This is a genomic window from Saccharibacter sp. EH611, assembly GCF_009834765.1.
GTDB lineage: Bacteria > Pseudomonadota > Alphaproteobacteria > Acetobacterales > Acetobacteraceae > Saccharibacter.
Window position 1 is genome coordinate 1 of record NZ_WVHP01000003.1, and the last position, 88662, is coordinate 88662.

Below are 88662 nucleotides of genomic sequence, written 5' to 3' on the forward strand. Positions count from 1 at the left end.
TTTCTGCCGTCATAAGAGCATGACTGCCATCATTCACAGTCTGGCCAGCAACACGCCCCCCATTGACATCAAATGTGCCAGCATTGGACACCGCACTCTGTAAAGAGCCTGTCAACTGAAGCCCTGCACCTGATGCAATAGACGTGGTTCCCGTATAAGTATTCGCACCCGTCAGAACTTCCTGACCGCCGGTGATACTCAGTGACCCACCGGCACCAGACATCACACCGGAATACACATTCCCAAATGGCGCATTCGCATTGGACAATTGCAGAGTTTTCGACCCCAGAGCAACGCTTCCAGTCCCATCAAGAGCCTGAACCGCTGTCGTACCTGTGCCAAGCCCTGAAATGTCAAAGCTCCCATCGCTGGCCACATGCACACCAGAGGAATGCTGAACACCACCATTTTGAGAAAGCACTAGGGTACCATGCTCTACAGTGGTCGCGCCTGTATAATTGCTCGGCGCTTGTATGAAGGTGCGCCCCGTTCCGGCCTGAACGAAGTCACCTGAACCATAAAGATTCTGCGGTAACGCGTAATCGTTGCTACGATTAACAATGAATCTTCCATCATCACGGATCGCCCCACTTCCAGCAGAGCCGGTCGTGCCTCCTGCGCCGACTTGCAAAATCGTCCCTTTATCAATTCCGGTTTCACCCGTGTACCGATTATCACCAGAGAGTATTTCCATACCCTTGGCGAGGGTCAAACCACCTTGGCCGTCAATCACACCACTATAGTGATTATCCGTTAGTATCTGGCCATCCTGACCAACCGTGCGCTTTGCATCCGAGAGCGTTAAGGTCTTATCCCCTAAATGAACCTGCCCCTGTCCCCCCAGGGTTTGGACAGACGTTCCCGCTGCATCAATCCCTGAAATATCAAAGCGAGCATTTCCAGCACTCTGGACACCAGCAGACTGAGCAATAGATCCCTTGCCACGCAAATTAAGCGTGCCATTAATTAGGTCAGTCGCACCACTATAGCTGTTTTCATTTGTTAAGGTCGTGCTCCCGCTTCCCCGTTGAGCCAAACTCCCTGTCCCAGAAATCTTCTGAGCTAATGTCAGGTCATTGGAACGATTAACGGCAAGCGCCCCGTTATCAAGAATATCAGCAGAGCCAGTCGTCCCCGTCGTCCCACCATTACCTAATTGAAGCGTGCCGGCATCAATCGTGGTTGAACCCTGATAATGATTATCTGCTGTGACAATCAATGTCCCGAGGCCTGTTTTTGTCAGAGCTGTTCCACCCTGAACCTGACTATCGTTAATCGCACTATTTAATTCAGCGACAATCTTTGCACTGTCTTCAGATGTTCGCCCGTTTCCAACATTAATGACCGTATTATTACTAGCCGCGTACAGGTCATCTCCCGTGATCTTATAATGGTTTTGTGCATCCCCACTGATAAACTGCATTCCTGTTATTTTCACAGGATTAAAGCTGCCATCAGCCGCGCTATCTTTAACCGTCACCGTCCCTGTCTGAGCACTAAAAATGGCACGAGAAGCAGCCAACCAGCCAACATTCCCTGCTCCATTAAATGTCGTCCAGTTATTCCCAGTGCGAGCAACCCACTCGCCATCACCGCCATCCACGTGACCATTACCAAGAGCAACGTCCGTGCCGTGATTCGCTGGATTGCCACCATCCCAAAAGTTCAAGTTCTTGGCATCCACAACAAGATTAATCTGATGAGCCATCTCTGTTTGCAACGTCAGATAATCACCTTGATAGTTCTCAGGAATGGCAAGATTCCCTTTACCAAGGGCTAAGTCATTCTTCGCGAAGGCTTTTCCGTCAGGGCCATACAAGTTACCGCCATAATCATACAAGCGGTACACACCGGCATCCAACGCGTTATCATGAACGCTTGGTCCTGAATTTACATTCACCTTCAGAGTACCGCCAAGGGTCAGGTCTCCCTGAACATTGACATAATCATTATATGACCCACCAGCGATACCAGCTTGCCCAATAGTCCATTGCTGCTGTGAGCCCGCTTCTGTCACCAAATTCCCTTTGACCGTCAGGCCACCAACGGCTCCAGACACATCACCGGGCGCAAAGGTAGCGCCTGACTGAACTGTTGCATTACCCCCTAAAGTACCGCGACCGGCAAGGGTGGCGCCAGATTGTACGGTCGTCGCGCCTGTGGCTTTGCTTTGGTCACCATCAACTTGTAACGTGCCATGCTCAACCGTCGTTTCCCCTGTGTAGGAATTATTCCCAGAAAGAGCCGTCACACCCGAACCGACTTGGTCAAAACGCCCAGAACCAGAAATGGCCGATGCCATATCAACACGGTTACTATGATTAATCATCAACTGACCATCATTGACGATAGGTGATCCCGTAGCGCGTCCACTCGTGCCGCCATCGCCATACTGCACAACAGCATGAGAGCCTATCGTGGTTGTCCCGCTATACGTGCTATCACCGGTCATGATTTGCTTGCCGGTATTAACCGTCAAGCCACCAATCCCTTGTAGAGCCCCGCCATAGGTTCCCTGACCCTGCTGAATCGTCAGGAGTCCCGATAGCGTTCCTTTGCCCGCGCCTGTTAGTGAACCAACCGTGGCATTCTGCGCAGAGACATCAAAAGTGCCCTTCCCTGTATCCACAGCGCCCGTAATGGTTGCCCCATCAAGAAGAACATATCCTTGGTTGGTCAGTGTGTTCGCATTACTCTGGTGCAACAGAACGCGCCCAGCTTGATTGTTGATATCTCCAAACTGAGCCTTATTAAGGCCCGTTAAAACAGCATTCGCGTCATCATTCGTGCTCTGACCGGCAACCTGTCCGCCATCAACAGTCACCGTTCCTTTATTATAAACGTCCCCCTGAAGAGAGCCCTTAAGGAGGGTCAGCTCTGCATTGGGTGATACAGCTGTTGTGCCTGCGTACGTCTGCTGCCCCGTGAAAATTTCCTTTCCACCGGTGATATTAACACCACCATTACCAGAAATAACGCCTGTATAAAGATTACCAAACTTCTCATTAGCATTGGAAATCTTTAGCGTATTATTTCCTAACGAAATATTACCACTCCCATCCAATGCTTGGATGGTCTTCGTCTGCCCAGTATTACTGGTTTGTGCCGCATCATCTACAGCAAAAAGTGACAGACGAAACAGAGAGAAAGGCTGTGCGGTTTGTCCGCCAGAAATATCAAACACACTGTTGTTGAGGACATGAACGCCTGAAGAGCTCTCAATGGAGCCGTTATCATTTAGAGCCAGAACCCCATTCTCTACTGTTGTCGCTCCGCGATAAGCCTGCGACGTATTCACAACAGTTCGTCCTGTTCCAGCTTGCACAAGATCACCTACGCCAGAAACAACCTGAGAAATGTCATATCTATTGCTACGGTTAATCTTTAACGTACCATCATCATTAATGGCCGTGCGAGCCACTCCTCCTGTCGTTCCCCCAAGACCCAACTGTAACGTCGCATTTTTCCCTATCGTTGTATCGCCCGCATAACGCTGATCTGCTGAGAAGATCTGTGTCCCACCGGAAACATTAACGCTTCCACCACCTGACATGACACCGTCATAAGTATCATGCGCGTTGGCAATCTTAAGCTCACCTGTAAGGGTACCGTTCGCCGTGCCAACAAGCGAGCCAATCTGGGCATTGTTATTCGTAACGTCAAACAACCCACTATTAGAATGCAGCGTCCCGTTTACTGTATTTCCATCTAAGGTCAAATTCGCTGTATTGGTTACATCGCCGGTTACAACATTCTGCTTGCCCAGAGTGGCTGTCCCGCTGTTCGTAACACTCGCCAGCTTACCCCCTGACGCACCAAAGGTTTGACCTGCCGCATTCGTCACATTTCCGGCAGTGGCGTTCGTCAACGCAACACGCCCTTGCGTATTCACAATATCGCTAAAGGACGCATTATTCTCAGCCGTTAAAAGCGCACTAGAACCATTATTGACCGTCTGCCCCGCAATAGAACCACCATCAACATCTAGTTTACCCGCATTTTTAGCGTCGTGCTGCAAAGATCCCTTAAGGATCAATGTCGCAGGAATCGCAACGGAAGTGATTCCTGAAGACGTGTTCGTTCCCTCAAAGATCTCCTGCCCACCTGTTAGGGTGACCTCGCCCTTTCCTGAAACAATACCTGAATATTTATTACCGAATGCCGTATTTGCATTGGAAATCTGAAGGTTTTTGTCTCCTAAGAAAACATTACCATTACCATCAAGAGCTTGGACAATTGCTGTCTTCCCGTCATTCCCGGTTTGTACATCTGGTGTCCCTCCAGGGATAGTGAGGCCACTATGCACACCTCCAGACGAAGCAGACTGTGCTTTAATCTCAGAAATATCAAATACGCCATCATTGTTCACATGAACACCCGAGGAGCGTAATACTGAACCACCTTCTTGTAAGGCTAATCTTCCGTGTTCAATAGACGTGAAACCCGTATACGCATTTGGCGATGTAATGATCGTCCGCCCTGCACCAATCTGTTTGACATTACCGCCGCCCAATAATGCCTGAGATAGCAAATAATCATTGCTGCGGTTAATGACTAAGTTGCCCTCATCACGGATAGTCCCACTCGCAACAGACCCTGTTTCTCCCCCATCACCAAGTTGAAGCGTCGCATCGTTACCAATAAAAGTGTCGCCTGTATAACTATTCTGACCAGAGAAAACCTGAGTCCCTTTTTGAATATCAACTTGTTGATTATTCCCTGACAGAACACCACTGTACGTATCGTGAGCATTCGTCAATGTAAGGTGCCCATTCAGCGTACCAGGAGCACTCCCTGCTAATGACCCAACAGACGCTGTATTGTTGGTAACCGTAAAGGATCCGCCATTAGAGTATAATGTACCACCAATAGTGTCTCCATCTAAGGTTAATTTCCCTGTATTGGTAACATTTTGCTTAACATTATTACCATTTATTAACGATGTCGTGCCAGCATTCGTAAGGCTTTCTAACTGTCCACCTGTTGCACTAAAAGTACCTTCAGACGAATTCGTTACATCTTGAGCAGACGCGTTAACAAGCGTAGCACGACCATCATTATTAATAATATTACCTAAAGAAGCATTGTTTTCAGCCGTGAGAACAGCATTAGACCCGTTATTTGTGGTTGTCCCAGCAATCAAACCACCATTAACATCAACAACACCCGCGTTCGTCACGTCCCCTTTTAAGGAGCCTGGCAAAAGCAACGTCGCATTTTGGGTAACCCGTGTCATCCCTTTGTAGGTATTGGCACCACTGAGTATTTCCGTTCCATTAGCAATGGTCAGACCACCACTGCCCGAAATGACACCACCATATTGGTTGTCAGTAATAAGCTGGCCATCTTTTGAAAAATCAAAGACAAGGTCGCCCTTGTTGGGATCATACGCATTAGACGCAATCACCTTACCGTCAGCATCGGTGTAAATGAGGTGATTACCATTTGATCCTGTATAGCGATCATCAGAAATATCAACCGAGCGTTTCACATCCTGACTTTCAAGCAACTGCACCCGGATCGTGCGGTTAGCATTCGTCAGTGTCAGGTTTTTATCACCTAAATTAACGTAGCCTTGCCCACCCAAAGTGGTTACAGGCGTCCCAGACGCTGAAATACCCGCAATATCAAAATGTCCCGGAGCACTGCTCATAACCCCTGAAGATTGGGCTATAGACCCTTCGCCCGCCAGTGCGAGCGTACCATTCAGGATGGTCGTGCTTCCTGTATAACCCTCCTGAGCGCTCAAGGTCGTATGGCTATCATTGCCTCCCATCTGCACGAAAGAACCGGAGCCAGAAATTTTCTGTGTGAAATTCACATCATTAGAGCGATTAACCTCAAGGACACCATTATTGGTGATGTCTCCCGAGCCAGCCCAACCGGAGGAGCCACCATTCCCCAATTGAAGTGTTCCCGCGTCAATCGTGGTACCACCTTTATAAGCATTATCTGCTGTTAAGATGAGTGTCCCCAAGTCGCTTTTCGTTAATGCTCCCCCACCAGCAACCTGACTATCATTGAGAACAGAACCAATCTCAGCAACCATATTTTTACTGGCTAACGTACCATCACCAACACGGATCGTTGTATTCTTGTTCGTCACAAAAAGATCATCACCCGTGATCTTGTAATGGTTTTGAGCATCACCACCAATAAACTGCATCCCGATTGTCGTGACAGGATCGGATTGTCCTAGGCTGTTATGATCTTTAACGGTTACAGTACCAGGTGTGTTGGTGAAAATAGCACGCCCACCAAGAAGCCACCCTGTATTTGAGAAACCAGATACTGATGTCCAATTATTACCAGTATGAGCAATCCACTCCCCATCACCGCCATCAACAACACCATTACCAACAGAAGGATTATCACCATGATGAGCCGGATTACCACCATCCCAGAAGTTCAGGTTTTTAGCATCAGCAACAATATTGACCTGATTGGGAACGGACAATTTCTGTAAGGTAAGATAGTCCCCAGTATATCCGTCGGGAATGCTCAAATTTCCCTTATTGATCGTCAAACCATTATCGGATAGTTTTCCGCCATAACTGTAAAGCCGATAAACCCCTGGCTCCAATACACCATTATGCACACTGGGGCCATTCAGGTTGGCGTTCACAACCAATTGTCCGCCGAGTGTTAAATCACCTTTGGCATTCACATAGTCGTTATAGGCGCCACCGGCAGTCCCAATTTGGCCAATATCCCATTTTTGCTGTGAACCATTTTCTTCAGTCAAATTACCTTGAATAGTAAACGCACCAATTGTCTCCGGCGCATCCCCCGGAGACAAGGTTGCACCTTTTTGGAGATAAACATTACCCCCCAAAATACCGCTACCAGCAAGGTTAGCACCAGACTGCACAATCGTATCGCCGCTAGCAGGGCTCTGATCACCATCGACCTGCAACGTCCCGTTAGTAACAGTCGTTCCACCCGTGTAGGAGTTATTTCCCGAAAGAACAGTCGTACCGGTACCAACCTGATGTAACGACCCAGAACCAAAAATACCCGACGTGCCCTGTACGAGGTTACTATGATCAATGATCAGTTGCCCATCATCACGGATCTGAGGATTTGTGTTAGGGAATATTCCCTTAATACGACCAGTTGTGCCACCATCCCCATATTGTACAATGGCGTTCTTTCCGATAGTGGTCAGTCCCGTATAGTTGCTATCTCCTGTCAGGATTTGTTTACCGTTGTTAACCGTAAAGCTTCCCGCACCATCCATCGAACCGGAATACGTGCCTTGAGCATTTTCGACAGTCAAATTACCATCGATTTTCCCTGCTCCAGCCCCTGTTAGCGAGCCAATAGTCGCATTATTCGAGGATACCTCAAAACTACCATTGCTTCCGACAGCAAGAACCCCATTAATCGTGGAACCATCAATTAAAGCATAACCATTATTCTTAATACTATTAGCTAAACTCTGTCTTAAAACAAGCTTCCCAGAATTATTTTCAATATCACCAAACGTACTGTGATTAACACCTGTCAAAGTTGCATTTGCATTATCATTAATGCTCTTACCGGAAATCGTCCCACCATCAACCGTAACAGTGCCTTGGTTGTACAGTCCCCCTTGGTTAGGATCAACCGCTCCGCCTTGGAGAGAACCTGTTAAAATAAGACCTGCTCCGGAGGAAACAGACATCCTTCCTGAAAAAGTATTTTGTCCAGAGAAAATCTCCTGACCACCAGTGATATTAACACCACCAGAACCAGAAATAGAGCCGTTAAATCGATTACCTACAACAACAGAACCATCTTTGTTCAGATCAACAACTCTATCACCATTATCTGCATTATACTGACTTTTAGGAATAACTTTACCATTACTGTCAATATAGACCGTATTATCATTTCCCTCCCCACTATAGGTGTTGGAGGTCACATTAATGGTTTCACCGTCATCTCTAAAGACAGTATTCACTGTACTATTACCATTTGTAATCGTTAAATCATTCCCACCAAGAATAACCTGCCCCTGCCCACTCAACGTTTGAATAGACGTTCCATGATTATTCAAAGAAGAAAGATCAAATTTTGCAGAATCACCATCAACCCGTACGCCAGCTGATTGGCTAATAGAGCTCGAACCGGCTAGCGCCAATGTCCCATTCGTGACATGCGTAGCACCCGTATAGGAATTATTCCCCATCAAGGTTGTTGTGCCAGAACCATTCTGCCACACATCACCCGATCCAGAAATAGTTTGTCCTAACGTGATTCCATTACTGCGGTTGACCGCTAACGTACCTTTATTAACAATTTCACCGGCCCCGACAGACCCGGTCTCTCCCCCATTACCGAGCTGAAGCGTCCCACCACTAATGAATGTTTGGCCTTGATAATTGTTATTCGCCCCGAGAATCAATGTTCCTGGGTCAAGCTTCGTTAAGCCTGCCCCTCCTGATACCATACTGTCATCAAGGGTCGAATTAATAAGTGCTTTAATCGAACCACTAACAGACGATCCATCACCGACACGAATGGTCAACATCTTTGACGATGCATAAATAGGGTCGCCATTCAGCGTGTATACACCACCATCAGTATTCGCAAATTGCATTCCATCCACTAGAACAGGATCACTTTGAGTACTTTGTACGGTTACAGTCCCTGCTTTCCTTTCAAAAACAGCAAACTGTCCTGATCCCCAAGGGCCATGTGTTTGAGCATTCAGATCTGTCCAATTATCACCAGCCTTATCAAAAGCACCTGAAGGCAGATATCCACCTCTATTTTTTGGAGCATTCGCACCAGCCCAAAAACCCTCTCCTCCGTAAATATGGTGATCAACCCCCGCTCCATCATCACCAATATGCGTAGCACTCCAAAATGTTAGATGTTGTGGATTTGAAACTAAGTTAACTTGATTGCTAACTGCAGTTTGGACATCAATTGTATTAATATTAACACCTTTTTCTGTAGCTAAATGAAAACTCGGATCAATTGATAATGTCCCATCATAGCTATAGGTTCTATAAATACCATCTTGCAAACTTCCATCAGGCTTCATATTGCGCCCTTGTGGCGTAGCGATTACATCCACGGAACCCGCAAGAGATAAGTTTCCACCGACATTAATAAAACTACTTGAAGCCGCACTATTTTCGCTGTCACGACCTACAAGCCACGTTTGATGGGAATTAGGATCAAATGAAAGATTTTTCTTAATGTTTAGAGCACCAATATACTCTCCATCCCCAGGAGCTACCCTTCCTCCTGCTTGTATGATGCCATCACCACCAAGCGTTCCAGTACCCGCTAGTATCCCACTATTCGTAACCTGAGTATCACCTGTTGCAGCACTCTGATCACCATTAACAATCAGTGTGCCACCTTTCACCCAAGTCTCACCTTTATAATCATTATTGCCCGTCAGGCGAAGCGACCCAGGCCCCTGCTGGGTTAACCCACCTGCACCCGTAATCTTTTGAGTAGCCGTTAAAGAATCTGACCGATTAAATACAACCGATGCATCACTATTTTTTAGAATAATATTAGGAGAATTATCAATAGATCCTGTATTTCCACCATTACCTATTTGAATAGATCCATGCTGTACAACAGTATCTCCTGTATATTGGTTCTTCCCTGTTATAAGAAGATTCCCACCTTCAACGGTCGTCCCTCCCTGAAAGCTATTATTCCCGCTCAGAGTTAACGACCCAGTGCCCTGCTTATCAACACCGCCCTTCCCTGAAAGAACCCCAGAAAATTCTGACTGCTGATCAAGAGTGTTGGCATACAACGTCCCATTCAATGTCATATTCACAGCTGAATGGAGAGAAAATCCTTGGTAGTTCTGTATAGTCCCGTTATTCACCAACATTTTATACTGTGAAGGCGACAGATTGGTAATAATACCAGGCTTAGAGGGTGAAACATCCCCTGCCACGAGAGTGCCGTTAGGCCCAACATTCAACGTCGCAAAGCCTGTCCTCACGCCCGACCCAAAAATAACTTGGCCATTATTAGAGATTTGTCCACCATCGCTAACGTTAACGGTGCCCTGCCCATCTCCATTAATATACAGGTTATAGCTCCTAGCCGTTAAAGTAGAGCCCTGCCCAACAACATCTACTTCTCCTGATGTATTGCCATAATTACCAACCACAACACCATATGCTGACGCTTGGGCACCATCAGCAATTCTTAAAATACTCGTTTTCGTACTCGACCCCGTTCCATAACTTGAATCGCCATTACCCACCACAAACAAGGCCTGATTTTGAAAATTACTATTGGCTCCTTGTATGGACAACTCACCAGAGGATCCCTGTGCAATCCCAATTGCTACGTTGCCATCTGAAGCAAACAAACTATTATCGACGACCATCTTGGGGTAGCTATCTGTATAGCTGGAGACTGTTACAGAACTCGTAAGAACGTACTGCTGACCAACATTAAAAATCAACGTCCCATTATTTACACTTGTTGACCCCGAATAGGTATTGGTTCCTGTAACAGTAACAGTACCACTTCCATCCTTTACGAGAGAAACAGGTCCATTAACTGCATCTTGTACGGTAGAATCCGTATTATCAGCCCCCACAACATATTGACCGCCCGTGTCATCTGCATAACCAATATCCACAAAGACCATTGATACGCTGCTCAACAACAGAGAACGGAACAAAGGGGCGACTTTCATGACGAAATCCTCTCCAGTAAGGGCAGACATATCTTCGTCTTGAAGACAATTTTATACAATAACACCCCAATACATATTGGAATGCACAAGAGGTGATACAACCATAACTACTTTTGAGGTAGTTTGGCCACTTTGGCCACTTTGGCCACTTTGGCCACTTTGGCCACTTTGGCCACTTTGGCCACTTTGGCCACTTTGGCCACTTTGGCCACTTTGGCCACTTTGGCCACTTTGGCCACTTTGGCCACTTTGCATAGAGTAAAATAAAAAAAAATTTATGGATTGCAACCCTTATCTAAATGAAAAGTAAATTTCATTTAAGCATACTCTACTTTGTAGAAAAGGATTGCAATTTTAATGTCAAAAAAAGTAATATATACGCTATTGCACAAGTTTACCCATTTTATCAACTAACGTAATTGGATATTCTCCTGAAAAGCAAGCATCACAGTAATTTCGTGCACCATCTTTTCGACCACTGTAACCTAGAGCGTGATAAAGACCATCAAAGCTAACAAAAGCTAACGTATCGACACCAATCGCGTTACGCATTTCTTCAAGACTATGCTGTGCAGCAAGAAGTTTACTTTCCTCAGGCGTATCAATTCCATAAAAGCAAGAATGCTTTGTTGGCGGAGACGTAATGCGCATATGCACTTCTTTTGCACCTGCCGCTCGCACCATATCCACAATTTTACGAGATGTTGTGCCACGTACAATCGAATCATCAACCAAAACCACACGCCGCCCTTCTAGCACGGAGCGATTAGCTGAATGCTTCATCCGCACACCCAGATTACGGATTTGATCTGTAGGCTCAATAAAAGTACGGCCAACATAATGATTGCGGATAATCCCTAGTTCAAAAGGGATCCCACTTTCCGCTGCATAACCAAGCGCTGAAGGTACCCCGGAATCAGGAACAGGAACAATGACATCAGCATCAACCGCACTCTCACGGGCAAGCTCACGGCCAATCTGATTTCTAGCGTCGTAAACAGACTTACCTTCCAAAATGGAATCAGGGCGGGCAAAGTAAATATACTCAAAGACGCAAAAACGCCGTCCTTTGTCACCAAAAGGCTTTAGTGATTTAACACCATCCGCGTTAATAACAACGATTTCTCCGGGCTCAACATCACGGACATACTCGGCATCAATGATATCAAGTGCACAGGTCTCACTTGCGAGCACCCAGCCACCATTATCTTCTTCATACCCAGGCATACGCCCCAAAACGAGCGGACGCACACCAAGCGGGTCACGCAAGCCAATCATCCCATCATCGGGTGTCAAGGTAATGAGCGAATAAGCCCCTTTGACTTGCTTAGCCGCATCCATCAGTCGATCAATCACCGTATTATAGAGGGAGATCGCAATCAGATGGACAAAAACCTCAGTATCCATAGCTGAATGGAAAATACAGCCACGCCGAACAAGAGCCTGGCGTAGTGTTTTAGCGTTGGTCAGGTTACCGTTATGGGCAACAGCCAATCCTCCAAAAGCATAATCGGCATAAAGAGGCTGCACATTGCGCACATGCGTCCCCCCTGCTGTTGCATAGCGATTATGACCGATCGCGACATGCCCTGGGAGAGCCGACATGACATCACCGTCGGCAAAAACTTCACCCACAAGGCCAAGTCCTTTATGCTGATGGAATGCGTTTCCATCAAAACTTACAATTCCCGCAGATTCCTGGCCGCGATGCTGCAAGGCATGCAGACCCAGGGCTGTAAGAGCCGCCGCATCTGGCACCCCCCACACACCAAAAACACCGCATTCCTCGTAAGGACGATTGGAAGACTCAGGCAAAGACATCATTAAGGGTAAACCCGCCGGGAAAATCCCGCACCTATAGAAGAGACACCAACAACACCGAGCAGAAGGAGAAACCTACCACATCGGCAAGAGCTCCCCTTCAATGGCTACTTGTTGTTCCAAAAGCAAGGTCTTGACGCATAGAAGACGGCATATACGCTTCTACAGCACCAACACCACGCATAACATATGGGGCGCCAAGGCTCCCCTGCACAAGGGTTCCAAGCCAATTAGGCGCCGCCCATCCGATCGCCATAAAAAAAACAATAAGCAGGACATATCCGCGGATTATTCCAAAGACTGCCCCAAAGACCGCGTCGATTCCTCTCGATAAGGCATGACGCGTAAACCGAATAGCCTGCTGCGAAATAAGCTGTAAACACGCTAGAGTGAGGATGAAAAAGACACCACGTCCACCCCAGACGAGCAACGGATTATCACCCAAGCTGGGCGCCACGTTACGCTCTATTATAGCAATCGCATCAGCATTAAAGCGGATAGTCAGCCATATCGCCCCTGCCCAAACGAGGACATTTCCCGTCTCACGCGAAAACCCGCGCCACAGACCAACCAACATCGACAGCCCCAGAACAGCCAATAACACACCATCTAAAGCCCCAATAGACTGAAGATAGTGCGATATTGGCGCGATCGCTGCCGCCCCATTGTCGCCCCCGGTCATCAATGGGATTTCCTCTCATAGTGAGACATCCTCCTAAGGCAGTTTCGTTGACCGATACCGCCCCCCCTTTCGTGCACGGATCCCACGACGGAGCAACTCTTCAGACAGATCCATGCGCGCCATCAGTTCATGCCATACATCCCGTGAAGAGACACCACGTTGCGCCCATACATATTCAATTTGTACTAAAAAATCTGCACTATCACGCGCTAAAGAGGCAGAATCGTCACGTAGCAGAGCTAGGAGACAATCCATAGCTTGCTCTGCAAACACTTCAGGCCCATCTTTTGGCGCTTTTTTAGCCATATTTTTGTCTGTTGCTACCATCATTCTTACAATGATGGATCGTCTTGCCCCATGAAACAAGGCAATAAGCAGCGTTTAAACGTTAAAAACATGTCACTCCCCCACTTCACCATACAAACGCCACGCCTCGCGTAACAAAAGCAGAATGCTCCGTCTCTGGTGAAAGAATTATTTCCTTTTATTAAAGAATAATAGTATTTCTCTAACATCTTATCGGTTACATAGACCCTCTATAATGTCGCGCTCCTTTGTACCTCATTGCACTTCCATGAGAGCCTGCCATGCTGCACCGCCCTGTCATCAGTAACGCTTCTGTCCCTTGTGTCATGTTAGGGGGCTTCCTTCTCATCACTTGCCTTTCCTTAACGGGACTCGCAACAAGGCCTGCTTACGGACAAAGCGAAGCTGCTGCTAGCTATTCTCCCGGGGCACGAAGCGCAACAACAGCCAATACAATGCTTGATAGTGTTGTCGGCAACCGACATTCTCGCATCAAAAGCCAAACGACAGCGACAGGTGAGATCTACCATGTTGCCTCTAATGGAACGGTCACAGCCCCTAATGGCCTCATCGTCAATCCAGGGTGTCAGGCTCCTCTCAACAAAGGAGCCCCAGCCTCTCATGCAAAATATCGTTTTGCATTAGGGCACCGCGGTAAAGGGTTTGAGACGGTCGTCATTGGTGTCAGTGATCAACCTGCTCCTGCTTTCGACCTTTCTGATCACCCACATACCATCCGCCGTGCCACTTTAAGCGCCTCTTTTGCACCTACAGGGCTCTACGTACTGCCATCCCCTTGTAAAAGTGCCAGTACGAGCGACAGAGCTCTCACGATGGATGCTGCCTCTGCCTTAGCCTCTGCTGATGGTAATATTTTTACTCTTGCCGGGAACCGTGCAGCTTTGCGTGACGCCGATACCGCACGCCCTCTTCCAGGAGGCGACGTACAGCTCACCAGCACAACAGTCTCTGCACAGCCATCTTCTCCTGCACAACCAACACCATGAGAGTTGAGCACGATCCGTTTATGTCGCCACGTTCTTATAAAACGTCACGGCCTCTCTCAGTCCTACGCTACGGATGTGTTGGACTTTTATCCATCGCAGGGGTCTCCACAGCTTATGCTGCCGATAAGTCCGACGCTGTCGCTTTGCCAGCACTACGTGCTGTTGTGCTACAGCCGACAGGTGATACGGGCCAGCAAACAGGACAACAGCCGTTGTCAGCAGAGGGGCTGAACCTCACGCAAGCCCCATCGCTCTACAAAATTATTCAACCCTTTATCGGCAAACCGCTCACTTTCCAGAAAATGCATGAACTCACAGGGGCCATTGCGATTTTCTTTCGTGAGCATGACCGCGCCTTTATGAGCATCAACGTGCCACCGCAACGCGTGCATGCCGGCGTGCTGCATCTGGATGTCACAGAATACCGACTTGGCCATATCTCCGTCCACGGGAATAACTGGACGCCTGCTTGGCAGATTCGTCGCGATAGTGGCCTTACTCCGGGCCAAACGATGGCGCTCACAGCCTTGCAGACAGACCTAGATTGGCTCAACCTCAACCCCTTCCATACAGTGGATATGGTTTATCGCCCCAGCGATAAGCCTGGTATGACCGATGTGGACCTCCATGTGTCAGACCGTTTCCCTGTCTATGCTTACGCCGCCATCAACAACCAAGCTGACCGAACCTTAGGACGGCTGAATTGGTATGTCGGGGCCTCATGGGGCAATGCTTTTGGCCTTGGCCATATCGTGACGTATCAGTTCAACCGAACGATGATGGGGCGCTTTAACAACCATTCGGCTAGCTGGACCATTCCGCTGACATCCCGCAATGCCCTCCAAGTTTTTGGCAACTATGCCATCTCCGTACCAACATCAAATGACCAACAAATCAACAACCGTGGTGGTGGGCAGCAACTGTCCATCCGCTGGTTGCACATGATCAACCACATCACCTTAACCAAATATCTCGGGATCGATGGAACCTTCCAGATCGGATATGATTGGAAGCGTTCAAGCTCGTTTGAGTATTATAAAGACCTTGATATTCCGCCGCGCTCTAGTGCCCGCGCCGATGTCAATCAGTTTGTCTTTGGGTATAATGGCTCTTTGCAAGACCCGTGGGGACAGACACAAATTAACAACCAATTCTTCTACGGGCCCGGCGGTTTTACTGCTCTCGACTCTCGCCAGCATTATAAAGACATTTTCCCCTCAGCTTCGCCCAACTACGTGTATGACCGCCTTGCACTCACGCGCAACCAGTCTCTTCCTTACGGCTTATCATCAACAACCCGCGTCACCTTTCAACGGGCTTCTAAGAACCTCCTCTATAGTGAGCAACTCATGATTGGGGGTCTTGGTAATGCACGCGGCTATTTCGCTAATACATCTTTTGGAAGCAACGGAAACAGCTTTAGTGAAGAAATCTACCTCCCGAGCTTCTCGCTAGGGAAAATTGTCTCAGTTCCTCAAATTGAAGACACCCACAAAGTGGGGTTCTTCTGGGACTGGGCTGATAATCGCCAAGTCAAACATACCGGCAATGGTGCACGAGCGGCCACGCTCTCAAGCCTTGGCGTAGACCTGAATAGTGCGCTTAACCGCTATCTAAACGTCACCTTTGACGCCGGCTATCGTTTGCGCCGCATCCATACAAACAGCCTTGCCAATAGACGCGGCTTATTTACAGACTTCCAAGTCGTGGCTGGTTTCTAACACCAACCACGACCAAACGCGTTTACGCCGCTAGAGGTAGTTGATGCTCTTTCCACAAGATGGACAACGCCTCTACCAAGGAATCCAGCTCTTCTTCCGTATGCAGAGGCCCCGGCGTCAGGCGGAAGCGCTCTTTCCCTTGGGGAACGGTTGGATAGTTAATCGGTTGCAGATAATGACCAAAACGCTTGAGAAGCTCGTCAGAAAGCGTCCGACATAAAGTGGCATCACGCACCATCACCGGCACGATATGTGTATCCGTCTTTAAGTAAGGGATGTGTGCCCGATCCAACTTCTCACGCAGCAAAGCAACAGCCTTTTTCTGCCCATCACGCTCCGCACTACTCTGGCGCAAATGCCGCACACTGGCCAGCACACCCGCCGCCACCATAGGAGGAAGAGAGGTGGAGAAGATAAAGCCAGAACCAAAGGAACGCACGAAATCACATAGAGCCGCAGAAGCAGCAATGTACCCGCCCACAACGCCATAAGCCTTGCCAAGTGTGCCTTCGATAACCGTCAAACGGTGCTCAAGCCCACGCTCTTGAGCAATCCCGCCACCTTGTGCGCCATACATACCAACCGCATGGACCTCATCAAGATAGGTCATCGCCCCGTAACGATCCGCGAGATCGCAAATCTCTTCAATCGGTGCAATATCCCCATCCATCGAATACACCGACTCAAAGGCGATAATTTTAGGCGTATCAGCTGGAAGCTCTTTGAGGTGACGTTCTAGGTCATCCAGATCATTATGACGGAAAATCCTCTTTTCTGCTCGTGAATGACGAATCCCCTCAATCATAGAGGCATGATTGAGCGCATCCGACAGCACCACACACCCCTTTAGCCGCGCAGCTAAAGTGCCTAATGCCACCCAGTTCGATAAATAGCCCGAGTTAAAAAGAAGCGCGCTTTCTTTGCCATGTAAGGCCGCCAGCTCTTTTTCTAACGCAACATGGTAATGGTTCGTCCCGGAAATATTGCGCGTTCCCCCCGAACCCGCACCATTTTCATCCAACGCCTTATGCACAGCTGCCAAGACGTCTGGATGTTGCCCCATGCCGAGATAATCGTTGGAACACCACACCGTGACATCACGCCCGATACCATGATGAAACGCCCGTGGGAAACGCCCTGAATAACGCTCCAACTCCGCAAAATAGCGATAACTTCCATCCCGATGCAGCTCATCGAGAGCCGCCTGGAACATGGTATCGTAATTCATACAGCTCACATCTCCTTAACGCTCTTCATGTTATCCTTATCCGTCTGGATCAGATTGAGAGGGCGGATAAGAAGAGCGTATTGCTTATAATACACCCTATAGCAGCAATCTCTGTTTATACAGAATTCGCTTTGCAATCTAACAGATCATGTTTACAACCCTAAAAAGAGGACTAATCTCATACTCTTTCAAGAGCCATAAGACGTTCTCTCTTTATGTGCCCCCTCCTCTACATCATCTGATCGTCTCTTTTTCAGAGGTGCCATGACAGCCGCGTCCTCTTCCTCAACAGCCTCCCGCCCAAGCCTTCTTCCCTTTTGGCAGGTTACTCTTGCCTCCTTTCTGGGATGGTTTTTGGATGCTTTTGATCAAACAACCCTGATGTTCACCTTGCCCGATATTGCACGCGACTTTGGCTGCACAATGGCAACCATGGGGGGTGTCCTCTTCAGCCAAGCTCTAGGGCGTGCCACAGGAAACACGCTCTGGGGATGGTTTGCCGATCGTTTTGGTCGCCGCCCTGCTTTTATGCTGGGTGTTGTGTGGTTTGCTGTTTTTTCAACCCTCACGGGCCTGACCCATTCCGTCATCCTGCTGATGGTTGTGCAATTTTTCTTTGGCGCCGGTTTTGGGGGCGAATGGACAGCCTCAGCCGCCTTGCTCATGGAAACTGTGCCAGCTTCGCTACGCTCCCGCGCGTCTGCATTGATGATGTCAGGCTATGAAATCGGCTACCTTGCAGCAGCTGGAATGCAGGCGCTGATTTTGCCGCATCATGGCTGGCGTGTACTCTTTTTTATCGGCGTTATTCCAGCCTTTTTGGCGATTTTTATCCGTATTGGCGTCAAAGAAAGTCCTGTCTGGCTTGCCAACCGTGCCGCACATAATAAGGCCCAAACACAAGCCCCACCTTTTTCATGGAGTGGCAGTGCGCTTCAGGCCATCGCTCTGATGTGCTTTTTAGAATTCCAGAAGGCCGCTATCTACACCTTCTACCCCACCATTTTACGCGGGAGCCATCACCTCTCCCCACAGCTCATCTTTTGGCCCGTTACGCTTTACTGCGTTGGCTCCTTTTTAGGGAAACTGACCTGTGGCTCTTTAGCAGAACGCTTTGGTGAAACACGTGTGATGCAGATCGCCATCGCCGTCACGATGCTCATGGCGTGGCCTTTCCTCTGTGCACCACAATGGAGCATGCTCCTCGCATCGGCCTTCATTATGGGAGCGGCTTCATCTGGCGTCTTCGCTCTCGTGCCGCATTACCTCTCCATGCGCTTTTCATCAGAACATCGCAGTTTCGGCATGGGCATAAGTTATGCCATCGGTTCCCTTGGCCAAGGTGTTGCAGGGCGGATCATTCCAGCTCTTGGCCCCACAGCCAGCAGCCTACCTCTCTCGGCATTAGCCTTGGTGCTCGGCTCAAGCGCTGTTAGTGCTGGAATCACCGCTTATAGGCCAAAGAAAATGCCATCATTCTAATGTGATAGGACATCGTTATGAAACTCTGCCGCTATGGAGAGCGTAACTCTGAAAAGCCGGGCCTTATCGACCCGGCAGGACAACTCCGCGATTTTTCGGGTCTTTATAACGACCTATCACCAGAGAACCTCTCTCCGCATGCCCTCGCACGCATCGCTGAAAAAGATCCAACCTCTTTTCCTCTCGTCCACGGCACACCGCGTTTTGGCGTGCCTGTCAGTTCCGTATCTAAATGCGTGTGTATTGGGCTCAATTATGCCGACCACGCAGCAGAGGCCGGGCTGGCCTGCCCAGAAGAACCCATCGTGTTTATGAAAGCACCCTCCGCACTCTGCGGAGCCAACGACCCAACGCTCATCCCACCCCACGCTACGCAAATGGACTGGGAGGTCGAGCTTGGCGTGATCATCGGCAGCACAGCACGCTTTGTCAGTGAGGAGAGCGCCCTTGATCATGTCGCGGGTTATTGCGTGTTCAATGATATTTCCGAGCGACGTTTTCAAATGCAATCATCCCAATGGGATAAAGGCAAAGGCTGTGACAGCTTCGGCCCCACTGGCCCTTTCCTCGTCACCGCTGATGACGTCCCAGACCCGCAGAACCTCCAACTCTGGTTAGCCGTCAACGGCACACGACGGCAGTCGGGCTCAACGGCCACCATGATCTTCACCGTTCGTCAGATCATCGCCTATCTCAGCCAGTATATGACCCTTCTGCCCGGCGATATCATCGCGACCGGCACGCCGCCGGGGGTTGGGATGGGCCATAAACCACCGCTTTGGCTGCAGGAAGGCGATGAGGTGCGGCTTGGCATTGAGGGGCTCGGCACTCAATGCCAAACGCTCATCCGCACGGTGCGCTAAAAAGACTGAGCAAGCCACTCCGCAACGCGGATTCCATCAATCCCCGCTGAGAGAATACCGCCCGCATAGCCAGCACCCTCTCCGGCGGGGAAAAGCCCACGCAAGGTAGGGCTTTGGCCCGTTTTATCACGCGAAATCCGCAAGGGAGATGATGTGCGCGTTTCGACACCGGTCATCACGGCATCCTCCATCGCATAACCCTTAATCTTCCGCTCAAAGAGAGGAAGAGCCTCACGCAAGCTTGCCACGACAAAATCAGGCAAACAACATGCAAGATCTGTCGGTGTCACACCCGGCTGATAAGACGGCACCACACTCCCTAACTGCGTGGACGCCCGCCCTGCTAAAAAGTCCCCCACACGCTGGGCCGGTGCAAAGTAACGCCCACCACCCGCTTGGAAAGCGGCCTTCTCCCAATGTCGCTGGAAGGCAATACCGCTTAACGCATGGTCGGGATAATCCACCCCAGGGCGCACCTCCACCACCATGCCGCTATTGGCGTTCCGCTCCGCACGGGAATACTGGCTCATGCCGTTAGTCACGACCTGATCGGCCTCCGACGTTGCCGCAACCACTTGCCCACCCGGGCACATGCAGAAGGAATACACACCACGCCCTGTTGAGGCATGATGAACCAGCTTATAATCCGCCGCCCCTAAGAGAGGATGCCCCGCTTGCGGCCCAAAACGCGCCACATCAATCACAGATTGCGGATGCTCAATCCGAACGCCAATGGAGAAGGGTTTGGCTTTCATCTCCACGCCCAGCGTATCAAGCATCGCAAAGGTATCACGCGCTGAATGCCCAACCGCTAAGATCACACGATCAGCAGGCAGCTTTTCTCCTGTTGAGAGGCACACCGCACGAAGACACCGTTCGTCCCCCTCACCTTCTGTTTCAAAACCTTCAACACGCGTCTCAAAGCGATACTCACCGCCCAGCGCTTCAATCTGCGCACGCAAGGACTGAACCACCGTCACAAGACGAAACGTGCCAATATGAGGCTTGGAGAGATAGAGAATTTCTTCAGGGGCGCCCGCCTTCACGAACTCTTCCAGCACTTTTCGCCCAAGGAAGCGGGGATCAGATACGCCCGAATAAAGCTTACCGTCTGAAAACGTGCCAGCGCCACCTTCCCCAAACTGCACATTACTCTCTGCGGTAAAGAGCGACTTTCGCCAGAGTGCAAAGGTATCCGCTGTGCGATTACGCACCGCACGCCCTCGCTCAATAATGATCGGCTTCAGCCCCGCCTGGGCAAGCACAAGGGCGGCCAAAAGTCCGCACGGCCCAGCACCAATCACCACAGGACGCAAAGAAGGCTGCCCCGCGACAGAAGGCGGCTCCCAGCGCATATCAGGCGTAGGACGAATATGAGGGTCTTTTTGATGTTTCTGAAGGAGCTTCTCTTCACCCTTCACATCACAGTCAAGCGTATAGACCAGCTGAATCCGCCCACGCTTGCGGGCATCATGTCCACGACGAAAAACATGATAGGCACGCACATCCTCAGCCTTCACGCCTAAACGCGCGACTAGAGCCTGCTCCAGTGCTTCATCAGTATGGTCAAGCGGTACAGCAAGGTTGCTGACACGAATCATCAATGTTTCTCCGAGTGCGATGTCTCACCCTGTGTGGGTTTATGTTCCGCAATCTTATCCATCACAGCAACCAGCACACCTGATACAACGAAGGCCATATGAATCCCCACGCTCCACGCGAGTGTCCTGTTCGTCATGCTATTGAGACGGAGGAAATCAGCTAAAAGATGGATCGCAGACATGGCCACAATAGAGGCCATCAGCTTGACCTTAATATCACCAAACGTCACCTGCCCCATCCAACGCGGGTAATCGACATGATCACGCAGATCGAGCCGTGAGACGTAATTCTCATAGCCTGCAAACATCACAATCAGCACAAGATTGGCCAAAAGGGCGAGATCAATCATGTCCAATACGGCAACAGACATGTCGTCAAAATCCAAGCTTAAACAATGCAGAACGAGATGCACCATAAGCTGCATGAATTTAACCAACACCACCACTAATCCACCCACCAATCCGGCATAAATCGGTGCGACCAGCCAACGCGTACTAAAGAAAAGACGCTCAAACCGATTTTCTAACCGGCCCATTGATGACCCATGAGACGCCCCTTCCTGAGGAGGCACGTGTGGCGATACGGATGAGTGAGAAGAATGAGAAGGCTCTGTCATAGGATGTCTCTTTAGGGGCTCTCTGTAAAAACGATCAAGGGAAAAGCGCGAACACTCCCTCTCGTGCTCCATCATAAAACGGAGTTTTAAGGGCGACTATGTTTAACCATACTCAATCCGTCACCCTGTGATCCTTTATATTTCTTTGCCCCCCTGCTTTGCTTGGTCTTCTTGTTATTGTCCTGTCCTACACGCCTGAGACATTTAGGAACTTGAAACACCCTTTAAAGACCTCCAAGTTAAAGACCTCCAAGACATTCACCACCTCATCGCCCAGAAAGCACAACCTTGGTATGGCACATTTCTGATACTACGTCAGAATTCACATGACGCACCATCCTATAGCCCTCACCCGACTGACACTCTTATTCGTGGCACAGCTCCCCATAATCCTAAAGAAAACGATGCCGCAGCAGCCTATGCGTTCGCGCTTGATTGGCGCCTCACAGGAGACACAACCCGAGCAGCACGCATCCTAAACGCATGGGCATGCCATCTGCACCATAGTGACGGCACCCGCTGATAAATATCTGGCATCAGGGCTCTACGGATACCAGCTCGCCATAGCCGCTGAAACATTACGAGATTTCCCGGCTTGCTCTCATGCTAATCAGAAAACACTCAAGAACATGCTCCTTCATATGTTTGTACCCATGAATAAAGAGTTCCCCCACACTCATAATCACGCCAGCATTGATCATTATTGGGCGAATATTAGGAGTTGGAAGCTTTACCCTAAAGAGCACCTCGCCCAAGGTCAGGAAGCTGGACGAAACCAAGGGCATACTCTCATGGGAATAGGTCTAGCAGGCACCTTATGCCAGATGGTCTGGATTCAAGGGGATGATCTTTTTGCAGCCGATCAGAATCGTCTTCTCGCTGTAACACGTTATGGTGCACGCTATGATAGCGGTATGTCTGTACCCTATACCCCCTACCATAACAGTGGGGTCACCCAACCTCATATAGCCCCCAAAGGGAGAGGTGAACAGTATGACCCCAATAGCGGTTGGCTTCGACCAACTCAGTACGGGTCTCTCCTCTTTTTGACCGCCCATACGCTGGAGAAATGATCATATCTGAAAAGATCATTTTCTTTTATGGTTGTTCTCCTCTAGGAGGGTCATCCTTATATTAGGGTGAGCCCCTACCGCCCAATGGCCTTCCTTACTGTCTTCAGATGAGCAGAGCGTGGATATGACCAGCCAGCAGCCTTCCTCTTCCCACTCCCATGGCCCTGATGCGCATCATCACGACCACACCCATCACCATGGCGGCGGACATCACCACCATGCTCCGGCCTCCTTTGGGCTCATCTTCGTCTTAAGCATTGTGCTCAATAGCGCCTATATCATCGGGGAAGTCACATGGGGGCTATGGGCGCACTCCCTCTCGCTCCTTGCAGATGCCGGCCATAATCTTTCCGATGTGCTGGGCTTAGGCGCGGCATGGTTGGCACAATCTCTCGCAAAACGTGCCCCCTCTCAGCAATTTACCTATGGGCTTAAACGCGCCACGATTTTAACCGCGCTCGGCAACGCCATCATTCTCCTTCTCGTTACGGGTGGGATTATATGGGAAGCCATCCTCCTGCTCTTCCATCCTGAAAATGTGCACGGACAAACGGTCAGTATCGTGGCCTTCGTCGGTATCCTCGTTAATGGCGGGACAGCACTTCTGCTCATGCGTGGGGCTCATCATGACCTAAACATGCGTGGGGCTTTCCTCCACATGGCTTCCGATGCGCTGATGGCTCTCAGTGTGGTCATTGCCGGGGGGCTCATTATGCTCACAGGCTATACGATCATTGATCCATTAATCAGCTTGGCCGTATCGGCCATTATCATTTGGAGCACATGGTCTCTTCTGCACCAATCACTCGGCCTTGCCCTTGATGGTGTGCCCGCTGGAACAGATATTGCCGAAGTCTCTCAAGCTCTGCGTGATATTCCCGGGGTCGCTGATAGCCACCATCTCCATATTTGGCCTGTCAGCACAACAGAAACAGCCCTCACCGTTCATCTTGTGCTCAGTCCTTTCCCCACAACCTACTCCCTTACAGAAGGGGCAGAAGCAACACAGAAAATCTTGACAGAAGCACAACAGCTATTACAGGAACGTTTTTCCATTGCGCATCCGACCCTTCAGATAGACCCTCTACCCGACACGTCACTATGCGCCACAGAAAGCTGTTCATCTTCTCCTGAGCCAGATGCACCACACACACATGCCCATCCGTAACTGACATATGCCTTCTTCTCTGACCCCAACAGCGCCATCTCCCCTCCGCTTACGCATTGCTCGTCTGTCGATCTTTGTCAGCGTCATTGTCTTGGCCGTCAAATATAGCGCTTATTATGTTTCCGGCTCTGGGGCTCTTTTGTCTGATGCTATTGAGACGATCCTGAATGTCGTCGCCTCCATCGGCACATTATGGGCAGTCTCCTTCGCAGCTCGCCCTGCCGACGACAATCATCAATATGGGCATGGAAAAGCAGAATATTTATGGGCTGTTATCGAAGGCGTTCTCGTCGTCCTCGCCGCTTTAGGTATTCTCCTCATCGCCTTGCATGACGCGCTCCACCCGATGCCCATTGATGCACCCTTTTACGGAGTGGCTCTCAATGCCCTCGCAGGGGTGATCAATTTAGTCTGGGCCCGAATCATGATCTCAATCGGGCGGCGCCACACCTCTCAAGCCCTACTCTCCGCCGGTGAGCATGTGCAGTCAGACGTTTGGGCAAGCTTGGCCCTGCTTATTGGCGTTTCACTTATCCCGTTTATCCATTGGAATGGGCTAGATCCGCTTCTCTCAGCGCTTGTCGCCCTTAATGTCCTCTGGACGGGCTTTTGCATGATGCGCCGCTCCATGTCTGGCCTGATGGATGAAGTACCTTCTGCGGACTTAGTAGAAAAACTCCGTCTCCTTATCGCGCAAACAGGCACGGGCGCGCTTGAAGCGCATGATTTACGGATGCGCAAAGTCGGCTCTCTCTTCTTTGTCGAGTTTCACCTCGTCGTGCCGAACCATATGCAGATCACAGAAGCACACGATATTTGTGACCGTATTGAGGCCGCCTTCCGTCACGAACTGGGGCAAGCATCTATCCATATTCATGTAGAACCTGAGAAAATGTCCAAACGCCACGAACCCGGCCAAAATAGCGTTCTCGTTCTTTCCTCTTAATCCCAGCCGGCCGCCTACAGGCTGTGGTGTCCTGTAAAGCACGCACGCTTATAAATACCGCCAAGCCCCCTTGACCCTCCTACCTTTCAACTGGCAGGAGCGAGCAGAGGTGCTGTGCACGCTAAATACTGCTCTTTTTCGTCTGGATATGCTGAGCCGTGGCCGATTCTGCCTCTTCCCCCTCGCCTTCTCGTCACTCTATGCGGCGGCGTAACCGTATTACGCACTTACGACGCTCAGCTCGCACCCGAACGACTCAATGGCGACGCTCCGTGCTCTGCTGGATTGCTGCGATTATTGTCGGCCTCGTCGCCGTCGGTTTTGCGGGCCTGGCAAACCAAGCCAGCCTCCTTTGCCACCGTCTGATGAACTGGCATCCTTGGGTCATGCTCTTTGTCGCCCCAGCCGGGTTGGCCCTTTCAACATGGCTAACACGCACTTTCTTCCAAGGTGCGCAAGGATCGGGTATCCCTCAAGCCATCGCGACCCTTCATATCGAGAATTTCAGTGTTGTTGACCGAATTTTAGCCCTGCGCACAGCTCTTGGGAAAATTCTTCTCACCACATTAGGCCTTGTCTGTGGCGCGTCCATCGGGCGTGAAGGCCCCACTGTGCAAGTAGGTGCTGCCATTATGCACGCCTTCTCCCGCTTAATGGGTCATGCCAATATCTCCGCACGGCGTGGGATGATCCTTGCTGGTGGAGCGGCCGGGGTTTCAGCCGCGTTTAATACCCCACTCGCAGGAATTGTCTTCGCTATTGAGGAACTCTCTCATTCTTTTGAACAACGCACCTCTGGCACCACGCTGACAGGGGTTGTGCTCTCTGGTGTGACCGCGATCGCCCTCGTCGGTAACTACACCTATTTTGGCCATACAACCGTTGACGTTCCCATCGGCACAGCATGGATCGCTGTGTTGGCCTGCGGTATTTTAGGCGGACTAACTGGCGGTCTCTTTTCCGCTATCCTCATGAAAGCATCGCAAGGACTACCCGGCACGTTCGGTCGTTTCACACGTGAACACCCTATCAGCTTTGCCGCCCTTTGCGGCCTCCTCCTCGCGATTATTGGGATCATCTCTGGGGGGGCAACCTATGGTACGGGGTATGAACAAGCACGCTCCATCATTGTAGGGCATGAGCATTACCCCGCGTCATTCTTCATCTACAAATATCTGGCAACGATCATTTCTTATTGCTCGGGCATTCCCGGTGGACTTTTTGCCCCCTCCCTGTCTATTGGCGCGTCTATTGGCGGCTGGGTGGCTCAATTCCTGCCTCATACTGCCCCGGGCGCCGTTGTTCTACTCGGGATGGTCGCGTATTTCTGCGGAGTTGTACAATCACCACTCACAGCAACCGTCATTGTGATGGAAATGTGCGATAACCAGCAAGTCACACTCGCCCTGCTGGCCACATCCTTCCTCGCTTTTGGTGTTTCCCGCATGGTGTGCTCTCACTCGCTTTACAGTCGCTTGGCAGACCGTTTTATGGATGCACAAGAACAAACATTGCAAAAAAAGAACTTTGAGGACTACAAACAAAAGAAAAAACCAGAATAACTTTCTGAAAGCTGGGTTCTTTATGGTTCCTTTTCTCATTGTCCTTTGCGCTATTGTCTTTGGCGTTTTGCTTTATATTTGGCAGCATATCTTTGTCGTCCACGGACAAACAGCTCTCGTGACCGAACAATTTGGTGTGCCCATTAAACGGGCTCTCTACCCGGGGCTACGCATCTTGCTGCCTTTCCGCCGGGTCGTAAACCGCGTGGATCTCAAACAAACGCAGATTGAACGCAACAGCCAAGTAAAAACACAGGATGACGCGTTTCTCTCTATTCAATGGGTGGTTCGCTTTAGTGTCAAACCAACCGATGAAGCCATTCTAGCCTATACCTACAAGGTGGCTGATCCCGTCAGTCAGCTCATCTGGCGCGTAGAAAATGAGCTGCGCCAGATTATTCACTCCATGACTTTACAAGACCTCTACGCGCAAAAAGACCAGATCTCACAACGTATTATTGGTGATCAGGCTAAAAATGCCCTCGAAACCGGCATGCAGATTGATGACGTGGTCATTGAGCAGCCCATGCCGCCACCCGATGTCATGGCGGCCATGAATAACCAAATCGCCGCTTTGTCACGCCAGAAGGCCGCCGCGGCTGAAGCAGAAGCAGAACGTCTGCGGCGCGTTGGGCTCGCCAAAGCAGAAAGTGAAAGTAAGGAGCTGCAAGGCCAAGGGATCGCCAAACAACGCCTCGCTATTGCGACAGGCTTCAAGGAGAGCTTTGAGCTGATGCAAGAAGGGCTCCCTTCTGCTTCATCTCATGAAATTATGACGTTGATGCATAAAACCATTGAGGCAGATATGGTCTCTACCGCATCTGCCGATGGGAAATCGACGATCATTTTCATCCCCACCGGTATGACAACCAATGGCAGTGCAGGCTCGCTTGCTTCCCTCGCAACACAGCTTAGCAGCGAACAAAAGGCCGTATAGAAAGCTCTGTTCTTTGAAACGCTTTCCCTCGCATCACACAAGGGAAAGCGTTTTCGTGCTTACCCGTGAGCGGACAAGTCCACCACACCGACATACCCTTCTTCTGTCCCGAAAATAAGCGCCCCACCTTGGGGTGTAAATGTAAGCGATGTCACCGCGCCACGGTTCACACCACCGCTACGCTGACCGTTACACATCGGCAGAATCCGCCCTTCGTCACCAGCAACTTCTGCCAGCAAAACAGTGCCATCTTCAAAGCCAATCGCGACAATATCATCGGTTGGGTGCGTTTTGACCGCTGTCGTGAACAAGCCCGGCAGACGCGCAAGCTCCATCGGGGCTTTGCCCATCGGGCCACCACCAAAGAAGGGCCACAATACGGCCGTATCAGCCCCCGATGTCGCCAGCCAACGCCCTTTCCGGGTAAAGTCCATTGAACCAATTTTACGTGGATAGCCGCTCATGCGCATATTATGCCCATCGGAGAGACGCCAACCATGCAGCTCATTTTCCTGCATGCTGGTCACAATCGCTTCACCACCGGGATGCATACACAACCCGGTATGACTCCCTTTCCATGTCAAAGAATGCACATTCGCATCTTTGGACTGCACAAACCATAGCGAAACGCCATTATAGTGCGATGCCGCTAGACGCCGCCCCTTAGCATCAAAAACCAAACCACTAATGGCAGAAGGATGCTCAAGCGATTTCAGGTCTTCTGTCCCCCCCGCCTCACGCAAGCTCACCTGCTTTTTGCATGAAAACGCGTAATGCGTGGGCGTGCTCGCAAGACAATCAATCCAGCCGCGGCCTTTGTGCAGCTCTGTGGCCATGCCATCAGCCGTAAGACTGACCACACGCCCATCCTCACCACCACTCAGGAAGCTGTCTCCACCGCAACCTTGGGCAAAGCTGAGCGCGCCATCATGAACAGGCACCACGCGCCATTCGTCACATTGACGCATGGTCTCACGAGCCATCAACACAGCATCACCGTCTATCGTCAGAGCGGCAAGAGTCTGACCATCTCGACTGACTTGCACACCGACAATAGGCGCCTCAAAGCAGCGTTCTGCACCGCGTGTTTCTAGGAGGCTTTTGGTCATCCCACTCATCATCACACCGCCACACAGCGTTCAAAACCACGCCGTAACGCATCACCATTTAAATGACGACCAATGAAGACAAGACGCGACACGCGCTCTTCTCCATCTTTGAACGGCGTAATGTAATCTCCATCCGCCATCATATGCACAGCTTGGAAGGCAAAGCGTTTGTCTTCCCCTTTAATTTGTAAAATCCCTTTCGCACGGAGGATATCCGGCCCCTGTTCTTGTAAAATAGCGCCAATCCACGCTTGGAAACGCCCTTCATCAAGCGGTTCTTTGAGGGAAAAAGACACACTCGTAATGCCGTGATCATGCTCATGATGATGGTGGTGATGATGACCATGCTCTTCTTCATCGTCCCCAAGAAAGTCCGGCATGGTGGTCAGCGCACGCTCAAGGTCAAATCCCCCTTGGTCGAGAATATCATGGAGCGCGACATTCCCCTTCTCGGTTTTATGAACCTTCGCAACCGCATTAATGGAACGGATCTTGTCGCGGATCGTTTTTTCCTGCTCCGCATTTACGAGGTCACCTTTGTTAAGGATAATGACATCAGCAAAGGCGATCTGCTGAACAGCCTCGGCACTTTCTTTGAGTGTGTTCAACACATTCGCGGCATCTACAACGGTAATAACAGCATCCAACCGCGCTTTCTGGCGGATATTCTCATCCACAAAGAACGTCTGCGCCACTGGTGCAGGGTCTGCTAAGCCTGTTGTCTCAATAATAATACCGTCAAAGCGTTTCCGACGACGAAGCAAGCTTGTGAGAATACGGATCAAATCCCCGCGGACTGTGCAGCACACACAGCCATTATTCATCTCAAACACTTCTTCATCTGCATCAACAACGAGGTCATTATCAATCCCAAGTTCACCGAACTCATTGACCACAACGGCATATTTTTTACCATGATCGGCCGTGAGAATGTGATTAAGCAGCGTTGTCTTTCCCGCACCCAGAAAACCGGTCAAAACGGTTACGGGAATCGTTGAATCATGTGAGGCCGTCATTACCATCACTCCTGCATCAGTCAGACGACGTGGCCATACCACGCCTCAATATATGTCCTTCTTATAAAGGGTATTCATCCCAAATCACAAAGGCTTCGCTTGCATCTGCCAGCTAGAGAGTCAAATATGGGAAGAGAAAAATTCTCATTTATGGAGAAGATATATGGACACGAACACCATTCAAATTCCTGGTTTTGAAAAACCTGTTTCACGCGTTGCCCTTGGCACATGGGCCATCGGTGGCTGGATGTGGGGCGGCCCTGATGATGATAATGGTGTACGCACCATTCATCGTGCCCTTGATGAAGGGGTAGATCTCATTGATACTGCCCCCGTCTATGGTTTTGGTCATTCGGAAGAAATCGTGGGCCGTGCGCTTGCTGAGAAGCCCAATAAAGCCTGTATCGCCACGAAACTGGGCTTGGATTGGAAAGATGACAAGCCTTTCCGTAATTCTACCCCAGCACGTATCCGCAAAGAAGTTGAAGACTCCCTGCGCCGTTTGCGCGTTGACACCATTGATCTTGAGCAGATCCATTGGCCCGATGCCAATACACCTATTGATGAATCGGCTCGTGAGCTTCAAAAACTCCATCAAGAGGGGAAAATCCGTGCATTAGGCGTGAGTAACTTCTCTCCTGAGCAAATGGATATTTTCCGTGAGGTTGCCCCGCTCGCCAGCACGCAGAACCCTTACAACATCTTTGAGCGCGCTCTTGAGGACGATATTCTTCCTTACGCAGAGAAGAACCATGAAGTTCTCCTCGCTTATGGCCCGCTCTGCCGCGGGATGCTGACAGGGAAAATGAATGCGGACACCACTTTCCCTGATACGGATCTACGCGCCAGTGATCCTAAGTTCCAAAAAGAGCATTTCCCAGCCTATCTTGCTGCGATTGATGAACTGAAGGACGTGGCCGCCCGTCGTGGAAAATCTCTGATGGTTTTTGCCATCCGCTGGGTGCTCGACCAAGGCCCAACGATTGCTCTTTGGGGCGCTCGTAAGCCTGAACAAATTAGCGGGATTGCTGATGTCTTTGGCTGGTCTCTAACAGAAGAAGACAAAAAAGCGGTGGATGATATTTTGGCTCGTCACGTGCCAACACCGATCCGTCCAACATTCATGGCACCACCACAGAGCCATTAAGCACGCAAGTGAGCTTCGGCTACTGAAGGGGGCGGCTTAGGTCGCCCCTTTTTTATGATTTTATCACAAAAGAAACGTTCTCTCTTTTATTGGTTTCAAACAGACACTTGACGAAAAGCCCCTTTGGCGGCCTTGTTAGACGACTACTTTAACGCAACAGCCTAGGACAATGAGGGACAACGTGCCGATATCACGCCTATTTGAGCGTAAAATGCTCACAACTTATGTCCTCCTTTCCCTAGCTGGCTGTTCAACAGCGCCACATCAAACGCCGCTTGCCCAATATAGTAATGGCCAGACTGGCCCTCTGGGGTACAATGACCGCGTACCTGATTTTGCAACACGGAATTTTGTGCCCTTTAACCGCCAAGATGTCGCCGCCATCGCCCTACGTGAATGGCGCCTCTTTGGCACACCCGTTGCTGATGAAGACCCCCATGACCGCCCTGATCCAAGTAGCCCGGCACTCAAACCAGAACGCCTCCCCGGCCTTTGGCAACGCGTAGGAGAATATTGGTGGATCGGCCAAGATCTATATGAAACAGAAAGTCATTGGACTGGACGAACAGACGGTGACGGCAGGCTCTTTTCAGCCAATATTGATGGCCATTATGCGTGGTCAGCAGCCTTTATTTCCTACGTCATGCGCGTTGCCGGTGCGAATGAACGCTTCACCTACTCTCCCAATCACGCCACGTATATTAACGCTGCTGCAAGCCGGCAAAACCCCAATTTGACGGCACAAGACCCCGCCACCTATGCTCCACAAATAGGCGACCTCCTCTGCGTTGGCCGAGGGAGAAGCCGTTCCATCACCTATAGAATGCTTCCAACCTCATATGCCTTTCCAGCCCATTGCGGCATTGTGGTGTCTGTGGAACAAAATGCTCCACCTTTTGGACGTGAAATCAGCATTGTGGGCGGCAATATTGACGATAGCGTCGCGCTGACCCATGTGCCTGTCGATGCATACGGGCGCGTCAGCACACCAGACGGTGCGAGCTACGATACGCGCTATCCGTGGTGTGCCATCCTTGCGCCTCAGTACGACGCAACAGAAGAGCCTAATAGCGGGCAGTAATGTTATGACAAAGGACGCAGTATAAAAGGCAAAGCAGACGCCCGCCACCCTGTCCCAGGGCCATGACGGTCTTCAAAGCCATCAGCAATATTCGCTGTGTTTTGGTACCCAGCTTCAAAAGCACTCTCACACGCATGGTGCGACCGCACACCCGAGCGGCATAAGAAAAAGAGAGAAGCACTCTTATCTGGCACAGCTTCTTCAAGCGCTTGATGAAAAGCCTCTGGCTCTTCGGCTGACCATGTCAGTGCGACAGCCTCACGCCCTAACGTGCTCAAATCTGGGAAACCCACAGCCGCCCATTCTTGAGGTGTACGCACATCAACGAGAACAGCCTTCGGATTAGCTTTCAGGATTTCCCATGCTTTCTTTGCGTGTATATTTTTCATCACGACCTTCATGCGTTAGAGTTCATTATTAACGATAGGCCATTGTGGCAAGGAAACACGACCGATGACAGATTTTTCTACCCACTCACTCACAACCGTAGGTCATGGCCGCCCTGCGGCTTCAATGATTGAGGCGATCGGCAACACGCCGCTCATCCGCCTCCGTGAAGCATCAGAAGCCACAGGATGCGACATTTACGGTAAAGCTGAGTTTATGAACCCTGGCGGTTCTGTCAAAGACCGCGCCGCACTCGCCATCATTGAAGACGCCTTTAAACGCGGGCTTCTCAAAGAAGGCGGCACCGTTGTAGAAGGCACAGCTGGCAATACCGGCATTGGCCTCACTCTTGTCGCCCAAGCCATGGGCTGCAAAGCCGTGATTGTCGTGCCGGAGACGCAAAGTAAAGAGAAGCTCGACTTTCTGCGTATGATCGGTGCTGATCTTCGCCTCGTCCCTGCAAAGCCCTATCGTGATCCGGGCAATTACGTGCATGTTTCCCGCCGTCTTGCGGAAGAAACGGGTGGTTTCTGGGCGAACCAATTCGATAATACGGCGAATCGCGAAGGGCATCGTCACAGCACAGCACCGGAGATCTGGTCTCAACTGGACGGGAAAATTGACGCCTTTACGTGCTCTTGCGGAACAGGCGGCACGTTAGCAGGCATCGCCCTTGGCCTACGGGATCAAGCAACCCAAAGCGGCGTCAAAGCTCCCGAGATCGTGCTCGCGGATCCTGAAGGTTCTGGGCTTTATGGTTGGGTCACCAAGAACGATCTCAGCGTGAGTGGTGGCTCCATTACCGAAGGAATCGGTCAATCACGCGTCACCGCCAACCTAGACGGCAGCGCCCCAGACCATGCTGAGCGCATTCCCGATGCTGAAGCTCTGGAGCATGTCTTCAACCTGACCGCACATGAAGGGCTCTCTGTTGGTGGTTCCAGCGGAATTAACATCGCGTCCGCTGTGCGTACGGCACGGCGCCTTGGCCCTGGCCACCGGATTGTGACCATCCTGTGCGATGGCGGGGCTCGCTATCAGTCCAAACTGTTCAACACAGCGTTCCTGAAAGAAAAAGGTCTTCCAACGCCGCCATGGCTCTAAAGCATGCTCATAGCTGAGGGGGAAGTCCCCTCAGCCAGAGTCCTCGTTATTGTTTGATCAAACGGGCGGCAAAGAAACCATCAAGGCCACCACGTTCAGACCACATGCCGGGGTGCGTCCGGTAATAGCCTTCCTCAGTGCGCGCCTGTGGTAGAGCTGAAAGCTCTTCTTCTGTAAACGGAGAGAGCGTCCACCCCCCCTGCTCAAGGGCGGCCGCGATACGCTGTGGCCCTTCTTCATCTTGCAAAGAACACACCGCATAAAGCAACGTGCCGCCCGGCTTGAGCATCTTATGTGCCGCTTTAATGAACGCATCCTGACCTTCTGCAAGGGCTTTAACGTCACGCGGACGTTTCACCCACAACACATCAGGATGGCGACGCAGTGTCCCCGTTGCAGAACAGGGCGCATCGAGCAACACAGCATCCACAGGCTGTTTCGGTTGCCACTCCAAACCATCCTGCACCACAATATCAACCGATAGTGACAGACGTTTCAAATTCTCTTGTAAACGCTGTGCACGCTTTTTCTCACGCTCAATCGCCGTCACCTGTGCGCCAGCACACACAAGCTGTGCCGTTTTCCCACCAGGAGCTGCACAGACATCAACAACCTGCTTCCCGTGAAGGTCACCCATCAACCGCACAGGCATGGCTGCCGCTGCATCCTGTGCCCAAAACGCACCGTCTTCAAACCCCGGAAGCTCAACCATGCGTGTGCCACTTGGGAAGCGCACCGTTCCCGTTGGCAGAACATCTCCCCCTTCCGGAATTCTGTCAGAAGAACGTACGGTTATATCAAGCGGAGCTTCACGGTAAAAACCACGCGTGATCGCACGTGCACGCCGTCCCCACGCCGCCCAAAGCCAAGGGGGCACATCCAAACGTGCTTCGTCCAGCCCTTCACGCAGCGTTTCACCTTCACGCGAAACCTTACGCAAGACAGCATTCGCTAGCCCTGCAAAAGGCGCTAATCCACGACGATGCAAAAGATCCACAATCGTACCCACCGCTGCATGTGGAGGGGTTTCCAAATGCAATAATTGCGCCACACCCATCAATAACGCACAGCGCACAGATGCGGGAGGCTCCCGCCGTAAAAGAGGCCCCAGCAGCTCGCTCATACTCCCCATATGGCGCAATGTTGCCGCTGCTAAACGATGGCCTGCCGCCCGATCACGACTTTCTTTCACCGTGCTCCGCTCTAAGGTTGTCTCCAACATGCGGCGATGCTCAACAACGCCGCATACAATATCAAAGGCCAGATCGCGGACAGGGTCTGCCGCCCGAGGGGCTGGTGTGCGTCCTCCCTTACGGCGGGAGGGTCGAGGCGGGCGCGAGGCCGAACGGGAAGAAGAAAATGTGCTCATAAAGCTGAATTTGCATCTTGTCGTGCGGAACGCAATGACGTTCTCTATAGAGTTATGACCCAACAGAGCATTTCCTCCGCCCTTCATGCGGTTAAACAACGCATTATTGATGCCCAAAAAGCCGCTCACCGCCCAGAAAACAGCGTTTCTTTGGTAGCAGTGAGTAAGTTTCACCCTCAAGACTCGGTAGTCACCGCTCTTGAAGCCGGACAACGAATTTTTGGCGAAAATCGCGTCCAAGAAGCCGCCGACAAATTTCCCGCTCTACGCGAGAAATGGCCTGACCTGCGCCTCCATCTTATTGGCGGCCTCCAAACCAACAAAGCTGTTGACGCTTGTCGGATTGCCGATTGTATCGAAAGCCTTGACCGCCCCTCTCTCGCAACCGCTCTAGAAAAGGCCGCGCAGAAGATAGGACATCTTCCCAAGCTTCTTATTCAGGTCAATACAGGCAACGAACCTCAAAAATTTGGCGTACCCCTCGCCCAAGCCGACCATTTTATTGAAGACAGCCTCACGCGCTTTGATAGCCATGTTAAAGGCCTCATGGCTATCCCGCCGCAAAATGAAGACCCAACCCCACATTTCCGCGCTCTCGCAAAGCTTGCGAAGCGCCACGGACTACCCCTTCTTTCTATGGGAATGTCCGGTGATTTTGAAAAAGCCATCGCTGCTGGAGCCCATTATGTGCGTATTGGCAGTGCTATTTTTGGCACACGCCCGCCTCATGGCCTTTCGCATTCTGGGTGAATTACCGTAAGAGACTTGCATTTTCCTAGCAAATACTGCCATGAAGCCAGAATAAACGTGTCTGAAGTGCCCCCTTGAGGGGATATCTTGCCCGTCACACCCTATAGTCGGGCTTCATCAGTCAACAGGATTTTCTCCCTTATGTCTGAACAGGACGGCATGTCCCTTAAGGATCCTTCCCCCGATGCTCGCTATCCGGATGCGTTAGGCCATCCGACAGAGCTGCCCCCTCAAGAGGAAACAGACCGTCACGGCGGCCGACCCAAGGGGGTGGGGGCACTCTTGGGTGTGCTTGGCGTGGTGTATGGTGATATCGGCACCAGCCCCCTTTATGCTCTGCAATCATCGGTTAAGACCGTTGGCTCTGTTGAGCACCCCGCCCAAACATGGGAAGTCATTGGCATGGCGAGTCTCATTTTCTGGGCTCTCATGCTGATTGTCACGATCAAATACGTCCTGTTGATCATGCGAGCTGATCATAATGGTGAAGGGGGTATTATTGCCCTCATGTCCCTCGCTCAGCGGGTATGCCAATCATCGTATTTCCGCTGGGTTTTTGGGCTCGTTGGTATTGCTGGGGCCTGCCTCTTCTTTGGCGATAGCATTATCACCCCTGCCGTCTCCGTCCTCTCCGCTGTGGAAGGGATTGAAATTGCCGCTCCTAACGCCAGTCCCTTTATTATTCCCATTGCACTGGTTGTCCTTCTCGGCCTTTTTGCCGCACAGGCGTTAGGTACGGGCAAGATTGGCCGCGCTTTTGGCCCAATTATGCTCATCTGGTTTACAACCATCGCTGTTTTGGGAATTCATGGCGTTCTACTCTATCCCAAAATCTTGTTGGCTGTTTTGCCATGGTATGCCCTGCAATTTATTGTGTCGCATGGCACCCTCTCCTTTCTAGCACTCGGGTCTGTCGTGCTGTCAGTCACGGGGGCAGAAGCTCTATATGCTGATATGGGGCATTTTGGTCGTTCACCAATCCGCTATGCATGGTGCTTTCTCGTCCTCCCAGCGTTATCGCTCAACTATTTTGGACAAGCCGCACAGATCATTGTTGATCCTCATACACTCGCTAACCCTTTCTACCATCTCGGCCCAGCTTGGATCCAAATCCCGCTGCTCATTTTAGCAACAATGGCAACGATCATTGCCAGCCAAGCCGGCATTTCAGGCAGTTTTTCGCTATGCCGTCAGCTCATCCAGCTAGGCTATCTGCCCCGAACACGCATTATCCACACAAACGCGCATGAAGAAGCACAGATTTATCTCCCTTCTCTAAACTGGATCTTGGCGTTCGGCGCCATCATCTTGGTGCTGTCTTTTCAATCCTCCGCAGCTCTGGCCTCGGCCTACGGGATCGCTGTGACGGGCACATTCCTCTGCACCTGCGTGCTAGCAATGGTTGTGTTTCGCCGCGTCTTTAACTGGAGCGCATGGTCAACAGGCCTCGTCTTTGGATTCTTCTTTATTTTGGATGGCATTTTCTTTGCCGCCAATGTGCTTAAGATCCCCGATGGTGGCTGGGTGCCATTAACCATTGCCTGCGCCAGTACGCTAATCATGACCACATGGCAACGTGGGCGGCAACTTATTCGCGGACGGCAGCGCGCTGATGCCGTGCCTGTGGCGTCATTCCTCGCACGTCTGTCACAATCGCGCATTACGCGTGTTCCGGGCTTAGCCGTCTTCCTGACGTCTGATCCTGAGATCATCCCCAGTGCTCTATTGCACAACCTGCGACATAATCGTGTGCTGCATAACACAGTGCTCTTCGTTACCGTGCTTACGCTCGACCAGCCTGATGTGCACCCTGATAAGCGCCTTGAGGTTAAAGAACTCTCATCCAATATCTACCGGATTATTGTGCGCTACGGTTTTATGGAAATGCCGAACTTACCTCTGGCACTTTCTGCTTTGCAGGAAATCAATTTCGACCCTATTCAGGCCTCCTACTTTACGTCTCATGATTTAGTCTTCCGCTCTAAAGTGCCCAAAATGTCGCTTTGGCGGATGTGGGTCTTCCTGTACCTCCTTAATAATGCAACCCCCATTTCGGAGTTTTTCCGTATCCCGCCAGAGCGCGTGATGGAGTTTGGGGTGAGAGTGGCGATTTAATACGCTGTGCCTCGCTCTCTCGCTCTTTATATCCACTGGCCGTTCTGCCTAGCAAAATGCCCTTATTGCGATTTTAACTCGCATGTGCGGGACACGATCCCGCAAGAACGTTTTGCACGAGCACTCCGCCGGGAACTTGCCTATCAGGCAGAACGCCTTAACAAAGAAGAACGGCGCCAGCTCGGCTCCATCTTCTTTGGTGGTGGAACGCCCTCTTTAATGGCACCTGAGACGGCATCGGCCCTTATTGACGATGCCCGCCGCCATTTTTCCTGCGTCAATGACCTCGAAATTACACTTGAGGCCAACCCAACCAGCGTGGAAGCAACCCGTTTTGCTGCTTTCCGACAGGCTGGCATCAATCGCCTCTCACTAGGCGTTCAAAGCCTCCATGATGACGCCCTCCAAAAATTAGGCCGGCAACATAATAGCCATCAAGCACGAAACGCCCTGGAGCTGAGCCGTTCTCTCTTCCCTCGCCTCTCGTTCGACCTTATTTATGCTCGGCCACAGCAAACGTTAGACGATTGGCGCGCAGAGCTCAGAGAAGCCCTTGACCTCGCTGCCGATCATCTCTCGCTCTATCAGCTCACGATTGAACCGGGCACGTCTTTTGAAGCACTCTTCCGCCGTGGTGAGATCACTTTGCCCGACGATGAACTCGCGGCACGGCTCTATCTCCAAACAGCAGAAGAAGCCGCTCGCTATGGATTAGAGCGCTACGAAATTTCTAATTACGCTCAACGAGGCTCTGAAAGCCGGCATAACCTCACCTACTGGACCTATGGTGATTATCTCGGGATCGGCCCCGGTGCTCATAGCCGCCTCACCTTTGGTGACACCCTCTATGAAGGACGTTGCCATCGCGCACCAGAACCTTGGGCAAGCCTTGTAGAAGAGCATGGTCATGGGATGCGATCTGAAAAACCCCTCACCGCTGATATGCGTGGCCGCGAAGCCCTCCTGATGGGGCTGCGTTTACGCGATGGTATCAACGCCGAGCATTTCTTTCTCCGCACGGGGAAAACACTTGAAAGCTGCTTAGACCCCATGATCCTTCAAGCATGTCTTGAAGAAGGGTATCTTCTTTATGATCGGCACTCTCTTCGGGCAACAGAAGAAGGGCTTTTACGGTTGGAAGCCCTCCTGGCCCGATTAGTTCTCTAAAAAGGCTCGCTTATGCTCCATATGATCAAGCTCGCCGTTGGGTGTGCCTCCCCTGACATCCTCAGAGAATGGACGAAAACCGAACGCATAAACGGTCATGTTTATGTGCAAACACGCACAAAACCCAAGCGCGCGACTGAAATCTTGGATGGGGGGTCAATCTACCGCGTCATGAATGGGCTTATTACCTGCCGTCAGCCGGTTATTGGCTTTGACCACTACACACGCCCAGACGGCCATCAAGGCACGCTCATTCTCGTTTCTGATGATGTTATTGCTGTCCAGCCTCGCCCTATGCGCCCTTTTCAAGGATGGCGTTACCTAAAGCCAGAAGATGCCCCAGCAGACCTTAAAGGCGGCCAGCAGCATAATGATGGCACAGCGAATCTTCCGCCCACTTTGCGTGCACGCTTAACGGAGCTCGGCCTTCTCTAAAATTTTTGACTCTTCAAGAAAAAAGGGCCATGACACGTTTCCATATCATGGCCCTTTTTACGGCTGTTATAACAAGAGCACACTCAACGCCCTGTCATAATCCGCTCAACGAGCTCCTTAACAGTTGGAATATGTCCATTCGCGTAGAAGGGATCCTCCCGAAAACGCCACGCACTCGTTCCACCAAAAAGAAGATTACGGTCTACCAACGCATCTTCCTCTTCCTGGCTCATCTTCCCAACATGTGACACTTCCTGAAGAGTTTTTTGAATGCAGAAAGAGCGTGGATCGGCCCGTTGTCCTGTCGTATAAGTCGGCCCTTTTTGCGACCAGTTTGAGAAGCGGCATTGTGACAAACACCCCATGCACCCAGCCTGGTCACTCACAATCTGTCGCGCCCGTTCAGGCGTAACAAAAACAAGTGTGTCGTCTGGCGTACGCAGCGCTTCTGTAAAGCCCGCCTGACACCATTGCTCAACACGCTCCCGATCATCTGCTTTTAAGAAAACCTGACGACCCCGTGCCCCAACCGCACAAGGGGACTCAAATCCTTCTCCATACTCTGAACGATAAGGCACCTGTCGCTCTGAACGCGCCCGTAGCTCTTGGAGAAAACTATTATTCACCGCAGACGAATAAAAGCCTGTCGGAGAAAAGCGATTGAGGAACACATCACCCTTTTTCAGGGTGAGTAAACGCCGCTTCCATGCTTCCGGCACAGGGCTTTCTTTTGTCAGTAATGGCCGTGTCCCAAATTGAAAGGCAATCGGCCCGATGTCGGGATTATCCAACCAATCTGACCAATCCTCAAGATGCCATACACCGCCAGCCATAATGATCGGCACGTCATGAAGACCAAAGCTACGCATGACACGGCGTAAAGCCACGACCCGCTCATAAGGCTGTTCAGGCTTAAACGGATCTTCCGTGTTGGACAGGCCATTATGCCCACCAGCACGCCACGGATCTTCGTACACCACACCGCCCAACAAATCAGGAGTGCGTGAGTAAGACCGCCGCCACAGCGCATTGAACGCACGAGCTGAAGAGATAATCGGGTAATAATAAACGCCAAATTGCGCCGCAATTTCTGACAAACGATAGGGCATTCCAGCCCCACATGTCAGGCCATGAATAAGTCCGGGAGCTCCCTCAAGAATCCCCTTAACGACTTCTTCTGCTGCCCCCATTTCCCACATAAAATTAGCATGAATACGGCCTCGGCCGCCTGAAATTTCATGGGCAATACGCGCTTGGGCAATCCCACCATCAATCGCATAGCGAACGAGTTCTTCTTGCTTATCACGGCGGGTTCTACCGCTATAAATCTGTGGGATCGGGTTCCCATCAGCATCATAGCTATCCGCATTCACAGCGGAAATTGTGCCAACCCCTCCGGCAGCGGCCCAATGGCCTGCGGAAACCCCTGTCGAAACAGAGACCCCCTTCCCTCCCTCGATCAGAGGAAGCGCATCCCGACCAGACAAATGGATGGCATTGATCGACTTCATAGAGGCTCGATGTCTCCACAACTCAGTCAGTAAGAAATGGGAAGAGGCTCACCGAAGCCTCCCCCCGTGAGGTTTTATTCAGCGTCGCGACGAGGACGACCTGGCTTTGCGCCAACCTCATCCGTAATGTCGTTACCAGTTGCCTGATCAACAACCCGCATGGACAATTTTACCTTACCGCGATCATCAAAGCCAATGACCTTAACCTTCACAGCATCGCCCTGCTTCACCACATCAGTCGTGCGGCCAACGCGGCCTACAGCGAGTTCGGAAATATGTACCAAACCGTCACGCGGGCCAAGGAAATTCACAAATGCGCCAAAATCAGCTGTTTTGACAACCTTACCATCGTAGATACGGCCCAACTCTGGTTCAGCAGTGATCCCCTCAATCCGGCTAATGGCCTTCTGAGCTTGCTCATCATTGGAAGCAGCGATCGTGACGGTGCCATCATCGCCAATATCCACCTTCGCACCAGAATACTCCACGATTTCGCGGATGACCTTACCACCAGAGCCAATCACATCACGGATCTTCTCTTTAGCCACCGTGATGGTGGTGATCTTCGGCGCATTCCCAGAAACATCCGAACGTCCCTCTGACAGAGCAGCGCTCATCTTATCGAGGATGTGCAGACGCCCTTCACGAGCTTGCTCCAGAGCAATCTGCATAATTTCTGGCGTGATGGATGTAATCTTAATATCCATCTGCAGAGCGGTTACACCTTCAGATGTCCCCGCCACCTTAAAGTCCATATCCCCGAGATGATCTTCATCACCAAGAATATCGGTCAACACAGCGTAACCACGCTCTTCCTTGATCAACCCCATCGCAATCCCTGCGACTGGGCGTGGCAATGGCACACCAGCATCCATCAAAGACAAGGACGTGCCGCAAACGGTCGCCATGGAAGAAGAACCGTTACTCTCCGTAATTTCAGAGACAACACGCATCGTGTAAGGGAACTCTTCCTTGGAAGGAAGCAGCGGGTTAAGCGCACGCCACGCCAACTTCCCATGGCCAATCTCACGACGACCCGGGGAGCCCATACGACCGCACTCACCCACAGAGAAAGGAGGGAAGTTATAATGCAGCATAAAGCGTGAACGATATTCACCACCCAGCGCATCAACAACCTGCTCGTCCTGCCCTGTACCTAGGGTAGCAACGACCAACGCCTGCGTTTCACCACGTGTAAACAAGGCCGAACCATGTGTGCGCGGCAGAATACCCGCTTCAGCAACAATCGGACGAACTGTCTTGAGGTCACGGCCATCAATACGCGTGCCCGTCTTCAAGATCGCTCCACGCACAACCTGTGCTTCAAGCTCCTTGATCATTGGCTTAGCCATTTCTGGATCGAAGCCTTCTTCTTCCAGAATTTCGGCAATCTGCTCACGCGCTTCTGCAACTTTTTCGACACGCGCTTGCTTGCGACGCTCTTTATACGCCTCAGCCATCAGCTTGTTGCCAACTTTATCAACCCGCTTGCGCAGAGCAATCTCTTCTTTAGAGGTCTCTGGAAGATCCCACGGATGACGTGCTGCATGCTCGGCAAGAGAGATAATCGCATCAATAACGGGCTGGAAGGCCGTATGACCCATCATCACCGCATCAAGCATTTCCGTCTCTGGCAACTCTTCAGCTTCTGACTCCACCATCAGAACGCCTTCAGACGTCCCAGCAACGAAGAGATCCAGCGCGCTGTCCTTCATCTCACCCAGCGTTGGGTTGACAACCAGTTTGCCGTCAATCTTCCCAATGCGCGCAGCCCCAACAGGGCCGAAGAAAGGAATACCCGACAATGTCAGCGCTGCAGAGCACCCAATCATCGCCACCAGAGCGGGATCATTTTCCATATCATGGCTCAGAACCGTCGCGACGACCTGAACCTCATTACGGAACCCTTCTGGGAACAGCGGGCGAATGGGGCGGTCAATCAGACGAGCTGTCAGCACTTCCGCCTCAGACGGACGCCCTTCACGCTTAAAGAACCCACCTGGGATCTTACCTGCAGCGTAAGATTTTTCCTGATAGTTCACCGTAAGCGGGAAAAAATCCTGACCAGCTTTTACAGTCTTTGCACCAACAGCTGTACACAGAACCACGGTTTCACCGTAGGTGACCATCACTGCCCCATCAGCCTGACGGGCAACCTTACCGGTTTCTAGGATAAGCGGACGACCAGCCCACTCAATTTCTTTACGAAAATAATCGAACATACTTCTACTTCCTTATAACAAGGATCAACAATGGGGCGGTCGTCACGGTAAGCCAGAATACAAAAAGCAGCGCTTCGGACGGCATGGCGATGATAACGGACAATTCCGCTATGACACCATGTGGCCTGAAACGCCGAACCATCGTTGCTCTGGCACTACGTTTCAACGACCTAAAAGACATGGGAAGTACCCTAAGATACCTCCCAGATCAGCATCAACGACGGAGGCCGAGACGCTTAATCAATGTCTGGTAACGCTCCTCGCTTTTACCTTTCAGATAGTCCAAAAGGCCACGACGGCGACCGACAAGCATCAGAAGACCACGACGAGAGTGGAAGTCCTTCTTATGTGTCTTGAGATGCTCAGTCAGGTTTGCAACACGCTCAGTAATCAACGCCACCTGCACTTCTGGTGACCCTGTGTCACCTTCAGCAAGACGGTATTCAGCGATAACTTCAGCGCGACGCTCAGGAGTAATCGACATCTTTCTCTCCAAAAAATAAATGGTTTTCTAACATGCGAACGGCCTTCAAACGCCCCTCTTCGAACCGGCAAAGACCAATCACATGCTCCCCGATCAACACGCGCCAAAGAGGATAATCCTCTAGGCGCCCTGATGCGGACACAACATGGCGGCTGACAGAAACTGTCTGCCCGTAAATGAGTGCCCTCCCCCCTGCGATTGTCACGGCCAGCGCCGGGATGTCGGCCAGCGCGGTCGCTACATCCAACAAAGGAGCCGGAAGAGCATCCGTCTTGTCTCTAGTTTCTCCCGATTTGTCCAGTGCTATCTGCTCAATTGAGTGAGCATGAGACAAATCAAATGGGCCACATTTCGTCCGTCTAAGCACGCTAATATGACCAACAGTGCCACAAGCAAGGGCAATATCACGGGCTAAAGAGCGCATGTACACTCCTTTTCCCGATTGAACCTCGAAAACAGCATGATCCTGATCGGGACGGTCGATCAGTGTTATCGAATCGATACGAGCTGGGCGTGGCGGGAGTTCTGGAGGGCGTCCTTGACGTGCAAGATCATATGCACGCTGCCCCCCAACGCGAAGCGCTGAAAAAACAGGCGGCACTTGCATCACCACCCCACCACAAAGATCAGGAAGAACAGAACGGATCGTCTCATCTGTCGGACGATGCGATGACCGTGCCAGGACATCACCTTCTCGATCATCTGTTGTTCGGCTCTCACCAAAGCACAACGTAAAACGATAGCGCTTGGTGGCATCCATAATATAAGGGATCGTGCTAGTCGCACGCCCAAAAGCAATTGGCAATACACCGGACGCTAGAGGGTCTAACGTGCCGCCATGCCCTGCTTTACGCGCATCAAAGGCCCAACGAACCTTATTCACCATTGACGTAGAGGTTGGCCCAAGTGGTTTATCCAACACCAGCCAACCATTAATCTCTTGTCCGCGTTTCCGTGCCATTCCGCGCGATTAGTCCTCTGGGTCGGACGTAGAGTCAGACTTCAAGTCACGCTGCACTTCCGGCGTATGCAAGAGATGTTCGACTTCCATCGCATGCTCAAGAGAAACATCGGGTTGGAAATGTAGTTCAGGCACGGTTCTCAAACGAAGCTTCCGCGAAAGCCCTCTTCGTAAGAAGGATGAAACCCGTTTCAACGCTGGAAGCACGACATGAATGTCATCGCGCCCCAAACGCGTAACAAAGACCGTCGCATGACGGAAATCTGGTGAAACACGCACTTCAGTGACCGTTACACTGACACCATAAAGTTCAGGATCACGGAACTCGGTGCGCGTAAAGAGATCCGCCAAAACATGACGAACCTCTTCAGCAACACGAAGCTGGCGCGTGCTGGGCCCTTCTGCAGGATCTACAGCAGGCCCAACGACATCAAAGGGAGAACGCTGCGTCAAACCGGAATCTCTTCCATTTCATAGCACTCAACCATATCACCCTCACGCAGGTCGTTATAGCCCGCGAAGGAGAGACCACATTCATAGCCACGTGCCACTTCACGGACATCGTCCTTAAAGCGTTTCAGCTGGCTCAGATCGCCTTCATGGATCACCACATTGTCACGCAGCAAACGTACGCCACAGCCGCGCTTGACCATACCTTCGGTTACGTAACAACCAGCCACCTTGCCAACGCGCGTAATGCTGAAGACCTGGCGAATTTCGGCATAGCCCAAGAACTTCTCGCGATGTTTCGGTGCAATCTTACCCTTGACCAGTTTCTCCACATCATCAGCAACCTGATAAATAATGGAGTAATAGCGGATATCCACACCGTCACGCTGCGCGAGACCACGAGCTTGTGTCGTTGCACGCACATTGAAAGCCACAATCACTGCATTGGACGCTTTAGCAAGCTGCACGTCACTTTCAGTAATCTGTCCAACACTCGTGCTCAACACACGCACGGCCACTTCCTCATGCGACAGCTTTTCCACCGTCGCTTTCAGCGCTTCAGATGATCCCTGAACGTCCGCTTTAATCAGCAGCGCCACTTCCTTCTGCTCACCAGCCTGAATACGGGCCAGCATCTGGTCAAGCGTTCCACGAGCAGCGACCTGCATCGCTGTGGCTTTTTCACGAATCTTCCGCTGACGGAATTCGCTGATCTCACGAGCGCGATTTTCGTTTTCAACGACAACGAACAAGGAGCCAGCATCCGGAACACCTGTCATCCCCAGAACTTCGACCGGCACAGAGGGGCCAGCCTTCTGGATTTGACGGCCACGATCATCGAGAAGCGCACGCACACGCCCCCAATGCGCCCCAGCAACCACGATATCACCGCGCTTAAGCGTTCCTTTCTGAACCAGCACTGTCGCGACAGAACCGCGACCGCGATCTAAGCGGCTTTCCACCACAGCACCCTGTGCAGGACGGTTCGGGTTAGCTTTCAGATCCAAGATCTCAGCCTGCAGGGAAATCCCTTCAAGAAGCTCATCTAGACCCTGACGCTGGCGTGCAGACACTTCGATTTCCTGTGTATCGCCGCCCATGCTTTCTACCACGACTTCGTGGTTAAGAAGCTCATTGCGCACACGATCAGGATTCGCTCCTGTCTTATCAATCTTGTTGATCGCCACAATCATCGGCACTTCAGCAGCTTTCGCGTGCTTAATGGCCTCAATCGTCTGTGGCATCACACCATCATCGGCAGCGACAACCAGCACAACAATATCAGTGACAGAAGCACCACGCGCACGCATAGCTGTGAAGGCTTCATGGCCTGGCGTATCAATGAAAGTCACCTTGCGATCAGATGATGGCATACTCACCTGATAGGCCCCGATATGCTGGGTAATACCCCCTGCTTCAGCATCGGTTACTGTTGTGGTGCGCAGCGCATCCAGCAAGGAAGTCTTACCATGGTCAACATGACCCATGACCGTCACAACAGGGGAGCGTGGTTTCAGATCTTCTTCACGATCTTTGATGTTTTCAAGACCCAGCTCAACGTCACTGTCGGAGACACGCTTTACGCGATGACCAAACTCATTGACCACAAGTTCAGCTGTATCAGCATCAATACTCTGTGCAGCTGTCGCCATGACCCCCATTTTCATCAGAGTCTTAATCACTTCACCCTGACGAACTGCCATACGATTAGCCAACTCACCGACAGAAATCGTCTCAGGCACGGTCACATCACGCACAACACGCACTTGATCAGAACGGAGACGCTCTAGCTCAGCTTGACGACGCTCACGATCACGCTGACGACGCACAGAAGCCAAAGAGCGCGTTTTGCCATCATCGCCTTCAATAGCAGCACGCACATCAATACGACCAGAACGACGATCCTGATTGCCACCACCACGGCGCGACTGCGAACGACGTGATTGCTGCGAGGAACGACGTGGCGAACCACCGCCGCCACCACCGCGGCGTCCATCATCCTCGCCGCCATTGCGACCACGTAAATGCAACGTTTCACTCTTACGAGACGACGATGCAGAAGAAGATGATGAGGAGGAGGAGGCAGATGACGAAGATGACGCATTCGAGCGTGTTGTCACTGGGCGACTCGGCATAATCGCGCGCTCAGCAAGTGGACGCAAACGCTGCGTTGGCTCGGCAATTTGCACACCGCCTGTTGACGTTGGCTTCAATGGCGGCGGCGCAGCCTTACGCTTCTCTTCTTGTTTAGCCTGATGAAGAGCAGCGGCTTCTTTCTCGTTCTGACGCTCAGCGGCTTCCGCTTCACGCGCCTGGGACGCTTCCTCCGCCTGCTTAGCCTCGGCCTCAGCTTTTAGACGCGCTTCTTCTTCCGCAGCAGAGCGAATGCGAATCTTTTCAGCTTCACGCTTGGCGGCTTCCTCTTCAATCTGCCGCTGCTTCATCTGCTCCAGAACGCGCTGACGCTTCTCAAGCTCTGATGCCGTTAAACCGCGAGCGCCAATAGGCCCACGTCCACCGCGACCACCAGCCCCGCCATGCCGTTTTGGCTTACGGACCTCAACCCGGACCTCTTTTGATCGCCCGTGGCTAAAACTCTGCCGCACAGAGCCTGCATCAACGGTGCGTCCCCCCTCTTTTCGTCCCGCTGGACGTAAAGAGAGGCGGCCCCCACCTTTATTCTGCCCGTTCTTAGGAGCCCCCTCTTTCGGAGCCCCAGTCCGGTTTCCGTCTTGGTTGCGCTCGTTGCCGTCGCTCATAGTTCCGCCTGTTCCTTACTGACCCGTGCCCTGTGGGCCTGGGAGCGAACCTTCGATCACCCCCGTCAATCTCTTATATTCCGTTATCAGACGCCGCGCTAATGCCCCCGGTGCCATAACAGCATAGACTGCATGGTCACGTCCGAAGACTGAAGCGAGCACCCGGCTCTCTAGCTGGACAACCGGCACATCCCGATGCCCAGACATCAACCGTGAAAGCTCATCCCGACTGGCGTCTGCCGCACATATCACAACCCCAACCTGACCAGAAGCGATCCGCTCCCGGCACTTCTGGAATCCACAAACGGCTTCACCCGCTCGCCGCCCCAGACTGATACCATCCTGAAGACGCTTTGCCAGCCCCTCAGTAACGAGGTTGGGCAAATGTTCAGGCAGTTTTACCTGTCGGCGAGCTCCCCGCGCAAATACACGGGAAAGCTGTGGATTGCTAAGCACCTCTCGATCAGCACAGAGCCACATACCCCGACCGGGCAGACGCGCTGCCAAATCTGGCACAATGTCTCCGCCCGGTGCTACGACAAAGCGCAGCATATTCTCAGGATGATCATGCCGACGGCTTAGCAAGCAACGCCTTAAGGAAGCAGTGCGTTTGCCTCCCTTCCTTAAGGGTCCGTCATCAATATCAAGACACTTAGACGTTGCTCGATTCTCCACCTTCAGGCGTCTCGCTCTGAGCTGAAGCGCCATCCGCAGCTGCTGTCGATTCGTCACCTTCAAACCAGTGGGCGCGTGCAGCCATAATGATTTCATTAGCTTCGTCTTCGCTTAGACGCTCTTTTCCAAGAATCTCAACAAGCTCATCACCTGCCAAGTCAGCCAAATCATCTAAGGTTTTAATACCTTTTTCACCAAGTTCTACAAGAATCTTTGGAGAAAAAGCACCCATCGCCACAATATCGTCGGTAACACCTAGGGTCTTGCGCTCTTCATCAAGAGCACGCTCACGTCCCTCAAGATACTCGTTGGCACGATTCATGAGCTCTTCAGCGACACTTTCGTCAAAACCCTCAATGTCATGAAGCTCATGTGGCTCGGCATAAGCGAGATCTTCAATCGTGTGATAGCCCTCTGTCACCAGAAGCCCAGCAATCACGTCATCAACGTCTAGATGATCCACAAACAGTGCTGTCCGCTTGCGGAACTCTTCCTGACGTCGTTCAGATTCTTCAGCTTCAGTGAGAATATCAATATCCCACCGTGTCAGCTGGCTGGCAAGACGCACATTCTGCCCACGCCGGCCAATAGCCAAAGAAAGCTGCTCATCTGGCACCACCACTTCGACACGTCCAGCGTCTTCATCCATCACCACTTTGGAGACTTCAGCTGGTGCCAAAGCATTCACCACAAAGGTTGCTGCTTGTGGGCTCCAAGGAATAATATCAATCTTCTCACCCTGAAGCTCCGCCACGACAGCCTGAACGCGTGACCCGCGCATACCCACACAAGCACCGACAGGATCAATAGACGTATCACGAGAAAGGACAGCCATCTTTGCACGAGAACCTGGGTCACGTGCGACAGCCTTAATCTCAATAATCCCGTCATAAATCTCTGGCACTTCTTGAACAAAAAGCTTCGCCAAGAAACCTGGGTGAGATCGCGATAAGAAAATCTGCGGACCGCGTGGCTCATCCCGTACGTCGTAAATATACGCACGAATACGGTCGGAATTTCTAAAGGACTCGCGCGGGATCAGCTCATCACGGCGCAACAGCCCTTCTGCATGGCCAATTTCGACCATAAGATTACCGTATTCCGTCTGCTTGACGGTACCGTTAATGATCTCGCCTACGCGATCCTTAAACTCATCATACTGACGCTTACGCTCATATTCACGCACGCGTTGTACGATCACCTGCTTTGCCGTTTGAGCTGCAATACGCCCAAAATCAATCGGCGGAAGCGGGTCGATCAGATGTTCGCCTTCTTGAATATCGGGCTGGAATTTCCGCGCGATATGCAAAGGAATCTGTGTATCTTCATTTTCAACCGTCTCGACCGCTTCAGTCCAACGACTCAGGCGTACTTCGCCTGTTTTACGGTCGATCGTGGCACGAATATCTTTTTCATGCCCATATTTCGCCCGCCCAGCCTTCTGGATAGCCTGTTCCATTGCTTCCAGAACCTGCTCGCGCTCAATATTCTTTTCCCGGCATACTGCATCAGCAACGAGCAGCAATTCGGGACGGGTAACAGACGTGTCCATTAGATCGGACCTCCAACCAGCATCAGACGGGTCATCATCAGTTCTTCTTCCCCGGCTTTTTAGGATTTAGTTTTGGCACACGGCCCTTTTTGCCGTTCTTTCCTTCCTCACCCTCTTCTGACGCTTCTGCAAGAGCGGCACTCGCCTCAATCAGCTCATCAGTCAGAACAAGGCGCGCTTTACGCATATCCAGTAAAGGAAGAAGCACTTCATCTCCATTATCCAAGCGGATAAGAGCTGATTGCCCGCGCAGGCCAAGAACCCTCCCAGCAAAACGCTTCCGACCGTCTATAGCAACGTCCATTTCAAGACGCACCAGATGGCCTGCATAACGCTCCCAATCCTTAGGACGTGTCAGGGGGCGATCAATTCCAGCAGAGGAGACTTCCAGCATCCACGCTCCTGGAATCGGGTCGTCCACATCCAAAACTGCTCCAACAGCATGGCTAATCTGCTCGCAATCATCAACAGTGATGAGAGCACCATTGCTACGGTCTGCCATGACCTGAACAGTGGGCGTTTCATGGCCGAGAACAGAGAGGCGCACCAGTTCAAAACCCATATCTTCAAGGGTTGGTGCAATCCGCTCTACGATACGCGCTTCGAGACCGCTTAAGCGTAAAATCCCGTTCGCTGGAAGCGTTGTGTCAGAAGAATGAGGAGTCTGGTCCAAAACAAAAAAGGCGGCCCGTCAGGGCCACCCCCCAAAAGAGCGGAAGTGAAAGGAAACGCATTCTTGATACGGAAACCCCTCACAGGATGCAAGTCTTTCCTTCTTTAAGGCTACCACACCGCTCTCGTTTTTCTTGATTCTGGACTTATTTCCCAAAATCATTCTGTCGACGCTCTAACATTGCATGTCATCATGCGATATTCTGCACCTAATCGTGGATCGAATGCAGAGGCGGACCATCACTTATCATGCTGACATCGCTTATTCCCCGACTCAGTAAAGCCATGCCGCTGATGATGGTAACATTTCTGTTACTTCTTGCCCTTCAGCTCAGCCTGATGCTCCATCTTTCCTGGCACCTGCTCGCCCATTGGGTTGCCGCTCTTCTAGATGCTGGGCGGCCTTTATACCTGCCACTTGGCGTAGTAACGTTCGCCTTAACGCTCTTGGGCGTGTTCTATGATCGCTCATCAGACCGTCTGCTCCAGCGTGGACTGCAGCGCCGTAAAACATTAACGACCTCTTTCCTTACTCTTTTCACGCATCGTCGTCACCTTGAGGAAATCATGGTGCGTGACCAGCACGAATCGTCCCTTAATGCGGAAGAATTGGCAACGTCCCTACGCGCCCGTGTGATCGGTCAGGACGCAATCTGCACGGATATTGCCCAACAGCTTCGCAGACGCTTAGCACTGCGTGTCCATGATAAACCCGTCGGTATTTTCCTATTTGCAGGGCCTGCTGGCAACGGAAAGAAATATCTCGCCAAGCAACTCTCTCGTCATATGGATCGACCTCTGCTCACCCTTGATGTGACCGATCTCTCAAGTCCTTATGCATTATCCCTGCTATGGGGGGCACCTAATACACCTACCGGGGCCGCAACACCGGGCCTTTTGACACGACAGGTCAAAGCACACCCAACCTCTATTATTGTGCTGGAAGATATTGAGAAAGCACATTCAGCCGTGCTGAAAAAGCTCCTCACAGCTTGGAATGATGGCGCTCTTCAAGACAATGCCACGCATGAAACGCTTTCTATCAAACGATGTATTTTCATCCTCACCTCTACTGTGGCAGCACAAGACCTCTCCCATTGTGCAGAACTCTCTACATCCGATACGGAGCGCAGACGCGGTGATGCCGTTGCCCTTCTGCGCCGAGCGGATTTCCCGGCTGATATCCTCAATCGTCTTGACCGTCTTTTCCTCTTCCGTCCTCTGAGCGACCGCGATATGGCACGCGTTGCTGCTTTGGAAATGGAACAGATGGTCGAAGGATACGGCCTTCACCTTCCCCCTGGTGGAATAGACCCCACACCATTGCAACGCGTGATCACGCTCAATAAGGAACGTCACGTTATCAGCACGGTACGAGATCTGTTGCGTTTCGTTGAAGACATGATCAGTGATGGGCTGATTGCGGCTCAGCAGCAAGGCAAACGCCGCGTTAAACTCACCTTCCATGATGGACGAATTATCGTGGAAAGTGATGATACCCACGATACACGCCTTAGCCAAACGAGCTTATAAGGATCAGAGTATGATGACCTCCCTCTATCACCTCTGGCATCGTGCTGGCCTTTGGCGTGCCTGCCTCATCATCAGCGTGCTCTCTTTAACGATGGCGGCTTTTCTACCAACCGCCTCCTTAAAACACCTCGCCCCTTGGCTACCCGGCAAAGCGCCGCCTCTCCTTGCCCCAGCCAAAGACACGGCACACCCGCGCCCTCCCGAGGGTGGTGGTGACACTGAAGGCGGGAAGGTTGCTTATTTAGACCCGTCGCAAAGCGTGTCTGACCGTGCTCCATTAGCTGGACACGTCTTTCCATTACCTGAAGGACAGTGGCACCCCGTTCTTGCTGCACAAACCAACGACCGTGCAGCGTTCTCTTTCCTCGCCCTCATCCGCACTGATCATGGCGCCGTCACGGGCTTTATCACCCTTCAAACCAACCAAAATCCTGTTCCTGCGGAGTTAGTCGAAAGTCTTCTTACGCCATGCCACGATGACCGCAATTACACGAACCTCAACCAAGAAGCCCCCGACATGGCCGATTGTGTGTATGTCGCCAATGCCGTGCTGGAAAAAGGAATGGTCAGTAATAATCCACTGATTGCTGAAGCCGTCGCGCATGTTCAACAGCTTGGCTTTCCGCTCCCCCCTCTCATGATCGTAACGGGATGGCGTCATATTAGTGCCGCGAAAAACGGACTTGCCCAAACAGCTACTGAAGATGTCTTGCTCTCACCTTTAGACCGCGAAACGCATCAAATGCTCGCTCCACCTGATGTCTGGAGCAAGGAGACGATCACCGCCAATCCAGTCGCTGAAGAATTCATCAATAAAGTCCTTCATTGGGCGCCTTATTGGCAAAAAGGACTGCTTCAAGCCTTCATCGACCCTAAGAGCATTGAATTCCTACCCGTTGAAGCCACTCGTGACCCTATGGCCCCTCAATGATGCCCTTGGCCAATCACGCGACCAAGGCGCTTTTCGGCCATACGCGCAAGGCGGACAAAGGGGAGGCCAATCAACAAATAAGCCAACCCCACCATTAAGCCCGTCCCCACATAATCGTAATACGTGGAGGACAGACGAATATAGGTCTGGCTTAGCTCTGTCAGCGTAATGACAGAGACCAATGAGCTATCTTTAATAAGCGCAATAAAATCATTGGTCATCACGGGCACAACGGTGCGAAAAGCTTGCGGCACGACGACTAAGCGCAACGCCTGAAAATGTGTCATATTAAGCGCGATCGCAGCTTCCATCTGGCCACGTGGAACAGACAGCAAGCCAGCACGATAATTTTCAGCCTCATAGGCCGCATAATTAAAGCCCAACGACAACACCCCTGCAACAAAAGGGGATAAGCGAATCCCAAAAGCGGGAAGCCCATAGAAAATGAACAATACTTGGATCAACAACGGTGTACCACGCACGATTTCCACGTAAGTACCGCACAGAATCTTGATAGAGGTTGCCCCGTAATGCCGCCCCAACGCGAGAACGACCCCCATGGCAACCGCTAAAATCATCGCCAAGGCCGAAACCGCTAGGGTCATCACTGCGCCTTGGCCAATCAGAGGAATGAACCTTACGTAGCGATACATGATCGCATGAAAAGAGCTCCCCGACATACTCTCCATGGTGCGGCGATAATCTTCCCATGCTTGGGGCTTAATATCGAGCGTCGTTTTATCGCCCGTATAGGCCGCCATTTGCGGCGTCCATAAGTTCCAACGCGCTAGAATGCGGTGCAACGTCCCGTCATGTTGCAACGTAGTCAGGGCATTATCCACCGCGTCGCGTAATGCCGGATTGTCTTTCGAAAATGCAATGCCATAAGCGACCGTTCCAATCGGCGGCCCCACAAGCTTCATATCATCTGAACCGTAATAATGAGCAATCGGCTCATCAATCAACACCGCATCCAGACGGCCATTCTTTAAGTCAGAAAAAAGATTGGTTTCTTCGTCATAAGAACGAACTGACACATTGTCTTGCTGTAATAAAAGGCGCTCTGCTGCTGTATTTTTGATCGTCCCCACCGCATGACCATTAAGAGCGGCAAGACTCTCCAACCCCTGCTGCTCACGCCGCACCATGATACGATCAGATGTCACATAGTAAGGATGGCTAAACAGCACCGCTTCCTTATGCTCCGGCGTCATCTCAATGCCGTCAATCACCATGGCGTATAGACCACGAGACAATCCGGGGATAAGGCCGTCCCATCCATTTTGAATAAAGCGGGAATGGCGATGCAAATGCTGGGCAATAGCGCCCATCAGCTCATATTCAAACCCCGTAACACGCCCCTCTTTAGCAGGGTCATGAAACACGTAAGGGACATTCGCTTCCCCATCTGACGCCCAAGGAAAATCATGCTCACTTTGCGCTCCAGGCACCACTAAGGCCGAGCTTGCTTGAGCGGGACATGAGGTCAGTACAGACGCAGCACTGCCGAGCACTAGCAGGCCACACACGATGAACCGCCCTAAAGAGCGCGCTATTGTTTGGATCATGACAGCAATGTCCGTAGAAAACGTCGTGTGCGGGCCTCGCGTGGATTAGCAAACATCACGTCTGGATCACCACTTTCCACAATTTTCCCTTCTTCCAAATACAGCACACGGTCTGACGCAGCACGTGCAAAGCGCATATCGTGCGTTACGACCAGCTGTGTCATGCCCTCCTCATCAAGAGCGCGCATGACAGAAAGCACTTCCTCAGAAAGCTCCGGATCCAAAGCTGACGTTGGCTCGTCATACAGCATCACGGAAGGACGCATAGCCAAAGCCCTCGCAATCGCCGCACGCTGCTTCTGTCCACCAGACAATCGGTCTGGATAACGATCTTTCACCGCGGCAAGTCCTACTTTCTTGAGCAGCTCACATGCGATACGACGTGCCGCCTCATGATCCATCTTTTTCACATGAACCGGGGCCATCATGACATTTTCCAACACGGAGCGATGAGGAAAAAGATTAAAGGACTGAAAAACCATCCCAACATGAGCCCGCAACCGATGGGCCTGCGCTTCATCGCGTCGATGCCAATGACGTGGACTCGTCAAGCCCACATCTTCGATACGCACATCTCCCGCATCAGGATGTTCTAAAAAATTTAGGCAACGCAAAAATGTCGATTTACCGCAGCCAGAAGGGCCAATAATGGAAATCAACTCACCACGTTCAACCTCTAGGGAGATTCCGCGTAATATGTCATTATCACCAAAGGATTTTCGTATATCCTTTGCTTGGAGCACCATATCTGTCAGTTCTGGCTTTCCTTCTCACGCACGATCAAGCATAGGACCAGCAGGCCCTTTATGGTGATATTTTCATACCGATATTCACCACCTTACGCATAGTCTTCTTTTAAAGAAGAAGGATTTTCTCCTTATGGTTCAGGCCTCTATAACACACTTATGATCCCATCCCCTCTTCTAACACTCAACCATATTTGTGTCTCACGCGGGGGAAGAACCATCCTTCATGATATTTCTCTCTCTTTATGTAGCGGAGAAACCCTCCTCATGACAGGAGAGAATGGGTCTGGGAAATCAACCTTACTACGCGCCATTGCCGGACTATGCCCCCTTGATGAAGGGTTTATCGACGCTCCTGAAGCGATTGGCTGGTTAGGCCACCATAATGCCCTCAAACTTTCCTTAACAGTCCGCGAAAATCTCACACTCTTTTCTTCTCCTCCTCAAACCCAGCTCACAGAGGCTTTGAGCGTGCTTGGTTTGGAAAGCTTGTGTGAGACGCCCACACGTCATCTGTCCGCCGGGCAGCAACGCCGAGTGGCCTTCGCAAGACTTCTCCTCAAGCCCACCTCGCTTTGGCTGTTAGACGAACCAACGACAAGTATGGATGCGACCCATATCACTCAGATTGAAGCACTTATCCAGACCCATTGCCAACAGGGTGGAGCCGCCTTGGTTGTCTCTCATACACCGCTCACCCTCCCCTCCTGCAAAACACTTACGCTGGCGCCTTATCACTCTGAGGAACCCTGTTGGTGAACGCCCCTCTCATCACATTGCTTAAAAGGGAGCTTCTCCTCGCACGCCGCAGCGGAGCTGATACGCTAAGTTCTGTGCTCTTTTTCCTCTTATGTGGCTGTTTATTTCCTCTCGCCTTAGGGCCATCTCCCCTTCTTCTGCACCATATGGGGCCAGGGATCATCTGGGTCTGCGCTTTGCTGGCTAGCCTGCTGCCTCTAGACAAGCTCTTCGCGGCTGATTTTGAGGATGGATCTCTTGATCTTTTAATGATGAGCCCTTTGCCAACGTTTATGATTGCACTGAGTAAAATGATCACACATTGGCTCACCAGCGGGCTTCCTGTCTTGCTCAGCAGCCTTTTTCTCGGTGTGATGTTTCACCTCTCCACACAAGAGATTTTTATCCTGCTGAGCAGCCTCACCCTCGGCAGCCTAACCTTTTCCCTCATTGGCGGTATGATTGCAGCGATGCTGCTTGGCGCACGCCGAGCCGGGGCTCTACTGCCCCTACTGGTGCTTCCCTTAAGCACGCCCTCTCTCATTTTCGGCGCGGCAAGCTCATATTCTGTCCAACTCGGGAACCCAACGTCAGCAGGGTTAAGCCTTCTCGGAGGGGTCTTTTTAGCCGCTTTTGCTCTCTGTCCCCTTGCCGCAGGTTTAGGGCTACGGGAAGCATGCCGCTAAGAAAAAAGGCCGCCCTATAAAAGAGCGGCCTTTGAGCGGTTACGCGTCTTGTTGGCGCGCCACAAAATTTTCGAGCCAGTGGATTGTATAATCCCCTGCCTGAAATTCAGGATCATCCAAAATTTTCTGATGAAGGGGAATAACCGTTTTGACGCCCTCAACCACGCATTCCAACAACGCACGTTTCATACGAGTAATCGCTTCAGCCCGTGTTGGCGCATGAACGATCAACTTAGCAACCATGCTGTCATAGTACGGAGGGATTTTGTAGCCAGCAAAAAGGGCACTATCCATTCGTACTCCAAGACCACCAGGAGCATGAAACACCGTCACAGTTCCGGGGTTTGGCACAAATGTCAGCGGGTCTTCAGCATTAATACGGCACTCAATCGCATGGCCCCGCATCGTAATGTCTTCTTGGCGATAGCTCAGCTTCTCACCCGCAGCGACCAAGATCTGCTCACGCACTAAGTCCACACCACAAACCATCTCGGTCACGGGATGTTCAACTTGCAGACGCGTATTCATCTCGATGAAGCAGAACTGCCCATCTTGATATAGAAACTCCAACGTTCCCGCATTACGATAGCCCATGCGAGACAGAGCTTCTGTCACTGTCTGACCAATCTGGTTACGCTGCTCTTCTGTAATGACAGGAGAACCTGCCTCTTCCAAAAGCTTCTGATGGCGGCGCTGCAACGAGCAATCACGCTCCCCGAAATGAACCACCTGGCCATGCGTATCCCCCATGACCTGAAGCTCAATATGACGAGGGCGATCAAGATATTTCTCGAGATAGACCTCATCATTACCGAAAGCCGCTAAAGCCTCCGTACGCGCCACGCTCCATGCTTCAGCGATTTCATCAGCCGTATGAGCAACCTTCATGCCGCGGCCACCACCACCAGCAGCAGCCTTAATCAGCACGGGATACCCGACTTTGTCTGCAACATCGCGAGCCGCGTCAAGATCTGCAAGAGCACCATCCGACCCAGGAACCAACGGCACACCAAGGTCTGCCATCGTCGTCTTTGCGGTAATCTTATCGCCCATCATCCGAATATGCTCAGCCGTCGGACCGATGAAGGCCATACCGTGCGCTTCTACCGTCTCAGCAAACTCAGCATTTTCTGACAAGAAGCCGTAGCCGGGATGAATCGCATCCGCACCCGTCATTGTCGCAGCTGACAAGATAGCTGGCACGTTCAAATAAGAATCCCGTGAACTTGCCGGGCCAATGCACACCGCTTCATCAGCCAAACGCACATGCATCGCATCAGAATCCGCTGTGGAATGAACCGCAACGGTGCGAATCCCCATTTCGCGGCAAGCACGCAGGATTCGGAGAGCAATTTCGCCACGATTGGCGATGAGAATCTTAGAAAACATCACTCAATAATCGCCAATGGAGCCCCAAATTCGACCGGTTCTCCCGCATTGACGCAGTATTTTACCAACGTACCAGAGCGTGGAGCTTTAATCTGGTTAAAGGTCTTCATAGCTTCAATGAGCATAATCGTCTGACCTTCCGTCACCTTGCCACCATCCTGCACGAAAGGCGGAGAAGACGGATCTGGCGAGAGATAGGCTACGCCAACCATAGGGCTAGGAACCATCCCCGGATGTGATGCAGGGTCAGCCGCTGCTGGAGCCGCACTCTCAGCAGGCGCCGCCGCTTGTGCTGGGGCAGGAGCCGCCGCTGGAGCAGCGAGCGGTGCTGCTTGCACGCTCACCTCACGTGCGACACGAATGCGGCTATCCGCCTCAGAGACTTCAATTTCGGTCAGGCCAGTGTCCGTTAGGATATCGGCCAACGCCCGAATAGCCTCCTTATCTACGAGCATACGGCTCATCCTTCATCCTCAATTATGTCCGCCATCGCCTGAAGCGCATGAGCGTAACCACGCACTCCCAGCCCACAGATCACCCCGCAGGCTGCCTGGGAAACATAGCTATGATGGCGAAATGCTTCCCGGCGATGAATATTCGAAATATGCACCTCTATCACAGGACACTCAATCGCATGCAACGCGTCAAGCAATGCAATAGATGTATGACCATAAGCTGCAGGATTAATCACAACCCCACTCGCACGACCACGACATTCTTGCACCCATGATACGAGTTCCCCCTCACCGTTGGTCTGGCGAAAATCAATTGCCACATCAAGGCGTTCAGCTGCCTGAATGCACACCTGCTCGACATCATCAAGCGTGGCGTGGCCATAGATATCAGGCTGGCGTAGGCCAAGCATATTTAGGTTAGGTCCATTGAGAACCACAATCAGGGGTCGTTTCATCTGTGCACCTGATAGCATCGTCATCACGTTCAGGAAAGATACACTCTAACACGGAAATGACAGAAGTGCTGTTTTGTTGTATAATTACCCTATGATTGCTCGTTTTAGACCTCCCAAAGGGCGTGCTTCCGTGGTTCGCTTAACCCACACCCTGCTTATTGCTGGTCTTCCTGCCTCTACCTTTCTAGGTAGCGACTATGCACAGGCGAGCCAACGCCAACAAAATACTCACACAGCACATGCTGTTCAGACAGGTTTAGCAAGCTGGTATGGAGGGAGCGCCTTTCAGTCCAGACATACCGCGCAGGGACAGCGCTTTGACCATCATGCTCTAACTGCAGCTCACCGCACGCTCCCCTTTGGAACGAAAGTTCTTGTCCAATCTCCCAAGACCCATCGCTCCGTTATCGTGACGATCAATGACCGCGGGCCTTTTACACATCACCGCATCATAGACCTCTCACGTGGGGCAGCTGAACAACTTGGCATGATGAAACATGGTGTCGTGCCAGTCTCTCTCACGATTCTACGGCCTAGCCTCCCTCTCAAAGAGAAGCACTCTTAAGCACTATAGCAAATCACGAAAGACCTTAGGCCTCTGTGTCTTTATCGGAAGCGGCCTCTGTGGAGAGCCCCTTTTCAGCTCTTATATATTTCCGCCGTGCTCGCTCTTCCAGCTCTGAGTTGATCACGCCGCCAAAAAGAACGACATAAGCGCTCACAAACAGCCACATCATGACAGCGGCCACCGCTCCAAGCGGCCCATATGTGGCACTATAGCTTGCAAAATGTGCCACATACCAAGAAAAACCGAGCGATGTAACAACCCAAAGCAACGTGGCAACGATAGCACCTGGGAAAATCAAGCGCCACAATGTCCAATCACGACACGGAGCAATGCGATAAAGAACCGTCATCGCTGTAAAAACAAAAAACAGCATGATGGCAGGTGCGAGCCAATGAACCATCATGGGTGTTCCCTTCTCCACCAAAAAGTGAAGCCCGGGGGGAATATGGTTAAAATCAACCCCCAGATATTCTAAATAATGCGGCAAATAATCTGCAATGGCTGGAGCCGCCACCATCAAGGCCAAAGTGAGGCAAGCCCCTAAAACACCCATTAGCGTGGTGCCAAAAGCAAGACATTGAAAGCTCAGAAAGCCACGTGTCTCTTTCGTATGATAGGTTATGTTCAACGCAGACAACATCGCCCGGCTACTCGCCGTAGCAGACCACATTGTAATGGCCAGTGAAAAAACCAGCCCTAGCGTTAATGAAGAGTGCGACTCCATAACCAACGTATGAATGCGATCGCCAATCAGGGAATACGCTGATGTTGGCAGAAGATTCCTTAAAATATTCAGCTGCGGTTCAACTGTATGGATGTCAAACACCAATCCATAAACAGAGATAAGCGCCGTTATGGCCGGGAACAGAGATAATGTTGCATAGAAAGCGCAGCCAGCAGCACTTAATGACGTCTGACTATCCCCTGTATGCACCAAGATTTGACGACAAATAGTCCGCCAACCAGCTGGTCGTGGTGGAGCATCTGGTTTTACGTCATTTGCACTCGACACGCATTATCCTCTCTATGTTTCGCACTCTTATTCTGTGCTGGAGTTCCATCATTGCTCGTCAATGCCCAGAACCCCTTTATTACTCATTTTTTGATAAGAAAACCCTTACTTCCGAAACGAGAAAAGCACACTTAATGAGCAGAAAAGGGAGCTTTGTTACAACAGTCACAGAAACAATAAGAGCCCATTTTAGAAAAATCGTTTTAATTTATGGCAAAAGAACTACACAAGACTTGCATTCTTAGCGAGAATAGGCTTTTCACGCACTCCACGCAGCAACGCACGTGCCACTGGCCCTCTCGCGGTTACGCAACGACGTCAAGCGTTCTGGCTCCTGTAGGCCGTCTAAACACTTTTAGGCTCTAAGACAGGACTTCGCCGGTCCGTTCGACCGTTTCGCAACATCCTGGCGGGGCCTCCCCCGTTTTGCAGGACGATTCTGGGAAGTGAGTATCATGACTCCCAAAATAACTCGTTTTCTCACTCAAAATGATCCGGCAACACCCTGCCTTATCGTTGACCTTGATTCTGTTGAGCAACAGTTCAGCACGATGAAGCATCATTTTGAGGGTGCACGTCTTTATTATGCCATCAAGGCCAACCCTGCCCCGGCCATCTTAAAGCGCCTTAATACACTCGGGGCTTTTTTCGATGTGGCTTCTCTTGGAGAAATACAACAGTGCCTCGCGGCTGGCATTCGTCCAGACAGACTGTCCTTTGGGCATACTGTCAAAAACACGCATGCCCTTAGCGAAGCGCACAAGCTTGGCGTGTCACTTTTCGCTTTCGACTGTGAAGAAGAGCTACAGAAAATTGCACGTTATGCGCCAAACTCACGCGTTTTCTGCCGCCTAACCGTCCTCAACACAGGAGCAGATTGGCCTTTGTCAGATAAGTTTGGCACAACAGCTGACCATGCTTATGAGCTGATGCTTCAAGCGGAACAGCTAAACCTTAAGGCCACTGGACTTTCTTTCCATGTCGGCAGCCAACAAACATCGGCAGAAGCATATCAGCAGGCTATCGCACAGGCATCCACTCTTTTTCAGCGCCTTCAAAGCCAAGGCCTTGCTCTGGATCTGCTCAATATTGGTGGGGGGCTTCCTAGCCATTACACAAGCAGCGTGCCGGATCTTGCCTATTTCTCCACCGCCATTGACCAAGCTTTATCAGAGCATTTCCCTCACCAGAAACCACGTATCATGCTAGAACCCGGACGTGCCCTCGTCGGCGATGCTGGCGTTGTTCGCAGTGAGGTCGTCTTGGCCAGCCGTCGCGGTGGCGCCCCGACAGATCCGCGTTGGGTCTATTTAGACATTGGCCGCTTCGGCGGGCTGGCAGAAACAGAAGGCGAAGCTATTCGCTATCGTTTCCGTACTCCTCATGACGACACATCACACAGCCAGTCCCCCTGCATCATCGCCGGCCCCACCTGTGATAGCGTTGACGTTATGTATGAAAAGAACCGCATAACGCTACCGGATGAGCTAGAATCAGGCGATAAAATTCTGATCCTCGCAACCGGCGCTTATGTCTCAACATACTGCTCAACAGGCTTTAATGGCTTTGCTCCTTTGAACGAATATTACATTTAGCCCCGGAAGCCCCCTCGCTTTAGAGGGGGCTTCCTGTTTACCGGCATGGCAATCGTTTGTTCCAGCGCTTCATATTCGCCTTCACATCTTGAACAAAGGCAGAATGACGAACACCACTCAAAAAAATCTTTTGCATCACTCGCCCCAGCCCACGTGTAGGACGTTCAAACTGAATAAATAAAATACATCGTAGCTCATCAGTCTTATTACGCACGTGATGGCGATAGGTGTCGTCAAACACGAAAGCCTGGCCATTTTTCCATGCAACACGCTGACCAGCAATTTCAATCCAGCACTCTTTTGGATCTTTCGGAACACTAATGCCCATATGGCAATTCAGCATACCTTTCGTCACACCATAATGAGCCGGAATGACACCTCCTGGCTCCAAAATGGAAAAGAGCGCAGAACATAACCCAGGGATACCGCCAACAAGCTGAGCGGTAACCGGAGCTTTGGCACAATTCTCAGGAACTTTCAGTCCATACCCAAATAGGAAAAAAGATTTCCACCGCTGGTCGGGTGCAATACGCCGATGATCAGGCGAAAGCTCCCTCAGGGCCGGCACATTTTCACGCGCTTCCATCAAAGCACGAAACTCTTCTGCAATAAGCGGATAAGCCTTCTCCAAAGCCCCCACCCATGGGAAAAGCTCCTTTTCCAAAAAAGGCTCATTGGACACACATGAATCACGTGCAATGATCCAATTCACCCATGGTCGTAACCATTTCCCGACACGCACTAATAATGGTCGTTTTTTCTTAGTCTCTTTCCCTACACTCATCGCCATTTTCCTTAAGAAGGACTGCAATAAAGCTATCTATTCATGTCTAACATACGTAAACGATGCCCATTATAGGACAAACTCTATTATTATATTAAGAAATATACCTTATAACTGACATGCATAATTTCTATATCTTATCATTTCTCTTCTTCAAGAGACTGAAGCTCAACTAAATGACGATAAATCCCGTCTTGTCGAGACATAAGTTGACTATGCGTTCCATCTTCCACAACATTACCCTTTTGGAAGACGAGAATACGATCCAATTCACGCACAGTGGACAAACGATGCGCGACAACCAAAACAGTACGCGTCGCCATGAGACGTTTCATAGCCTCTTGCACAAGGCTTTCAGACTCTGAATCCAAGCTGGCTGTCGCTTCATCAAAAATAACAATCGGTGCTTGGGTGAGAAAAGCCCGCGCAATCGCAACACGCTGGCGCTCCCCACCAGAGAGCTTCACGCCACGCTCTCCCACCATGGTTTCATAACCTTCAGGCAAACGCTCAATAAACGCACTCGCATTGGCAAACGTCGCTGCCTCTATGACCTCCGCACGACTTGCTGTTGGACGCCCATACGCAATATTATCAGCAAGCGAACGATGAAACAAAATAGGCTCTTGAGGAACGAGAGCGATCTGTTTCCTCAAGCTTTCTTGCGTAACATCAGCAATAACCTGCCCATCAATCAAAATAGCGCCTTCCTGCACGTCATAAAGACGTTGCAAAAGCCGAGTAAGCGTCGTTTTTCCCGATCCACTCGCCCCGACAAGCGCCACACGCGACCCGGCAGGAATATCCAAAGACAAGCCCCGATAAATCGGGTCTTTTTGCGAAGGATAACGGAACGTCACATTTTGAACCGTAATCGCGCCACCTTGAGTGATGCGAAGAGGATGCGCCCCCGGCTTGTCTTCCACCCCCGGCGTCAGACGAAACAGTGCCACCAGCTCTTCCATTTCATTAACCGAACGCTGCACTTGGCTGACCTGCTGGCCAAGATCACGCAAATACCCTTGGATGAGGAACATCATCGTAAGCACGTAAGCCACGTCCCCCGGGCCGGCTTCGCCCTCCCACCATAGGAAGACAGCCAAACCAATCATCACAACACGCATCAAAAGCGTGTAAGACGCTTGCAAGTTCGCGCTATTGGTTCCGCGTATCCAGCTCCACAAGGTACGCCGGCTCCACAAGAACGAAAGACGGCTGAGATGGCGTTCTTCGCGATGTTCAGCGCCAAATGCTTTCACCACGCTGTTACAGGTAATGGAATCAGCCAGCGCCGCGCCTATTTTCGTATCCCATTGGTTCGAGAGCCGCGCACTCGGGGCCACATAACGCAGAGCCAGCTGCACAGACACAAAAGCAAACAGCACAACCGCTACCCCTAAGACGCATCCCATCAATGGAGAGCGCACCATCAGAACCAGCGTCGTTCCTATGAGGACGAGAAGTTCCGGCACAATAAGGAGAAGGAGCGTGTCATCTAACGTATCAATCGCCCAGATACCGCGTGTTAAGCGACGCACTGTTGAGCCTGCAAAGGTGTTCGCATGCCAATCGGCTGAGAAACGCTGCACACGCGCGAACGCCTCACTCAAGGTTCTACGCATAATCGCTAGGCTAAAGCGACTAATCCCTATGTAAGAGACGCGCCTCCCCATCACCGCAACGAGGCCTAACACCAACAATCCGCTCACCATCAACAAGGCGTCATGCAGTAAAGACTGCCGCATCGGTTCAGCCTGATGCACCGGCGTTGAAATATCCCCCACAAGACGACCAGCCAAAAGAGGCGTGCAAATGTCAGCAAGCGTCGCCAGTGCCACACCGCCAAGCGTGCGGCTGAGCAGAGCTGGATGGTTAAGCCAGCGCTGAACCACAAAACGCAACGTTTCCCCAAAAGAGACAGCGGAACGGTCTGACTTTTGGCGAGACTGGGCTGAATGATTAGGCGTATGTGACACAAACACTCCTTTTCTGGGTCTTTCCCCTCACATTCTTTCCCTATGCCACATCCTCCCCAAAGCCGTCGATTTTTTATGCTATAAGTCCCTCCCATAATGCCCCGGCTTTTTTATGATGGAGATAACAACATCGTGGCGCCTTCAACCCGTAACGCTCGCACGACCAGCCCCAAAATAATGAGTCGCACAGCGGTCAAATCTTTTATGACGGCGCTCTCTCACGTCTATCCGGATGCAGAAAGTGAGCTCATTTTCCGCAATACATTCGAGCTTCTCGTCAGCGTTGTTCTCTCCGCCCAAGCCACGGATAAATCCGTCAACAAAGCCACCAAAGGCCTTTTTGAAGAAGCACCAGACCCACGCACGATGGCAGCCCTTGGGGAAGAAGGTATTGCCCGTCATATCCGCACCATCGGTCTTTGGCGTGCCAAGGCCCATAATGTGGCTCTCCTGTGCCAACAGCTCCTTGACCGTCATCAGGGCGAGGTGCCTTCTGACCGCGCCTCTCTTGAAGCTCTACCTGGTGTGGGGCGAAAGACAGCCAATGTCGTGCTGAATGTCGCTTTTGACCAAGACACGATGGCCGTTGATACCCACATCTTCCGTCTCAGCAATCGCACGGGCCTCGCTCCGGGGAAAAACGTGCGTGTCGTTGAAAAAGAGCTCGTTGCGCGTATTCCCAAAAAGATGCTGCGCCCCTCCCATCATTGGCTCATTCTTCTAGGGCGCTATATCTGTAAAGCACGAAGACCTGAATGCTGGCACTGCCCTGTAACAGAATGGTGCCTCAACCCCGACAAAGCCCTAACCCCTCCTCCAGCTAAAAAAATACGTTAGGTTTATTCTTCCCGAGCGAGCGGTATCATCGGCACACCATTGGATCCAATAGGTGGCACCCATGGCCGCTCTCCTCGCGCACTACGATCAGACACAACAGATAAGCCTCCATGAGCGGCCCGATACACCGCCCATGCGCCGTTATCATAAACAAAGTCACGGTCCAAAACAGGAACAGACGGGCACAGCCTCTGCCCGTCAGAGCGGCTCACCACGAGAACGACACCTGCGCATAACGCCTCAGTCTCAGACGTTGTGAAGCGTTCATAATGTGGTCGCATATCCAACAAGACGACCCGACCAGCAACCGTCACACGACACAAAGAACGCTGACATGCCGTCGAGAAAGAATGCGCCTCAATCCTTAAATCATGCTGCCATGTTGTACGGAAAAAGGGATTGACCGTCGGCGGATCCATCATCCATCCATGCTCGGTACGGATCACAAGCGTCTGACCATCCGGCGCCATGAGCATCACAGGCCGTGACACCATCCACGCGGACGCAATCCCCACACCCAACACAAGAAGACCGAGGAAACGGGCTTTCCCACGCCAAAGGCACAAAACCGAAAGCCCGACCATCTCAAGTAAAAGCCCCCAATTCGGCCATGACGGGACAGGCACACTCGCCCCCGGCATATGGGCCATCACATGGGCTAAGAAGCGTACACCCTCAATGCCCCATCCCATTAGATGGAGCACAGGCCCCGCCCAGCCAAACGGCAATAACAGCAGAACGATCATCCCTAACGGCATAATCCATACCGCCATCAGAGGAACAGCCACCATGTTTGCCACAACAAACCACGGTTGAAACGCTCCAAAATGAGCCATACTGACGGGCACCGTCGCACAGCCAGCAAAAATGGACGTAAGCGCCAACATGCCTATCGGCACCCCACATCGTGCCCAAAACCATGAACGCTGCCTGAGCTGTGCCAAAGGCTCCCGCAGCTCATCATAACCAGCAATCAAGGCCATCACGGCCGCCATCGACATCTGAAACGATACATCCCACACAATCGCTGGATGAACCGTCTCCAGCCCTATTGCCACAAGAGCCAAAGCCCTCAGGGAGAGAATACGACGGCCCAACTGAAAAGCGAGCGCACCATAAAAAGCCATCGCCAACGCACGCAGCCCCGGTATATGGCCACCGGTCAGCACGATATAAACCACGCCCACCGCTAAGGCGGCCCCTAGGGCAATTTCTCGACAAGGCCAGAATAAGGCCGCATGTTCAGAACGCAGCAAGACCATACGCACAAACGCAAAACATAACGCGATGACCAAACCCAGATGGAGCCCCGCCACCGCCAACAGATGCGCTAAACCACTGGCCGCGAAATCTTGCCGTGTTTGAGGCGATACGGCCCCAGTTTCACCGACGAGCACAGCGGCAATCATCGCCCCATTTTGGTTGGGAAGAACGGCCATCATCCGCGCCTCCATCGCCTCTCTCCAGCGATTTATCCGGTCATGAGAAGAATGAGAGAGAATCACGGGCTCCGACAACGCCGAGCCACTCCCTGCCAAGCCTGAAAACCAAGCTTCCCGCTGCATATCCCGCCCGTAAGGCCATACAGGCGCGGACGGCGTATGGAAAAGCACCCGAAGACGCACATGATCCCCGGTTGAAGGAACAACGGTTCCATCCCGTTTCAATGTGACACGCAAATCCCGCTGTAACGGGGGCTGCCCCTCATACCATGGGCTTTCAAAACGAGCCTGTTTGAGGACAAGACGCACACGCTCACCCGGCCCCTCTCGTGCAGGAAAGTGACTGACCTGCGCCACATCGCCTTCTGTCCAAACCGCATAAAGAGGAAGCTCAGGCATGTGTGGCTGATGATGCGCTTGAGCCATCGCCAACATAAACCCCAGGCTGATACTCAGTAGCGCCGCACCACCAACCCGCATCGTCAGGCCCCAAAGCGGGTAACGAGACGCGCCTATACTGATCAAAACACCACACAAGCCAAGCACGACCACCACGGCACACCAAAACCCAGACGGCTCGTGAAGACAGGTAAAATAAGCGCTGATGCCAAGCGCTATCCCGAGCGGAAACCAGCATAAAAGCCGCCGCCCTTGCCGCGCCAAAGCGGTCTCACCCCATTGGCGCCATCTTTCCATCAACTCAATATACGACTCATCATTCTATGTCTCATAGACACACCATCTCTCGTATTACTGTACACGTAACGAGAAAATCCCCCATCATGAAGCTGTTTATCTTGGGAGACGCTCACTGATCCCACATATGTCGCGTCACGTTATCTTACTCAACAGCGCTTCCTTAACATGAAGCGGTCACACGATTTCTCTATCGCACTATCGTACACTCTCTCAAAAATGGCTAAGCGAGCTGGATCATCTATAGAGAATATCCTAAACCTCTTAAGACGAGGTACAGGCCAGTCATTCAATAGAACGATATTGGAGAATCATTTTATGAAACGCTCATTCCTCACGCTTCCTCTAGTGATAGCCCTAACGACCTCAGCAGCGATAAGCCAAAGCCTCCCACCTGACGATCATCAGAATGTTGCATCGCTTCAAAGTGCTGCTGATCAAGGAAATTCAGACGCTCAGCTTAAGCTAGGGATCATGTATTTCAATGGCCAAGAAGTTCCTCAAAACGAGGCTAAAGCGGCTGAGTGGTTCCAAAAATCTGCTGATCAAGGAGATGAAAACGCTCAAAAAGCCCTGAAAGCGCTTTTCCGTTGAGCCTGTGCATGATTGAGCAGCAATAAGGCGCTGTCCGTCACCTCGGTATCTATATGTCTGCGGCCTATGCCCTCTAGCCCCAAACATAACCGTCCTCGCTGTTCCTCCTTATAAGACAATAGCGAGGACGTAACGAGCGTGCTATAAAGCGTTTTTATGAAGATCCGTACTCGCTTTGCCCCTTCGCCGACAGGTCTGCTCCATATCGGGAATGCCCGCGCGGCCCTGTTTAATTACCTCTATGCCCGCCATCATGGTGGCGAATTCCTCTTGCGCATTGAGGACACAGACCGCGAACGGTCCACACAACAAGCCGTTGATGTCATTTTTGATGGCCTCAAATGGATGGGCCTTGATTGGGACGGCGAACCCGTTTTTCAGTCCACACGTCAAGGGCGTCATGCTGAAGTTGTGCAGCAACTGCTCGAAAAAGGCCAGGCCTATCGGTGCTACTGCACAGCTGAAGAGCTGACCGCTATGCGTGAGAAGGCGCGTGCTGAGAAGCGCCCACCCCGTTATGATGGCACGTGGCGTGATCGTGATCCGTCCGAAGCTCCTGAAGGCGCGCCTTTCACCGTTCGTCTCAAAGCACCTAAAGACGGTGAGACGATTATTCATGACCATGTTCAGGGCGATGTGCGCGTTGCTAATTCGGAAATGGATGATCTGATCATTCTCCGCTCCGATGGCACGCCAACCTACCTGCTCGCAGTGGTGGTTGATGACCATGATATGGAGATTAGCCATGTCATGCGCGGTGATGACCACCTCACCAATACCTTCCGCCAAGCAATGATCTACCGTGCGATGGGATGGGATCTTCCCGAATTTGCCCATCTTCCCCTCATTCACGGGCCTGATGGGGCCAAACTGTCCAAACGTCACGGCGCTCAATCAGTGGTGGATTTCCGTGAGGAAGGCTTCCTACCAGAAGCGCTCAACAATTACCTGCTCCGCCTCGGCTGGGGGCATGGGGACGAGGAAGTTCTGTCCCGCGAAGAGCAGATTAAACTCTTCGACTTTGACGGGATTGGCCGCTCACCATCACGGATGGATTACGTCAAGCTCAACCATCTCAACGGCATCTGGCTCCGCCGTGCGGATGATGCCCGGTTGACCGACCTTGTCCTAGAGCGCCTCGCCCAACGTGATGATCTTGAGCTTAATGAGGCGGTACGAGCCCGTGTGGCTGCTCTGATGCCCGGGCTTAAAGAACGTGCGAAGAACATGGTTGAGCTGGCCAATAATGCGGCTTTTGCAGGCCTTCGCCTGCCACTCACCTTCACACCAAAAGCGCAAAAGCTCCTCGGTGAAGACGGGCAAGCAGTGCTTAAAGGTATGGAAGAACGCCTTGGTGCTCTTGAGTCCTTCACCCCAGAAGCCATCGACAGCACCTTGCGCGCCTATGCACAAGAGCATGAGTTAAAACTTGGGGCCGTTGCTCAGCCGCTGCGCGCTGCGATGACCGGCACCACAACCTCACCAGGGATTGACCTCACCTTGGCTGCTTTGGGTCAGGACGAGGTGCTCGCCCGTATTCGGAGTGCGCTAACGTGAGGACCGTACGACGCCATAACGCCCATCTCCTCGGTATTGAGGGGATGGGAGCCGACGACATCACCCCTTTTTTAGACCTCGCTGAAAGCTACGCCTTACTCAGCCGATCCCGGACAGCGCCACGCGATGTACTGCAAGGGCGCACGGTGATTAATCTGTTTTTTGAAAACAGCACCCGCACCCGCACCAGCTTTGAGCTTGCTGGGAAACGTCTTGGCGCTGATGTGGTTAATATGTCTGTCGCCACAAGCTCTGTCAGCAAGGGCGAGACCCTGCTTGATACAGCGTCAACGCTCAATGCGATGCATTGTGACCTCTTGGTCGTTCGTCATGACCAGTCAGGGGCGCCTGCGCTTCTCTCCCAAAAGGTGGAAGCCAGCGTAGTAAATGCGGGCGATGGCATGCACGAGCATCCCACACAAGCCCTGCTGGATGCGTTGACGATTCGGCGTCATTTTGGCCGCCTTGACGGGCTGACGATCGCCATTTGCGGAGATGTCGCTCATAGCCGCGTCGTACGTTCAAACATTCACCTTCTACGCGCTATGGGAAGCAACATTCGCCTCGCAGGGCCACCAACGCTTCTCCCCTCTGCATTGGGTGAACTCGACGGCGTGACCCTCTATCACGACATGGACGAAGCCCTCAAAGGGGTGGACGTTGCGATGTGCCTCCGTGTCCAGCGCGAACGTATGGGAGGCGGCCTTGTGCCCAGCGCACGGGAATATTTCGCTCTTTTCGGTCTGGATCGCCGCCGCCTCGGGCTTGCTAAACCAAACGCCTTGGTGATGCACCCCGGCCCGATGAATCGTGGGATTGAGATCGCTTCTGACGTGGCCGATTCGCCACAAAGTGTCATTTCTGAACAGGTCGAAATGGGTGTTGCCGTACGCATGGCCGTACTCGACCGTCTTTCACGGATGCAAACCCCCTCATGACAAGTCTCGTCTTTGAAAATGTCCGCCTGATTGATCCTGCTTCTGGACGTGATTCCCTTGGCCGCCTTGTGGTGGAGAATGGCGTAATCGCCGGTCATGATACCGACGAAGCCCCTAAAGGCGCCCGCGTAATTGACGGTAAGGGCGCGGTGTTATGCCCGGGCCTCGTTGATATGCGCGTCACGCTTGGTGAACCCGGGTCAGAATATCGTGAAACAATCCAATCAGGCGCGGAAGCAGCCGTCGCTGGGGGCATCACCTCCCTCGCCGTCTTGCCCGATACCGCCCCTTCAATTGATACACCGTCACTCGTCCACCATATCCGCCGCCGTGGAGACGAAACGGGCATGGTGGCGCTTCATCCCTATGGAGCGCTCACACGCGGCTGCGAAGGCGAAGAGATGGCGGAATTTGGCCTCTTAAAAGAAGCAGGCGCCATTGCTTTTACCGATGGGGCGCGTGCCTTGGGCAATGCCAAACAAATGCGCAATATTTTAGCGTATTCGCGCTTTTTAGATGCCCTCATCGTGCTTCACCCAGAGGAACCTTCCTTAGCGCGTGGAGGATGTGCGACCGGCAGCGCTTTAGCCGTTCGTCTTGGGTTGCCACAAATCCCCGCAGCGGCAGAGGCGATGATGGTCGCCCGTGACTTACGACTTGCTGAAATGACCGGTGCACGCGTGCATTTTGCGCATGTCTCGACGGGGGAAGCCCTAGAGCTTATCCGTCAAGCTAAAGCGCGCCATGTTCGCGTGACGTGCGACACCGCGCCACCTTATTTTGCGATGACGGAAAAGGATATTGGCGATTTCCGTACCTATGCCAAATTCTCTCCTCCGTTACGTCAAGAGCATGACCGTCAGGCTGTGTTTGATGCCCTCGCTGATGGCACGATTGACGTCGTAGCGTCTGACCATATGCCAGCCGATGCTGATGACAAGCGTCTTCCCTTTGCCCATGCACGCGCTGGTGGAACGGGTATGACGACCCTTCTTGGAGTCACGCTCTCATCTGGCCTACCCATTATGGACGCCCTGCGTTTGCTCACGAGCGCTCCCGCACAGCTCCTCGGCCTTGAAGCGGGCACACTGGCTATTGGACGTGACGCCGACCTCTGCCTCTTTGATCCAAACGAAACATGGACTGTCACGGCTGGCTCTATGCCCGGTTGCGCACAAAACACTCCTTTTGATGGGCGTGAGCTCAAAGGGCACGTCTTGCGAACCTTCCGCCGTGGGCACGAAGTCTATACTGCGCCTTCCCTCGCCCAAGGGAAGACGGCATGACGTTGACCTCTCTTCAACAATGGCTATCGCATCCACCTCTGGTGTTGATCATCGCCATCGCCGCTTATGGGCTCGGCAGTATTCCCTTTGGGGTGCTGCTCACAGCTCTTTCGGGAGAAGGGGATATTCGCCGTATTGGGTCTGGCAATATTGGCGCAACGAATGTTCTGCGGACAGGCCGTAAGGGAATCGCCGCTGCCACCCTATTCCTGGACGCCCTTAAAGGGCTTGTTGCTGTTCTGCTTGCAGAAACGCTCTGTGCTCAAGGAACGCAGCTCGCCATGGGCGTTGCAGCCGTCGCCGCCTTGGTCGGTCATTGCTTCCCTCTTTGGCTCGGCTTCAAGGGTGGCAAGGGAGTCGCTACGGGGATTGGTATTTTCTGGGCACTCTGCTGGCCTGTTGGCCTCATCAGCATGCTGCTCTGGCTGTTCGGTGTGCTTTTCAGCCGTATTTCATCGGTAGGAGCACTGCTCGCTTTTATCGCAGCCCCACTCCTCATGCCAGCTCTAAGTATGCAGCCCGTCTCATCGCCTCTTCCCCTTGCGGTAGACCTTATGAGCGTACTGGTTCTATTGAGGCATTACGGCAATATTATGCGTCTCCTCCAAGGCATTGAACCTCGTGTGGGCTCATCAAAAACACCAAAGGAATAACCCTTTTCCTTAACGATAACGGGACTGCTATGACCCCCTCTGATCTGCCTTCTGCTTCATCTTCCACAGGCTCTGCTGAACGAGTCGCGATGATCAGACTGGCACGAACAGCGGGGATCGGCCCGGTTAATTTCTCACGACTTTTAGCAACCTATGGCACTGCCCTGCGCACATTAGAGGCCCTCCCTCACCGCGTTCAACGCACAGGGCGCCCCATGCCAGACGTCCCCACCATAAGCGAAATTGAGGATGAGATCGCCCGCCTCGCCCAGCAAGGGGCGCGTCACCTCCTACGCTCTGACCCGGACTATCCTCTGCTACTCACCCATGTGCCAGACGCGCCTCCTCTGCTTTTTGCCCGTGGTCATATCGACCGTTTATCACTAAGTTCTGTGGGGATCGTTGGGGCACGTAATGCCTCCACAGCGGGCTTAAGACTGGCCGAAAGTATCTCAGCAGAGCTCGCCGCTGATGGCCTCTGCATTGTGTCAGGTCTTGCACGTGGAATTGATGCGGCTGCTCATCACGGAGCCCTCCATCGCGGCTTAACAGTCGCCGCCATTGCCGGTGGGTTAGACTGCCCCTATCCCCCCGAACATGCCAAACTCCACCACGAGATTGCTGAACATGGCTGCCTGATCACCGAGGCTCCGCCGGGTACGATGCCACAAGCACGGCATTTCCCTCGGCGGAACCGCCTCATTGCCGGGCTCACACAAGGCTGTTTGGTCATTGAAGCCGCTGAACGATCTGGCACCCTCATTACAGCTCGTTTAGCAGAATCGTATTTACGCATGGTTTTTGCCACGCCGGGCTCTCCACTTGATCCACGCTCCCGTGGTGGCAATCGACTGATTCGGCAAGGCTGCGTTCTCGTCGAATCGGCCGCTGACATCCTCGCAGACCTTCCCCGCCATCTTCCAGCGCGCCAACCCGCTCCTTGGACGCATGACAGCACGTCAGATACTCCGCTCTTTCAAACGGTAAAAGAATCACCTCCGACGGTTCGTCAGTCTTCTCCTCAACCCTGCAATGAGAAAAAACCTCGCGCCTCACAAAAAGAACAAGAAAGTCAAGAAAATGAGGCAATTCCTGATGAGATGTCCCCCTCAACCCCTCGTGAACACCTCTTAACACTCCTCTCAATCACCCCAATGCCAGTTGACGAGATTGTATCACGCTGTCAGTTCTCCGTCTCAACCGTAGCAACTGCGCTGAGCGAATTGGAGCTAGACGGTATTATCGAACGTCTCCCAGGCGGGCGCGTGGCACGCCTTCCAGAGATAACGCCTTAACCTTTCAGAGGACGGATGATGGCAGTGACGAACGTTGTGGTCGTGGAAAGCCCCGCTAAAGCCAAAACAATCAACCGCTACCTTGGTAGTGACTATACCGTCATCGCCTCATTCGGCCATGTGCGCGACCTCCCCCCTAAAGATGGCAGTGTCCGCCCTGATGAAAATTTTGCCATGTCCTGGCAGACCGATGAGCGTGGCACCAAGCAAATTGCCACCATCGCTAAAGCCATCAAAGGCGCTAAGACTCTCATCCTCGCCACTGACCCTGACCGTGAGGGGGAAGCAATTTCATGGCATGTCCGCAGTGCACTCGCTGAGAAAAAACTGCTCAAAAATATCGACGTGCAGCGCGTTACTTTTAACGAAATTACAAAAAAAGCCATTGCCACTGCCATGGCGTCCCCACGGGACTTAGACCAACCGCTGATTGACGCGTATCTCGCCCGTCGTGCGTTGGACTATCTCGTCGGCTTTACGCTTTCCCCCGTCTTGTGGCGCAAACTTCCCGGGAGCCGCAGTGCTGGACGTGTACAATCTGTTGCCCTACGCCTCATTTGCGAACGTGAAGCGGAAATTGAGGTTTTTAAACCGCGTGAATATTGGTCTATCGACGGGCTCTTCTCCACGCCTCAAAAAGCTGAGTTCAAAGCACGCCTGACCCATCTTGCCGGACGCAAACTTGAGCAATTTGACCTCCCTAACGAGGCCAGCGCTGTTCAAGCCCGCGAAGCCGTACAGAACGCCGCCTTTAGCGTTGCCAAAATTGAACGTAAGCGCACAAAGCGGAACCCGGCACCGCCCTTTACAACCTCTACATTGCAGCAAGAAGCCTCTCGTAAACTTGGCATGAGCGCACAAGTCACAATGCGCACAGCCCAGCAACTTTATGAAGGTGTGGATCTAAACGGAGAAACAATCGGGCTCATTACCTATATGCGTACCGATGGCGTCACTATGGCAGCAGAAGCGGTACAAGCCATTCGTGCCCATATCGGCCAAAGCTTTGGCGATCGCTATTGCCCAGCAAAACCGCGTGCCTACAGCACGAAAGCCAAAAATGCTCAGGAAGCCCACGAAGCCATCCGCCCAACAGATGCCGCACGCACACCAGCTCAAGTCGCTTCTGCTCTGACACCAGACCAACGTCGTCTTTATGAGCTGGTCTGGAAACGTGCTGTGGCTTCTCAGATGCAGTCAGCCGAGATTGATCAAACAGCTGTAACGCTCAGCGAGCCAACGGATCAGATCCGCCTCCGCGCGACAGGATCCATCATCGCCTTTGATGGCTTCCTCACCCTCTATATGGAAGGACGTGACGATAGCAACGATGACGACCAGACGCGTTTGCTACCGGCCATGAATGAAGGTGATGCCCTATCCACAGGGGCGGTCACAGCTGACCAACATTTCACTCAGCCACCACCGCGCTTTTCTGAAGCTTCTTTGGTAAAGAAAATGGAAGAGATCGGCATTGGCCGTCCCTCTACCTATGCCTCCATCTTGGGTGTGCTGCGCGACCGAAACTATGTCCGCCTTGAGAGCCGCCGCTTTATGCCCGAAGATCGCGGGCGTCTTGTCACGGCCTTCCTCACCTCATTCTTTGAACGCTACGTCGATACGGGTTTTACCGCGTCTCTTGAAGAACAGCTTGATGAGATCTCTGGGGGCCGCGCTGACTGGCATAATGTCATGTCGTCTTTCTGGACGGATTTTTCAGCCACGGTTGATAAAATAAAAGACCTGAAAATCTCCGATGTGATCGACGCACTGGATGAAGACCTAGGTAACCACTTCTTCCCCCCACGTGAAGACGGCCATGACCCGCGCCGCTGCCCATCATGCGAGACGGGTCGGCTTGGCCTTAAACTCGGGCGTCATGGTGCTTTCCTAGGATGTTCGAATTATCCAGAATGCCGCGTCACACGCCCTCTTGCCATTGACGATGGTAGTCAAGATGATTCGCTTAAAGATGGTGTTCGTGTCCTCGGTCAAGACCCTGAAACAGGCGACGATATTACCCTCCGTCGTGGGCCATATGGGCTCTACCTCCAAAGGGGCGAGCCTGACCCTGAGAATAAAAAGATCAAGCCAAAACGCTCGACGATCCCTAAAACGCTCTCCAGCGAGACCATCACACTGGATGAAGCCGTAGGGCTTCTCTCCTTACCACGTTTCCTAGGCAATCACCCTGAAACGGAAGAAAAAGTTGAAGCAGGGCTTGGTCGCTTTGGGCCCTACGTTAAAATGGGCAGCATCTACGGAACCTTAGGGAAGGACGACAACGTCCTCACCATTGGGATGGATCGAGCAGTCAGTGCCCTTGCACGTAAACTCGCTTCCATCCGCACATTGGGGGCTCATCCTAAAGACAAAGAAAACGTCATGGTGCGCAAAGGGCGCTTTGGCCCTTATGTGCAGCATGGGCAAACGGTCGCAACGCTTCCTAAAGACCGTTCAATGGATGATGTCACGTTAGACGAAGCATTGACCCTTCTTGAAGAAAAGGGGAAACCGCTCAAGGGTAGCACACGCAAAAAGACGGCAAAAACAACAAAAGCCAGCACAACCCGTAAAAAGGCGGGTAGCAGCACGACGACCCGCAAGAAAGCAACGTCGTCATCAAAACGCACAACAACCACTAAAAGTCGCACAACAAAAAAAACGACCTAAAACAGGAAAGACACACTTTCTGTTAAAAAGACTGAGGCTACATCTTCTATTGATGTAGCCTCATTGCCATGAGCAGCCCACATCCTCATACTCTTAAAATATTATCCATTGGTATCTGACCTTATGAGGAGCAGAGCTATCAGAATGGCGTATCGTCTCTATCCAGTAGCCAACAGGCTGTAACGGACTTCCTATGATTGCGTCATCATTCCGCTTTGCACGCTTCCGCTTACGACGTTATCCATCGCCCAAACACACATTGATGGCCCTCATTGTCGCAGGTGTTTTGATCACATCACCTGTAGGTGTGGCTCAACCACCTATCAGCCGCTCTCCTGCGAATAATCCTCCCTCACCAACAGAAGCAGGCCAGCACTCACCTCCCCTGCAAGACGCTTTTCCTGAGACCGACCATGTTCGCAATATCTTTGCATCGGCTCTCAGTTTCATTGCTCCTCGCACATTACACGCCCATTCTATGAAGGAGCTAGCCTTATGGGGACTCGATGGAATTCTTACCATTGACCCAGCTCTTTCTATCACCATAACCGCTTCCTCCAGCCCCAGCAGCTCTGAGACCTTTATCCTGCGTGCTCACAGTCAAATTCTTTTGACGCGTCCCTTGCCTCACAATGACGACCGTATGGTGTGGATTGATCTCATTTTGGACGTTATTCAAAACAGCTGGCCTCACAGCGCTCCTTTAAGGGCAGCTGGAAGCAACGGTATTATTGCGCACTTTTTTTCTACTCTTTTCCACAATATAGATCCTTACTCACGCTATATTCCTCCCCAGAACATCCAACAGACAAATCCCAATAAACGAGATAAAGACGCTTCCATTGGGCTAATGCTTGCTCGTCATCAAGAAGTATCCTACCCCACCATCAGCAACGTTAACGTCAATAGCGATGCTTGGGCTCAAGGAATTAGTGCGGGACAAAGTCTTATTGCCGTTAATGGCCACAATGTTCGGCGCGTTCCTCTAGCGACCTTGGCGCGTTGGCTCGTAGGGCCACCCAATAGCCCAATAACCATTACCGTTAGGACACCTACAGGAGACGAACAAAGTTTTTCCCTTAACCGCGCGTATCTCCCCCAAGAAACGGTTTTCTTGAGCGCCTATGGGCCCTATCCTGTTCTACGTATTACCCAATTTTCTGATCATACAGCAGACGAAGTCAGCCAGTATATTTCAGCCTTAACGGATAATAACGACGCTTCTGACCAAGAGGGGGATACCCCCTCTTCTATTCAAAAGCATTTACCCGGTTTGATCTTAGACCTTCGAGGCAACCACGGCGGGGTGCTCCAACAAGCTGTCGTAACGGCAGCACTGCTCCTTAACCAAGGAGTCATCACGACAACAGAAGGACGGTATCGAGCGGCTAATCATATTTGGGCCATCCAGGGAGGTGATCTGACCGACAACGCTCCTTTAGCTATTCTTGTTGACGGCCAAACTGCAAGTGCCTCAGAGGTTCTAGCGTCTGCCCTGGCTGACCACCATCGTGCGATTATTATTGGAAGTAGCACATACGGGAAAGGTCTGGTGCAAATAGCTGGAGAACTCCCCAACCAAGGGCAGCTTCTCGTCAGCTGGGGACGGAATATTGCCCCTCTCGGTTGGCCGATACAAACATTAGGTCTCTTCCCGCAGGTTTGCATGACACGACCTAATCTTACAGCCCAAATTTCTGCGCTTGAACATGGCCATTCATTAGAACAAGATGCCCTCTATCAAGCCCGCTCGCAGCGCACCCCGCTCTCCGTTCACAAAGCTAGCACTATCCGAGCCCAATGCCCGGCCACACATGGCTCTGAGAGCGATATCAGCGTTGCAGCACAGCTTTTAACATCACATACTGCTTATGAAGCAGCTCTACAGAGTGTGCCTGCCGATCTCCCTTATCCTCCTGCACCTCATTTCTAAAGGACAGAACCCATGTTTGGACTGAAGAGCGGTTTTTGGATTCGCGCAACCATGCGCAGACTCAATGATGAAGGAACACCCGCACTGATTGTCCAAAAGGGAGACGAAGACGCTGGAAGTATTTTTATTACGCTGACTGATCCTTCTGGCAGTCGCGTTATCTTACAAGAACAAGGCACATCATGGAGACGACATGAGTTCGACCATGATGAGACGCAAAACGCCTCCGAAAAAGCTGATTTGTATCTAGAGCGGCAAAAACGTTACGATCCTGACTTATGGATTATTGAAGTCGATGTAAAAAACTGCGCTGACCCATTTGAAAAATCGCTTGGGTCACGTAAAGACATCGACCTATAAATGGTTCGGTTCCCCATGCTATTTTCTCAATATACATTGCACTTCCGTGCAGTTTCAGCGAAAAGAATACCGTCTGTCTGGTTGGAGAGTAATCACATGATACAACGCACCACCGTCATGGCTCTGTTAGCACGTAGTGGGTTAGCAGCGAGCATGTCAGTGTTGGCCTTTGGCTTTGCTCATGCTCAGCCTGTGCGTGGGCTGTACGTTTCTGGTGCGGGTGGGGCAAGCTTTAACCAAGCTCAACGGGTCAACCCTCATACACGTCTCTTCCCACGGGGACGGGATGAATACGATGCTGGCTATACAGGCCTTGGAAGCATCGGTTGGGGGCTTGGTAATGGCTTCCGCGTTGAAGTTGAGGGGAACTACCGCAAAAATCGCTACTCAGGGTTCCACGGCGCCAACATTCCGATGACAACGAGCGGCCATCAGCAAAAATATGGTGTCATGGCCAATGCGTTGTTCGATATGGATATCGGACAGAACTGGATTTATCCCTATTTCGGAGCTGGTCTAGGCTATGGTTGGCAGTCCATGAACACCAACCTGCGCGGGACACAACATAATTATAATCAACATGTTGGCAGTACGGCTGGCGGATTTGCTTATCAAGCCATGTTAGGTGCCTCCCTCCCTGTGCCATGGGTTGTCGGTCTGTCCACAACGGTCGAATATCGCTTTTATACGATTGCTGGTCGCCATCGGCATAATGCCACCGCATCGGGAGACCTTGCTCTCGTTAATGGTGGAACGGGTGATAGCGTGAGTGGCCGTCGTGGCTCACGTACAGACTTTAATCACTCTTTGATGCTGGGACTCCGCTACGAGTTTAATCCAGCCCCCCCTCCTCCTAAAGTTGCCCCTGCGACGGCTGCACCCGCCCCAACGCCTGTGCGGACTTATCTCGTCTTCTTTGATTGGGACTCCAGCACGTTAAGCGATCGGGCTCGTGCTATTGTCGCAACAGCCGCACGCAACTCAACATCAGCACAATTCACACGTATTCATATTAATGGCCATACAGATAGCTCTGGCAGCCTCACGGCACGTGGAAGAAGCTTCAACCAAGCGCTTTCCCTGCGTCGTGCCAACAGCGTAAAAGCCGAGCTTGTCCGCGATGGTATCGCCTCAGGCCTCATTGCCGTAAAAGGCTATGGCAGTACTCAGCCCCTCATCCCTACAGCCAACGGCGCACGTGAAGCTCAAAATCGCCGCGTTGAAATTGACTTCCAATAAGGCGATGACCGGAACAGCTTAATCGCATCACTCATAAAAAAGGCCGGGGCTATCCCGGCCTTTTTGTTATCACACATTTACATTTAGTGATGAATGCGCGCTTTCCGGTAACGTGAGGCTGCTTTATGCACACCATGCGTGGAAGCAGCCTTTTGTTTGGAAGAAACCGCCGCCGCTTTAGAAGGCGCCGCCGCTACTGCTGCTTTAGGTGCCGTCACTCCCACAGCCTCTACTTTCACCTTAACGGTCAACTCACGCCGAGGTTGAGCATGCTCTGGAATCAGCTCTACGCCAAATTGATCCGTCCCATTATACGCTGTCACCGGCGTATAGCGGATATAGGTGCGGCCGTCATAATTATAGAGAAAAGCCTTACCGTGCTCAGGCGGTGCATTCACCCCAAAGGAAGCATAGCTTCCACCACCCTCTTTACTCACTGAGACAGCACAAACCCCTTCACCACTTCCAACGGTCATATCCACACTCAACGCACCATTAGGCGCCGTCTGGAGGGGGGCAACCTGACAAAGAGACGATATTTTGTCATACGCAAAAGGGTTAGGAGCCGAAGCAACCTGTGGCAGAATAGGCTGCTGAGCACAACCAACGAGAGACAGGAGAGCGACACTAAGCGTCCCCGCACCTAAAATAGAACTTCGCAAATGCACGTTCAACTCCAGAAAAAAACGGGGAAGACTTACACAGACTTCACCCTGTCATCAGGCATAAAAGAAAAAAAGAGGGTAGGCCCTCTTAACCTGAAAGAGAATGTCACGAAACGAATTTTCTTTCTTATACGATGCCTTCTTTAAGAAACTCATGATATACGCAAAAGACTTGTCAGTGGGAGTTTGCCGAATGCCTGTTTCCTATCGCTCTTTTTCTTTCCGTTCTTTCGGGGCTACACTTGCTGTTTTCGCTGCCCTTGTTGGGAGTCCTTCAGCCCGTGCTGCTGCCTGCCATCCCTCCAATGATGTTCATGCGGCCTTCAACCTTGAAGGGCTAAAATCTGAGCTGATGGTTACAGCCCTGTCTTGCAAAACACAAAGCCGCTATAATGAGTTCGTGGGGCATTTCCGCCCTCTTCTCAATGCTGCTGAAAAACGACTCGAAACCTATTTCCACAGCACGTATGGCCGTCAAGGGGATCGCAAGCGTGATGATTACATCACCCAACTGGCCGATGTACAATCTCTAGGAGGGCTAAAGTCTGGTACTGTTTTTTGCGATCAACGCGTACCGATGTTTGACGAGCTCGCCGCGTTAGACACGGCAGACGATCTCTCCCATTATGCTGAAGCCAAAGACATCACACAGCCTGCTTCTTACGAAAGCTGCACCGCTCCGCGCCCTACCGTGCGCAGCCGCCACGGTCGCACCGCTCATCATAAATAACACGCTTTACACGCTGTAGCTGAGAGTGCAGGAAATATAGGGTTCTCGTATGTTCACGCAGAGAATAGCTCTTCACTGCCTCTCCTTCGATGCCCTCCACCGCAACGCCGAAAGCTTGACTCTATGACCGATTATGGCGCTCAGGATATTGAAGTTCTAGAAGGACTAGAACCTGTCCGTCGCCGCCCTGGCATGTATATTGGTGGCACTGACGATAATGCCTATCACCACTTGGCCTCCGAGATTATTGATAATGCGATGGATGAGGCTGTCGCGGGTCATGCCACCTCCATTGAGGTCGCGTTAGAAGATGCCCATACCCTTATGGTACATGACAATGGCCGCGGTATCCCAACGGATCCTCATCCGCGTTTCCCAGGGAAATCAGCTCTCGAAGTTATTTTCACTACCCTTCATGCCGGTGGGAAATTCTCGGGAAAATCATACGAGACCTCTGGCGGGCTGCATGGTGTTGGAAGCTCTGTGGTCAACGCCCTCTCCGAACGACTGGACGTTGAAGTAACGCGCGATCGCACACGCTTTCGTCAGCTCTTTTCCCGTGGACTGCCGACCTCCGACCTTGAGACAAGCAAGGCTCCTGCACGCCAACGCGGCACGACCGTTCGTTTCCAACCAGACCCTGAGATTTTTGGCAAACAAGCTTTCTCCGCTGTCCGGCTCTATCGCTTATGCAAAAATAAAGCAGCCCTTTTCCGTGGAGTGACGATTCGGTGGTCTTGCAACCCTGATCTTTTAAAAGGGGACGATGCCCTTCCCCAAGAAGACGTCATCCATTACCCTAATGGGCTAGCCGACGCTCTACGCGCGGACATTGGCAATGAAAACACACTTCTCACTCCTCTATGGGCTGGAGAAGCCGACCTTCCCCGCACAGCTGATGGCAAAACAGGCGGACGCGTGGAATGGGCCGTTGCTTTTCTCGATCGTGGCACCAGCGGCCTAACATCCTACTGCAACACGATTCCAACCCCCCAAGGAGGTACACATGAAAACGGGCTTCGCGCCGCGCTCGTGAAGGGCTTCCGTCATTGGGGAGACCAGCGCAAAATTCGTCGTTCAGCCGCTATCACAGCAGAAGATGTGTTGGGCACCATTAATGCGAAACTCTCCGTCTTTATTCGTGACCCACAATTTCAAGGCCAAACAAAAGATCGCCTCACCACGCAAGAAGCCAGCCGTCTTGTTGAAGGTGCGCTGCGCGACAGAATCGACCATTGGCTTGGAGGCAACCCACAACAGGCTGATGCTCTTGTCGGCTATATTGTCGAGCGCGCTGAAGAGCGTTTACGTCGGCGTGAAAATAAAGAAACATCCCGCAAAAGTGCGACCCGCAAGCTCCGCCTGCCCGGCAAGCTGACCGATTGCAGCCGCACGAATGCTCATGATACCGAAATTTTCCTCGTCGAAGGGGAATCCGCCGGTGGGTCTGCCCGTCAAGCACGCGACCGTGAAACTCAAGCCGTACTCCCTCTAAGAGGGAAAATCCTCAATGTAGCATCGGCTACAGCAGAAAAGCTGCATGCCAACCAAGAGCTTCGTGACCTGATCGAAGCATTAGGGTGCGGCATCGGGAAACAGCTTAACCTGGATCGCCTCCGTTATGGCCGCATCATCATCATGACCGATGCCGACGTGGACGGGGCCCATATTGCCAGCTTGCTGATGACATTTTTCTATCGAGAAATGCCTGAGCTCGTACGCGGTGGCCATCTCTTTTTGGCACAGCCGCCGCTTTACCGCCTCACACATGGAGGCAAAACCGTTTATGCAATGGACGACCAAGACCGTGTTCGCCGCTTGAAAACGGACTTCAAACCTAATGCAAAGGTCGAAATCTCCCGCTTTAAAGGCTTAGGGGAAATGCCCGTTTCTGACCTTAAAGAAACGACCATGAACCCAGCGCGCCGCACGTTGCTCCGTGTCACGATTCCACCTGAAGACAATCTCCTCACACGCGACCGGATTGAAAGCCTCATGGGACGGAAGCCCGAGCTGCGCTTCCGCTTTATTCAAGAGCATGCGGATTCGGTAGAGCTTCTTGATGTCTAATCCCACAGGTCGATGGGAGACTTTCTCCTATCGACCTATAGAAACTCTGCTTAAAAACGTACCGTCATAGGGTCTTCCCCCATCCGTCCATCAGTCCGGTCAAGGGACGCCATTTGGGCCATTTCTTCACGGCTCAACTGGAAGTCAAAAACAGCTATATTTTCAGCCATCCGCTGCGGATGAACAGATTTTGGAATCACGACCAGATCATTTTGCACATGCCAACGCAAAATAATCTGAGCCGGACTTTTGCCATGACGCTTGGCAATCTCGCCAATGACAGGATTATCCAAAATCGCTCCTTTACCCAGAGGGCGCCACGCTTCCGTTTGAATATGATGCTTTAAATGAAAGTCCCTCAGCGCTTTTTGCTGAAAATAGGGATGAAGCTCAATCTGGTTCAATACCGGAACCTCACCCGTTTCCCCGATAATCCGTTCAAGATGTTCCTCTGCAAAATTAGAAACACCAATCGAACGCACGCGCCCCTCTTTCTTGAGATGAATCAACGCTTTCCACGTCTCAACATACTGTCCTTGATGGGGCATCGGCCAATGGATCAAATAAAAATCAATCACATCACGACGCAATAAATGCGCGCTACGGTCAAATGCACGCAATGCCGCATCATAACCTTGATCGTCATTCCACAACTTGGTGGTCACACAAACATCAGGGTGGTGTTCCAAACCTTCACCAACGCCAGCTTCATTTTTGTACAAACGCGCTGTATCGACAGCACGATATCCCAAAGAAATCGCCTTACGTACGACATCTGCCGTTTGATCCTCTGGGGTTTGCCACACACCAAGCCCAATTTGAGGGATAGAATGACCATCATGCAACGGAATACGGGGGATAGAATGCTCTGTCATGATCATCTCCTTCATCATCAGATACAGGGCCAAGCTACGCATTCCCTCTGGCAGAATGAAGGCAAATGATACTAAAGGCTTTTTCATTATCGCGCTGTGCCGCTCTTTTCTTGCCTCTTCCATGAGCTGCCCCCTATAACAACACGCACGATGATGGTCTCATGACACCGAATACTAAGGGAAAAAACGGCATGTCTCACAACAGGGATCCACACACACACCAGCTGTACCCAATAACGCTGTCTCTTTCTTCCATGTGGAAACAGCCCATGAGGCCCATCTCGCTGTAAAGCTTGATAATGGCCAGCTTTATAATGCCCGTTATCCTAATGATGCTGGCTTTACGCCACTTATTGCCATGAAGATCGAGGCCATCCCCGACTACCTCTTTCTCACAACAGATCCAGGACGGGAACAACCGCAAATCTGGCTGGAACACTACACCGCTCGCGGCACCGTCTTAAGTATTAGATCTCGCATCAGTGGTGACCAGGGGCAGTTTGTCGCGCTCGAAGACCCTGCACGTCCTGGCAAATATATGACCACCCGCCCTTTCCATGATGACAAAACAGCTAATCCGGTTGTCGGAGACTGTCACCATGTGATGCGATGGGAAGAATATAGCCTCATTCCCATTCAGGGCACGGATTATCTCCACCATATCGCACAAGCGATTACGGGCCTTTTCCGTCGCAGTCTTACAGCAACCGCATGTGTTTCCTTTATTGAAGAATATCAAGGTGATGCTCTTCTCCCCGCTTTGGATAGCCTCCTGCCCATTATACGATGGAATGTTATAGAACGTGTCGGTGAGAGGCTCCTCCATGATCGTGCGCTTCGCCACAAGCTCGCCTCTCACATGCCGCCTAACATATGGCTAGAGAAAGCCTTCCCACAGCTCGCCACATGGGAACAAAAACGCTGGGCCCATGCGGGCCGCTCCATTAGTCCTTTCCCAACCCCGCAAAAAATACATTCTCCTGAAGCAGACTCTTTCCTTGCTGACAATGGTGCGGATGGTTCTTTTGCGGGCCTCCTGCACGCACTTACCCATGCCGCCCGTCGCACGATTGAACCGCAACGTCGCGTGTGCATGCTGACCACCATGCGTAATGAAGGGCTCTACCTCCTTGAATGGATCGCCTATCATCGCACGCTCGGTGTCGAGCATTTCTTCATCTACAGCAATGACAATACCGATAAGTCCGAAGCCCTCCTTGCTGAACTCGCTGAGGAAGGACTTATTACATGGATCGACAACCCAACAGCCGCAGGCACAAGCCCACAATTTAAAGCCTATGGTCATGCCCTTAATGTTCTGCCTGATATTCTAAATTTCCAATGGTGCTTCATTATGGATGGGGACGAGTTCATCACGCTTGACCCCAAAGCGTATCCCTCTTTGCACGACTACCTTGACTGGATTGACCATTGGCAGACGGATGCACTCGCTATTAATTGGCGCTTCATTGGCTCACGCAAGAACGACAATGGTCTCGCTGACCTTGCTAAGCCCCTCACCCAGCGCAATTTCCGCATTATTGGCAATGGGGCCATTGGTGATGGCTGGCGTTTAGTTAAATCAGCTTGCCGCCCTAACAGAACTCTCCATTCTCGCCCTCATCATCCGGTCTGGAATCCTGTAACGCCCTATATGTTCCGCCTCACCAATGGCGACCGGCATGAATACCAGCATCCCCCTGCTGGTTTCCCTCATGACCCTGCTTTTGCCGATGAAGGGCATTTCGACCGTATTTCCATCTCCCATTATTACTTTAAATCAATTGCTGAATGGACATGGAAACATGCGCGTAATAGCGGAGCTGATGCGAAAAAAGACCTCGACACAAGCCGCTATACCAACCAATGGGCGAATGCCTTTGGCTTGCAAGCCAAAGACCCACAGCATGAACGCAATGTATGGATGATGGATCGGCAGGAGGCTCTGCGACAAGAACTCGACCAACTTCGCACCAATCCTACCATCTGCGCTGCAGAAAGCGCTATCCGCGCTTCATTAAGCGACCAGATTCATGACCTCTGGGCCCAAATCCACGCCCATAAGGTCTTTAGTAACATTGATGCTGAGTGGCGGTTCATTCTTCAAGACCTTGAGTTGGAAATGAAAGACCGTATCCCTCCCGTCGCGTGAGCGGCACGTTCTTAAACCTACAAAAAAGGAGGGGAATTCCCCTCCTTTTTCATACCTTCTGAGAATGTTCTCAGAACTTATAATTGATTTTACCTGTTCCACCGCTCGTTGTCAGATGGTTGCCGTATTGGCCGATATAATCCAGTTGTACTGTTAGATCACGCGCGAGATGAGCGGACACTCCCGTGTTCACCACGGCCGTATCTGCAGAGATAGGCGTTCCTATCACACTCATATCATACCCAACGCCGCCACCTGCTTGATTAAAGCGCTCACGCGCCGTCCCACGCAACGCACCAAAAGCCCGACGATAGGCAAGGCTTCCGTGCGTCGAGAAAACCACAGAACCAAGGTTAAAGGACGATGCCGCTTTTAAGCCAACGGTCGAATACCCCAGGTTGCTTTGCTGTCCACGAACGTTAAGAGCTGTTAGGCCTCCATGCTCCCGAAACGCCCCTTGCTGGTAGCTGACATAGGTCATTCTCGCAAAAGGCTCCAGCTCAAGAGCAGACCCACCCAATTTTGCTACAAAACGATAGCCCGTCTCTGCATAAGCCTGCGCTGTTCCTGCTAGGCTTGTTGACTTCGCATGATCTGAAAAGCCCGGGATTGTAATACGGCGATTGGTCTGTAGCACATTCCACGTATAATCCGCGCCCATCTTCAGAGTAATGCGCGCGGTTGGCGTAATGCCCCCAACGCCCCATGACGTCCCCCCGTACACACCGAGAGAAGCATTATTGGCATAGCCTGAAGAGCGGCGTGATCCCCCATTAGAGAACATAGACCGTCCGTAAGCCAGCAATCCGCCAACGCGCCATCCGTGCACGTCAGTATCCGCCCCCATAATCCATCCAACGGCATTCTGATTTAAGTGAGCTGCATTCAGGTAGTTTGAACCACTGCCACTATTACCCCCTCGTGACCCATATACCTGCCCCCACACGGTAACACGATGGTTGGGATCAACGCCTCCGGGCTTTTGTTCTGTTCCCCCCGTTGGGCACAAACGCAACGTATCATCAATACAATCCAACCGATTAATCGACGCATCACGAAGATAAAAACTATCATTCACCATAGCTGTCTTCGTGCTGCCATAGATCTCACCAGACAAAGCATTGAGCGCATTATGCGCTTCCGGCGTCTTTAGATTAACGATAGCATCCCCCAAAGCGCCACCACCATGCGTTGCAGCCACCATCTGTCCTAGACCCGTTGCAGCGGCACTCTCATTGCGTGTCTCAGCTTGGAGATGAAAATTAGGCACTTGTGGTGTTGGTGTTGGTGTTGGTGTTGGTGTTGGTGTTGGTGTTGGTGTTGGTGTTGGTGTTGGTGTTGACGGATTATTGCCGCTATTGCCACCAGAACCACCCGTATTATTGCTCCCGTTTCCTGTTTCATTATGCGTGTGACTACCATTATTCGTAGCCCCGCCATCATTGGGCTTGGTGTTCGTGCCGCCGCCATTATTCGACGAACCATTATGATTGCCATCGTCAGGCTTGCTGTTCGTGCCACCACCATTGTTCGGCGTCGCATTATGGCTGCCGTCATCAGGCTTGCTGTTCGTGCCGCC

General features: G+C 51.8%; 69 protein-coding genes. 36 read left to right on the forward strand and 33 right to left on the reverse strand.

Annotation, left to right across the window (positions count from 1 at the left end; translation table 11 throughout):
* The 5 genes from GS535_RS03090 to GS535_RS03110 form a co-directional block, all read right to left on the reverse strand.
* A partial coding sequence (locus tag GS535_RS03090; protein ID WP_237442184.1) for an autotransporter-associated beta strand repeat-containing protein occupies nt 1-10672 on the reverse strand: 10672 nt, incomplete at its 3' end.
* Between the two features lie 107 nt (nt 10673-10779).
* Nucleotides 10780-10911: a hypothetical protein gene (locus GS535_RS11195; protein WP_255428574.1), complete on the reverse strand. Its 132-nt coding sequence runs from the start codon at nt 10909-10911 to the stop codon at nt 10780-10782.
* 142 nt (nt 10912-11053) lie between these two features.
* Nucleotides 11054-12496: an amidophosphoribosyltransferase gene (gene purF, locus GS535_RS03100; protein WP_370518176.1), complete on the reverse strand. Its 1443-nt coding sequence runs from the start codon at nt 12494-12496 to the stop codon at nt 11054-11056.
* 97 nt (nt 12497-12593) lie between these two features.
* Complete coding sequence (locus GS535_RS03105) at nt 12594-13175, reverse strand: CvpA family protein (protein WP_160848175.1); 582 nt, start codon at nt 13173-13175, stop codon at nt 12594-12596.
* A 33-nt stretch (nt 13176-13208) separates the two neighbouring features.
* Nucleotides 13209-13481 (reverse strand): hypothetical protein, encoded by a 273-nt coding sequence (locus tag GS535_RS03110; protein WP_160793065.1) that lies wholly within the window; start codon nt 13479-13481, stop codon nt 13209-13211.
* Nucleotides 13482-13762: 281 nt separating this feature from the next.
* Between GS535_RS03110 and GS535_RS03115 the strand changes: the two genes are divergently transcribed.
* Nucleotides 13763-14488, forward strand: a complete 726-nt coding sequence (locus GS535_RS03115) for a hypothetical protein (protein ID WP_160793064.1) — start codon at nt 13763-13765, stop codon at nt 14486-14488.
* A 20-nt stretch (nt 14489-14508) separates the two neighbouring features.
* Complete coding sequence (locus GS535_RS03120; protein WP_160793063.1) at nt 14509-16209, forward strand: ShlB/FhaC/HecB family hemolysin secretion/activation protein; 1701 nt, start codon at nt 14509-14511, stop codon at nt 16207-16209.
* 22 nt (nt 16210-16231) lie between these two features.
* Here GS535_RS03120 and hemA read toward each other — a convergent pair whose 3' ends face one another.
* A complete protein-coding gene (gene hemA, locus GS535_RS03125; RefSeq protein ID WP_160793062.1) occupies nt 16232-17437 on the reverse strand; it encodes a 5-aminolevulinate synthase in 1206 nt (401 codons plus the stop codon).
* A 264-nt stretch (nt 17438-17701) separates the two neighbouring features.
* Here hemA and GS535_RS03130 point away from each other — a divergent pair, with 264 nt between their 5' ends.
* A complete protein-coding gene (locus GS535_RS03130) occupies nt 17702-18919 on the forward strand; it encodes an MFS transporter (RefSeq protein ID WP_160793061.1) in 1218 nt (405 codons plus the stop codon).
* Nucleotides 18920-18936: 17 nt separating this feature from the next.
* A complete protein-coding gene (locus GS535_RS03135) occupies nt 18937-19782 on the forward strand; it encodes a fumarylacetoacetate hydrolase family protein (protein ID WP_160793060.1) in 846 nt (281 codons plus the stop codon).
* On the opposite strand, the gene GS535_RS03140 is transcribed toward GS535_RS03135, so the two are convergent.
* Together GS535_RS03140 and GS535_RS03145 are read right to left on the reverse strand one after the other, a co-directional pair.
* Nucleotides 19779-21383 (reverse strand): NAD(P)/FAD-dependent oxidoreductase, encoded by a 1605-nt coding sequence (locus GS535_RS03140; RefSeq protein ID WP_160793059.1) that lies wholly within the window; start codon nt 21381-21383, stop codon nt 19779-19781. The two genes, GS535_RS03135 and GS535_RS03140, sit on opposite strands and share 4 nt — an antisense overlap.
* On the reverse strand, nt 21383-22000 hold the full coding sequence (locus GS535_RS03145) for a TIGR00645 family protein (protein ID WP_202401691.1): 618 nt from the start codon (nt 21998-22000) through the stop codon (nt 21383-21385). The genes GS535_RS03140 and GS535_RS03145 overlap by 1 nt, the downstream gene beginning before the upstream one ends.
* 506 nt (nt 22001-22506) lie before the next feature.
* Here GS535_RS03145 and GS535_RS03150 point away from each other — a divergent pair.
* The 5 genes from GS535_RS03150 (at nt 22507) to GS535_RS03170 (ending at nt 27686) form a co-directional block, all read left to right on the forward strand.
* A complete protein-coding gene (locus GS535_RS03150) occupies nt 22507-23073 on the forward strand; it encodes a hypothetical protein (protein WP_160793058.1) in 567 nt (188 codons plus the stop codon).
* A gap of 124 nt (nt 23074-23197) precedes the next feature.
* Nucleotides 23198-24241: a cation diffusion facilitator family transporter gene (locus tag GS535_RS03155; RefSeq protein WP_160793057.1), complete on the forward strand. Its 1044-nt coding sequence runs from the start codon at nt 23198-23200 to the stop codon at nt 24239-24241.
* A 7-nt stretch (nt 24242-24248) separates the two neighbouring features.
* Nucleotides 24249-25187, forward strand: a complete 939-nt coding sequence (locus GS535_RS03160; protein ID WP_160793056.1) for a cation diffusion facilitator family transporter — start codon at nt 24249-24251, stop codon at nt 25185-25187.
* A gap of 200 nt (nt 25188-25387) precedes the next feature.
* On the forward strand, nt 25388-26749 hold the full coding sequence (locus GS535_RS03165) for a chloride channel protein (RefSeq protein ID WP_202401696.1): 1362 nt from the start codon (nt 25388-25390) through the stop codon (nt 26747-26749).
* 22 nt (nt 26750-26771) lie between these two features.
* The gene (locus GS535_RS03170) at nt 26772-27686 is read left to right on the forward strand and encodes an SPFH domain-containing protein (protein WP_160793055.1); all 915 of its coding nucleotides are present in this window, start codon (nt 26772-26774) and stop codon (nt 27684-27686) included.
* 59 nt (nt 27687-27745) lie between these two features.
* Here the strand turns inward: GS535_RS03170 and GS535_RS03175 are convergent, their stop codons facing one another.
* A complete protein-coding gene (locus tag GS535_RS03175; protein WP_160793054.1) occupies nt 27746-28795 on the reverse strand; it encodes a WD40 repeat domain-containing protein in 1050 nt (349 codons plus the stop codon).
* 11 nt (nt 28796-28806) lie between these two features.
* Nucleotides 28807-29811: a GTP-binding protein gene (locus GS535_RS03180; RefSeq protein WP_160793053.1), complete on the reverse strand. Its 1005-nt coding sequence runs from the start codon at nt 29809-29811 to the stop codon at nt 28807-28809.
* Between the two features lie 163 nt (nt 29812-29974).
* Between GS535_RS03180 and GS535_RS03185 the strand changes: the two genes are divergently transcribed.
* Both GS535_RS03185 and GS535_RS03190 read left to right on the forward strand, forming a co-directional pair.
* Nucleotides 29975-30958 carry an aldo/keto reductase gene (locus tag GS535_RS03185; protein WP_160793052.1) on the forward strand — a complete coding sequence of 328 codons (984 nt, stop codon included), beginning with the start codon at nt 29975-29977 and terminating at the stop codon, nt 30956-30958.
* Between the two features lie 169 nt (nt 30959-31127).
* Nucleotides 31128-32039: a DUF2272 domain-containing protein gene (locus tag GS535_RS03190; protein ID WP_202401690.1), complete on the forward strand. Its 912-nt coding sequence runs from the start codon at nt 31128-31130 to the stop codon at nt 32037-32039.
* Between the two features lie 2 nt (nt 32040-32041).
* Here GS535_RS03190 and GS535_RS03195 read toward each other — a convergent pair whose 3' ends face one another.
* Nucleotides 32042-32428: a rhodanese-like domain-containing protein gene (locus tag GS535_RS03195; RefSeq protein WP_237442185.1), complete on the reverse strand. Its 387-nt coding sequence runs from the start codon at nt 32426-32428 to the stop codon at nt 32042-32044.
* Between the two features lie 64 nt (nt 32429-32492).
* Here GS535_RS03195 and GS535_RS03200 point away from each other — a divergent pair, with 64 nt between their 5' ends.
* Entirely contained in the window at nt 32493-33530 is a 1038-nt protein-coding gene (locus GS535_RS03200) for a cysteine synthase A (protein WP_160793049.1), read from the forward strand.
* 46 nt (nt 33531-33576) lie between these two features.
* Here the strand turns inward: GS535_RS03200 and GS535_RS03205 are convergent, their stop codons facing one another.
* Nucleotides 33577-34899: an RsmB/NOP family class I SAM-dependent RNA methyltransferase gene (locus GS535_RS03205; RefSeq protein ID WP_160793048.1), complete on the reverse strand. Its 1323-nt coding sequence runs from the start codon at nt 34897-34899 to the stop codon at nt 33577-33579.
* A 54-nt stretch (nt 34900-34953) separates the two neighbouring features.
* Here GS535_RS03205 and GS535_RS03210 point away from each other — a divergent pair, with 54 nt between their 5' ends.
* The 4 genes from GS535_RS03210 to GS535_RS03225 all read left to right on the forward strand — a co-directional run bounded on the left by GS535_RS03210 (nt 34954) and on the right by GS535_RS03225 (nt 39366).
* Nucleotides 34954-35649, forward strand: coding sequence for a YggS family pyridoxal phosphate-dependent enzyme (locus tag GS535_RS03210; RefSeq protein ID WP_160793047.1), 696 nt, complete (start codon nt 34954-34956; stop codon nt 35647-35649).
* 141 nt (nt 35650-35790) lie between these two features.
* The gene (locus GS535_RS03215) at nt 35791-37764 is read left to right on the forward strand and encodes a potassium transporter Kup (protein ID WP_160793046.1); all 1974 of its coding nucleotides are present in this window, start codon (nt 35791-35793) and stop codon (nt 37762-37764) included.
* Between the two features lie 6 nt (nt 37765-37770).
* Complete coding sequence (gene hemW, locus GS535_RS03220) at nt 37771-38931, forward strand: radical SAM family heme chaperone HemW (protein WP_160793045.1); 1161 nt, start codon at nt 37771-37773, stop codon at nt 38929-38931.
* 12 nt (nt 38932-38943) lie between these two features.
* Nucleotides 38944-39366 carry a DUF1489 family protein gene (locus GS535_RS03225; protein WP_160793044.1) on the forward strand — a complete coding sequence of 141 codons (423 nt, stop codon included), beginning with the start codon at nt 38944-38946 and terminating at the stop codon, nt 39364-39366.
* Nucleotides 39367-39449: 83 nt separating this feature from the next.
* Here GS535_RS03225 and GS535_RS03230 read toward each other — a convergent pair whose 3' ends face one another.
* The 9 genes from GS535_RS03230 to rimP form a co-directional block, all read right to left on the reverse strand.
* On the reverse strand, nt 39450-40877 hold the full coding sequence (locus GS535_RS03230; RefSeq protein WP_160793043.1) for a nitronate monooxygenase family protein: 1428 nt from the start codon (nt 40875-40877) through the stop codon (nt 39450-39452).
* Nucleotides 40878-40951: 74 nt separating this feature from the next.
* The gene (gene pnp / locus GS535_RS03235) at nt 40952-43099 is read right to left on the reverse strand and encodes a polyribonucleotide nucleotidyltransferase (protein WP_160793042.1); all 2148 of its coding nucleotides are present in this window, start codon (nt 43097-43099) and stop codon (nt 40952-40954) included.
* 214 nt (nt 43100-43313) lie between these two features.
* Nucleotides 43314-43583 carry a 30S ribosomal protein S15 gene (gene rpsO, locus GS535_RS03240; RefSeq protein WP_018979987.1) on the reverse strand — a complete coding sequence of 90 codons (270 nt, stop codon included), beginning with the start codon at nt 43581-43583 and terminating at the stop codon, nt 43314-43316.
* Complete coding sequence (gene truB / locus GS535_RS03245) at nt 43567-44544, reverse strand: tRNA pseudouridine(55) synthase TruB (RefSeq protein WP_160793041.1); 978 nt, start codon at nt 44542-44544, stop codon at nt 43567-43569. Before truB ends, rpsO begins: the two co-directional genes overlap by 17 nt.
* A gap of 9 nt (nt 44545-44553) precedes the next feature.
* Entirely contained in the window at nt 44554-44997 is a 444-nt protein-coding gene (gene rbfA, locus GS535_RS03250; RefSeq protein WP_160793040.1) for a 30S ribosome-binding factor RbfA, read from the reverse strand.
* Entirely contained in the window at nt 44994-47753 is a 2760-nt protein-coding gene (gene infB, locus GS535_RS03255; RefSeq protein WP_160793039.1) for a translation initiation factor IF-2, read from the reverse strand. Before infB ends, rbfA begins: the two co-directional genes overlap by 4 nt.
* A gap of 15 nt (nt 47754-47768) precedes the next feature.
* Nucleotides 47769-48338 carry a DUF448 domain-containing protein gene (locus GS535_RS03260; RefSeq protein WP_237442186.1) on the reverse strand — a complete coding sequence of 190 codons (570 nt, stop codon included), beginning with the start codon at nt 48336-48338 and terminating at the stop codon, nt 47769-47771.
* Between the two features lie 67 nt (nt 48339-48405).
* Nucleotides 48406-49980, reverse strand: coding sequence for a transcription termination factor NusA (nusA, locus tag GS535_RS03265; protein ID WP_160793038.1), 1575 nt, complete (start codon nt 49978-49980; stop codon nt 48406-48408).
* A 37-nt stretch (nt 49981-50017) separates the two neighbouring features.
* Nucleotides 50018-50653: a ribosome maturation factor RimP gene (rimP, locus tag GS535_RS03270; protein ID WP_202401689.1), complete on the reverse strand. Its 636-nt coding sequence runs from the start codon at nt 50651-50653 to the stop codon at nt 50018-50020.
* Between the two features lie 248 nt (nt 50654-50901).
* On the opposite strand from rimP, the gene GS535_RS03275 reads away from it, so the two are divergent.
* Complete coding sequence (locus GS535_RS03275; protein ID WP_160793037.1) at nt 50902-52185, forward strand: AAA family ATPase; 1284 nt, start codon at nt 50902-50904, stop codon at nt 52183-52185.
* Nucleotides 52186-52195: 10 nt separating this feature from the next.
* Nucleotides 52196-53116: a hypothetical protein gene (locus GS535_RS03280; RefSeq protein WP_160793036.1), complete on the forward strand. Its 921-nt coding sequence runs from the start codon at nt 52196-52198 to the stop codon at nt 53114-53116.
* Here the strand turns inward: GS535_RS03280 and GS535_RS03285 are convergent.
* Complete coding sequence (locus GS535_RS03285; RefSeq protein WP_160793035.1) at nt 53110-54684, reverse strand: ABC transporter substrate-binding protein/permease; 1575 nt, start codon at nt 54682-54684, stop codon at nt 53110-53112. The genes GS535_RS03280 and GS535_RS03285 overlap by 7 nt on opposite strands.
* Nucleotides 54681-55430 carry an amino acid ABC transporter ATP-binding protein gene (locus GS535_RS03290; RefSeq protein WP_202401688.1) on the reverse strand — a complete coding sequence of 250 codons (750 nt, stop codon included), beginning with the start codon at nt 55428-55430 and terminating at the stop codon, nt 54681-54683. The genes GS535_RS03285 and GS535_RS03290 overlap by 4 nt, the downstream gene beginning before the upstream one ends.
* A gap of 159 nt (nt 55431-55589) precedes the next feature.
* Between GS535_RS03290 and ccmA the strand changes: the two genes are divergently transcribed.
* Together ccmA and ccmB are read left to right on the forward strand one after the other, a co-directional pair.
* On the forward strand, nt 55590-56189 hold the full coding sequence (ccmA, locus tag GS535_RS03295) for a heme ABC exporter ATP-binding protein CcmA (protein ID WP_160793034.1): 600 nt from the start codon (nt 55590-55592) through the stop codon (nt 56187-56189).
* Nucleotides 56186-56854 (forward strand): heme exporter protein CcmB, encoded by a 669-nt coding sequence (gene ccmB / locus GS535_RS03300; RefSeq protein ID WP_160793079.1) that lies wholly within the window; start codon nt 56186-56188, stop codon nt 56852-56854. The genes ccmA and ccmB overlap by 4 nt, the downstream gene beginning before the upstream one ends.
* A gap of 39 nt (nt 56855-56893) precedes the next feature.
* Here the strand turns inward: ccmB and accC are convergent, their stop codons facing one another.
* The 3 genes from accC to aroQ are packed head-to-tail and all read right to left on the reverse strand — an operon-like array spanning nt 56894 to nt 59153.
* The gene (gene accC / locus GS535_RS03305) at nt 56894-58243 is read right to left on the reverse strand and encodes an acetyl-CoA carboxylase biotin carboxylase subunit (RefSeq protein WP_160793033.1); all 1350 of its coding nucleotides are present in this window, start codon (nt 58241-58243) and stop codon (nt 56894-56896) included.
* Nucleotides 58243-58707, reverse strand: a complete 465-nt coding sequence (locus tag GS535_RS03310; protein ID WP_018980001.1) for an acetyl-CoA carboxylase biotin carboxyl carrier protein subunit — start codon at nt 58705-58707, stop codon at nt 58243-58245. The genes accC and GS535_RS03310 overlap by 1 nt, the downstream gene beginning before the upstream one ends.
* Entirely contained in the window at nt 58704-59153 is a 450-nt protein-coding gene (aroQ, locus tag GS535_RS03315) for a type II 3-dehydroquinate dehydratase (protein WP_026294202.1), read from the reverse strand. The genes GS535_RS03310 and aroQ overlap by 4 nt, the downstream gene beginning before the upstream one ends.
* Before the next feature lie 130 nt (nt 59154-59283).
* On the opposite strand from aroQ, the gene GS535_RS03320 reads away from it, so the two are divergent.
* On the forward strand, nt 59284-59718 hold the full coding sequence (locus GS535_RS03320) for a septal ring lytic transglycosylase RlpA family protein (protein WP_370518175.1): 435 nt from the start codon (nt 59284-59286) through the stop codon (nt 59716-59718).
* 25 nt (nt 59719-59743) lie between these two features.
* Here the strand turns inward: GS535_RS03320 and GS535_RS03325 are convergent, their stop codons facing one another.
* Nucleotides 59744-60733 (reverse strand): YihY/virulence factor BrkB family protein, encoded by a 990-nt coding sequence (locus GS535_RS03325; RefSeq protein ID WP_160793031.1) that lies wholly within the window; start codon nt 60731-60733, stop codon nt 59744-59746.
* 455 nt (nt 60734-61188) lie between these two features.
* On the opposite strand from GS535_RS03325, the gene GS535_RS03330 reads away from it, so the two are divergent.
* Nucleotides 61189-62328, forward strand: a complete 1140-nt coding sequence (locus GS535_RS03330; RefSeq protein ID WP_160793030.1) for a type III PLP-dependent enzyme — start codon at nt 61189-61191, stop codon at nt 62326-62328.
* Nucleotides 62329-62365: 37 nt separating this feature from the next.
* Here GS535_RS03330 and GS535_RS03335 read toward each other — a convergent pair whose 3' ends face one another.
* The gene (locus tag GS535_RS03335; RefSeq protein WP_160793029.1) at nt 62366-63112 is read right to left on the reverse strand and encodes an aspartyl/asparaginyl beta-hydroxylase domain-containing protein; all 747 of its coding nucleotides are present in this window, start codon (nt 63110-63112) and stop codon (nt 62366-62368) included.
* Between the two features lie 140 nt (nt 63113-63252).
* Nucleotides 63253-65088: an ABC transporter ATP-binding protein gene (locus GS535_RS03340; RefSeq protein WP_160793028.1), complete on the reverse strand. Its 1836-nt coding sequence runs from the start codon at nt 65086-65088 to the stop codon at nt 63253-63255.
* Between the two features lie 177 nt (nt 65089-65265).
* Here GS535_RS03340 and nth point away from each other — a divergent pair, with 177 nt between their 5' ends.
* Nucleotides 65266-65925, forward strand: a complete 660-nt coding sequence (nth, locus tag GS535_RS03345; RefSeq protein WP_160793078.1) for an endonuclease III — start codon at nt 65266-65268, stop codon at nt 65923-65925.
* A 2-nt stretch (nt 65926-65927) separates the two neighbouring features.
* On the opposite strand, the gene GS535_RS03350 is transcribed toward nth, so the two are convergent.
* Nucleotides 65928-68063 (reverse strand): ComEC/Rec2 family competence protein, encoded by a 2136-nt coding sequence (locus GS535_RS03350; protein WP_160848173.1) that lies wholly within the window; start codon nt 68061-68063, stop codon nt 65928-65930.
* 318 nt (nt 68064-68381) lie between these two features.
* Between GS535_RS03350 and GS535_RS03355 the strand changes: the two genes are divergently transcribed.
* From GS535_RS03355 to GS535_RS03400, 10 genes are all read left to right on the forward strand, one after another.
* Nucleotides 68382-68657: a tetratricopeptide repeat protein gene (locus GS535_RS03355; protein WP_237442187.1), complete on the forward strand. Its 276-nt coding sequence runs from the start codon at nt 68382-68384 to the stop codon at nt 68655-68657.
* Between the two features lie 156 nt (nt 68658-68813).
* Nucleotides 68814-70214 carry a glutamate--tRNA ligase gene (gene gltX / locus GS535_RS03360; RefSeq protein ID WP_160793025.1) on the forward strand — a complete coding sequence of 467 codons (1401 nt, stop codon included), beginning with the start codon at nt 68814-68816 and terminating at the stop codon, nt 70212-70214.
* Complete coding sequence (locus GS535_RS03365; RefSeq protein WP_160793024.1) at nt 70211-71152, forward strand: aspartate carbamoyltransferase catalytic subunit; 942 nt, start codon at nt 70211-70213, stop codon at nt 71150-71152. Before gltX ends, GS535_RS03365 begins: the two co-directional genes overlap by 4 nt.
* The gene (locus GS535_RS03370; protein WP_160793023.1) at nt 71149-72438 is read left to right on the forward strand and encodes a dihydroorotase family protein; all 1290 of its coding nucleotides are present in this window, start codon (nt 71149-71151) and stop codon (nt 72436-72438) included. The genes GS535_RS03365 and GS535_RS03370 overlap by 4 nt, the downstream gene beginning before the upstream one ends.
* On the forward strand, nt 72435-73091 hold the full coding sequence (gene plsY, locus GS535_RS03375; RefSeq protein WP_160793022.1) for a glycerol-3-phosphate 1-O-acyltransferase PlsY: 657 nt from the start codon (nt 72435-72437) through the stop codon (nt 73089-73091). The genes GS535_RS03370 and plsY overlap by 4 nt, the downstream gene beginning before the upstream one ends.
* Before the next feature lie 29 nt (nt 73092-73120).
* Nucleotides 73121-74386, forward strand: coding sequence for a DNA-processing protein DprA (dprA, locus tag GS535_RS03380; RefSeq protein WP_160793021.1), 1266 nt, complete (start codon nt 73121-73123; stop codon nt 74384-74386).
* Between the two features lie 24 nt (nt 74387-74410).
* On the forward strand, nt 74411-77059 hold the full coding sequence (gene topA, locus GS535_RS03385; RefSeq protein WP_160793020.1) for a type I DNA topoisomerase: 2649 nt from the start codon (nt 74411-74413) through the stop codon (nt 77057-77059).
* Between the two features lie 193 nt (nt 77060-77252).
* Complete coding sequence (locus GS535_RS03390) at nt 77253-78992, forward strand: S41 family peptidase (protein ID WP_160793019.1); 1740 nt, start codon at nt 77253-77255, stop codon at nt 78990-78992.
* Nucleotides 78993-79004: 12 nt separating this feature from the next.
* Nucleotides 79005-79352 (forward strand): DUF1491 family protein, encoded by a 348-nt coding sequence (locus GS535_RS03395; RefSeq protein WP_160793018.1) that lies wholly within the window; start codon nt 79005-79007, stop codon nt 79350-79352.
* A 96-nt stretch (nt 79353-79448) separates the two neighbouring features.
* Entirely contained in the window at nt 79449-80591 is a 1143-nt protein-coding gene (locus tag GS535_RS03400) for an OmpA family protein (RefSeq protein WP_160793017.1), read from the forward strand.
* An 83-nt stretch (nt 80592-80674) separates the two neighbouring features.
* On the opposite strand, the gene GS535_RS03405 is transcribed toward GS535_RS03400, so the two are convergent.
* On the reverse strand, nt 80675-81259 hold the full coding sequence (locus tag GS535_RS03405) for a hypothetical protein (RefSeq protein ID WP_160793016.1): 585 nt from the start codon (nt 81257-81259) through the stop codon (nt 80675-80677).
* Nucleotides 81260-81449: 190 nt separating this feature from the next.
* Between GS535_RS03405 and GS535_RS03410 the strand changes: the two genes are divergently transcribed.
* Together GS535_RS03410 and parE are read left to right on the forward strand one after the other, a co-directional pair.
* Nucleotides 81450-81986, forward strand: a complete 537-nt coding sequence (locus GS535_RS03410) for a hypothetical protein (protein ID WP_160793015.1) — start codon at nt 81450-81452, stop codon at nt 81984-81986.
* A gap of 123 nt (nt 81987-82109) precedes the next feature.
* On the forward strand, nt 82110-84056 hold the full coding sequence (gene parE, locus GS535_RS03415; protein WP_160793014.1) for a DNA topoisomerase IV subunit B: 1947 nt from the start codon (nt 82110-82112) through the stop codon (nt 84054-84056).
* A 50-nt stretch (nt 84057-84106) separates the two neighbouring features.
* On the opposite strand, the gene GS535_RS03420 is transcribed toward parE, so the two are convergent.
* Entirely contained in the window at nt 84107-84931 is an 825-nt protein-coding gene (locus tag GS535_RS03420; RefSeq protein WP_160793013.1) for an aldo/keto reductase, read from the reverse strand.
* Between the two features lie 256 nt (nt 84932-85187).
* Here GS535_RS03420 and GS535_RS11270 point away from each other — a divergent pair, with 256 nt between their 5' ends.
* A complete protein-coding gene (locus GS535_RS11270) occupies nt 85188-87083 on the forward strand; it encodes a glycosyltransferase family 2 protein (RefSeq protein WP_160793012.1) in 1896 nt (631 codons plus the stop codon).
* Nucleotides 87084-87153: 70 nt separating this feature from the next.
* Here the strand turns inward: GS535_RS11270 and GS535_RS03430 are convergent.
* Nucleotides 87154-88662 (reverse strand): autotransporter outer membrane beta-barrel domain-containing protein (locus GS535_RS03430; RefSeq protein WP_160799102.1); only part of this gene is annotated, 1509 nt, incomplete at its 5' end.

Excerpts from the sequence above, each read along its gene's own strand:
- GS535_RS03200 (WP_160793049.1), top strand. The coding sequence starts at position 32,493 with ATGACAGATTTTTCTACCCACTCACTCACAACCGTAGGTCATGGCCGC.
- GS535_RS03330 (WP_160793030.1), top strand. The coding sequence starts at position 61,189 with ATGACTCCCAAAATAACTCGTTTTCTCACTCAAAATGATCCGGCAACA.
- GS535_RS03145 (WP_202401691.1), bottom strand. The coding sequence starts at position 22,000 with ATGACAGAGCCTTCTCATTCTTCTCACTCATCCGTATCGCCACACGTG.
- gltX (WP_160793025.1), top strand. The coding sequence starts at position 68,814 with ATGAAGATCCGTACTCGCTTTGCCCCTTCGCCGACAGGTCTGCTCCAT.
- GS535_RS03175 (WP_160793054.1), bottom strand. The coding sequence starts at position 28,795 with ATGACCAAAAGCCTCCTAGAAACACGCGGTGCAGAACGCTGCTTTGAG.
- GS535_RS03230 (WP_160793043.1), bottom strand. The coding sequence starts at position 40,877 with ATGAAGTCGATCAATGCCATCCATTTGTCTGGTCGGGATGCGCTTCCT.
- aroQ (WP_026294202.1), bottom strand. The coding sequence starts at position 59,153 with ATGAAACGACCCCTGATTGTGGTTCTCAATGGACCTAACCTAAATATG.
- GS535_RS03275 (WP_160793037.1), top strand. The coding sequence starts at position 50,902 with ATGCTGACATCGCTTATTCCCCGACTCAGTAAAGCCATGCCGCTGATG.
- GS535_RS03420 (WP_160793013.1), bottom strand. The coding sequence starts at position 84,931 with ATGACAGAGCATTCTATCCCCCGTATTCCGTTGCATGATGGTCATTCT.
- GS535_RS03135 (WP_160793060.1), top strand. The coding sequence starts at position 18,937 with ATGAAACTCTGCCGCTATGGAGAGCGTAACTCTGAAAAGCCGGGCCTT.
- GS535_RS03180 (WP_160793053.1), bottom strand. The coding sequence starts at position 29,811 with ATGACGGCCTCACATGATTCAACGATTCCCGTAACCGTTTTGACCGGT.
- GS535_RS03195 (WP_237442185.1), bottom strand. The coding sequence starts at position 32,428 with ATGAAAAATATACACGCAAAGAAAGCATGGGAAATCCTGAAAGCTAAT.
- GS535_RS03335 (WP_160793029.1), bottom strand. The coding sequence starts at position 63,112 with ATGAGTGTAGGGAAAGAGACTAAGAAAAAACGACCATTATTAGTGCGT.
- infB (WP_160793039.1), bottom strand. The coding sequence starts at position 47,753 with ATGAGCGACGGCAACGAGCGCAACCAAGACGGAAACCGGACTGGGGCT.
- GS535_RS03225 (WP_160793044.1), top strand. The coding sequence starts at position 38,944 with ATGCTCCATATGATCAAGCTCGCCGTTGGGTGTGCCTCCCCTGACATC.
- GS535_RS03400 (WP_160793017.1), top strand. The coding sequence starts at position 79,449 with ATGATACAACGCACCACCGTCATGGCTCTGTTAGCACGTAGTGGGTTA.
- dprA (WP_160793021.1), top strand. The coding sequence starts at position 73,121 with ATGACCCCCTCTGATCTGCCTTCTGCTTCATCTTCCACAGGCTCTGCT.
- purF (WP_370518176.1), bottom strand. The coding sequence starts at position 12,496 with ATGATGTCTTTGCCTGAGTCTTCCAATCGTCCTTACGAGGAATGCGGT.
- GS535_RS03105 (WP_160848175.1), bottom strand. The coding sequence starts at position 13,175 with ATGACCGGGGGCGACAATGGGGCGGCAGCGATCGCGCCAATATCGCAC.
- GS535_RS03280 (WP_160793036.1), top strand. The coding sequence starts at position 52,196 with ATGATGACCTCCCTCTATCACCTCTGGCATCGTGCTGGCCTTTGGCGT.
- GS535_RS03290 (WP_202401688.1), bottom strand. The coding sequence starts at position 55,430 with ATGGTGCTCCAAGCAAAGGATATACGAAAATCCTTTGGTGATAATGAC.
- GS535_RS03185 (WP_160793052.1), top strand. The coding sequence starts at position 29,975 with ATGGACACGAACACCATTCAAATTCCTGGTTTTGAAAAACCTGTTTCA.
- GS535_RS03155 (WP_160793057.1), top strand. The coding sequence starts at position 23,198 with ATGACCAGCCAGCAGCCTTCCTCTTCCCACTCCCATGGCCCTGATGCG.
- GS535_RS03285 (WP_160793035.1), bottom strand. The coding sequence starts at position 54,684 with ATGATCCAAACAATAGCGCGCTCTTTAGGGCGGTTCATCGTGTGTGGC.
- GS535_RS03165 (WP_202401696.1), top strand. The coding sequence starts at position 25,388 with ATGCGGCGGCGTAACCGTATTACGCACTTACGACGCTCAGCTCGCACC.
- pnp (WP_160793042.1), bottom strand. The coding sequence starts at position 43,099 with ATGTTCGATTATTTTCGTAAAGAAATTGAGTGGGCTGGTCGTCCGCTT.
- rpsO (WP_018979987.1), bottom strand. The coding sequence starts at position 43,583 with ATGTCGATTACTCCTGAGCGTCGCGCTGAAGTTATCGCTGAATACCGT.
- GS535_RS03370 (WP_160793023.1), top strand. The coding sequence starts at position 71,149 with ATGACAAGTCTCGTCTTTGAAAATGTCCGCCTGATTGATCCTGCTTCT.
- GS535_RS03355 (WP_237442187.1), top strand. The coding sequence starts at position 68,382 with ATGAAACGCTCATTCCTCACGCTTCCTCTAGTGATAGCCCTAACGACC.
- GS535_RS03205 (WP_160793048.1), bottom strand. The coding sequence starts at position 34,899 with ATGAGCACATTTTCTTCTTCCCGTTCGGCCTCGCGCCCGCCTCGACCC.
- GS535_RS03170 (WP_160793055.1), top strand. The coding sequence starts at position 26,772 with ATGGTTCCTTTTCTCATTGTCCTTTGCGCTATTGTCTTTGGCGTTTTG.
- ccmA (WP_160793034.1), top strand. The coding sequence starts at position 55,590 with ATGATCCCATCCCCTCTTCTAACACTCAACCATATTTGTGTCTCACGC.
- GS535_RS03115 (WP_160793064.1), top strand. The coding sequence starts at position 13,763 with ATGCTGCACCGCCCTGTCATCAGTAACGCTTCTGTCCCTTGTGTCATG.
- GS535_RS03215 (WP_160793046.1), top strand. The coding sequence starts at position 35,791 with ATGTCTGAACAGGACGGCATGTCCCTTAAGGATCCTTCCCCCGATGCT.
- GS535_RS03130 (WP_160793061.1), top strand. The coding sequence starts at position 17,702 with ATGACAGCCGCGTCCTCTTCCTCAACAGCCTCCCGCCCAAGCCTTCTT.
- GS535_RS03395 (WP_160793018.1), top strand. The coding sequence starts at position 79,005 with ATGTTTGGACTGAAGAGCGGTTTTTGGATTCGCGCAACCATGCGCAGA.
- GS535_RS03110 (WP_160793065.1), bottom strand. The coding sequence starts at position 13,481 with ATGGCTAAAAAAGCGCCAAAAGATGGGCCTGAAGTGTTTGCAGAGCAA.
- GS535_RS03120 (WP_160793063.1), top strand. The coding sequence starts at position 14,509 with ATGTCGCCACGTTCTTATAAAACGTCACGGCCTCTCTCAGTCCTACGC.
- nusA (WP_160793038.1), bottom strand. The coding sequence starts at position 49,980 with ATGGACACGTCTGTTACCCGTCCCGAATTGCTGCTCGTTGCTGATGCA.
- GS535_RS03160 (WP_160793056.1), top strand. The coding sequence starts at position 24,249 with ATGCCTTCTTCTCTGACCCCAACAGCGCCATCTCCCCTCCGCTTACGC.
- GS535_RS03350 (WP_160848173.1), bottom strand. The coding sequence starts at position 68,063 with ATGGAAAGATGGCGCCAATGGGGTGAGACCGCTTTGGCGCGGCAAGGG.
- truB (WP_160793041.1), bottom strand. The coding sequence starts at position 44,544 with ATGGCACGGAAACGCGGACAAGAGATTAATGGTTGGCTGGTGTTGGAT.
- GS535_RS03390 (WP_160793019.1), top strand. The coding sequence starts at position 77,253 with ATGATTGCGTCATCATTCCGCTTTGCACGCTTCCGCTTACGACGTTAT.
- GS535_RS03410 (WP_160793015.1), top strand. The coding sequence starts at position 81,450 with ATGCCTGTTTCCTATCGCTCTTTTTCTTTCCGTTCTTTCGGGGCTACA.
- parE (WP_160793014.1), top strand. The coding sequence starts at position 82,110 with ATGACCGATTATGGCGCTCAGGATATTGAAGTTCTAGAAGGACTAGAA.
- GS535_RS03210 (WP_160793047.1), top strand. The coding sequence starts at position 34,954 with ATGACCCAACAGAGCATTTCCTCCGCCCTTCATGCGGTTAAACAACGC.
- accC (WP_160793033.1), bottom strand. The coding sequence starts at position 58,243 with ATGTTTTCTAAGATTCTCATCGCCAATCGTGGCGAAATTGCTCTCCGA.
- GS535_RS03310 (WP_018980001.1), bottom strand. The coding sequence starts at position 58,707 with ATGAGCCGTATGCTCGTAGATAAGGAGGCTATTCGGGCGTTGGCCGAT.
- plsY (WP_160793022.1), top strand. The coding sequence starts at position 72,435 with ATGACGTTGACCTCTCTTCAACAATGGCTATCGCATCCACCTCTGGTG.
- hemA (WP_160793062.1), bottom strand. The coding sequence starts at position 17,437 with ATGAATTACGATACCATGTTCCAGGCGGCTCTCGATGAGCTGCATCGG.
- GS535_RS03190 (WP_202401690.1), top strand. The coding sequence starts at position 31,128 with ATGAGGGACAACGTGCCGATATCACGCCTATTTGAGCGTAAAATGCTC.
- GS535_RS03140 (WP_160793059.1), bottom strand. The coding sequence starts at position 21,383 with ATGATTCGTGTCAGCAACCTTGCTGTACCGCTTGACCATACTGATGAA.
- nth (WP_160793078.1), top strand. The coding sequence starts at position 65,266 with ATGAGTCGCACAGCGGTCAAATCTTTTATGACGGCGCTCTCTCACGTC.